Annotated in this window: 106 protein-coding genes and 4 tRNA genes (1 of these 110 running past the window's edge); 52 read left to right on the forward strand and 58 right to left on the reverse strand. The window is 60.4% G+C overall.

All coding sequences use genetic code 11. The features are described 5' to 3' along the window. Nucleotides 1–9: 9 nt before the first annotated feature. From msrQ to K3819_RS24590, 6 genes are all read right to left on the reverse strand, one after another. The gene (gene msrQ / locus K3819_RS24565; protein WP_221398104.1) at nt 10–633 is read right to left on the reverse strand and encodes a protein-methionine-sulfoxide reductase heme-binding subunit MsrQ; all 624 of its coding nucleotides are present in this window, start codon (nt 631–633) and stop codon (nt 10–12) included. After that, a complete protein-coding gene (msrP, locus tag K3819_RS24570; RefSeq protein ID WP_221398105.1) occupies nt 633–1,646 on the reverse strand; it encodes a protein-methionine-sulfoxide reductase catalytic subunit MsrP in 1,014 nt (337 codons plus the stop codon). The genes msrQ and msrP overlap by 1 nt, the downstream gene beginning before the upstream one ends. A gap of 62 nt (nt 1,647–1,708) precedes the next feature. Beyond that, nucleotides 1,709–2,566: a CDP-diacylglycerol--serine O-phosphatidyltransferase gene (gene pssA / locus K3819_RS24575; RefSeq protein ID WP_039771608.1), complete on the reverse strand. Its 858-nt coding sequence runs from the start codon at nt 2,564–2,566 to the stop codon at nt 1,709–1,711. A gap of 147 nt (nt 2,567–2,713) precedes the next feature. Beyond that, complete coding sequence (ilvC, locus tag K3819_RS24580; protein WP_007959661.1) at nt 2,714–3,730, reverse strand: ketol-acid reductoisomerase; 1,017 nt, start codon at nt 3,728–3,730, stop codon at nt 2,714–2,716. Between the two features lie 48 nt (nt 3,731–3,778). Continuing rightward, the gene (gene ilvN / locus K3819_RS24585) at nt 3,779–4,270 is read right to left on the reverse strand and encodes an acetolactate synthase small subunit (protein WP_003205610.1); all 492 of its coding nucleotides are present in this window, start codon (nt 4,268–4,270) and stop codon (nt 3,779–3,781) included. A gap of 2 nt (nt 4,271–4,272) precedes the next feature. Beyond that, nucleotides 4,273–5,997 (reverse strand): acetolactate synthase 3 large subunit, encoded by a 1,725-nt coding sequence (locus K3819_RS24590; protein ID WP_221398106.1) that lies wholly within the window; start codon nt 5,995–5,997, stop codon nt 4,273–4,275. Between the two features lie 400 nt (nt 5,998–6,397). On the opposite strand from K3819_RS24590, the gene K3819_RS24595 reads away from it, so the two are divergent. Next, entirely contained in the window at nt 6,398–6,814 is a 417-nt protein-coding gene (locus K3819_RS24595; protein ID WP_085612653.1) for a DUF4124 domain-containing protein, read from the forward strand. Nucleotides 6,815–6,832: 18 nt separating this feature from the next. Here K3819_RS24595 and K3819_RS24600 read toward each other — a convergent pair whose 3' ends face one another. From K3819_RS24600 to mrcB, 3 genes are read right to left on the reverse strand one after another with little or no spacing between them, the layout of a single operon-like run. Next, complete coding sequence (locus K3819_RS24600) at nt 6,833–7,168, reverse strand: YqcC family protein (protein WP_064599443.1); 336 nt, start codon at nt 7,166–7,168, stop codon at nt 6,833–6,835. Beyond that, complete coding sequence (locus K3819_RS24605) at nt 7,168–7,914, reverse strand: hypothetical protein (protein WP_064599445.1); 747 nt, start codon at nt 7,912–7,914, stop codon at nt 7,168–7,170. The genes K3819_RS24600 and K3819_RS24605 overlap by 1 nt, the downstream gene beginning before the upstream one ends. Nucleotides 7,915–7,930: 16 nt before the next feature. Beyond that, complete coding sequence (gene mrcB, locus K3819_RS24610) at nt 7,931–10,255, reverse strand: penicillin-binding protein 1B (protein WP_085612652.1); 2,325 nt, start codon at nt 10,253–10,255, stop codon at nt 7,931–7,933. A 118-nt stretch (nt 10,256–10,373) separates the two neighbouring features. Between mrcB and K3819_RS24615 the strand changes: the two genes are divergently transcribed. The 4 genes from K3819_RS24615 (at nt 10,374) to K3819_RS24630 (ending at nt 13,668) form a co-directional block, all read left to right on the forward strand. Beyond that, entirely contained in the window at nt 10,374–11,930 is a 1,557-nt protein-coding gene (locus K3819_RS24615; RefSeq protein WP_085612651.1) for a bifunctional aminoglycoside phosphotransferase/ATP-binding protein, read from the forward strand. 91 nt (nt 11,931–12,021) lie between these two features. Further along, on the forward strand, nt 12,022–12,366 hold the full coding sequence (locus K3819_RS24620) for a pentapeptide repeat-containing protein (protein ID WP_007959639.1): 345 nt from the start codon (nt 12,022–12,024) through the stop codon (nt 12,364–12,366). A 222-nt stretch (nt 12,367–12,588) separates the two neighbouring features. Continuing rightward, complete coding sequence (locus tag K3819_RS24625; protein ID WP_003228231.1) at nt 12,589–12,861, forward strand: TfoX/Sxy family protein; 273 nt, start codon at nt 12,589–12,591, stop codon at nt 12,859–12,861. A 15-nt stretch (nt 12,862–12,876) separates the two neighbouring features. Then, entirely contained in the window at nt 12,877–13,668 is a 792-nt protein-coding gene (locus tag K3819_RS24630) for a Crp/Fnr family transcriptional regulator (RefSeq protein WP_221398107.1), read from the forward strand. A 225-nt stretch (nt 13,669–13,893) separates the two neighbouring features. On the opposite strand, the gene K3819_RS24635 is transcribed toward K3819_RS24630, so the two are convergent. Genes K3819_RS24635 through K3819_RS24650 form a run of 4 tightly spaced genes read right to left on the reverse strand, consistent with a single transcriptional unit; the run spans nt 13,894 to nt 17,440 of the window. Continuing rightward, on the reverse strand, nt 13,894–14,745 hold the full coding sequence (locus tag K3819_RS24635; protein WP_085612649.1) for a ChaN family lipoprotein: 852 nt from the start codon (nt 14,743–14,745) through the stop codon (nt 13,894–13,896). A 21-nt stretch (nt 14,746–14,766) separates the two neighbouring features. Then, nucleotides 14,767–15,534, reverse strand: coding sequence for a heme ABC transporter ATP-binding protein (locus K3819_RS24640; protein WP_085612648.1), 768 nt, complete (start codon nt 15,532–15,534; stop codon nt 14,767–14,769). Beyond that, entirely contained in the window at nt 15,534–16,517 is a 984-nt protein-coding gene (locus K3819_RS24645) for an iron ABC transporter permease (protein ID WP_221399731.1), read from the reverse strand. The genes K3819_RS24640 and K3819_RS24645 overlap by 1 nt, the downstream gene beginning before the upstream one ends. 50 nt (nt 16,518–16,567) lie before the next feature. Then, on the reverse strand, nt 16,568–17,440 hold the full coding sequence (locus K3819_RS24650) for a hemin ABC transporter substrate-binding protein (protein ID WP_221398108.1): 873 nt from the start codon (nt 17,438–17,440) through the stop codon (nt 16,568–16,570). A 162-nt stretch (nt 17,441–17,602) separates the two neighbouring features. Between K3819_RS24650 and K3819_RS24655 the strand changes: the two genes are divergently transcribed. Beyond that, nucleotides 17,603–17,920 (forward strand): Rieske (2Fe-2S) protein, encoded by a 318-nt coding sequence (locus K3819_RS24655; protein ID WP_085612645.1) that lies wholly within the window; start codon nt 17,603–17,605, stop codon nt 17,918–17,920. Here K3819_RS24655 and sfsA read toward each other — a convergent pair. Together sfsA and K3819_RS24665 are read right to left on the reverse strand one after the other, a co-directional pair. Continuing rightward, nucleotides 17,917–18,630 carry a DNA/RNA nuclease SfsA gene (gene sfsA / locus K3819_RS24660; RefSeq protein ID WP_221398109.1) on the reverse strand — a complete coding sequence of 238 codons (714 nt, stop codon included), beginning with the start codon at nt 18,628–18,630 and terminating at the stop codon, nt 17,917–17,919. The two genes, K3819_RS24655 and sfsA, sit on opposite strands and share 4 nt — an antisense overlap. Further along, a complete protein-coding gene (locus K3819_RS24665) occupies nt 18,630–19,802 on the reverse strand; it encodes a pyridoxal phosphate-dependent aminotransferase (RefSeq protein ID WP_221398110.1) in 1,173 nt (390 codons plus the stop codon). Before K3819_RS24665 ends, sfsA begins: the two co-directional genes overlap by 1 nt. A 334-nt stretch (nt 19,803–20,136) precedes the next feature. Between K3819_RS24665 and dksA the strand changes: the two genes are divergently transcribed. The 14 genes from dksA to K3819_RS24735 all read left to right on the forward strand — a co-directional run bounded on the left by dksA (nt 20,137) and on the right by K3819_RS24735 (nt 39,473). Further along, nucleotides 20,137–20,580, forward strand: a complete 444-nt coding sequence (dksA, locus tag K3819_RS24670; RefSeq protein ID WP_039771633.1) for an RNA polymerase-binding protein DksA — start codon at nt 20,137–20,139, stop codon at nt 20,578–20,580. Between the two features lie 82 nt (nt 20,581–20,662). Further along, nucleotides 20,663–21,559 (forward strand): tRNA glutamyl-Q(34) synthetase GluQRS, encoded by an 897-nt coding sequence (gene gluQRS, locus K3819_RS24675; protein ID WP_085612642.1) that lies wholly within the window; start codon nt 20,663–20,665, stop codon nt 21,557–21,559. Nucleotides 21,560–21,636: 77 nt separating this feature from the next. Then, nucleotides 21,637–21,813, forward strand: a complete 177-nt coding sequence (locus K3819_RS24680; RefSeq protein WP_003176118.1) for a hypothetical protein — start codon at nt 21,637–21,639, stop codon at nt 21,811–21,813. After that, nucleotides 21,797–24,751: a sensor histidine kinase gene (locus K3819_RS24685; protein WP_166742304.1), complete on the forward strand. Its 2,955-nt coding sequence runs from the start codon at nt 21,797–21,799 to the stop codon at nt 24,749–24,751. Before K3819_RS24680 ends, K3819_RS24685 begins: the two co-directional genes overlap by 17 nt. Before the next feature lie 22 nt (nt 24,752–24,773). After that, entirely contained in the window at nt 24,774–26,210 is a 1,437-nt protein-coding gene (locus tag K3819_RS24690) for a sigma-54 dependent transcriptional regulator (protein WP_221398111.1), read from the forward strand. A gap of 734 nt (nt 26,211–26,944) precedes the next feature. Continuing rightward, on the forward strand, nt 26,945–28,345 hold the full coding sequence (locus K3819_RS24695; protein ID WP_221398112.1) for a polynucleotide adenylyltransferase PcnB: 1,401 nt from the start codon (nt 26,945–26,947) through the stop codon (nt 28,343–28,345). A 3-nt stretch (nt 28,346–28,348) separates the two neighbouring features. Further along, the gene (gene folK / locus K3819_RS24700) at nt 28,349–28,834 is read left to right on the forward strand and encodes a 2-amino-4-hydroxy-6-hydroxymethyldihydropteridine diphosphokinase (RefSeq protein WP_085612638.1); all 486 of its coding nucleotides are present in this window, start codon (nt 28,349–28,351) and stop codon (nt 28,832–28,834) included. A 397-nt stretch (nt 28,835–29,231) separates the two neighbouring features. Beyond that, complete coding sequence (gene panB, locus K3819_RS24705) at nt 29,232–30,032, forward strand: 3-methyl-2-oxobutanoate hydroxymethyltransferase (RefSeq protein ID WP_039771642.1); 801 nt, start codon at nt 29,232–29,234, stop codon at nt 30,030–30,032. Next, the gene (gene panC / locus K3819_RS24710) at nt 30,029–30,889 is read left to right on the forward strand and encodes a pantoate--beta-alanine ligase (RefSeq protein WP_221398113.1); all 861 of its coding nucleotides are present in this window, start codon (nt 30,029–30,031) and stop codon (nt 30,887–30,889) included. Before panB ends, panC begins: the two co-directional genes overlap by 4 nt. A gap of 348 nt (nt 30,890–31,237) precedes the next feature. Further along, the gene (gene pgi, locus K3819_RS24715; RefSeq protein WP_011335972.1) at nt 31,238–32,902 is read left to right on the forward strand and encodes a glucose-6-phosphate isomerase; all 1,665 of its coding nucleotides are present in this window, start codon (nt 31,238–31,240) and stop codon (nt 32,900–32,902) included. A gap of 114 nt (nt 32,903–33,016) precedes the next feature. Continuing rightward, complete coding sequence (gene acs, locus K3819_RS24720; RefSeq protein ID WP_221398114.1) at nt 33,017–34,954, forward strand: acetate--CoA ligase; 1,938 nt, start codon at nt 33,017–33,019, stop codon at nt 34,952–34,954. A gap of 145 nt (nt 34,955–35,099) precedes the next feature. After that, nucleotides 35,100–36,116, forward strand: coding sequence for a class I SAM-dependent rRNA methyltransferase (locus tag K3819_RS24725; protein WP_221398115.1), 1,017 nt, complete (start codon nt 35,100–35,102; stop codon nt 36,114–36,116). 109 nt (nt 36,117–36,225) lie between these two features. Then, a complete protein-coding gene (locus tag K3819_RS24730) occupies nt 36,226–39,177 on the forward strand; it encodes a DUF748 domain-containing protein (RefSeq protein ID WP_221398116.1) in 2,952 nt (983 codons plus the stop codon). Then, the gene (locus tag K3819_RS24735) at nt 39,177–39,473 is read left to right on the forward strand and encodes a DUF2845 domain-containing protein (RefSeq protein ID WP_085648751.1); all 297 of its coding nucleotides are present in this window, start codon (nt 39,177–39,179) and stop codon (nt 39,471–39,473) included. Before K3819_RS24730 ends, K3819_RS24735 begins: the two co-directional genes overlap by 1 nt. 169 nt (nt 39,474–39,642) lie before the next feature. Here K3819_RS24735 and K3819_RS24740 read toward each other — a convergent pair whose 3' ends face one another. Together K3819_RS24740 and K3819_RS24745 are read right to left on the reverse strand one after the other, a co-directional pair. After that, nucleotides 39,643–39,999 (reverse strand): BON domain-containing protein, encoded by a 357-nt coding sequence (locus K3819_RS24740; protein ID WP_210710590.1) that lies wholly within the window; start codon nt 39,997–39,999, stop codon nt 39,643–39,645. Between the two features lie 297 nt (nt 40,000–40,296). Next, nucleotides 40,297–40,719, reverse strand: a complete 423-nt coding sequence (locus K3819_RS24745; protein ID WP_221398117.1) for a pilin — start codon at nt 40,717–40,719, stop codon at nt 40,297–40,299. Between the two features lie 226 nt (nt 40,720–40,945). Between K3819_RS24745 and pilB the strand changes: the two genes are divergently transcribed. From pilB to yacG, 5 genes are read left to right on the forward strand one after another with little or no spacing between them, the layout of a single operon-like run. Beyond that, on the forward strand, nt 40,946–42,646 hold the full coding sequence (pilB, locus tag K3819_RS24750; RefSeq protein WP_221398118.1) for a type IV-A pilus assembly ATPase PilB: 1,701 nt from the start codon (nt 40,946–40,948) through the stop codon (nt 42,644–42,646). A gap of 2 nt (nt 42,647–42,648) precedes the next feature. Further along, the gene (locus tag K3819_RS24755; protein ID WP_221398119.1) at nt 42,649–43,866 is read left to right on the forward strand and encodes a type II secretion system F family protein; all 1,218 of its coding nucleotides are present in this window, start codon (nt 42,649–42,651) and stop codon (nt 43,864–43,866) included. Between the two features lies 1 nt (nt 43,867). After that, nucleotides 43,868–44,740 (forward strand): A24 family peptidase, encoded by an 873-nt coding sequence (locus tag K3819_RS24760; RefSeq protein ID WP_064599491.1) that lies wholly within the window; start codon nt 43,868–43,870, stop codon nt 44,738–44,740. Further along, entirely contained in the window at nt 44,737–45,360 is a 624-nt protein-coding gene (gene coaE, locus K3819_RS24765; RefSeq protein WP_169431959.1) for a dephospho-CoA kinase, read from the forward strand. The genes K3819_RS24760 and coaE overlap by 4 nt, the downstream gene beginning before the upstream one ends. After that, entirely contained in the window at nt 45,357–45,557 is a 201-nt protein-coding gene (gene yacG / locus K3819_RS24770; protein ID WP_039771664.1) for a DNA gyrase inhibitor YacG, read from the forward strand. Before coaE ends, yacG begins: the two co-directional genes overlap by 4 nt. Nucleotides 45,558–45,563: 6 nt before the next feature. Here the strand turns inward: yacG and K3819_RS24775 are convergent, their stop codons facing one another. Both K3819_RS24775 and K3819_RS24780 read right to left on the reverse strand, forming a co-directional pair. After that, nucleotides 45,564–45,779, reverse strand: a complete 216-nt coding sequence (locus tag K3819_RS24775) for a hypothetical protein (RefSeq protein WP_007959584.1) — start codon at nt 45,777–45,779, stop codon at nt 45,564–45,566. A 65-nt stretch (nt 45,780–45,844) separates the two neighbouring features. After that, nucleotides 45,845–46,534, reverse strand: a complete 690-nt coding sequence (locus tag K3819_RS24780; RefSeq protein ID WP_085612628.1) for an energy-coupling factor ABC transporter permease — start codon at nt 46,532–46,534, stop codon at nt 45,845–45,847. A 133-nt stretch (nt 46,535–46,667) separates the two neighbouring features. Here K3819_RS24780 and K3819_RS24785 point away from each other — a divergent pair, with 133 nt between their 5' ends. The 5 genes from K3819_RS24785 (at nt 46,668) to K3819_RS24805 (ending at nt 50,023) form a co-directional block, all read left to right on the forward strand. Continuing rightward, on the forward strand, nt 46,668–47,294 hold the full coding sequence (locus K3819_RS24785; protein ID WP_007959580.1) for a DUF1780 domain-containing protein: 627 nt from the start codon (nt 46,668–46,670) through the stop codon (nt 47,292–47,294). Next, on the forward strand, nt 47,291–47,818 hold the full coding sequence (locus K3819_RS24790) for an MOSC domain-containing protein (RefSeq protein ID WP_221398120.1): 528 nt from the start codon (nt 47,291–47,293) through the stop codon (nt 47,816–47,818). The genes K3819_RS24785 and K3819_RS24790 overlap by 4 nt, the downstream gene beginning before the upstream one ends. Before the next feature lie 51 nt (nt 47,819–47,869). Further along, nucleotides 47,870–48,043, forward strand: coding sequence for a DUF3094 domain-containing protein (locus tag K3819_RS24795; protein ID WP_007909875.1), 174 nt, complete (start codon nt 47,870–47,872; stop codon nt 48,041–48,043). 63 nt (nt 48,044–48,106) lie between these two features. Next, nucleotides 48,107–49,405, forward strand: a complete 1,299-nt coding sequence (locus K3819_RS24800) for an NAD(P)/FAD-dependent oxidoreductase (protein WP_064599500.1) — start codon at nt 48,107–48,109, stop codon at nt 49,403–49,405. Between the two features lie 210 nt (nt 49,406–49,615). After that, nucleotides 49,616–50,023, forward strand: coding sequence for a hypothetical protein (locus tag K3819_RS24805; protein ID WP_064599501.1), 408 nt, complete (start codon nt 49,616–49,618; stop codon nt 50,021–50,023). 74 nt (nt 50,024–50,097) lie between these two features. On the opposite strand, the gene K3819_RS24810 is transcribed toward K3819_RS24805, so the two are convergent. The 8 genes from K3819_RS24810 to rluD form a co-directional block, all read right to left on the reverse strand. Then, nucleotides 50,098–51,723, reverse strand: coding sequence for a methyl-accepting chemotaxis protein (locus K3819_RS24810; protein ID WP_085612625.1), 1,626 nt, complete (start codon nt 51,721–51,723; stop codon nt 50,098–50,100). Nucleotides 51,724–51,883: 160 nt separating this feature from the next. Further along, nucleotides 51,884–51,960 (reverse strand) — tRNA-Pro (locus tag K3819_RS24815). A 97-nt stretch (nt 51,961–52,057) separates the two neighbouring features. Next, nucleotides 52,058–52,133 (reverse strand) — tRNA-Lys (locus K3819_RS24820). 5 nt (nt 52,134–52,138) lie between these two features. After that, nucleotides 52,139–52,215, reverse strand: a tRNA-Pro gene (locus K3819_RS24825). A 9-nt stretch (nt 52,216–52,224) separates the two neighbouring features. Then, nucleotides 52,225–52,300 (reverse strand) — tRNA-Asn (locus tag K3819_RS24830). Between the two features lie 298 nt (nt 52,301–52,598). Next, nucleotides 52,599–55,163 carry an ATP-dependent chaperone ClpB gene (gene clpB / locus K3819_RS24835; protein WP_064382092.1) on the reverse strand — a complete coding sequence of 855 codons (2,565 nt, stop codon included), beginning with the start codon at nt 55,161–55,163 and terminating at the stop codon, nt 52,599–52,601. 129 nt (nt 55,164–55,292) lie between these two features. Next, nucleotides 55,293–56,015: a peptidoglycan editing factor PgeF gene (gene pgeF / locus K3819_RS24840; protein WP_085612624.1), complete on the reverse strand. Its 723-nt coding sequence runs from the start codon at nt 56,013–56,015 to the stop codon at nt 55,293–55,295. After that, entirely contained in the window at nt 56,012–56,974 is a 963-nt protein-coding gene (gene rluD / locus K3819_RS24845) for a 23S rRNA pseudouridine(1911/1915/1917) synthase RluD (RefSeq protein WP_221398121.1), read from the reverse strand. The genes pgeF and rluD overlap by 4 nt, the downstream gene beginning before the upstream one ends. A gap of 152 nt (nt 56,975–57,126) precedes the next feature. Here rluD and K3819_RS24850 point away from each other — a divergent pair, with 152 nt between their 5' ends. From K3819_RS24850 to K3819_RS24865, 4 genes are all read left to right on the forward strand, one after another. Further along, nucleotides 57,127–58,143, forward strand: a complete 1,017-nt coding sequence (locus tag K3819_RS24850; protein WP_007959566.1) for an outer membrane protein assembly factor BamD — start codon at nt 57,127–57,129, stop codon at nt 58,141–58,143. Nucleotides 58,144–58,268: 125 nt separating this feature from the next. Beyond that, a complete protein-coding gene (locus K3819_RS24855) occupies nt 58,269–58,502 on the forward strand; it encodes a PP0621 family protein (protein ID WP_039771683.1) in 234 nt (77 codons plus the stop codon). Next, entirely contained in the window at nt 58,492–60,081 is a 1,590-nt protein-coding gene (locus K3819_RS24860) for an ATP-binding protein (RefSeq protein WP_221399732.1), read from the forward strand. The genes K3819_RS24855 and K3819_RS24860 overlap by 11 nt, the downstream gene beginning before the upstream one ends. Continuing rightward, entirely contained in the window at nt 60,078–61,424 is a 1,347-nt protein-coding gene (locus tag K3819_RS24865) for a sigma-54 dependent transcriptional regulator (protein WP_221398122.1), read from the forward strand. The genes K3819_RS24860 and K3819_RS24865 overlap by 4 nt, the downstream gene beginning before the upstream one ends. Nucleotides 61,425–61,581: 157 nt before the next feature. Here K3819_RS24865 and thiO read toward each other — a convergent pair whose 3' ends face one another. From thiO to K3819_RS24900, 7 genes are read right to left on the reverse strand one after another with little or no spacing between them, the layout of a single operon-like run. Further along, the gene (gene thiO, locus K3819_RS24870; RefSeq protein ID WP_221398123.1) at nt 61,582–62,682 is read right to left on the reverse strand and encodes a glycine oxidase ThiO; all 1,101 of its coding nucleotides are present in this window, start codon (nt 62,680–62,682) and stop codon (nt 61,582–61,584) included. 57 nt (nt 62,683–62,739) lie between these two features. Continuing rightward, nucleotides 62,740–63,141 carry a type IV pilin protein gene (locus K3819_RS24875; RefSeq protein WP_221398124.1) on the reverse strand — a complete coding sequence of 134 codons (402 nt, stop codon included), beginning with the start codon at nt 63,139–63,141 and terminating at the stop codon, nt 62,740–62,742. Between the two features lie 15 nt (nt 63,142–63,156). Next, nucleotides 63,157–66,249 carry a pilus assembly protein gene (locus tag K3819_RS24880; RefSeq protein WP_221398125.1) on the reverse strand — a complete coding sequence of 1,031 codons (3,093 nt, stop codon included), beginning with the start codon at nt 66,247–66,249 and terminating at the stop codon, nt 63,157–63,159. Further along, nucleotides 66,236–66,715, reverse strand: a complete 480-nt coding sequence (locus K3819_RS24885; RefSeq protein ID WP_221398126.1) for a PilX N-terminal domain-containing pilus assembly protein — start codon at nt 66,713–66,715, stop codon at nt 66,236–66,238. The genes K3819_RS24880 and K3819_RS24885 overlap by 14 nt, the downstream gene beginning before the upstream one ends. Before the next feature lie 10 nt (nt 66,716–66,725). Next, entirely contained in the window at nt 66,726–67,439 is a 714-nt protein-coding gene (locus tag K3819_RS24890) for a PilW family protein (RefSeq protein WP_085612618.1), read from the reverse strand. Next, nucleotides 67,436–67,885: a type IV pilus modification protein PilV gene (gene pilV, locus K3819_RS24895; RefSeq protein ID WP_221398127.1), complete on the reverse strand. Its 450-nt coding sequence runs from the start codon at nt 67,883–67,885 to the stop codon at nt 67,436–67,438. The genes K3819_RS24890 and pilV overlap by 4 nt, the downstream gene beginning before the upstream one ends. Next, on the reverse strand, nt 67,882–68,355 hold the full coding sequence (locus K3819_RS24900; RefSeq protein ID WP_064599521.1) for a GspH/FimT family pseudopilin: 474 nt from the start codon (nt 68,353–68,355) through the stop codon (nt 67,882–67,884). Before K3819_RS24900 ends, pilV begins: the two co-directional genes overlap by 4 nt. Nucleotides 68,356–68,482: 127 nt before the next feature. On the opposite strand from K3819_RS24900, the gene K3819_RS24905 reads away from it, so the two are divergent. Next, entirely contained in the window at nt 68,483–69,037 is a 555-nt protein-coding gene (locus K3819_RS24905; protein WP_221398128.1) for a GspH/FimT family protein, read from the forward strand. Here K3819_RS24905 and ispH read toward each other — a convergent pair. From ispH to murJ, 6 genes are all read right to left on the reverse strand, one after another. Next, the gene (gene ispH / locus K3819_RS24910; protein ID WP_085612615.1) at nt 69,009–69,953 is read right to left on the reverse strand and encodes a 4-hydroxy-3-methylbut-2-enyl diphosphate reductase; all 945 of its coding nucleotides are present in this window, start codon (nt 69,951–69,953) and stop codon (nt 69,009–69,011) included. The two genes, K3819_RS24905 and ispH, sit on opposite strands and share 29 nt — an antisense overlap. Before the next feature lie 155 nt (nt 69,954–70,108). Continuing rightward, nucleotides 70,109–70,546, reverse strand: coding sequence for an FKBP-type peptidyl-prolyl cis-trans isomerase (fkpB, locus tag K3819_RS24915; RefSeq protein ID WP_170928297.1), 438 nt, complete (start codon nt 70,544–70,546; stop codon nt 70,109–70,111). Nucleotides 70,547–70,553: 7 nt separating this feature from the next. Beyond that, complete coding sequence (lspA, locus tag K3819_RS24920; RefSeq protein WP_064118729.1) at nt 70,554–71,066, reverse strand: signal peptidase II; 513 nt, start codon at nt 71,064–71,066, stop codon at nt 70,554–70,556. Next, nucleotides 71,059–73,890, reverse strand: coding sequence for an isoleucine--tRNA ligase (gene ileS, locus K3819_RS24925; protein ID WP_221398129.1), 2,832 nt, complete (start codon nt 73,888–73,890; stop codon nt 71,059–71,061). Before ileS ends, lspA begins: the two co-directional genes overlap by 8 nt. Before the next feature lie 13 nt (nt 73,891–73,903). Then, nucleotides 73,904–74,842 (reverse strand): bifunctional riboflavin kinase/FAD synthetase, encoded by a 939-nt coding sequence (ribF, locus tag K3819_RS24930; RefSeq protein ID WP_007959537.1) that lies wholly within the window; start codon nt 74,840–74,842, stop codon nt 73,904–73,906. 129 nt (nt 74,843–74,971) lie between these two features. Next, the gene (gene murJ, locus K3819_RS24935; protein WP_085612613.1) at nt 74,972–76,510 is read right to left on the reverse strand and encodes a murein biosynthesis integral membrane protein MurJ; all 1,539 of its coding nucleotides are present in this window, start codon (nt 76,508–76,510) and stop codon (nt 74,972–74,974) included. 252 nt (nt 76,511–76,762) lie between these two features. Between murJ and rpsT the strand changes: the two genes are divergently transcribed. Continuing rightward, entirely contained in the window at nt 76,763–77,035 is a 273-nt protein-coding gene (gene rpsT / locus K3819_RS24940; protein ID WP_003228351.1) for a 30S ribosomal protein S20, read from the forward strand. Between the two features lie 125 nt (nt 77,036–77,160). On the opposite strand, the gene K3819_RS24945 is transcribed toward rpsT, so the two are convergent. From K3819_RS24945 to rplU, 5 genes are all read right to left on the reverse strand, one after another. Then, entirely contained in the window at nt 77,161–77,625 is a 465-nt protein-coding gene (locus K3819_RS24945) for a CreA family protein (protein ID WP_221398130.1), read from the reverse strand. Between the two features lie 11 nt (nt 77,626–77,636). Continuing rightward, nucleotides 77,637–78,755: a glutamate 5-kinase gene (gene proB, locus K3819_RS24950; protein WP_039771715.1), complete on the reverse strand. Its 1,119-nt coding sequence runs from the start codon at nt 78,753–78,755 to the stop codon at nt 77,637–77,639. Between the two features lie 137 nt (nt 78,756–78,892). Further along, entirely contained in the window at nt 78,893–80,116 is a 1,224-nt protein-coding gene (gene cgtA / locus K3819_RS24955; protein ID WP_039771717.1) for an Obg family GTPase CgtA, read from the reverse strand. A gap of 193 nt (nt 80,117–80,309) precedes the next feature. Then, nucleotides 80,310–80,567, reverse strand: coding sequence for a 50S ribosomal protein L27 (gene rpmA / locus K3819_RS24960; protein ID WP_003228360.1), 258 nt, complete (start codon nt 80,565–80,567; stop codon nt 80,310–80,312). Nucleotides 80,568–80,602: 35 nt separating this feature from the next. Next, the gene (gene rplU / locus K3819_RS24965; RefSeq protein ID WP_003228361.1) at nt 80,603–80,914 is read right to left on the reverse strand and encodes a 50S ribosomal protein L21; all 312 of its coding nucleotides are present in this window, start codon (nt 80,912–80,914) and stop codon (nt 80,603–80,605) included. Between the two features lie 241 nt (nt 80,915–81,155). Between rplU and K3819_RS24970 the strand changes: the two genes are divergently transcribed. The 3 genes from K3819_RS24970 to K3819_RS24980 all read left to right on the forward strand — a co-directional run bounded on the left by K3819_RS24970 (nt 81,156) and on the right by K3819_RS24980 (nt 83,054). Beyond that, on the forward strand, nt 81,156–82,124 hold the full coding sequence (locus tag K3819_RS24970) for a polyprenyl synthetase family protein (RefSeq protein ID WP_007950962.1): 969 nt from the start codon (nt 81,156–81,158) through the stop codon (nt 82,122–82,124). Nucleotides 82,125–82,248: 124 nt separating this feature from the next. Beyond that, entirely contained in the window at nt 82,249–82,590 is a 342-nt protein-coding gene (locus K3819_RS24975) for a zinc ribbon domain-containing protein YjdM (RefSeq protein WP_007950963.1), read from the forward strand. Nucleotides 82,591–82,796: 206 nt separating this feature from the next. Continuing rightward, complete coding sequence (locus K3819_RS24980) at nt 82,797–83,054, forward strand: hypothetical protein (RefSeq protein WP_039771721.1); 258 nt, start codon at nt 82,797–82,799, stop codon at nt 83,052–83,054. A gap of 49 nt (nt 83,055–83,103) precedes the next feature. Here K3819_RS24980 and K3819_RS24985 read toward each other — a convergent pair whose 3' ends face one another. The 3 genes from K3819_RS24985 to K3819_RS24995 form a co-directional block, all read right to left on the reverse strand. After that, nucleotides 83,104–83,721 (reverse strand): FKBP-type peptidyl-prolyl cis-trans isomerase, encoded by a 618-nt coding sequence (locus K3819_RS24985; RefSeq protein ID WP_007950965.1) that lies wholly within the window; start codon nt 83,719–83,721, stop codon nt 83,104–83,106. Nucleotides 83,722–83,847: 126 nt separating this feature from the next. Further along, nucleotides 83,848–84,153, reverse strand: coding sequence for a DUF6482 family protein (locus K3819_RS24990; RefSeq protein WP_064599536.1), 306 nt, complete (start codon nt 84,151–84,153; stop codon nt 83,848–83,850). A gap of 135 nt (nt 84,154–84,288) precedes the next feature. Continuing rightward, nucleotides 84,289–84,777 (reverse strand): TIGR00645 family protein, encoded by a 489-nt coding sequence (locus K3819_RS24995; RefSeq protein ID WP_007950967.1) that lies wholly within the window; start codon nt 84,775–84,777, stop codon nt 84,289–84,291. Between the two features lie 162 nt (nt 84,778–84,939). Here K3819_RS24995 and K3819_RS25000 point away from each other — a divergent pair, with 162 nt between their 5' ends. Next, nucleotides 84,940–86,769 (forward strand): hypothetical protein, encoded by a 1,830-nt coding sequence (locus K3819_RS25000; RefSeq protein ID WP_221398131.1) that lies wholly within the window; start codon nt 84,940–84,942, stop codon nt 86,767–86,769. 21 nt (nt 86,770–86,790) lie between these two features. Here the strand turns inward: K3819_RS25000 and K3819_RS25005 are convergent, their stop codons facing one another. Continuing rightward, entirely contained in the window at nt 86,791–87,120 is a 330-nt protein-coding gene (locus K3819_RS25005) for a hypothetical protein (RefSeq protein ID WP_007950969.1), read from the reverse strand. A gap of 243 nt (nt 87,121–87,363) precedes the next feature. Continuing rightward, nucleotides 87,364–89,802 carry a Lon protease family protein gene (locus K3819_RS25010; RefSeq protein ID WP_064599543.1) on the reverse strand — a complete coding sequence of 813 codons (2,439 nt, stop codon included), beginning with the start codon at nt 89,800–89,802 and terminating at the stop codon, nt 87,364–87,366. A 300-nt stretch (nt 89,803–90,102) separates the two neighbouring features. Between K3819_RS25010 and K3819_RS25015 the strand changes: the two genes are divergently transcribed. The 4 genes from K3819_RS25015 (at nt 90,103) to K3819_RS25030 (ending at nt 93,675) form a co-directional block, all read left to right on the forward strand. Beyond that, a complete protein-coding gene (locus K3819_RS25015) occupies nt 90,103–90,591 on the forward strand; it encodes a DUF3015 domain-containing protein (RefSeq protein WP_007950971.1) in 489 nt (162 codons plus the stop codon). A gap of 92 nt (nt 90,592–90,683) precedes the next feature. Next, nucleotides 90,684–92,537 carry a DUF4105 domain-containing protein gene (locus K3819_RS25020; RefSeq protein WP_221398132.1) on the forward strand — a complete coding sequence of 618 codons (1,854 nt, stop codon included), beginning with the start codon at nt 90,684–90,686 and terminating at the stop codon, nt 92,535–92,537. 216 nt (nt 92,538–92,753) lie between these two features. After that, nucleotides 92,754–93,110, forward strand: a complete 357-nt coding sequence (locus K3819_RS25025) for a hypothetical protein (RefSeq protein WP_007950973.1) — start codon at nt 92,754–92,756, stop codon at nt 93,108–93,110. Nucleotides 93,111–93,180: 70 nt separating this feature from the next. Then, a complete protein-coding gene (locus K3819_RS25030) occupies nt 93,181–93,675 on the forward strand; it encodes a GreA/GreB family elongation factor (RefSeq protein WP_064599547.1) in 495 nt (164 codons plus the stop codon). 10 nt (nt 93,676–93,685) lie between these two features. On the opposite strand, the gene gdhA is transcribed toward K3819_RS25030, so the two are convergent. Beyond that, on the reverse strand, nt 93,686–95,023 hold the full coding sequence (gene gdhA / locus K3819_RS25035) for an NADP-specific glutamate dehydrogenase (protein ID WP_221398133.1): 1,338 nt from the start codon (nt 95,021–95,023) through the stop codon (nt 93,686–93,688). 193 nt (nt 95,024–95,216) lie between these two features. Then, the gene (gene ettA, locus K3819_RS25040; protein ID WP_007950976.1) at nt 95,217–96,881 is read right to left on the reverse strand and encodes an energy-dependent translational throttle protein EttA; all 1,665 of its coding nucleotides are present in this window, start codon (nt 96,879–96,881) and stop codon (nt 95,217–95,219) included. 286 nt (nt 96,882–97,167) lie between these two features. Here ettA and K3819_RS25045 point away from each other — a divergent pair, with 286 nt between their 5' ends. The 6 genes from K3819_RS25045 to K3819_RS25070 all read left to right on the forward strand — a co-directional run bounded on the left by K3819_RS25045 (nt 97,168) and on the right by K3819_RS25070 (nt 106,480). Further along, nucleotides 97,168–101,016 (forward strand): EAL domain-containing protein, encoded by a 3,849-nt coding sequence (locus K3819_RS25045; protein ID WP_221398134.1) that lies wholly within the window; start codon nt 97,168–97,170, stop codon nt 101,014–101,016. Nucleotides 101,017–101,255: 239 nt separating this feature from the next. After that, nucleotides 101,256–102,509, forward strand: a complete 1,254-nt coding sequence (glyA, locus tag K3819_RS25050) for a serine hydroxymethyltransferase (RefSeq protein WP_221398135.1) — start codon at nt 101,256–101,258, stop codon at nt 102,507–102,509. Nucleotides 102,510–102,757: 248 nt separating this feature from the next. Then, nucleotides 102,758–103,309, forward strand: a complete 552-nt coding sequence (locus K3819_RS25055) for a hypothetical protein (protein WP_221398136.1) — start codon at nt 102,758–102,760, stop codon at nt 103,307–103,309. A 368-nt stretch (nt 103,310–103,677) separates the two neighbouring features. Beyond that, nucleotides 103,678–104,991 carry a C4-dicarboxylate transporter DctA gene (locus K3819_RS25060; RefSeq protein ID WP_085612603.1) on the forward strand — a complete coding sequence of 438 codons (1,314 nt, stop codon included), beginning with the start codon at nt 103,678–103,680 and terminating at the stop codon, nt 104,989–104,991. Nucleotides 104,992–105,040: 49 nt separating this feature from the next. Continuing rightward, a complete protein-coding gene (locus K3819_RS25065; protein ID WP_039771741.1) occupies nt 105,041–105,745 on the forward strand; it encodes a FadR/GntR family transcriptional regulator in 705 nt (234 codons plus the stop codon). A 24-nt stretch (nt 105,746–105,769) separates the two neighbouring features. Then, nucleotides 105,770–106,480 carry a GntR family transcriptional regulator gene (locus tag K3819_RS25070; protein ID WP_221398137.1) on the forward strand — a complete coding sequence of 237 codons (711 nt, stop codon included), beginning with the start codon at nt 105,770–105,772 and terminating at the stop codon, nt 106,478–106,480. Nucleotides 106,481–106,593: 113 nt separating this feature from the next. On the opposite strand, the gene yjiA is transcribed toward K3819_RS25070, so the two are convergent. From yjiA to K3819_RS25085, 3 genes are all read right to left on the reverse strand, one after another. Next, on the reverse strand, nt 106,594–107,574 hold the full coding sequence (gene yjiA, locus K3819_RS25075; protein WP_409348311.1) for a GTPase: 981 nt from the start codon (nt 107,572–107,574) through the stop codon (nt 106,594–106,596). Between the two features lie 160 nt (nt 107,575–107,734). Beyond that, nucleotides 107,735–107,932, reverse strand: a complete 198-nt coding sequence (locus K3819_RS25080) for a YbdD/YjiX family protein (protein WP_003228401.1) — start codon at nt 107,930–107,932, stop codon at nt 107,735–107,737. A gap of 15 nt (nt 107,933–107,947) precedes the next feature. Next, complete coding sequence (locus K3819_RS25085; protein WP_007950983.1) at nt 107,948–110,014, reverse strand: carbon starvation CstA family protein; 2,067 nt, start codon at nt 110,012–110,014, stop codon at nt 107,948–107,950. A gap of 159 nt (nt 110,015–110,173) precedes the next feature. Between K3819_RS25085 and K3819_RS25090 the strand changes: the two genes are divergently transcribed. Beyond that, nucleotides 110,174–110,542 carry a PilZ domain-containing protein gene (locus tag K3819_RS25090; RefSeq protein WP_064599557.1) on the forward strand — a complete coding sequence of 123 codons (369 nt, stop codon included), beginning with the start codon at nt 110,174–110,176 and terminating at the stop codon, nt 110,540–110,542. Here the strand turns inward: K3819_RS25090 and radA are convergent, their stop codons facing one another. Continuing rightward, nucleotides 110,543–111,910: a DNA repair protein RadA gene (radA, locus tag K3819_RS25095; RefSeq protein ID WP_064599559.1), complete on the reverse strand. Its 1,368-nt coding sequence runs from the start codon at nt 111,908–111,910 to the stop codon at nt 110,543–110,545. 143 nt (nt 111,911–112,053) lie between these two features. Then, nucleotides 112,054–113,595 (reverse strand): catalase KatB, encoded by a 1,542-nt coding sequence (gene katB / locus K3819_RS25100; RefSeq protein WP_064599561.1) that lies wholly within the window; start codon nt 113,593–113,595, stop codon nt 112,054–112,056. Nucleotides 113,596–113,880: 285 nt separating this feature from the next. On the opposite strand from katB, the gene mscL reads away from it, so the two are divergent. Further along, the gene (mscL, locus tag K3819_RS25105; RefSeq protein WP_064599563.1) at nt 113,881–114,294 is read left to right on the forward strand and encodes a large-conductance mechanosensitive channel protein MscL; all 414 of its coding nucleotides are present in this window, start codon (nt 113,881–113,883) and stop codon (nt 114,292–114,294) included. A gap of 32 nt (nt 114,295–114,326) precedes the next feature. Here mscL and K3819_RS25110 read toward each other — a convergent pair whose 3' ends face one another. Then, nucleotides 114,327–114,707, reverse strand: the 3' portion of a protein-coding gene (locus tag K3819_RS25110; RefSeq protein ID WP_221398138.1) for a ferredoxin--NADP reductase. 396 nt of this gene lie beyond the right edge of the window; 381 of the gene's 777 nt are visible here — the last part of the coding sequence; the start codon falls outside the window, past its right edge; its stop codon occupies nt 114,327–114,329.

The following is a 114,707-nucleotide window of genomic DNA, read 5'->3' on the forward strand; positions in this document are numbered from 1 at the left end:
CGTCAACACTTAATTTCGCTTTTCTTGAAAAACCTGCTTCTTACCCATCAAACGCGGGATCCGACGGGTCAAGGGAGGAATTCGCAGCGCTAGAAGGAAAACACCTATAAAGGCATAGATCGCCCACTCTTTGAGATCGGCACGTACGATCCATAACATATGCAGCAATCCCAACCCGAGAATCACATACACCAACCGGTGCAGCTTCTTCCAGCGGGTACCTAAACGGCGCTGGCTGTATCGGTTGGAGGTAACCGCCAATGCCAACAATCCCAGAAAACCCAAAGCACCCACAATAATGTAAGGACGCTTGCGCAGTTCGACGCCCAGTTGCGACCAGTCAAAACCGAGAATGAACGCCATATAGCTGCAAAGATGCAGAACCACATAGGCAAAACACCAAAGCCCCAACTGCCTGCGCACAGCAATCCACCCGGCCCACCCCGTAAGCTTCTGCAACGGCGTCATACTCAAGGTGATCAACAGCAACACCAATGTCCCGAGGCCCAGTCGATCAACCAGGACTTTCCCGGGATCAGGCCCAAGCAGATCCGCAAAGGCCTGATAGAACCAGAACAGCGGCCATATTGCCGCAGCCAGGAAAATACCTACGCGCCAGATCGGATATCGCATCAGTAGTTCTTCCGCAGATCGAGCCCTGTATATAAAGAAGCGACCTCGTCCGCATAGCCGTTGAACATCTGCGTATCACGCACATTCGGCTTGAACAGGCTGTTGGGCAACCGCCTCTCCCGCGCCTGGGTCCAACGTGGATGGTCGACCGTAGGGTTCACATTCGCATAAAACCCGTACTCATCCGCCGCAATGCTCTGCCAGGTCGTCTTTGGCTGCTCGCTGACCAGACTGATCCGCACGATGGATTTGACGCTCTTGAATCCGTACTTCCAGGGCACCACCAGACGCAAAGGCGCACCGTTCTGATTGGGCAATTCGCGGCCATACATACCTACCGCAAGAATCGCCAAGGGATTCATCGCCTCATCCAAGCGCAAACCTTCAACATAGGGCCAGTCGATCAGGGCAAATCCCGAACGCTGTCCGGGCATGCTCTTCGGATCCTGCAAGGTTTCGAAGCGAATGTATTTGGCATTGGAAGTAGGTTCTACCTGCTTCAACAGCGCCGACATGGGGAAACCAATCCAGGGAATCACCATCGACCACGCCTCAACACAACGAAGGCGATAGATGCGCTCTTCCAACTGGTAAGGCTTCATAAAGTCTTCCAGAGCATAACGCCCCGGCTTGCCCACCTCCCCGTCCACGACAACACTCCACGGTTCGGTTTTCAACGAACCCGCATTGGCCGCCGGGTCGCCCTTGTCGGTACCGAATTCATAGAAGTTGTTGTAATGGGTTGCGTCTTTGAAAGGTGTGATCGCCTCATCCTTGACGCTCACCGCCCCCCATTTGACAGAGGGCAGTTTCTCGGCAAACCAGGCGGGCGCCTTTCCGGCTTCGACATCGGCATAGCGGGCAGCCTCTTCGGCACTGGCCCAGCGCGGCAAAGTGCTCATGGCCAAACCGGCCGCGGTTGCTCCGAGCAATTGACGGCGAGAGAGATAAATGGATTCAGGCGTGACGTCCGACTCATGGCAGTCGGACGCTTTGGGGACTTTGATCAGCATGGCAACTCCGCAGCTTTGGAGGACAGATGCACCATAGACTGCGGAGTATGAGGGAAATTACATCACTCGGCGTGTTTGTGACGACGAAGATGCAACAGATACTGCACCGGGCCCGACGCGGCATAGGCGAGGAACACCAGCAGCAGAATGCGAGGCGGATCACTGAACACCACGGCAAACACCAGCACCACCGCCAGAATCGCCACGAAAGGCACGCGCCCCTTCAGATCCAGCTCCTTGAAGCTGTTGTATTTGATATTGCTGACCATCAGCATGCCGGCGGCCGCAACCATCAGCGCGACCAGGAACGACATCTTCGAACCCTGAATCCCGTAATCGCTGAACGCCCAGACAATCCCCGCAACAACGCCGGCAGCAGCCGGGCTGGCAAGACCGATGAAGTAGCGCTTGTCGGCGGTCCCCACCTGAGTGTTGAAACGCGCCAGACGCAACGCCGCACCCGCCACATAGATGAAGGCAACCATCCAGCCGACCTTGCCCATGTCACCCAGTGCCCAGCCGAAAGCCAGAAGCGCCGGCGCGACACCGAAGGCAACCATGTCCGACAACGAGTCGTACTCGGCACCGAACGCACTTTGGGTATTGGTCATGCGTGCCACGCGACCATCAAGGCCGTCGAGCACCATGGCGACGAAAATCGCGATGGCGGCAAAGGCGAAATACTTGCTCGCATTCGCCGCGTCCCCGGCACTCAAGGCAGCCTGGGCACTCATCGAGTTGATGATGGAATAAAACCCCGCGAACAGATTCGCAGTGGTGAACAGATTCGGCAGAAGATAGATACCACGATGCCGGACTTTACGGCCTTCTGCGTCATGCCCTTCTTCGATGTGCTCATCGATGGGCAGCAGGCTTTCGGCGTCTGAAGCCTGGTTCGGCTCTTCGGGACGTTCGCTCATGGACAGTACCTTGCAACGGATTGGACATTTTCGACAGGTGTCTGGGACGACGGTTCGGCCACAAACGATGCAGCTTTATACCAGAACCGCCGGCCCATACGAAAAAACGCGGCCGAGGCCGCGTTTTTTCATACAAGGTTCGACGACTTAGTTTTTGGCTTTGTCGACGATCTTGTTGGCACCGATCCACGGCATCATGGAGCGCAGCTGCTCGCCGATGATTTCGATACCGTGAGCGGCGTTGTTACGACGCTTGGCGGTCATCGAAGGGTAGCCGGTTGCGCCTTCGCTGATGAACATTTTGGCGTATTCGCCGTCCTGAATACGTTTCAGGGCGTTGCGCATGGCCTGACGGGATTCGGCGTTGATCACTTCCGGACCGGTCACGTACTCGCCGTATTCAGCGTTGTTGGAGATCGAGTAGTTCATGTTGGCGATGCCGCCTTCGTACATGAGGTCAACGATCAGCTTCAGTTCGTGCAGGCACTCGAAGTAGGCCATTTCCGGCGCATAGCCAGCTTCAACCAGAGTTTCGAAACCGGCTTTTACCAGTTCAACGGTACCACCGCACAGAACGGCTTGTTCGCCGAACAGGTCGGTTTCGGTCTCGTCCTTGAAGGTGGTTTCGATGATGCCGGTACGACCGCCACCAACGCCGGCGGCGTAGGACAATGCAACGTTCTTGGCGTTGCCCGAGGCGTCCTGATAGATCGCGATCAGGTCAGGGATACCGCCGCCTTTCACGAACTCGGAACGTACGGTGTGGCCCGGTGCTTTCGGCGCGATCATGATCACGTCGAGGTCGGCACGCGGAACAACCTGGTTGTAATGGATCGCGAAGCCGTGGGAGAAGGCCAGTGTGGCGCCTTTCTTGATGTTCGGCTCGATTTCGTTCTTGTACAGCTGGGACTGGAACTCGTCCGGGGTCAGGATCATGACCAGGTCGGCACCGGCAACAGCGGCAGCCACGTCGGTCACTTTCAGGCCGTGGGCTTCAGCCTTGGCAACGGTAGCCGAACCTTTACGCAGACCGACGGTAACGTCGACACCGGAATCTTTCAGGTTGCACGCCTGGGCGTGGCCCTGGGAGCCGTAACCGATGATGGCAACTTTCTTGCCCTGGATGATCGACAGGTCGCAGTCTTTATCGTAGAAAACTTTCATGAATTTCCCCTTTATATCCAGGCCGTTCAGGCCATTCGCTAATTTGGTTTAGATGCTGAGTACTTTGTCGCCGCGGGCAATACCGGTGACGCCACTGCGGACGGTCTCCAGAATCGATGCGGTGCCGATGGACTGAATGAAGCTGTCGAGCTTGTCGCTGGTACCGGTCAATTGAACGGTATACACGCTGGCGCTGACGTCGACGATCTGTCCACGGTAAATATCGGTGGTGCGTTTGATCTCGGCGCGCTGGGCGCCAGTGGCCTTGACCTTGACCAGCATCAGTTCGCGCTCGATGTGAGCGCTTTCCGACAGGTCCACCAGCTTGACCACTTCGATCAGCTTGTTCAGGTTTTTGGTGATCTGCTCGATGATTTCATCGTGACCGACGGTGGTCAGCGTCAGACGCGACAGGGTCGGGTCTTCGGTTGGCGCCACGGTCAGGCTTTCGATGTTGTAGTTGCGCTGCGAGAACAGGCCGACTACGCGAGACAAAGCACCGGGTTCGTTTTCCAGAAGCAAGGAAATAATGTGCCGCATGATTAGGTACGCTCCGTCTTGCTCAGCCACATATCGCGCATCGAGCCGTCTTTGATCTGCATCGGATAGACGTGCTCGCTGGTGTCGACCGAAATGTCGATCACCACCAGGCGATCTTTCATGGCGAACGCCTCTTCCATCTTCGACTTCAAATCTTTCGATTCGGTGATGCGCACGCCGACGTGGCCATAGGCCTCGGCCAGCTTGACGAAGTCAGGCAAGGATTCCATGTAGGAGTGCGAGTGACGGCTGCCGTAACTCATGTCCTGCCACTGACGAACCATGCCCAGAACACCGTTGTTCAAGATGACGATCTTGACCGGCAAACCATATTGCAGGCAGGTCGACAGCTCCTGGATGTTCATCTGGATGCTGCCTTCACCGGTGACGCACGCAACATCGGTATCTGGGAAGCTCAAAGCGATACCCATCGCGGCCGGCAGACCGAAGCCCATCGTGCCCAGACCACCGGAGTTGATCCAGCGGTTCGGCTTGTTGAACTTGTAGTACTGCGCAGCAAACATCTGGTGCTGGCCCACGTCGGAGGTCACAAAGGCATCGCCCTTGGTCACTTCGCACAGTGTTTCGATCACGGTCTGTGGCTTGATCTTGCTGCCGTCGCCCTTGTCGTAAGGGAACAGGCCACGATCACCGCGCCACTCGTCAACCTGCTTCCACCAGCTGGCGACCGCTTCCTTGTTCGGGGTTTCGCCGATTTCCTTGAGGATCGCGACCATTTCAGTCAGGACGCTCTCCACCGGACCAACGATTGGCACGTCGGCCTTGATGGTCTTGGAAATCGAAGCCGGGTCGATGTCGATGTGAATGATCTTGGCGTTCGGGCAGAACTTCGGCGCGCCGTTGATCACGCGATCGTCGAAACGCGCACCGACCGCCAGGATCACGTCGGCATGGTGCATCGCCAGGTTAGCGGTGTAGCTGCCGTGCATGCCGAGCATGCCGATGAACTGACGGTCAGTGCCAGGGTAGGCACCCAGGCCCATCAAGGTATTGGTAACCGGCAGGTTGAGCATTTGCGCCAGTTCGGTCAGCGGCGCGGAGCCGTTGCCGAGAATCACGCCACCGCCGGAGTACAGCACGGGACGCTTGGCCGCCAGGAGCATTTCTGCCGCCTTGCGGATTTGCCCGGAGTGACCGCGAACGGCCGGGCTGTAGGAACGCAGTTTGGCTTTCTTCGGGAAGATGTATTCGAACTTCTCGGCCGGGTTGGTCATGTCTTTCGGGATATCGACCACGACCGGGCCCGGACGACCGGATTGCGCCAGGTAGAAGGCCTTCTTCATGACTTCCGGGATTTCCGAGGCGTGCTTGATCATGAAGCTGTGCTTCACGATCGGCCGGGAGATACCGATCATGTCGGTTTCCTGGAACGCGTCGGTACCGACCATGGTGCTTGGCACCTGACCGGAAATGATCACCATTGGAATCGAATCCATATAGGCAGTGGCAATACCGGTGATGGCGTTTGTGGCGCCTGGACCGGAAGTCACCAATACCACGCCGGCTTTACCAGTGGCACGGGCGTAGCCGTCAGCCATATGGGTAGCCGCTTGTTCGTGACGAACCAGGATGTGGGTTACTTCCGGTTCTTTGAACAGGGCATCGTAAACATGAAGGAGAGCACCACCCGGGTACCCGTAGATATATTTGACGCCTTCGTCACGCAAAAAGCGGACGAGCATCTCACCGCCAGATAAAAGCTCCACGTTGTTCACCTCTAAAACGCCAGAATACCGTCCACAAAAAGGCGAACGGGTCTTAATAGGTTTACTTCTCGGCAGAGCATGAGCGACGGTGGTCGCCGACTACGTCAGCACTGACTGAGCAAGTATTGGGATCGTCCCAAGTGTTGCGGGCCTTTCCCACCCAGCGCGAGGTAACGCGTTGCGGGTGTAACAGGTCGACGCGGATATGCGCCTCATGATCTGCCGAGAGGGTCTGCTTCTGGCAGTCCCTGTACAGCGGACTTTGGATTCTTCTGTTTCGCCCTCTGCAAGTCAAGCCGTCTATGTGCTTAATTGTGGGTAAGCACATGAGAACGCAAGAAAAAACCTGGAAACCGCTACTCTGTTAGCTTCAATTGCGCAGTTTTGCCAAGGAATCAGCATGCGAACGCTTCTCCTAATTCTGTTAATCAGCGCCAGCCCATGGTGCATGGCCGCTCAGATCTACAAATGGGTCGATGCCCAGGGCGTCACCCATTTCGATCAGCAGCCACCTCAGGGGCAGTCATCCACCGCCGTGGAGACGCCCTCCTCGCCCGCGCCAAAACCTGCCGCACTACCTGGCGGCGGAACGCTGGGCGATCAGAAAGCCATCGATGACAAGGTCAAGAAGCAAGTGGCCGAACAACAGAATCAACTCAAGGCATTTTGCGAACAGGCGCGCACGAATCTCGCGCAACTGCAGAACAATCCGCGCTTGAGGGAGGAGGTGGAGGGAGAACTGCGGCGTCTGAGCGACGACCAGCGACAGCAACGTACTGACGAGGCAAAGAAACAGATAGCGGAAAACTGCCAGTGACGACTGGCAGCTCCCGGTTCAGCGTGAAGCGGTGATCAGCAGGTCGAACTCTTTGAGCAACACCTGAAGCTGCCGATCCTTGCCCTGCAGGTTGCGTTGGGCAAAAACCATTTCGGCCATTTCCTGAATGCCCGAGGCATTGGGCAATGGCAGATCCTGTTCGAGGATCATCTTCATCCGCGGCAGGAAGATCCATTGCAACCACTGCTCGAAATCAAGCGTGTCGACCGAAAACGGCTCGACGCTGCTCAGGGCTTCGACCGAGGGCTGGACGTCATCCCACCAGCCCTGGGCGCGCAGTTCGCGCTCGATCAACAGCAATTGATCGGCGACTTTGGAGAAACGACTGTCCATCACAGCGAAACCTTGGCCTTCTGACGGGCCAGAGTGGCGCCGGCGGAATCACCTTGTTTCTCACGCGCCTGAGCGATCAATTCCCACAGACTGGCCTGCAAGTCCGGACGACCATTGGCCATGGTCAGTGCGCGACGAGCGGTCTGCTCGGCTTGCGGCGCATCGCCCTGGGCCATGCGCACCTGCGCCAGACGGTAAAGCACTTGCGGCTCGCGCGGTGCTACACGCTGCGCACGCTCCAGGCTGGAGGACGCGCCGTTGAGGTCGCCACCGGCCTGCTGCTGTTGCGCAGTGGTCAACAGAGCGAGAACCGGGCCATCCAGTTGTTCATCGGCAGACAGACCACCGCCGCTGCTGGCCGAAGGAATGCCGCTCGGCGTCGAAGGCATGCTGTAGCTGCCGGAGCTGATCGGCGCCGACTCGACCGCCGACGGGTTGTACGGCCCCGGCGTGATGCCGCCGGACGCCGGGCCCGGAACGATCGGCGAAGTGCTGATCGGCGCCGAAGCCGCTGCGCCGCCCGGCACCATCACTACCACACCGGTATCGCCTTGCGGGATCGCTTGGGTCTGGGCCTGTGCAGGACGTTTCACCGTCGTTTGACGGAAACCGCCATTGGCCGAAATGCGCTCGCTGTTGGACACGGCGGTGCCGGAATCCACGACCGGGATCGAACCACGCTGTACGGTGGAGCAGCCGCTGAGCAAAGCCACGGCGGTCACCGCTGGAATCAACCACTTGTTCACTTGAAACCCTCTTTGCTTAATTCATCCAGCCCTTGACCCAATCCATCACCGACTCGCCCGATGCCGGGCTTTCGCCCGCACAGGAGGCGCCGGGTGGCGGTTCGCTGCCGCGAATATACGGCATCTGCACGGCGCCCGGACAGTTGGCATCGGAGCCTTGGCCGGTACGCGAATCGACCCAGGCCTGCACCACGTTATCCGGCTGCGGCATGTCCAGCGGCAGCGGATCGGCCTTGCGCATGAAACTGGTCCAGACCTGCAACGCACCGGTGGCCCCGGTGAACGGCGTCTTGCCGTTGTCGTCGCGGCCGAGCCAGACTACCGCCAGCAGATCCTGGCTGAAGCCGGCAAACCAGCTGTCGCGCGAATCGTTACTGGTGCCGGTCTTGCCCGCCAGTGTCAGGGTTCTTGGCAACACGTTATAAACCGAACTGCCGGTGCCTTCACGCATGACCCGCTGCATGGCGTTCTGGATCAGGTAGATCGAGGCCGGGTCGAAACGCTGCTCGATCTGGAACGGATAACGCTTGAGCGGTTCGCCGTCGGCAGTCAGCACGCTGCGAATCCCGCGCATCGGCGTATTGAAACCACCGTTGGCAAGCGTCTGGTACATGGTCGCGACTTCGATCGGGGTCATGCCGCCCGCACCGAGCAGCATCGACGGGAACGCCGGAAACTCGCGGGTCACGCCCAGGCGCCCCAGCGTCTTGAGGACATTCGGAACGCCAACCGCCAGACCGAGACGCGAGGTCGACAGGTTGTAGGAATGTGCCAGCCCCTGATACAGGAACACCGTACCGTGGGAGCGACGGTCATAGTTCTGCGGTTTCCAGACCTGACCATCCGCACCCTTGATTGAAAGCGGCTCATCCGACAACCAACTGGTCAACGTGTACTGGCTCGGCTTTTCCAGTGCCGTCAGATAAACCGCCGGCTTGATCAGCGAGCCGATCGGCCGTACCGCATCCAGCGCGCGGTTGAACCCGGCAAAACTCGCCTGACGGCTGCCGATCATGGCCTGGACTTCGCCGGTTTCCGGGTTGGTAACGACCATCGCCGCTTCCACGTCGTCGGAGCCCTTGCGACCGGACAGGCGCTTGAAAGTGTCGTTGACCGACGCTTCGGCTTTCATCTGCAGAATCGGATCGAAGCTGGTGAAAATCCGCAGGCCTTCTTCGGTCAAGTCTTCGTCGCGGTAGTCTTCACGCAACTGGCGTTTGACCAGATCGATGAAGCCCGGAAACGAACTGTCGGCCAGCTTGCCGCGCGTGGTTACGCCCAGCGGCATTTTCTTCGCGGCAGCCACCTGCTCGGCGGAGGCGACACCCTGCTGCTCAAGCACATCGAGCACCAGATTGCGTCGCTCCAGCGCCCGCTCCGGGTTGCGACGCGGGTTGTAATAGGACGGCCCTTTGACCATGCCGACCAACAACGCGACCTGGTGCAGCTTCAGCTCAGACAAAGGCTGCGCAAAGAAAAACTGGCTGGCCAGACCGAAACCGTGCACCGCTCGCTGACCGTCCTGACCGACAAAGACTTCGTTGAGGTACGCCTCGAGGATTTCCTTTTTGTCGTAATGCAGCTCGAGCAGCATCGCCATCATCGCTTCGGTGAGCTTGCGGGTCAGGCTGCGTTCGTTGGTGAGGTAGAAGTTCTTGACCAGTTGCTGGGTCAGTGTACTGCCGCCCTGAGTCATCTTGCCGCCCGAGGTGTTGACCCAGACTGCGCGGGCAATCGATTTCGGCGATACGCCCCAGTGGCTGTAGAAATCCCGGTCTTCCACGGCGACCAGGGTTTCCAGCAGATACGGCGGCACCTGATCGAGCTTGATCAGAATCCGGTCTTCAAGATTTTTCGGGTAGATACCGCCGATCATCAGCGGCTCCAGGCGTACCACGGAGAGCTTTGAACCGTTGATCGCCGAGAGTTCGGCCACGTAATCGCCGGAGAACCGCACGCGCACTGGCTGCGGTTTCTCGAGGCCTTCATAGAATTGAAAGCCACGGGTATTCAGATCAACCGTGTTGCCATTGACCGCCGCCGCGCCGGGACCGTTGCTCACGGCTTCGCGGCGATAGCCCAGGGCATCGAGTTCGGTGAGGAAATCGTCCTTGCTCAGCTTTTGTCCGACGAACAGCTCGAGCGGACGCGCGTACACCTTGGCCGGGATGGTCCAGCGCTTGCCGGAGAACTTCTCCTGCACCACGGCATCGAGGTAAACGGCGAAGCCGGCCAGCACCACAAGGCCGACCAGACTGAGTTTAAGGGCCCAGCCCAACCATGGGCGCAGGCCCCGGGAAGCTGGTTTTTTAGGGGAACGGGGGGATCGAGTACGAGTCATGGCGGCGGATTATACGCACTTTATTCATACTCAACAGGAGCGCTCCGAGGTTTGCGTCGGGCTGGCGAGCGGCCATAATGAGCGCCTTGAATTTCCCCCAGTCTCTGAAGGATCGTCCGTGAGCCAGTCCCTGATCGCTGCCCTGCAAAACCCGGCCCTCTACCCGCATCCCGTCGAAGGGTTCCAGGTCATCGAAACCCATATCTCGTGGGTGCTGCTCACCGGTCCCTACGCTTATAAAGTGAAGAAACCGGTGAATTTCGGATTCCTCGACTTCACCAGCCTCGACTCCCGCGAGCACTTCTGCGGTGAAGAGCTGCGCCTGAACCAGCGCCTGACCGAAGATTTGTATCTGGAAGTGATTCCAGTGACCGGCAGCGCCGAAGCCCCGCAACTGGGTGGCGAAGGCCCGGCCATCGAATACGTGCTGAAAATGCGCCAGTTCCCGCAGACCGGCCTGCTCAGCACCCTGCAAGCCAACGGCGAGCTGACCACCGCGCACATCGACGCGATGGCCGAGCAGATCGCCCGCTTCCACCTCAACGCGCCGAAAGTCCCGGCCGAACACGATGCCGGCACGCCTGAAAGCGTGATGGCGCCGGTGCGTCAGAACTTCGAACAGATCCTGCCTTTCCTCAGCGACAAGAACGACCTGCTGCAACTCGACGCCCTGCAAGCGTGGGCGGAAAGCAGCTTCGATCGCCTCAAGCCGCTGTTCGCCCAGCGCAAGGCCGACGGCTTCACTCGCGAGTGCCACGGTGACATTCACCTGGGCAACGCCACGTTGATCGACGGCAAAGTCGTGATCTTCGACTGCATCGAATTCAACGAACCGTTCCGCTTCACCGACGTCTGGGCCGACACCGGTTTCCTGGCAATGGACCTGGAAGACCGTGGCCTGAAATCCCTCGCCCGTCGTTTCATCAGCCAATACCTGGAACTGACCGGCGACTATCAAGGCCTGGAAGTGCTGAACTTCTACAAGGCTTACCGCGCCCTGGTGCGTGCGAAGGTTGCACTGTTCAGCATGCCGGCCGATGCCACTCCGGTGCAGCGTGCTACCACCCTGCGCCAGTACCGCAACTACGCCAACCTGGCGGAAAGCTACAGCACCATTCCTTCGCGCTTCATGGCGATCACCCATGGCGTTTCCGCGGTCGGTAAAAGCCACGTGGCCATGCGTCTGGTGGAAGCGCTGGGCGCGATCCGCCTGCGCTCCGATGTCGAGCGCAAACGCCTGTTCGGCGAGCAAACCGTTGCCAATGATGTTCAGGCCGGGATCTACAGCGCCGATGCCAGCACCGCGACTTATGCTCGCCTGCATGAAATCGCCGAAGTGATCCTGCACGCCGGTTTCCCGGTGGTGATCGACGCCACTTACCTCAAGCGCGAACAACGCGACAACGCCGCCAAGGTTGCCGAAGCCACCGGCGCGCCATTCCTGATCCTCGACTGCAATGCTCCGCAGGCAGTGATCGAGAGCTGGCTGGCGATTCGTCAGGCAGATAAAAAGGATCCGTCCGACGCGACCCTCGCCGTGATCGAAGCACAACAGGCCAACCGCGAAGCCCTGACGCCGGAAGAAATCCTGCGCAGCAAACGCGTGCAGACCAATGAATCCGGCACCCTGGATACCGTCGTGGCGCAAATCCGCCAGCGTCTGCCCGGCCTGTAAGAAACTATTTCGGCCGTGAAGCCCTCGCTCGCTTCACGGCCGTCAAATAGTGGCACTATACTGGCGTCATAAAACCAACAGGTGATTTGACATGAGCCAGCCGAAACTTCTCGACACCCCGCTTTATGCCTTGCTGCACAAAGACGACATCACAGGTTTCAACAATGAACGGCCGAAAGACGGCCCGATCGACATGGTCGGCGGTGATTTTCGTGGTCTCGACCTACGCGAACTGAACGCCGATGGCGTGGATTTCCGGGACGCCTACTTCCGTTCCGCCGACCTGCGCGGCATCGACTTTCGCAACGCTTCGCTGGAGGGCGCGAGCCTGGCCCACGCACAGATTTCCGGTGCCTACTTCCCGCCGGAGCTGAGTGCCGACGAAATCCTGATGTCGATGAATTTCGGTACGCGCCTGCGTTATCGCACTCGCTGAAGCTTTTAAAAACCTGAACCGTCCAGCGCCCCCGCTTTGCGCTGGACTGCGTGCTGTTGGTAATTCCCCCTCGCCCTGCTCCGTGCAGATTCATCAGCGAAAAACTGACGTTTCTTAGAAGCGTTTGCGTCGAACCCGACCAAACAACCACGCTTTTCCTACTGATGGCTACACTCCTGAGAAGCTCGCCCACGCACCATTCGGCCGTCGCAAGGAGGCTTGATGAATGATGAACTGCAACACCTGAAGAATCTTGGCAAGACGTCGGCGCAATGGCTGCATGCCGTGGGCATCCATAGCGCCTCCGACTTGCGTCGCCTGGGCGCGGTGGATGCCTATCGCGCCGTGCGTACCCGCGGGTTCCGGGCGTCGAAGGTGTTGTTGTACGCGATCGAAGGAGCACTGATGGATGTGCACTGGAACGACATACCCGCCGAACGCAAGGATGCGCTGAACAAGCAGTTGGAAGCCATTTCCTCTCGCCACAAGAACTGACGGGCACTGACCGCCATGTACCTGCTCGGGGAACAATCGGCCAAGGCCGATGCATTGATCAACCACTTGCAGAGCTTGCCTGCGCAATGGCTCGAAGGCCTGGCGCCGTGCGGGCCGGCGCTGGAACTGGAAGCCACGGATGATTTGCTGACACGCTTGCCGGACGACCAATTGTTCTTGCTCATGCAAGGTGTCATCACCGGCAGAGTGAGCGGTCGCGGTCTGTTCTATTGGCATGAGGGGGACCTCATCGGCCTGCAGCAGGGGCCGGAATGGGCTGATTGCGCCTTGGGCACGGATAACCCGCTGACGTTGCTGCCCTATCGACGAAGTGATTTGTTTCAGCATGTGTATAGCGATTCATCTCGCTCGGAGCAGTTTCTGCGCTACCTGCTGGGGCAAATGGCGCTGCTGGCCCACGCCGTTGCCGAGTTCAAGCCACGTGAGTTTCGCAGCACCAATGGGTTCAAGCGTGTCGAGGCCGGAGACGTTCTGATACGCCAGGGCGATGTCGCTGACCATGTATTCGTGATTATCGAAGGACACGCCGAAGCCTTTGTTAATGGGCACAAGGTAGGCGATGTGCCCAAGGATGAGATCTTCGGCGCAATGGCTGTATTCACTGGCGAACCGCGCAACGCAACGGTCATTGCCCGGGAAGCGAGCACGGTGATGCTGATTCCCGGCGATCAGTTTCTGAGCATGACCCGCACCAATCCGAAAATCGCCCACAGCCTGATCGAAAGCATGGCGCGGCGTATCGACCAGCTCAACAAGCAGCTCACGGGATTTAACAGCCAGAACTGAAGCCCTGTTCACGGGGCGTTTACGCCATTGCCGGGACAAAACGACAGAAATGAAAAAACAGCAGTTGACTCGCTAATGAGAATCGCTATGATTATCACAACTGATCGCGAGATCAGTCGATATTCTGAAAAGCCCTTGGTTCGGACTCTCAGATTATCTCCTCATCAGGCTAATCACGGTTATTTGACCCGGTTTTTACCGGGTCTTTTTTTGCCTGTGGAAAAGTCATTCCTTGCCGAACTGCTTACGCATCTGCGCGCAATAATCCGGTTTCGGCGTGGCTGGGGTGAGCCAGACATAATCAGCCATCGCCGCCGTAACCCCACTGCCCTGCTCCGCCAGCATCAACACCGTCGGCGCTTGCGGCGCGCCCAGATCCAGCACATGCAGCGGCACCCCGACATCTTTGCGCGCGTGATACGCACCCGCCAGTAACAAGGCAGGCGCAGGCGCTGCCAGCAAACGCGAGGCCATGCGCCGATCCCGCTGTTGCTGAACGGCCAGCATCGCCGGCATTTGTGATGACGGCAGCAAGCCGCAGTGAGAATCGCCGATCTGCTCCAACAGCGTCTCTTTCACAGATTTGGCATTGCTGCGCTCACCGCTCAGAACCGGAGGATCGCGATAGAACGCGCGGATTTCGATGTTATCGAGGTTCGCCGCCAGCAACGGCCAGGATTGCGTCAGGGCGAACCGCACAATCGGGCCGTAGAGATTCCAGTCCCAACCGTCCTGCCAGGCCAATGCAGCAGGAAGATCAGCCGGTGGCGTTGACGCATGTCGTACGTCATCAACCCGCGACTGTTGATCGGGTGTCAGCATTTCCAACAGGAGACTGCCCTGGGGCCGCGCCTTTTCCAGGTTCTGTAACAGCCACAATTGAAGGGCATGGTGATCAGCGTTGTCATGCTGCTCACCAACAATCACCTGCGATGGACTGCTCAACCGAGCCAGTAATTGCTGCGCCGTCAGATGCTCGCCGCTGCGCAAATCACGGATCTCGCCCACGACCGGGGGCGCCGCAACATGCTGGCAACCTGCAAGCCACAACACCGCCAACAGCAAAATCCCGCGCATACACTCACCTCGATGACGAAATCAGCGGGCGATGATCAGCGGATGCCCGCGCTCCGGGTGCGGCTGCACCAGCACTTCCAGACCGAACACCGCCTTCAGCGATTCCGGACGCAATACCTGCTGCGGCGTGCCCAGCGCAACCGGGCGCCCGCCTTCCAGCAGCAGGATGCGATCACAATAGCGCGCCGCCAGATTCAGATCATGCAGGATCACCAGCACCGCCGCGCCGCGATCGGCAAATTCGCGCACCGCTTGCAGCGTCGTGTGTTGATGCAACGGATCAAGCATCGAGGTCGGCTCATCAAGCAGCAGAGTCTGCCCCGCCTGCCCCGGCCAGAGTTGCGCCAGCACCCGCGCCAGATGCACCCGTTGACGCTCGCCGCCGGACAGCGCCAGATAACTGCGGCCACTCAGGTGTCCGGCATCGGCCGCCCGTAATGCGGCAGCGACGATCTCGTCGTCGCGCACCCGCCCGCTCTGATAAGGCAGACGCCCCATGCCGACCACTTCCTCAACACGAAAGGCGAAATCCAGGGTCGACACCTGCGGCAGCACCGCCAGCCGCTGGGCGCGCTGAGTGCCTCTCCAATGACTCAAGGCCTCACCGTCCAGCAGCACTTCCCCCTCGTGCGCGCTCAACTCACCGCACAACGCGCCGAGCAAGGTACTTTTACCGGCGCCATTCGGCCCCAACACGCCAAGCACTTCGCCCGGTTCGAGTTGCAGGCTGACATCGGCCAGAACGGTCTTGCGGCCACGGCGGATGTGCAGATTGTGCGCACGCAGCATCAGGCACGCCCTCGCAGCAACAGATAAAGGAAGAACGGCGCGCCGATGAATGCGGTGACGATACCGATCGGCAACTCTGCCGGCGCCAGTGCCAGACGTGCAACCAGATCCGCCAGCAGCAACAGACTGGCGCCGGCCAGCACCGACGCCGGCAGCAATACCCGGTGATCCGGCCCGGCGAGCAAGCGCACCAGATGCGGCACCACCAGCCCGACGAAACCGATCATCCCTGCCGCCGCCACCGCCGCACCGACACCCAGCGCCGTGCAAAACACCAGCTCGCGCTTGAGCCGTTCGACATCGATCCCCAGATGCCCGGCTTCCGACTCGCCGAGCAACAATGCATTGAGTGCCGTCGCCCGACGCGGAAGCCAAAGTGCAACACCGGCAGTGATGATCAGCAGCGGCCACAACCGCGCATAGCGCGCGCCGTTAAGGCTGCCCAGGTTCCAGAACGTCAACGTGCGCAATGTGGCGTCGTCGGCCAGATAGGTAAACAGCCCCACCGCCGAACTGGCCAGCGCGGTCAGGGCAATCCCCGCCAGCAACATGGTCGCCACGTTGGTCTGCCCGTTGCGGCGGCCGAGTCGATAGACCAGCGCAGTTACGCCAAGGCCACCGAGAAACGCACAAACCGACAGCAGATAAGGCCCGAACCACTCTGGCAGCCCGCCAAAAAACGAGCCGCCGACGATCGCCACCGCCGCGCCCAGCGCCGCGCCACTGGAGACCCCCACCAACCCCGGATCGGCCAGCGGATTGCGAAACAGCCCCTGCATCGCCACACCGGACAGGGCAAGCACGCCGCCGACTGCCAGCCCGAGCATCGTACGCGGCAGACGAATCTGCCCGAGAATCAGTTCAGCCTGCTCCAGCCCGTCCGGCGCCAGCGGCACACCGATCATGCGCAGCGCAGCGCGCAAGGTATCGAACAACGGCAGACTGACCGGCCCCAATGCCAGAGACAGCCAGATCGCCAGCAGACACAGCAGGATCAGGCCGATGAACAAGCCACGGGGTTTGACCAGGGTGGTCATTGGCCGCTCGAGGCCGGATAGAAATCGTCAGACAGAGTCTTCAGCGCAGCCGGCAAACGCGGCCCGAGTCCGCCCACCAGCAGCGTCGGATCCAGCTCCAGCACACGGCCGGTCTTGGCGGCACGGCTGGAATTGAGGATCGGGTTTTCCTTGAACAACGCCGCTTTTGCCGCCTCGCCGGTCAGCGCACGGTCAGCGAACACCAGCACTTCAGGATCAAGACTGGCCAGGGATTCCACGGAAAACGGCTTGTAACCGGTGTGGGTCGCGAGGTTATGCCCGCCCGCCTGCTGCAGCAGCCAATCGGCGGCGGTGTCCTTGCCGGCGATCAGTGGTTTGCCGCCGGCATGGCCGAGCAGCAACAGCACGCCCGGTGCTTTCTGCTTTGATTGCACCGCAACCACACATGCCTTCTGAGCATCGAGTTGCTGTTGATAACTGTGCAGCAATTGCACGGCCTGGCTTTCGGCCCCCAGCAACTGCCCCAGATGAGTAACGTTTTTCTCCAGCGTCGGCAGATCCGGCTGAGCCGAGAACAATTCCACCCGCACCTTGGCGCTGCGAACCTGGGAGATCACTGGCGGCGGGCCCATTTCTTCGGTGCCGATCAGAATGTCCGGGCGCAGGCTGAGGATGCCTTCGGCCGACAGGCTGCGCTGGTAGCCGATGCTCGGCAGGGACTTGAGGGATTGCGGATGCTGGCTGGTGGTGTCGACGCCCACCAGTTTGGCCTCGCCGCCCAGCGCACTGACCCACTCCGACAACGCACCGCCGGCGCTGACCCAACGTTGCGGCAACTCGGCCGCTGCAGCCTGGTGGCTGACCCAAAGTCCGACACACAGCACGGCAACGCGGGTACTCAGGCGCATAGACAGCTTCCTTGAAAGGTTTTTCCGGGCACCGGAACGGCAGGCCAAGTATCCTCGGCAGCGATCACCTCGCCACGGGCGAAGGCGACCATTTGATAATTGTTTGCATTTGAACGTCAAGCTCGGACATATCCGGACACGAGCCGACACTTGAGGATAGCCATGAAGTTTCTTTGCGCGGGCGCCGACCTGGTTGAGGGCGGCAGTCGCGGTTTCGATATCGACGGGAAAAAACTGTTGGCTGTGCGCCGCGCGGGGCAGGCGTATGTCTATCTCAATCGCTGTCCGCATCGGGGCGTCGGTCTGGAATGGCATCCCGACCAGTTTCTCGACCCCAGCAACAGCCTGATCCAATGCGCCACCCACGGCGCACTGTTTCTGATCGAAGACGGAGAATGCGTCGCCGGCCCCTGCGCCGGACAATCGCTGACGGCCATCCCTTGTCATGAAGACGCGCAAGGGCTGTGGATCGACGTTTAACCGTTGAGCAGCACGTCCAGGCGCCTGTCGATCACCATCTCTTCATGGCTCAACCGCACGCCGTACGCCAGGACCTCGACCCCGCACGCCACCGCCTCACGTAGCGCAGCGGCGTAGGCCGAGTCGATTTCCTCGGCCGGGCGCACCGCTTCGACACCCGTGAGATTGACGCAGTACAACTGCACCGCGCGAATCCCGTCCCGGGCCAGATGCGCCAGCTCACGCAAATGCTTGGCGCCGCGCTGGGTCACTGCATCGGGAAATGCCGCAATCGCCGTGCCGTCGAAACCCAGAGTGACGCTCTTCACTTCGATGTAGGCCGAGCCCGTCGGGTAGTCGAGGCGAAAATCGATCCGGCTCTTTTCCTGCCCGTACGCCACTTCACGCTTGAGCCCGGTAAAACCGTTCAGCTCACTGATGACGCCGGCCTGCAAGGCTTCTTCGACCAGAGCGTTGGCGCGCCCGGTGTTGACACAAAACAGCCGTCCCTGCGGGGTTTCGCCGACTTCCCAGGTGCCGGGCAGTTTGCGTTTCGGATCTGTGGAGCGGCTGAACCAGACCTGCCCGCCCTCGACCTGGCAATTGAGCATCGAGCCGGTGTTCGGGCAGTGAATGGTCAGCAATTCGCCGCCAACGGTTTCGATATCGGCGAGAAAACGCTTGTAACGGCGGATCAATCGGCCTTCTTCGAGCGGAGGATGAAAGCGCATCAGCCTTGCCAGCTCTTCAAGCCACGGGCGATACGTTCTACCGCTTCCTGTAGGCGTGGGAGGTTTTGCGTGTAGGCAAAGCGCACGTGATGACCGGCCTGATAGCGGCCGAAATCCAGCCCCGGAGTGAATGCCACGTGTTCGGTTTCGAGGAAATGCCGGCAGAACGCGAAGGCATCGCCGCCGAACTGGCTGATATCGGCATACAAATAGAACGCGCCTTCCGGCTCCACGGCAATGTTGAAGCCCAGCTCCCGCAATGCTGGCAGCAGAAAGTCACGGCGACGGCCGAATTCGGCGCGGCGCTCTTCGAAAATCGCGATGGTGTCCGGTTCAAAACAGGCCAGCGCTGCGTGTTGGGCCATGCTTGGCGCGCTGATGTAGAGGTTCTGCGCGAGCTTTTCCAGCTCACTGACGGCGGCATCCGGCGCCACCAGCCAGCCGAGGCGCCACCCGGTCATGCCGAAATATTTGGAGAAACTGTTGAGGACAAAGGCGCTGTCGTCCACTTCCAGCACACTGGCGGCGTCGGTGCCATAAGTCAGGCCATGGTAGATCTCGTCCACCACCAGATGCCCGTGACGCGCCTTGATGGCTGTGGATAATCCGGCCAGCTCATCGCGGGTCAGAATCGTACCGGTCGGGTTGGCCGGCGAGGCAACCAGCGCACCGACGCTGTCGTGGTCCCAGTGGCGTGCCACCAGGTCCGGCGTCAGCTGATAACGCACGTCCGGGCCCACCGGTACAAGCTGCGCCGCGCCCTCGACCAAACGCAAAAAGTGCCGGTTGCAAGGATAGCCGGGGTCGGCCAGCAGCCAGTGCTTGCCCGGATCCACCAGCAACGCACTGGCCAGCAGCAACGCCCCGGAACCGCCGGGGGTGATGAGAATCCGTCGAGGATCGATGTTCAGGCCGTAGCGCGTTTGATAGAAACCGGAAATCGCCTCGCGCAGTTCGGGAATGCCACGGGCCGCGGTGTAGCGGGTTTTCCCCGCCGTCAGGGCTTGCTGGCCGGCGCGAATGATCGGCTCGGCGGTGGTGAAGTCCGGTTCGCCGATTTCCAGGTGGATCACGTCGTGGCCGGCGGCCTGCAATTCATTGGCCCGCGCCAGCAACGCCATGACATGGAACGGTTCGATCGCACGACTGCGCGCACTGTAGGGCTGAGCCATTGGCCTTCCTTCAACGAGGGAAAAGAAACGATTCTACCCATCTGCCGGAACGAGCGAGAACCCGCAGCGGTCACAGCCTCAAGAACACTGGACTGTAACGCCCCGCGCGTACGCTCCAGGATTGACTAAAATCAGTGATTGAGCAGGTTTGCAGCACCGCCGGACATGGCTTGGCAAACATTTGCAAGCCCCATCGGCCACGCGCTCGACATCCGGGAGTAGCGCGGGTCGAATTGATCTGGTAAGTTCGCCCGCTTGCAGCCGCAGGGCCGGCAGGTGTCGGTGATGGAGCAATCCTGCGCAATGGATTACAAGAGTAGAGGCGGTCCATTTCATGCCCACCCAAGCAAAGCAACAGGCAAGTCAGACACTCAGCGGTTTCGAACCTTACGTCCCTAAAGAGGGCGAAGAGTACATGGGCGCGCCTATGCGTGCGCACTTCACCAAGATCCTGACCAAGTGGAAACTCGACTTGATGCAGGAAGTCGACCGCACTGTTGATCACATGAAAGACGAAGCGGCCAACTTTCCTGATCCGGCCGACCGTGCCAGCCAGGAAGAAGAGTTCGCCCTCGAGCTGCGCGCCCGCGACCGCGAGCGCAAACTGATCAAGAAGATCGACAAGACCCTGCAACTGATCGAAGACGAAGAGTACGGCTGGTGCGACTCTTGCGGCATCGAGATCGGCGTCAAGCGCCTCGAGGCCCGTCCGACTGCCGACATGTGCGTCGACTGCAAGAACCTGGCGGAAATCAAGGAAAAGCAGGTCGGCAAATAATCCCGGCCTGAACGAAAAACGGAGCGTGCGAACGCTCCGTTTTTGTTTCTGCTGTTTTTGACTCTCAAGTAACATCGCCCTCATGACTGCCAACACCTCCCCCGCCTATATTGGCCGCTTCGCCCCGACCCCCAGCGGGCACCTGCACTTCGGTTCGCTGGTTGCCGCCCTGGCCTCTTATCTGGACGCACGCTCGGTGGGCGGTCGCTGGCTGGTGCGCATGGAAGACCTCGATCCGCCCCGTGAAGAGCCAGGCGCGCAAGCGGCGATTCTCAAGGCGCTGGAAAGCTATGGCTTCGAATGGGACGGCGAGATGGTTCGCCAGAGCGATCGGCACGAGGCCTACGCGCAAGTGCTCGACAGCCTGTTCAATCACGGCCTCGCCTACGCCTGCACCTGCTCGCGCAAACAATTGGAGCCATACCACGGCATTTATCCGGGACTGTGCCGCAATGCCGGCCATGGCCAGGAAGACGCGGCGATTCGCCTGCGCGTGCCGGAGTTGGAATACCACTTCATCGACCGGGTGCAGGGCGAATACCGCCAGCATCTGGGCCGCGACGTGGGTGATTTCGTGATCCGCCGCCGCGACGGTCTCTACGCCTACCAACTGGCGGTGGTGCTGGACGACGCCTGGCAGGGCATCACCGATATCGTGCGCGGCGCCGATCTGCTCGACTCCACGCCGCGCCAGCTCTATCTGCAAGAACTGCTGGGCCTGCGCCAACCGCGCTACCTGCATCTGCCATTGATCACCCAGCCGGACGGCAACAAGCTCGGCAAGTCCTATCGCTCTCCACCGCTGGAAGCCGATCAGGCCACGCCATTGTTGCTGCGGGCCCTGCGTGCATTGGGGCAAAACCCGGGGCCCGAACTGGCCCACGCCTCGCCGCAAGAGCTGCTGAAATGGGGTAGTGCCCACTGGGACGCGACGAAGATCCCGCGCACACTGACCCTGCCCGAAGCGCAACTGCTGTGACGACACTTGCAGTGGCGCGCCCATCCGTTACCATCGCCGCACGTTTTCGGGCACGCGCATAAAAAAGAGAGGCCGGGATGTACATCTATCGCTTGGTCCTGCTTCTGGTCGTCGGGATCTACCTGTTCTCCCCCGCCATCATGGATTGGTGGATCGACGCGACGGGCGCCTGGTATCGCCCTTATCTGCTCTGGCTGATCCTGATTGTCGTGACCTTCATCCTGCAGAGCCAAAAAGATGCCGATGAGCTTTAGCCTGACCCAGATGCTGCTGATCAGCGCCGCCTACCTGGCCGCGCTGTTCGGCGTGGCCTGGATCAGTGAACGGGGCATGATCCCGCGGGCGATCATTCGCCATCCGCTGACCTACACCCTGTCGCTGGGGGTTTACGCCAGCGCGTGGGCGTTCTATGGCACGGTGGGTCTGGCCTATCAGTACGGCTATGGCTTTCTGTCCAGTTATCTCGGGGTGTCCGGCGCGTTCCTGCTGGCGCCGGTGCTGCTGTACCCGATCCTCAAGATCACCCGCACTTATCAACTGTCGTCGCTGGCGGACCTGTTCGCCTTCCGCTTTCGCAGCACCTGGGCCGGTGCGCTGACCACGATTTTCATGCTGATCGGCGTCTTGCCGTTGCTGGCGTTGCAGATTCAGGCGGTGGCCGACTCGATTGGCATCCTCACCGGCGAACCGGTGCAGAATCGCGTCGCCCTGGCATTCTGTGCGCTGATCATTCTGTTCACGATCTTCTTCGGCTCCCGTCACATCGCCACCCGTGAAAAGCACGAAGGGCTGGTATTCGCGATTGCCTTCGAATCGGTGATCAAACTGGTGGCCCTTGGCGGCGTCGGCCTCTACGCGCTATACGGCGTATTCGACGGCCCGCAACAGCTTGAACTGTGGCTGTTGCAGAATCAGACCGCCCTCGCCGCCCTGCACACGCCGTTGCAGGAAGGCCCGTGGCGCACGTTGCTGCTGGTGTTTTTCGCCTCGGCGATCGTGATGCCGCACATGTATCACATGACCTTCACTGAAAACCTCAACCCGCGCTCACTGGTCAGCGCAAGCTGGGGCCTGCCGCTGTTCCTGCTGTTGATGAGCTTGGCGGTGCCGCTGATTCTCTGGGCCGGCCTGAAACTCGGCGCCACGACCAATCCGGAATACTTCACCCTCGGCATCGGCATCGCCGCCAACAGCAAATCGCTGGCATTGCTGGCGTATGTCGGCGGTCTGTCGGCGGCCAGCGGCCTGATCATCGTCACCACGCTGGCCCTGTCGGGCATGGCCCTGAACCATCTGGTGCTGCCGCTCTACCAGCCGCCGGCCGAAGGCAATATCTATCGCTGGCTGAAATGGACCCGCCGGGCGCTGATCGTCGCGATCATCATGGCCGGTTTCTGCTTCTACCTGATGCTCGGCGCCGAGCAGGATCTGGCCAACCTCGGCATCGTCGCCTTCGTCGCGACCCTGCAATTCCTGCCGGGCGTGCTGTCGGTGCTGTACTGGCCGACCGCCAATCGCCGAGGCTTCATCGCCGGTCTGCTGGCGGGGATTGTCGTGTGGGTCGTGACCATGCTGTTGCCGCTGGTCGGCAATCTGCAGGGTTTCTATATTCCGCTGCTGAACATGATCTACGTACTGGACGACACCAGTTGGCACATGGCGGCCATCGCCTCGCTGGCGGCCAACGTGCTGATGTTCACGCTGATTTCGCTGTTCACCAATGCCAGCCCCGAAGAAGCCAGCGCCGCCGAAGCCTGCGCGGTGGACAACGTACGTCGCCCGCAACGCCGCGAATTGCACGCAGCCTCCCCGCAGGAATTCGCCACGCAACTGGCCAAGCCGCTGGGCGCCAAGGCTGCCCAGAAAGAAGTCGAACAGGCCCTGCGCGACCTTTATCTGCCATTCGACGAGCGCCGCCCTTATGCCTTGCGCCGCCTGCGTGACAGGATCGAAGCCAACCTCTCCGGCCTGATGGGCCCGAGCGTCGCCCAGGACATGGTGGAAACTTTTCTGCCGTACAAGGCTGGCGGTGAAAACTACGTCACCGAAGACATCCACTTCATCGAAAGCCGCCTCGAGGATTATCACTCGCGCCTCACCGGCCTCGCTGCCGAGCTCGACGCCTTGCGCCGCTACCACCGTCAGACCCTGCAAGAGCTGCCGATGGGCGTCTGCTCGCTGGCCAAGGATCAGGAGATCCTGATGTGGAACAAGGCCATGGAAGAGCTGACCGGAATTGCTGCGCAACGGGTGGTCGGCTCGCGCCTGAGTACCATCGCCAATCCGTGGAAAGACCTGCTGCAAGGCTTCATCCATCTGCCGGATGAGCATTTGCACAAACAGCATTTGGCCCTCGACGGCCAGACCCGTTGGCTGAACCTGCACAAAGCGGCGATCGACGAGCCGCTGGCACCGGGCAACAGCGGCCTGGTGTTGCTGGTGGAAGACCTGACCGAAACCCAAATGCTCGAAGACAAACTGGTGCATTCCGAGCGCCTGGCCAGCATCGGCCGACTCGCGGCGGGTGTGGCCCACGAAATCGGCAACCCGATCACCGGCATCGCCTGTCTCGCGCAAAACCTGCGCGAAGAGCGCGAAGAGGACGGTGAGCTGACGGAAATCAGCGGCCAGATCCTCGAACAGACCAAACGCGTGTCACGCATCGTCCAGTCCTTGATGAGCTTCGCCCACGCCGGCAGCCATCAGCACAGCGACGAGCCCGTCTGTCTGGCGGAAGTGGCCCAGGACGCCATCGGCCTGCTGGCCCTGAACCGGCGCAATTTCGAAGTCCAGTTCTATAACCTGTGCGATCCCGATCACTGGGTCGAAGGCGATCCGCAGCGGCTCGCCCAGGTGCTGATCAATCTGCTCTCCAACGCCCGCGACGCCTCGCCTGCCGGCAGCGCGGTGCGGGTCAAGAGCGAAGCCGGCGAACACACGGTCGATCTGATCGTCGAAGACGAAGGCAGCGGTATTCCGTCGAGCATCATGGACCGATTGTTCGAACCCTTCTTCACCACCAAGGATCCTGGCGAAGGCACCGGTCTGGGCCTTGCACTGGTCTATTCCATCGTTGAAGAGCATTATGGACAAATCACCATCGACAGCCCGGCTGATGTTCAGAGCCAGCGCGGCACCCGTATCCGGGTGACATTGCCGCGCCATGTCGAAGCGACGTCCGCTGTGAACTGAGACCGTCGAGAGTATCGAATCAATGCCGCACATTTTGATCGTCGAAGACGAAACCATTATCCGCTCCGCCTTGCGCCGCCTGCTGGAACGCAACCAGTACCAGGTCAGCGAAGCCGGTTCAGTGCAGGAAGCACAAGAACGCTTCAGTATTCCCACATTCGATCTGATCGTCAGCGACCTGCGACTACCGGGCGCTCCCGGCACCGAGCTGATCAAGCTCGGCCAAGGCACGCCGGTGCTGATCATGACCAGCTACGCCAGCCTGCGCTCGGCGGTCGACTCGATGAAGATGGGCGCGGTGGACTACATCGCCAAGCCTTTCGACCACGATGAAATGCTTCAGGCTGTCGCGCGTATCCTGCGTGATCGCCAGTCGGCGCCTGCCGCCGGCGAAGTAGCTCCGGCCAAATCGGCCAATAGCAGCGGCAAATCCGCCATCGACAACAGTAATGGCGAAATCGGCATTATCGGCTCGTGTCCGCCGATGCAGGATCTTTACGGCAAGATCCGTAAAGTCGCGCCGACCGATTCCAACGTACTGATCCAGGGTGAGTCCGGCACCGGTAAAGAGCTGGTGGCCCGCGCCCTGCACAACCTGTCGAAACGCGCCAAGGCGCCGATGATCTCGGTGAACTGCGCCGCCATTCCGGAAAGCCTGATCGAGTCCGAACTGTTCGGTCACGAGAAAGGTGCGTTCACCGGTGCCAGCGCCGGTCGCGCCGGTCTGGTGGAAGCGGCGGACGGCGGCACGCTGTTCCTCGACGAAATCGGCGAGTTGCCACTGGAAGCCCAGGCTCGCCTGCTGCGCGTGTTGCAGGAAGGCGAAATTCGCCGGGTGGGCTCGGTCCAGTCACAGAAAGTCGATGTCCGCTTGATCGCGGCGACCCACCGTGACCTCAAGAGCCTGGCGAAAATCGGCCAGTTCCGTGAAGACTTGTACTACCGCCTCCACGTGATCGCGTTGAAACTGCCGGCCCTGCGCGAGCGCGGCGCCGACGTCAACGAAATCGCCAATGCGTTCCTCGCTCGTCAGAGCGCGCGCATCAACCGCACCGACCTGAAATTTGCCGCCGATGCCGAACAGGCGATCCGGCACTATTCCTGGCCGGGTAACGTGCGGGAGTTGGAAAACGCCGTCGAGCGCGCGGTGATTCTGAGCGAAAGCCCGGAAATCTCTGCCGACCTGCTGGGGATCGACATCGAACTGGGCGATCTGGAGGACGACGAATTCATCGGCCTGCCGGCGCAACCGGCCGGTAACGCCAGCAACAGCAGCCACGAACCGACCGAAGACCTGTCACTGGAAGACTACTTCCAGCATTTCGTGCTCGAGCATCAGGACCACATGACCGAGACCGAACTGGCGCGCAAACTGGGCGTCAGCCGCAAATGCCTGTGGGAACGCCGTCAGCGTCTGGGCATTCCGCGGCGCAAGACCGGGGTCGCCAGCGAGAGCTGAACGTTACCTGTCGAGTGTGCGGGTAACCGCTAAAGAAGTGAAAAAACTGTTACCTCAGTCTTTTCACGTAACAGAAGCCGGGATTATCGGTAACGAAACCCCGGCTTTTTTTCGCCCTGCGAAAACGGTTATATCGACCTAACCCCTTGTTTTATTGGGGTTCGCAAAAGTTGGCACGGCACCTGCTATATGTTTGGTACAAGAACAATAACAAGCAATGCACAAGACAATAAAAATAAGACGAATCGACTCACGCACAATAAAAACAAGACGGCGAGAGGCGCAGCTAACTGATTCTTTTGGAGAGGCGTTGTATTTGGGGCTAGCCCCACGACCAGGCCGAGAACAACAAAAACTGTCTTAAGACAGAGCCTGTACTGGTTGGATCGCAAGATCACTGCAACACAGCGACCAAAGCAATCCGTTTGCTCTTGGCTCCCGATTGGGAGGGTCATGAAGGAAAAGCTTCATGACGAGGGCACTCAACAAAAACAAGAAGCCCGAATCAATAATAAAAAGAGCACGCAACTACTTCTTGGGGAGCTTCGGCTCCCCTTGTAGTTTCTCCCTTACGGTAAATCTCTCCTCCACCACACTCCCACACCCCTCTAGCCCGCGGCTTGCAGCGCAAAACGGCAGCGTCCTACACCATCCCTCGACTAAATGCTAGAATCCCGGCCCATCATGCGGTCATTCTCTGGTATGGCCGAACATTCCTTCAAACAGTGCATCCCATGCTGAAGAAGCTGTTCCAGTCATTCCGAACTCCCCTGCGTCGTACGCAACACATCCGTAGCACGCCTGAAGTCCTCAACAGCGGCCAACATTCGCTGCAAAAGGCGCAATTCAGCCGGTACGCGGTCAACATCGTCGAACGTCTGCAGGGCGCCGGCTACCAGGCCTACCTGGTTGGCGGTTGCGTGCGAGACATGCTGCTGGGCATCACGCCCAAAGACTTCGACGTCGCCACCAGCGCCACCCCCGAGCAGGTCCGCGCCGAATTCCGCAATGCGCGGATCATCGGTCGCCGCTTCAAGCTGGTACACATCCATTTCGGCCGCGAAATCATTGAAGTCGCGACCTTCCGCGCCAATCACCCGCAAAACGAAGACGACGAAGACAGCAACCAGTCCTCGCGCAACGAGAGCGGGCGCATTCTGCGTGACAACGTCTACGGCACCCTGGAAGAAGACGCGCAGCGCCGCGACTTCACCATCAACGCCCTGTATTACGATCCGGTCAGCGAGCGCATCCTCGACTACGCCAACGGCGTACACGACATCCGCAACCACCTGATCCGCCTGATCGGCGACCCAAAGAAACGTTACCAGGAAGACCCGGTGCGGATGCTGCGGGCCGTGCGTTTCGCCGCCAAGCTCAATTTCGGTATCGAAAAGCACACCGTCCAGCCGATCCGCGAGCTGGCACCGATGCTGCGCGAAATCCCACCAGCCCGCCTGTTCGAGGAAGTGCTCAAGCTGTTCCTCTCCGGTCACGGCGCCATCACCTTCGAGATGCTGGTCGACCTGCAACTGTTCGCGCCGCTGTTCCCGGCCAGTGCCGATGCGCTGGAACACAACCCGGAATACACCCACACGCTGATCAGCGAAGCACTGACCAACACCGACTTGCGGATCAAGCAGAACAAACCGGTGACCCCGGCGTTCCTGTTTGCCGCCCTGCTGTGGCCAGCCCTGCCGGCCCGCGTGTTGCGTCTGCAAGAGCGCGGCATGCCGCCGATTCCGGCGATGCAGGAAGGCGCTCACGAACTGATCGCCGAACAGTGCCAGCGCATTGCAATTCCAAAACGCTTCACCATGCCGATCCGCGAGATCTGGGACATGCAGGAACGCCTGCCACGCCGCAGCGGCAAACGCGCCGACCTGCTGCTGGACAATCCGCGCTTCCGCGCCGGCTACGACTTCCTGCTGTTGCGTGAAAGCGCCGGCGAGCAGACCGATGGCCTGGGCGAATGGTGGACCGATTATCAGGACGCCAACGACAGCGAACGTCGTGACATGATCCGTGACCTCAGCGGCAAGGGTGATGACGCCAGTGGTGCACCGCGCAAGCGTCGCCGCAGCAGCGGTTCCAAGCGCAAACGCGCCGGCGCACCGAGCGCCACGGGCGAATAAGGCATGGAACGCATTTACATCGGCATGGGCAGCAACCTGGCTGACCCGGCCGAACAACTGCGCAGCGCGGTCGACGCGCTGGGGCAATTGCCCGATACCGAACTGGTCGGCGTGTCTGCCTTCTACCAAAGCGACTCCCTGCTGCCGGGGCAACCGCGTTATACCAACGCGGTTGCCGCGCTCGACAGCGCGCTCGCCCCGCTGGATCTGCTCGATGCCTTGCAAGCCATCGAAAACGATCAGGGCCGCGAACGCCTGGAGCGCTGGGGCCCGCGCACGCTGGATCTGGACATTCTGTTATTCGGTGATCGCCTGATCGATGAACCGCGCCTGAAAGTCCCGCATTACCACATGCAGGAACGCGCGTTCGTTCTCTATCCCCTGGCCGAACTGGCTCCCGATGATCTGCGTCTGGCCGATGGCCGCACTCTTGCGGATCTTCTCGCCGCCTGCCCGTTCGTCGGCCTCGAACGCCTTCCCCACCCCTGACATCTATCCCCTGTGGGAGCGGGCTTGCTCGCGAATGCGGTGTATCAGCTCAATAAGATGCTGACTGACACGACGCCTTCGCGAGCAAGCCCGCTCCCACATCGACCTGTCCAAATCCCGGTTTTTGTCGGACAAAAAAACCGCAGATCAGGCCCCCCGGCCCGCTGAATCGCATCAGTAACGCCGGTAACACTCCCCTCGTAACAATGCGGTAACACATGCAATTGACTTCCTGAGGCCTCATCACGACTATAGGCGTCCCGCTGCCGCCAACCCGGCATACAAGGGCGCAATCCAGGCCTTATAAGCACGACAAAAGAGCGTGCGCCTGAATAGATGACGAATCACGCGCGTTACTCGCAGTAGTTTCCAAAGCGCCTGAACGAGGATTTCTTACATGCCAGCCATCACCCTGACCACGCTCCAGAGCCTCAAGCAGAAAGGTGAAAAGATCACCATGCTGACCTGCTATGACGCGACCTTCGCCCACGCCTGCAACGAGGCCGGTGTCGAAGTGCTGCTGGTGGGCGACTCCCTCGGCATGGTCCTGCAGGGTCACGACAGCACCCTGCCGGTGACCACCGCAGAAATGGCCTACCACGTTGCCAGCGTCAAACGCGGCAACTCTGATGCCCTGATCCTGGCCGACCTGCCGTTCATGGCCAACGCCACCCTCGAACAAACCATGACCAACAGCGCCCTGCTGATGCAGGCCGGCGCGCACATGGTCAAGGTCGAAGGCGCCTTGTGGCTGGCGGACTCGATCCGCCTGCTGGCCGAGCGCGGTGTGCCGGTCTGCGCCCACATGGGCCTGACCCCGCAAGCCGTGAACATTCTCGGCGGCTATAAAGTGCAGGGTCGCAACGAAAACCAGGCTCGCCAGATGCGCGCCGACGCGATCTCGCTGGAGCAGGCCGGTGCAGCCATGCTGCTGCTCGAATGCGTGCCGAGCGAACTGGCAGCTGAAATCAGCCAGGCCGTGAAGATTCCGGTGATCGGCATTGGCGCCGGCAGCGACACCGACGGTCAGGTGCTGGTACTGCACGACATGCTCGGCCTGTCGATCAGCGGCCGCGTGCCGAAGTTCGTGAAGAACTTCATGCAGGGTCAGGACAGCATCCAGTCCGCGCTGAAGGCTTACGTCAGTGAAGTCAAAGCCACCACTTTCCCCGGGATCGAACACGGATTCTCTGCATGAACACCGTCAAAACCGTACGTGAACTGCGCGCCGCCGTGGCGCGCGCCCGCAGTGAAGGCAAGCGCATCGGCTTCGTGCCGACCATGGGCAACCTGCACAGCGGCCACATCGCGCTGATCACCAAGGCCACCCAGCGCGTGGACTTCGTGGTTGCGAGCATTTTCGTCAACCCGCTGCAGTTCGGCGCCGGCGAAGACCTCGACAAGTACCCACGCACCCTCGCGGCGGATCAGGAAAAACTGCTGGAAGCCGGATGCGATCTGCTGTTCGCCCCGACCGTCGAGGAAATGTACCCCGACGGCATGGCCGGTCAGACCCGGGTCAGCGTGCCGCAACTGTCCGAAGGCCTGTGCGGCGCCAGCCGTCCGGGGCATTTCGAAGGCGTGGCGACGGTGGTCAGCAAGCTGTTCAACATGGTCCAGCCAGACCTGGCGATCTTCGGCCAGAAAGACTTCCAGCAACTGGCAGTGATCCGCGCGCTGGTGCACGACCTGAACATGCCAATCCAGATCATTGGCGAGCCGACCGTACGCGCCGCCGACGGTCTGGCGCTGTCCTCGCGCAACGGTTTCCTCAATGAAGAACAGCGCGCCGTGGCGCCGGTGGTCTATCGCAGCCTGAGCAGCATTGCCGAGTCGATCAAGCAGGGCGAGCGCGACTTCCCTGCCCTGATCCAGGCGCAACGCCAGCAACTGGAAGCCGCCGGCCTGCGTCCGGATTACCTGGAAATTCGCCACGCCCTGACCCTGCGTCCGGCAACGGCGGAAGATCGTGATCTGGTGATTCTGGTCGCGGCCTTCCTCGGCACCACCCGGTTGATCGACAACCTGCATCTGAATCTCGATACCCCCGCCTGAACACCGGCAGACGCTGTGGAAGCAACCCCGCTCCCACAGCGTCTGTACCCACTTCCAGACTGTATTGCTGAGCACCTGACCATCGGGCAAACTGCCCGCCGTTCCACTGCGCGCAAAAGCAGGGACTTGCTCGCATTACTCGCCGTCTGTCGGCCCCGTCTGTTATCAATGTTAAAAAAGTACCGAAAACAGGTCAGACAAAGCCAAGACAGATCGCGGCGCTGGGTTTACTGTATTCGCCCTGCGCCAAAGTAATCGTGTCGACGCAGTTGCCCCCTCGCCCAAACATGGCGGGGAGGTCTTTTCAGAGTTCAAAAGGCCGTTCAAGTAAAAAGGAAAACCGCAGCGATGGCGTACTACCGCACTCCTCATGACGTTACCGCTCTGCCTGCCTGGCAAGCGTTGAAAGATCACCGCCAAGCCATGCAGGATTTCAGCATGCGCGAAGCCTTCAACGCCGATCCGCAGCGCTTCAATCAGTTCACTCTCAGCAGCTGCGGACTGTTTCTCGACTATTCGAAGAATCTGATCAACGCCGAGACCCGCAACCTGCTGGTGGGTCTGGCCAATGAAGTCGATCTCAAGGGCGCGATCAAGGCGCTGTTCGACGGCGAAATCGTCAACTCCTCCGAAGGCCGCCCGGCGCTGCACACCGCCCTGCGTCGCCCGGTCGGCGACAAGCTGTCGGTCAACGGCGTCAACGTGATGCCTGAAGTACACAAGGTGCTGAACCAGATCACCGATCTCGTGGGCCGCATCCACGACGGTCTGTGGCGCGGTTACACCGAGAAGCCGATCACTGACGTGGTGAACATCGGCATCGGTGGTTCGTTCCTCGGCCCCGAGCTGGTCTCCGAAGCCCTGCTGTCCTACGCCCAGAAAGGCGTGCGTTGCCACTATCTGGCGAACATCGACGGCAGCGAATTCCACGAGCTGACGCAAAAACTGCGCGCCGAGACCACGCTGTTCATCGTTTCGTCGAAATCGTTCAACACCCTCGAAACCCTGAAAAACGCCCAGGCCGCACGCGCCTGGTACCTGGCCCAGGGTGGTTCGGAAGCCGAGCTGTATCGCCACTTCATCGCCGTATCGAGCAACAACGCGGCAGCCGTGGCCTTCGGTATCCGCGAAGAAAACATCTTCCCGATGTGGGACTGGGTCGGCGGTCGTTATTCGCTGTGGTCGGCCATCGGTCTGCCAATCGCGCTGGCCATCGGCATGTCCAACTTCAAGGAACTGCTGTCCGGTGCCTACACCATGGACCAGCATTTCCAGAGCGCGCCGTTCGAACAGAACATGCCGGTGCTGCTGGCCCTGCTCGGCGTGTGGTACGGCAACTTCTGGGGCGCGCAAAGCCATGCGATCCTGCCGTACGACCACTATCTGCGTAACATCACCAAGCACTTGCAACAGCTGGACATGGAATCGAACGGCAAGAGCGTGCGTCAGGACGGCACCCCGGTGTCGACCGATACCGGGCCGGTGATCTGGGGCGGCGTTGGCTGCAACGGTCAGCACGCCTACCACCAGCTGCTGCACCAGGGCACCCAACTGATCCCGGCCGACTTCATCGTGCCGATCGTCAGCTTCAACCCGGTCTCCGACCACCATCAATGGCTGTACGCCAACTGCCTGTCGCAGAGCCAGGCGCTGATGCTCGGCAAGACCCTGCCGGAAGCCGAAGCGGAACTGCGCGACAAGGGCATGAGCGAGGACCAGGTGCAGAAACTCGCACCACACAAGGTGATCCCGGGCAACCGTCCGAGCAACACCCTGGTGGTCGAGCGCATCAGCCCGCGCCGTCTCGGCGCATTGGTGGCGATGTACGAACACAAAGTCTTCGTGCAAAGCGTGGTCTGGGGCATCAACGCCTTCGACCAGTGGGGCGTGGAACTGGGCAAGGAACTGGGCAAGGGCGTGTACAACCGTCTGGTCGGCAGCGAAGAAACCGCCGCCGAAGACGCGTCCACCCAAGGCCTGATCAACTACTTCCGCGGCCGTCACCGCGGCTGATCCAGCCCCGAACACACCCCCTCGCCATGAGGGGGTGTTTGTTTACAGGTATTGAACCCTCCCCGCTCTCGGCGCATCTTTATCCTTGTCGCACAACAAGAATAAGGAACCGTCATGTTCGATATCAGCACGTTCCCCAAAGCCGATGCCGTCCGCCGGGCTGCACAGTTGAGTCAGGACGACTACCAGCGCCTGTACCGCGAATCGATTGAACACCCCAGTACCTTCTGGGCCGAACAGGCCACCCGCTTCCTCGACTGGAGCACGCCGTGGCAGACCGTCCAGCGCTATGACCTGAAGACCGGCGAAGCCGCCTGGTTTGCCGGTGGCAAGCTGAACGTCAGCTACAACTGCATCGATCGCCATCTGGAAAAGCGCGGCGATCAGACCGCCATCCTCTGGGAAGGCGACGACCCCGCCGAATCGACACAAATCACCTACAGCAAACTCCATCACCATGTCTGCCGCCTGGCCAACGTGCTGAAGAGCCGTGGCGTTAAAAAAGGCGACCGGGTGTGCATCTACATGCCGATGATCCCCGAAGCGGCCTACGCGATGCTCGCCTGCGCGCGGATCGGCGCGATTCATTCGGTGGTGTTTGGCGGTTTTTCTCCGGACTCCCTGCGCGACCGCATTCTCGACGCCGACTGCCGCACCGTGATCACCGCCGACGAGGGCGTGCGCGGTGGCAAATTCGTGCCGCTGAAACAGAATGTCGACAAGGCCCTGCAGAGTTGCCCGAATGTCAGCACCGTCGTGGTGGTCGAGCGCACCCAGAACGAAGTCGACTGGGTCGAAGGCCGCGACCTCTGGTATCACCAGGCCGTGCGCGACGTCAGCGACGATTGCCCGCCGGAACCGATGGACGCAGAAGACCCGCTGTTCATCCTCTACACCTCCGGCAGCACCGGCAAACCCAAGGGCGTGCTGCACACCACCGGCGGTTACCTGCTGCAGGCGGCGATGACCTTCAAGTACGTGCTCGACTACCGCGACGGCGAAGTGTTCTGGTGCACCGCCGACGTCGGCTGGGTCACCGGCCACAGCTATATCGTGTACGGCCCGCTTGCAAACGGCGCCACCACCCTGATCTTCGAAGGCGTGCCGAGCTACCCGAGCACTTCGCGGTTCTGGCAGGTGATCGACAAACACAAGGTCAACATCTTCTACACCGCCCCCACTGCCCTGCGCGCGTTGATGCGTGAAGGCGCCGGGCCGTTGCAGGAAACGTCGCGGCAAAGCCTCAGATTGCTCGGCAGTGTCGGTGAGCCGATTAATCCGGAAGCGTGGGAATGGTATTTCAACGTGGTCGGCGAACAGCGTTGCCCGATTGTCGATACCTGGTGGCAGACCGAAACCGGCGGCATCATGCTCAGCCCGCTGGTCAGCGCCCAGCGGATCAAGCCGGGCTGCGCCACCCAACCGATGTTCGGCGTACAACCGGTGCTGCTCGATGAACACGGCAAGGAAATCCAGGGCGCCGGCAGTGGCGTGCTGGCGATCAAGTCGAGCTGGCCGGCGCAGATCCGCAGCGTTTACGGCGATCCGCAGCGCATGGTCGACACCTACTTCAAGCCCTACCCCGGTTACTACTTCACCGGCGACGGCGCCCGCCGTGACGAGGACGGCGATTACTGGATCACCGGGCGCATCGACGACGTGATCAATGTCTCCGGCCATCGCATCGGCACCGCCGAGGTAGAGAGCGCGCTGGTGCTGCACGACAGCATCGCCGAGGCCGCTGTGGTCGGCTATCCACACGACGTCAAAGGCCAGGGGATTTATGCGTTCGTCACACCGATGAATGGCACCGAGCCCAACGACGAGCTGAAAAAGGAACTGCTGGCCCACGTCAGCAAGGAAATCGGCAGCTTCGCCAAACCGGACCTGATCCAGTGGGCCCCGGCCCTGCCGAAGACCCGCTCGGGCAAGATCATGCGGCGGATCCTGCGCAAGATTGCCTGCAACGAACTCGACAGCCTCGGCGACACCTCGACGCTGGCGGATCCGAGCGTAGTGCAGGGCTTGATCGATAAACGCTTGAACCAGTAAGGCCGCAAACGCATCGCGAGCAGGCTCGCTCCCACAAGGACTTATGATCGTCTGTGGGAGCGAGCCTGCTCGCGATGGGACCCCCTCGAGTGCCTGCCAAACTGCTAAACTCCCGCGCCCCAATTCCCTCCAGCAAGGCGCCCGCATGTCTTCCTTGAACCTGGCGCTGCGCGCCGCTCTCGATCAACGCCAGGATCTGCTCGCCGAGCTGCACCGCCAGGGCACCGACTGCTATCGGCTGTTCCACGGCAGCCAGGAAGGCGCCGGCGGCCTGACCATTGACCGCTACGGCCCGCAACTGATGGTGCAAAGCTTCCACCAGACCCTGGCGCGTGAAGACCTGCTGCAACTGCACACCATGGTTGACCAGACCCTGGGCCTGGAAACCCTGCTGGTCTACAACGACCGCTCCCGTGGCAACTCGCGGATCGATCGTGAAGACAGCGTCTACCGCGCCGACGACGCCGCGCTGGCCGATCTGGTCGGCCACGAATGGGGCCTGAATTATCGTGTGCGTGGACGCCACGCCGGGCAGGATCCGCTGCTGTTCCTCGACCTGCGCAACACCCGCGGCTGGGTCAAGGATCACGCCAAGGGCAAAAGTGTGCTCAACCTGTTCGCCTATACCTGCGGGGTCGGTCTCAGCGCGGCGGCCGGCGGTGCACGCGAGGTGTGCAACCTGGATTTCGCCGAGGGCAATCTGGCGGTCGGCCGCGAAAACGGCTTGCTCAATCCGCAACTGCCGACCATGGAATTCATCCAGTCCGACTACTTCCCGGCCATCCGCCAACTGGCCGGCCTGCCGATCAGCCAGCGTCGCGGGCAGAAACTGCCGAGCTATCAACGCCTCGAACAGCGCCAGTACGATCTGGTGTTGCTCGACCCGCCCGCATGGGCCAAGAGCGCCTTCGGCACCGTCGACCTGCTGCGCGATTATCAAAGCCTGCTCAAGCCGGCCCTGCTGACCACCGCCGAGAATGGCGTGCTGATCTGCTGCAACAACCTGGCGAAAGTCAGCATGGACGATTGGCGCGAGCAGGTGCTGCGCTGCGCGGAAAAAGCCGGGCGGCCGGTGCGTGAGTGGAGCGTGATGACCCCGGGCCGCGACTTCCCGTCGCTGGATCAGCAGCCACCGCTGAAGACCCTGATCCTTCAGCTCTAAGCGTTGCCAAGGAAATTTCCCACGGAAATATCTGAACAATCCTGAGCATGGGCAATTGCTTCGGAACCGGAATCGCGTGCCATACTCCAAGGCACTCCGATTCAGACAGATGAAGCCGCACATGCCCAAAGGATTGATTCGCGCGATTGGCGCCCTGTTGACTGCCCTGGCCCTCTACAGCCTGCTGGGGTTCCTGATTTTGCCGGGCATTGCGCTCAGGGTGGTGAATCAGCAACTGGCCAACTACGCCACGGTGCCGGCGCATCTGCAACGTATCGAACTCAACCCGTTCAGCCTTGAACTCACGCTGTGGGGCCTGGTGATCGGCGAGCCGGGCAAGGAACAGGTCGGCTTCGAACGTCTGTATGCCAACTTGCAACTCGACAGCCTGTGGACCAAAGCCCTGCATCTGTCCGACATCGAACTGGAAAAATCCAGGACCGAGATCCTGTTCGCCAAGGACGGTCAGCTCAACCTGCTCGGTCTGTTCAAGCTCCCGGCCAGCGAGCCCACCCCGGCCGATCCCGACGCCAAACCGTTTCCGCTGCGCATCGACCGGATCCAGCTGGTCGGCGGCAACCTGCATTTCGTGGATGCGCGGCCCAGCGAGCCGATCGAATTTCTCTACGACAAGCTCGACTTCGAGCTGAAAAACCTCAGCACCCTGCCCGAAGACAACGCCGACATGACCCTCGTCGCGATCGGCCCGGCCGGTGGGCAGATCGACTGGAAAGGCAACTTCAGCCTGATACCGATCGCCTCCGAAGGCACGCTCAAGATCACCGACGGCCAGATGAAAGCCTTCTGGCCCTACGTGCGTGATGCCGTGCCACTGGTGCTGGAAAACGGGGTCGTCAGCCTGAGCACCGACTACAAGCTCAACCTGTCCAAGGAAACCGAACTGCTGCTGAGCAACGTGGCGATCAATATCGCGCCGTTCGCCATCAAGGCGCCGGACGGACGCCCGCTGGCGAAACTCGAGCGTCTCGACGTCAGCGACACCACGGTGGACCTGGCCAAGCAGCAAGTGGTGGTCGGCAAGATCCGCAGCCAGAAACTGGAAACCTGGGCTGCGCTTGAAGCGGACGGCCAACTGGACTGGCAGAAACTGTTTGCCAGCCAGCCGTCGAAACCCGCCGCAAAAGCGGCTGCCGAACCTGCGAACACACCGGCGGCAGCCGACTCGCCGAAACCCGAACCGACCGCGCCGAGCAAACCGTGGCAAGTGTTGATCAAGGACGTGCAACTGCGTGACTACAAAGTGCATCTGGCCGACCGTTCGGCGAAGCCGGAAGTCACTTTGGATGTCACGCCGCTGAACGTCGATCTGCAGAATTTCGACAGCCTCAACGGCTCGCCCTTCAACCTCAGGCTCGACACCGGGCTGGGCAAGCAAGGCAAGATCAGCGCCGATGGCGTGGTCAACCTGGCGCCGGTCACCGCACAGCTCAACGTGAAAACCCAGGACATCGATCTGCGGGTCGCCCAGTCCTACATCAACCCGTTCATTCGTCTCGAACTGCGCAGCGGCATGCTCGGCAGCGACCTGAAAGTGAACCTGAAAAGCACTGACCCGCTGGCCCTCAGCGTCACCGGTCGTGCTCAGATCGATCAGTTGCACACCCTCGACACCCTGAAAACCCGCGACTTCCTGAAGTGGCAGCAAGTGGTGGTCGAAGGCCTGAACTATCAACATGGCGACAGCCTGTCGATCGACAGGGTCAACCTGTTCCAGCCGTATGCGCGGTTCATGATCAACGATGATCGCACCACCAACATCGACGACCTGCTCATTCCGCAGCCGGCCGATTCCGGGGCGAAGACCGCCGCGGCGAAACCGGCGAGCAATGACAAACCGCTGGGTATTCACATCGGCGGCATCGCGATCAACGACGGCTCGGCCAACTTCGCCGACTTCAGCCTGACCCCCAACTTCGCCACGGCGGTCCAGCAACTCAACGGCCAGATCGGCACCATCGACAGCCGTCAGGCGAAACCGGCCAGCGTCGACATCAAGGGCAAGGTCGACCGCTATGCGCCGGTGATCATCAAAGGCGCGGTCAACCCGTTCGACCCGATGGCCAGCCTCGACATCGCCACCAGTTTCAAACGGGTCGAACTGACCACCCTGACGCCCTACTCCGGCAAGTTCGCCGGCTACCGGATCCGCAAGGGCCGACTTAACCTCGACCTGCATTACCTGATCACCAAAGGCCAGCTCAAGGCCGAGAACAAAGTGGTGGTCGAGCAGCTGCAACTGGGTGAGAAAGTCGACAGCCCGGATGCCGTGAGCCTGCCGCTGAAACTGGCGATCGCCCTGCTCAAGGACGTCGACGGCAAGATTTCCATCGAACTGCCGGTCACTGGTGACCTGAACAATCCGCAATTCAGCGTGATGCCGATTGTCTGGCAGACCCTGCGCAATCTGATCGTCAAGGCTGCCGCCGCACCGTTCAAGCTGATCGGCGGCCTGGTCAGCGGTGGCGGGTCGGAAGACCTCGGCACCGTGTCCTTTGCACCGGGTTCCAGCGACCTGAGCAAAGACGCCGAAGCGGCGCTGGTGAAGCTGTCGCAAGCGCTGAAGGAACGTCCGGCCCTGCGCCTGGAAATCGAAGGCACCGCGGCAAAAAGCAGTGATGGCCCGTTGCTCGCGGAACAGCGCCTGGAACGTGAATACCAGTACAACTACTACAAGATGCTCCAGCGCCGTGGCGACAAGGTGCCGGCGCAGGCTTCGCTGATCCAGGTCCCGGATAACGAAAAAGGCCCACTGCTCGAGGGCATCTATCGCACCCGCCTGAAAACCCAGCCACCGGCCGAGTGGAAGGACCTGGGCAAGGAAGAACGCACCGCGAAAATGCGCGCCGACGTGATCAAGTTCTGGAGCTCCAGCGACGTGCTGCTGCGCCAGCTCGGTCAGGACCGTGCCAGCAGCATCAAGGATTACCTGGTAGACAAGGGCCAACTGGCGGACGATCGTGTGTACTTCATCGACGCCAACCTCGGCGAAGCGGAAAGCGACGGCCGGGTAGTGACACAAATGCATCTGGATGCCGAGTGATGAACCCAAAGTGGCTGGCTGCACTGGGGCTGGTATTTCTCGCCAGCCAGGCTGCGGCGTCCGATACCCTGCGCTGCGGCAGCCAGTTGGTGAGCCTTGGCGACCGCGCCAGCGAGGTGCTGCAAAAATGTGGCGAGCCGGTCGGTCGCGATCTGCTCGGTTACAAACGCAGCGCCAACCGTCGTGAAGAGTTTCAGGTCGAGGAATGGACTTACGGCCCCAACAACGGCATGTATCAATACCTGCGTTTTGAAGGCAATCGCCTGAAACAGATCAACAGCAAGCGCGGCAACTGACCTTCCGCGCCTTTTTCCGGCCCCTGAAATAGAACAGGCCCCGACATGAATGCCGGGGCCTGTAATGGCCACATTCCGTGTGGCCGGTCGCATGAACTCTAAAGTGCGGCAGACGTATTGCTCGGCCCGCCTGTCGCGTCTTCTCCCGGTCCAGGCGAGAAGTCTTGCCTTACTGGGCTTTCAGGCCGTCAGCGGAGACCGCTTGCACGCCTTTGATTTTCTTGGTGATGTTCACAGCGGTGGTTTTCTGAGCTTCGGTGATCGCGACGTCAGAAGACAGGGAAACCACGCCTTTGTTGGTTTCAACTTTGATGTCGGTGCCAGGAATGCCTTTTTCGGTTACCAGGTCGCTTTTGACTTTGGTGGTGATCCAGGTATCGGAAGTAGCTTCTTTAGCCTTGGTGACTTCACCGGCAGCCAGGGTCATTGGAGCCTGAGTGGTCTGGGTCGATTGAGCAAATGCACCCGAAGCCATGGTCAGGGTCAGCGCGGTAGCAGCAGCGGCAGTGATAGCGAACTTCTTCATACGAGTAACTCCTGTTTTTCTGGAAAGTCTGCTGGTTGTCTTGTCAGCAGGGTTACTGGAGATATTGCGAACGCTGTGCCAACTTTCAAAATTAGATTAAAACCTTATAAATCAATAACTTATAAATGTTGCATTTTTTCGGAATCATGCAAATTGCATGAGTCGTGAAATATCTACATGCAAGTTGCGGCTTTTCGGAAAGTTCCTAACAGCCTGAAATTATTGAAGCTTTTGTGAAGTGTCGCGCAATGAAAAATGCCCCGCAAAGCGGGGCATCGTTCCAGTTCAAAATACTGATCAGGTACCGCTCGCAACGCAGCCTTTAGGTGAATAGTCCGGCGCGACTGTCGTTGCACATGACCAGCCGTTGGCAGCCGTACGCGTGAGCGTAATGGTTTTGCCCACCACGGGTGCCGGCGCATTGGCCAGCGTACACACGATGGAGCCTGCTCCATCTGCAGCCGTCCCCGAAGCGCTCAACGCACAGTTGGAGGTGGAAGTAGCCGCATCGCCTTTGACGGCGGCCAGCGTGGGGTTCGTTCCTTGATTGATGATGTCTTCGAACGGCACTTTCATCGCCGAGATCTCGGCCAACCCCGCCGTCACCTTCGACCGCGCCTGATATTTGGAGTACTGCGGCAGCGCCACAGTCGCGAGAATACCGATGATCGCCACGACGATCAGCAGCTCGATCAGAGTGAAACCCTGTTGTTTATTCATAGACACGCTCCATGCATGAGTCGAAATCTCATGATCTGTTCAAGACTCAGCACAGCCCGTGCCAAACGCTGGCAACCCATACCCGCTGGGCGCCATCCGGCTGACATGCCGATTCCTACAACCCGTAACCGCACTATCTGACACTTTTTGTCACCCGCACTCCACGTGTATGGCGCTGTCACTTGACTAGGCTATAAGTCATGAACGGCAAGCACGTGGAAATCCCATGAATGACATCGCTCTGAGCGGTCTGGCCAAGCAACTGGTCCAGGCCGAATTGCTCACGGAAAAGAGTGCCCAGCAGGCCTGGCAACAGGCGCAGCGCAATCGCCTGTCGCTGGTCAGTTACCTGGTGCAGAACAAACTGGTGAAGAGCTGGCAGGTTGCGGAAATTGCCTCGGAGCATTTCGGCATGGCATTTCTCGACCTCAACTGCCTCGACAAGGAAACCCAGCCCAAAGGCCTGGTCAGTGAAAAACTGGTGCGCCAGCACCATGCCCTGCCCCTCTGGCGGCGTGGCAACAAACTGTTCGTGGGGATTTCCGACCCGAGCAATCATCAGGCGATCAATGACATTCAGTTCAGCACCGGGCTGAGCACCGAAGCCATTCTGGTCGAGGACGACAAGCTCACCGACGCCATCGAAAAATTCTTCGACACCCACGCCACCGGACTGGAGGAAATGGCCGATGTCGACCTTGACGGGCTGGACATCGAATCGGTCGACGACAGCAGGCAGGACACCCTCGGCGGAATCGACGCCGAAGATGCCCCGGTAGTGCGCTTCGTGCACAAGATGCTGCTGGACGCGATCAAGAGCGGCTCATCCGACCTGCACTTCGAGCCTTACGAAAAGAACTACCGGGTGCGGGTGCGCACCGACGGCATTCTGCGGGAAGTGGCCAAGCCGCCGATTCAACTGGCCGGGCGCATCGCTGCACGCTTGAAGGTCATGGCCAGCCTCGACATTTCGGAGCGACGCAAACCCCAGGACGGGCGGATCAAGATGCGTCTGTCGAAAAGCAAGTCGATCGATTTCCGGGTCAACACCCTGCCCACCCTCTGGGGGGAGAAAGTGGTGATTCGGATCCTCGACCCGTCCAGCGCCCAGATCGGCATCGATGCCCTCGGCTACGAGCCGGAGCAGAAAGACCTGTACATGGCCGCGCTCAAACAGCCGCAAGGCATGATTCTGGTGACCGGCCCCACCGGCTCGGGCAAGACCGTGTCGCTGTACACCGGGCTGAACATCCTCAATACCGTCGACATCAATATCTCCACGGCCGAAGACCCGGTGGAGATCAACATGGAAGGCATCAACCAGGTCAACGTCAATCCCCGTCAGGGACTGGACTTTGCCCAGGCCCTGCGCTCGTTCCTGCGTCAGGACCCGGACGTGATCATGGTCGGCGAAATCCGTGACCTCGAAACCGCCGAAATCGCGATCAAGGCCGCCCAGACCGGTCACCTCGTGCTGTCCACCCTGCACACCAACAGCGCAGCAGAGACCCTCACCCGCCTGCACAACATGGGCATCCCCGGCTTCAACATCGCGACCTCGGTGAGCCTGATCATTGCCCAGCGTCTGGCGCGAAAACTCTGCAGCCACTGCAAGAAACCCATCGAGATCCCACGCGAGACCCTGATCAAGGAAGGCTTCCCCGAGGAACGCATCGGCCATTTCACGATCTATGAGCCCGCCGGTTGCGATCACTGCAACGGCGGGTACAAGGGTCGCGTGGGGATTTATGAAGTGGTAAAGAACACCCCCGATCTGCAACGGCTGATCATGGCCGAGGGCAACTCACTGGAAATCGATACCCAGATGCGCCGGGACGGCTTCAATGACCTGCGTACCTCGGGCCTGATCAAGGCCATGCAAGGCATTACCAGCCTTGAAGAAATCAACCGGGTCACCAAGGACTGAACATGGCGGTCAAGGCAGCAAAAGTCAGCGTCTACGCCTGGGAAGGCACGGACCGTAAAGGCAGCAAGGTAACCGGCGAGTTGAGCGGCCAAAACCCCGCACTGGTCAAGGCCCAGTTGCGCAAGCAAGGCATCAACCCCGGCAAGGTGCGCAAGAAATCCGCCTCGTTGCTGAGCTTCAGCAAGCGCATCAAGGCCCAGGACATTGCCCTGTTCACCCGGCAGATGGCGACCATGATGAAGGCCGGCGTGCCGCTGTTGCAGTCGTTCGACATCATTGGCGAAGGCTTCGAAAACCCGGCCATGCGCAAGCTGGTCGACGAGGTGAAACAGGAGGTGGCCGCCGGCAACAGTTTCGCCGCCGCGCTGCGCAAGAAGCCGCAATATTTCGACGAGTTGTACTGCAACCTGGTGGATGCCGGCGAGCAGTCCGGCGCCCTCGACACCCTGCTGGAACGGGTCGCGACCTACAAGGAAAAGAGCGAAAGCCTCAAGGCCAAGATCAAGAAGGCCATGACCTATCCGTCCGCCGTGGTACTGGTGGCGGCGGTGGTCACCGGGATTCTGCTGGTCAAGGTGGTGCCGCAGTTTCAGTCGGTGTTCTCCGGCTTCGGTGCCGAACTGCCGGCCTTCACGCTGATGGTGATCAGCCTGTCCGAATTCATGCAGCAATGGTGGTGGGCGATTCTCGGTGCGCTGGTGGCCGCGTTTTTCGGCACCCGCCATGCCCTGAAAAAATCCCAGGCCCTGCGCGATCGACGCGACGCCTGGTTTCTCAAGCTGCCGCTGGTGGGCACATTGATGTACAAGTCCGCCGTGGCGCGGTTTGCCCGGACCCTGTCGACTACCTTCGCCGCCGGTGTGCCGCTGGTGGAAGCGCTGGACTCGGTGGCCGGTGCCACCGGCAACGTGGTGTTCAAGCGTGCCGTGCTGCGCATCCGCCAGGACGTCTCTACCGGCATGCAGCTGAATTTCTCGATGCGTTCCACCGGCATCTTTCCGAACATGGCGGTGCAGATGACCGCCATCGGCGAAGAGTCCGGCGCACTGGACGAGATGCTCGACAAGGTCGCAGGTTTCTATGAGGACGAAGTGGACAACATGGTCGACAACCTCACCAGCCTGATGGAGCCGTTCATCATGGTGGTGCTGGGGGTGATCGTCGGCGGTCTGGTGGTGGCGATGTACCTGCCGATCTTCCAACTCGGCTCAGCGATCTGACATGCCTATCGACGAACTCCTCAGCCTGTATCCGCTGGCCTTTGTCGTCGCCGCCCTGCTGCTGGGGCTGGTGGTGGGCAGTTTCCTCAACGTGTTGATCTGGCGCCTGCCGAAAATGCTCGAGCGCGAATGGCGCCAGCAGGCTCACGATGTACTGGGCCTGCCCGGTGAATCGCCATTGCCCACCTACAACCTGATGCTGCCGCACTCGCAATGCCCGCACTGTGGCCACCGGATCCGTGCGTGGGAAAACATTCCCCTGTTGAGTTACGTGTGCCTGCGCGGGCGCTGTTCAAGTTGCAGCGCACCGATCAGCAAGCGTTACCCGCTGACCGAACTGGCCTGCGGCCTGCTCTCGGCGTTCATCGCCTGGCACCTGGGTTTCGGCTGGCCGGCGTGCCTGTTGATCGTGCTGACCTGGGGCCTGCTGGCCATGAGCCTGATCGACACCGAACATCAATTGCTGCCCGACGTGCTGGTGCTGCCGCTGCTGTGGCTGGGGCTGATCGTCAACAGCTTCGAGCTGTTCGTGCCGCTGCACGACGCCCTGTGGGGCGCGGTGCTGGGCTATATGGCCCTGTGGTCGGTGTTCTGGCTGTTCAAACTGCTCACCGGCAAGGACGGCATCGGTCACGGCGATTTCAAGCTGCTGGCGCTGCTCGGGGCCTGGGGCGGCTGGCAGATTCTGCCGCTGACCATCCTCTTGTCCTCGCTGGTGGGCGCCGTGCTCGGAGTGATTTTGCTCAAGCTGCGCGACCAGAAAACCTCGACGCCGATCCCCTTCGGCCCGTATCTGGCAATTGCCGGCTGGATTGCCTTGCTCTGGGGTGGTCAAATAACCGGCTTCTATTGGCAGTTTGTCGGTTTGAAATGAATACCCCTGTGGAAAAACCCTGGATTCTCGGCCTGACCGGCGGCATCGGCAGCGGCAAAAGCGCCGCCGCCCAGCACTTCATTGATCTTGGTATCCACGTGGTGGACGCCGATCACGCGGCGCGCTGGGTGGTCGAACCGGGCCGCCCGGCGCTGGCGAAGATCGCTGAACACTTCGGCCCCGATGTGTTGCAGGCCGACGGCACGCTGGATCGTGCAGCCCTGCGCAAACTGATTTTTGAGGTGCCGGAGCAACGGCGCTGGCTTGAGGCCTTGCTGCATCCGTTGATCGCCGAAGAAATCGCCCATCACCTGGCGCTGGCAAAATCGCCTTATGCGATTCTGGTTTCGCCGCTGCTGATCGAATCCGGGCAATACGCGATGACCCAACGCATCCTGGTAATCGACGCCCCGCAACAACTGCAGATCGAACGCACCTTGCAGCGTGACCAGACCAGCGAAGAGCAGGTCCAGGCGATCCTCAAGGCCCAGTCCAGCCGCGAAGACCGCGTCAGCCGTGCCGACGACGTGGTGGTCAACGACCGCGACCTCGCCTGGCTGCACAGCGAGGTCGAGCGCCTGCATCACTTTTACCTGACTTTATCCGGAGGCCAATCATGAGCCAGACCCCAACCGTCAACTGCCCGACTTGCGGCGCGCCCGTGGAATTCACCCCGGAAAACAAATTCCGTCCGTTCTGCTCGGACCGCTGCAAACTGATAGACCTCGGCGCCTGGGCGTCGGAAGAACACAAGATTCCGGTCGCCCCGGATGCCGAGGACGAACTGTTTTCCGGCGATTTCGATCCGCGTCACTGATCCCGTTCAGGGCCGCATGAAGCCGTAGTCCTGATCGTCGTCGAGGTTTTCCGCCAGAAAACGCAACTCGTCGGCCAGGTCTTCGGCGTTGCGCACCGCCTTGCTCTGCTGCACCACAGCGCTGAGCAAGGCGCGCAGGCTCAGGCCCGGATCGAACCCTACCTCCTGCGCCATCTCCAGACTCTGCCGGGTTTCCTGCCTCGCCCACTCGTACACGCTCATGCCGCTGCTCCTGAAGGAATTTGGCCGAGCATGAAATGCCGCGCGCAGAGTGGATTTGATGTGGATCAAGACTTGGGATCGTCGTCCTTCCAGGGCGCCGAAAGGTAGCGGGTGCGGTTGAAGGTCTCCAGCCACTCCGGGCAGAACACCACCAGCGCGCTGACCACCATGCCGTTGATGAAGGCTTCGGGAAAAATCAGCAGCCACAGGTAACCGATGAAATCCTCCAGCCATTCCGGCATGGCAAAGAGGCCGTCGTACCAGAGCAAGGTCAGGCTCAGCGTCAGACACGACAACGCCGACAGCGCCGCGGCGAAAAAACCGGAACAGAAGATGTACACGAACGGATTGCGCGGCTGGGCGCGCTCGACCAGAATCGCCACGCATTCGGTGATCAGCACCGGCAACAGGATCAGCAAGGTGCCATTGACCCCGACGGCCACCAGATCCTGTCGCCCCAGCAGCACCAGCCCCAGTTGGGCCACCAGTGCGCCGACGATCGCCAGTGGCCAGTCCAGCAGCAGTGTCACCGCCGTCATGCCGATGAAGTGGTAAGACACGCCGGTGTCGAAATCCCTGCGCACCAGCCACAGCAGAAACAACGCGAACACCGTACCGAACAGCAAATGCTGACGGCGGTTGTCGCTGAACAGCTCGACCCACGGTGCGCGGACAATCGCCCAGAGCAGCGCCGGCAGGTAAATCAGCCAGCCGAGGGTCAGACTGCTCGATGACAGCAGTTCTGCACCGATCATGATCCCATCACCTTCATTCGCACCGCAGACTCCTTTGATTGGCGCTCCTGCGGCGAAGTCTACACCTGCACGGCGGCACATCTGCCGATGCAAAGCTTTCTGCTTGTCGCAATTGAACGCTAAGCTTGGGCCTATGGATGACTCAGATTACTTACGCCTGCTGACCATTGCGGCCGAGCAAGCCAACGCTTTCCTGTCCAATGCCCGCAAATGGGAGCGTGAGCGTTGGGTCTGCCAGCGCCTCCTGCAAGGCCTGAATATTCCTTATCGCGCCGACGAATTCGCTCCCGCCGGGGAACCACCGGACGTGCTGTTTCGCGACGCCAATTTCGAGGTGTTTTTCGTCCTCGACGAGGGCCGTCGGCTCAACGACGAATGGCGCGATGAGCTGCAACGTCGGCGCAGCGCGTTTTCCCTCAGCCAACTGGTGCGACGTGAAGCCAAGCCACGGCGAATTCCGGCCAATGAATTTCTGCTGAGACTGGCGCCGACCTTGCGCAAGAAAGCGCACAACTACAAGGAACGCGGCATGGACCTGGGCGAGCTGGACATCATTGCCTTCGCCAGCCTCAAACGCGAAGTGCTCGACCTCAACAGCCACTTTCCGCCGCCCACCGAATACCTGCGTCAGGGCTGGCGTTCGCTGTCGCTGGTCGGACCTACGTTCGCCCGGGTGCTGTTCGCCCATCCCGATGCCCCGGATTTTCTGCGCGGCAACCTGGGGCGCAGCATCGTGTTCGATGTAGGGATCAGCCTGTGACGCCGCTTCAACAATTGATCGCCGAGGTCCCGCAGAGCGGCCGCGTACGCTGGATTGGCGTGCGTCCTGAATCTCGTGGACCGATGATCGAGCTCGACGCCGTAGAGGCACGCCTTGAAGCGGGACTGACCGGGGATCATGCCCGCCCCGGAGTACGTAACGCCCGACAGGTCACGCTGATTCAGTTCGAACACCTGGCCGTGATCAGTGCATTGATGGGCCGTCCCCACGAGCAACCGGTCGCGCCTGAAGATCTGCGGCGCAATCTCGTCATAAGCGGGATCAACCTGTTCAGCCTCAAGGGGCGGCGCTTTCGCATTGGTCAGGCGATTTTCGAAACCACGGGCTGGTGCCAGCCGTGTGCGCGCCTGCAGAACAACCTTGGCCCGGGCACGTTCCAGGCTGTGCGCGGGCATGGCGGAATCACTGCGCGAGTGTTACAAAGCGGGATCATTCGCCTCGACGATGGCGTGTCGGTCGAACCGGTCCCGGACAGTGGCTATGCTCCTTTCAATCCCGGTTGAAAACCGCTGTAGCGTGTTCTCATTCAGTAACGTCTACCTGACGAGGCCTTTATGACCAGCCGCCTGAACCCCGAAGACCAGAAGCATGTCGAAGAGTACCTGCAGTTGTCCCAACACCGTGTCGAGCGCCGGCCATTCCGGCCGTGGATGCTCCTGGTGCTGGTGCTGGCAGTGACCATTGGTCTGGGCCTGTTGAGCCGATTTATCAGTTACCTGACGCTATGAGCTGCATCGCGCTCGCTCGGGTAACCACACCGTTTTCCTTTAAAAACCTTGCGAGCTATCCCTATGTCCCATCGTATTGTCATTGTCGGCGGCGGCGCCGGCGGTCTGGAGTTGGCTACCCGTCTGGGTAAGACTCTGGGCAAACGCGGCACCGCCAGCATCATGCTGGTCGACGCGAACCTCACGCACATCTGGAAACCGCTGCTGCACGAAGTGGCCGCCGGATCGCTGAACTCCTCCGAAGACGAACTCAACTATGTCGCCCAGGCCAAATGGAACCACTTCGAGTTCCAGCTGGGGCGCATGAGCGGGCTCGATCGTGAGCAGAAGAAGATCCAGCTGGCCGCCACCTACGACGAAAACGGCGTTGAACTGGTCCCGGCGCGGGAAGTGCCCTATGACTCGCTGGTGATCGCGGTCGGCAGCACCACCAACGATTTCGGCACCCAGGGCGCCGCGCAGCACTGCCTGTTCCTCGACACCCGCAAGCAGGCCGAGCGTTTCCACCAGCAACTGCTCAATCACTACCTGCGCGCCCACGCCGGGCAGACCGATGTGGTTCAGCAGATCAGCGTGGCCATCGTCGGTGCGGGCGCCACGGGCGTCGAACTGGCGGCCGAGCTGCACAACGCGGCCCATGAACTGGCGGCTTACGGTCTGGACCGGATCAAACCGGAAAACATGCACATCACCCTGATCGAAGCCGGGCCACGGGTGCTGCCAGCCCTGCCTGAGCGGATCAGCGGGCCGGTGCACAAGACCCTGGAGAAACTCGGGGTCAACGTGATGACCAACGCCTCGGTCAGCCAGGTCACCGCTGACAGCCTGATCACCGCCGATGGCAACGAGATCAAGGCCAGTCTGAAAGTCTGGGCCGCCGGGATCCGCGCACCGGGTTTCCTCAAGGACATCGATGGCCTGGAAACCAACCGCATCAATCAGCTGCAAGTGCTGCCGACGCTGCAAACCACCCGCGACGAGAACATTTTCGCCTTCGGTGACTGCGCCGCCTGCCCGCAACCGGGCTCGGATCGCAACGTTCCACCACGGGCCCAGGCTGCGCACCAGCAGGCGTCGCTGCTGGCCAAATCGCTGAAGCTGCGCATCGAAGGCAAAACCCTGCCGGAGTACAAGTACACCGACTACGGCTCGCTGATTTCGCTGTCGCGTTTCTCGGCGGTGGGTAACCTGATGGGCAACCTGACCGGCAGCGTGATGCTCGAGGGCTGGCTGGCGCGGATGTTCTACGTGTCGCTATACCGCATGCACCAGATGGCGCTTTATGGGCCGTTCCGCACGGCGATGCTGATGCTCGGCAGCAAGATCGGACGCGGCACCGAACCACGCCTGAAGCTGCACTGATGTAAAAACACCGTGGGGGCGGGCTCGCCCTCACGGTGTTTTGTTTTCTACTGTATCTGCCCTCGCTTTCCCCACCTTCGCTTACAAACGCCCCGCTCCTCGACACAGACGCGATACACCGCCACCGCTTAATGGCCACACCCGAGCACACCTGCTCCGGCTTGATCGCCCTTAACGTGTGGTTGCGCTGTGCAACCGAAGGAGAATGCAATGTCCCGTACTTCGAAAATCGGCAAAAACTCCCTTGGCCTGGTCGGTGCCGTACTGGCCGGCGGCATGATGCTGTCCGGCTCGGTGTTTGCCGCGCAACCGCTGGCCCAGGGCTACATGGTCGCTTCGGCCGAGACCTCGGTGAAAACCCCGGAAGGCAAATGCGGTGAAGGCAAATGCGGCGATGCGTCGATGGCCAAGACCGACACCGATGGCGACGGCAAGGTCTCCCGCGCCGAGTTTCTGAAAGTTGCACCGAAGTCCGACTTCGACAAGATCGACACCAACCACGACGGCTTCATCGACGAGCAAGAGGCGTACAACAACGTCAAAGCCAATTTCGAAGCCAACGGCAAGAAAATGCCGAAAGGTCTGTTCGAACACCTGAAAGACCAGGACGGTGCCTGATTTTTTCAGCCCGGCCGACAAAACAAAGCCGCGCTTTCTCTGACGAGACGCGCGGCTTTTTCACGCCTGCATGATTACAGCTGGAAGCGCCGCACCATGCCCTGCAGGGCATTGGCCAGTTGCGACAGTTCATGACTCGACGCATTGGTTTGATCGGCACCCGCCGCCGAGCGCACCGACAGGTCGCGAATGTTCACCAGGTTGCGATCCACTTCCCGCGCCACTTGCGCCTGCTCTTCGGCGGCGCTGGCGATCACCAGATTGCGCTCGTGGATTTCGTGTACCGACGCCGTGATCGTCTGCAACGCTTCACCGGCTCGCTCGGCCAGCAGCAGCGTGGTGGCGGCGCGCGAGGCACTGGCCTGCATCGACGCCAGCGCCAGGCTCGAACCGTTGCGCATGCCCTGCACCATTTGCTCGATTTCCTGGGTCGATTGCTGAGTGCGATAAGCCAGCGCGCGAACCTCATCGGCAACCACCGCAAACCCGCGCCCGCTCTCCCCGGCTCGCGCTGCTTCGATGGCGGCGTTGAGCGCCAGCAGGTTGGTCTGCTCGGCGATCGCTCGAATCACGTCCAGCACTTTGCCGATGTCCTGCGACTGGTTGGCCAGCGATTGCACCAGTTCGCCGGTGTGCTCGACTTCGCTGGCCAGGGCGTTGATGGCGTCGGCAGTTTCGCTGACCCGTTCCTGGCCCAACTGCGCCGATTCGCTGGACTGGCGGGTGGCGTCGGACGTCGACACCGCATTGCGGGCGACTTCCTCAACCGCCGTAGTCATCTCGTTGACGGCGGTGGCGGCCTGTTCGATTTCGTTGTTCTGTTGTTGCAGTCCTTGCGTGCTGTCATGGGTGACCGCGCTCAGTTCGTCGGAAGCGGTCGCCAGTTGCGTGGCCGAGCCGCTGATGCCCTGCAGGGTTTCGCGCAGGTTCTGCTGCATGGTTGCCAACGCCTTGAGCAGCCGGCTGACTTCATCGTTGCCGTGAGTTTCGATCGGGCGGGTCAGATCGCCTCTGGCGACGTGCTCAGCAGCGTCGACAGCGACGCTCAGGGGGCGGACGATGCTACGGGTGAGCAACATGGCCAGAGCCACGGTGGCCAGCGCCGCCAGCGCGATAAACAGGGTCACGATGGTGCGCGAGGTTTCGTAGTGGGCCGCAGAGTTCTGGCTTTCGGCGGCGACCTGGCGGGCGAACAGATCCGCCAGGTCGTTGAGTTGTTTACCGGAGCCGTCGACCACGGTTTTCATGTCCACCAGCAGCAGTTTGGTCAGCTCGTCGCGCTTGCCCTGCTCGGCGAGGGTGAACGACTGGGCGATCCCGGTGCGGTAGGCGGCAAAGGTTTTCTTGAACTGTTCATACAACTGCTGACCTTCCGGGGTGGTCACCAGTCGATCATAGGCGGCGATTTTCTCGCTCAACTCTTTGTCCCGGGTGTCCATCTGGCTGCGGTACGTGGCGATGTTGGCCGGATCCTGATCCAGCGCCATGCGCAGGGAGATGGTGCGGATGCGCAGCATGATCTCGCGAATTTCGTCGCCGCCACGAATGCTCGGCAGCCACTGGGTCTCCACCGCCACTTCACTGTCGCGGATGCTCGACATCTGCCCCAGCGCGAACACCCCAAGCAACGCCACCAGTAACGCGATCAGGGCAAAGCCCAGAGCGGCGCGGGGAGCAATATTCAACTGACGAAGCAACATGACGAACGCCCTTTTTCTTGTATTGGCAGAATTCAGGGGCGTTTGATGCGGCAGGCCCCTTTCGTTAGCGGGCTATCGGCAAGTTGTATGACGACTTGAATGAAACATTTCCGGAGGGCAAAAAAAATCCCCGTATCTTTCGATACGAGGATTTTTAATATGGTCGGGGTAAGGGGATTCGAACTCCTGACATCCTGCTCCCAAAGCAGGCGCGCTACCGGACTGCGCTATACCCCGGTAAAAAAAAGGCGATCTTTCAAAGATCGCCTTCTTCGATCAGCGCTTTTGGCCTCTGATCTTAAGATTCGATCCCAGTGTTACCTGGTTTCAAAAATGGTGGGTCGTGTGGGATTCGAACCTACGACCAATTGGTTAAAAGCCAACTGCTCTACCAACTGAGCTAACGACCCAAAAATGGTCGGGGTAAGGGGATTCGAACTCCTGACATCCTGCTCCCAAAGCAGGCGCGCTACCGGACTGCGCTATACCCCGGTTTGAAATTGGCTCCGTGACCAGGACTCGAACCTGGGACCCAATGATTAACAGTCATTTGCTCTACCGACTGAGCTATCACGGAACTACACATTTCAATTTACTACGGTGAAACTTGCAGCTTCTCGACATCGTTTTCGCATCGCTGCGTTCGTGTGTCTGAGGCGCGCTATTCTACAACCTAGAACACCTCTGTCAACCCCCTAAATTGCTTTCAAGTTAATGATTTGCAACTTATTTCAGATTTCTGCCCAGTGAGCTGAAACCGTGTTGGTGACTGACTGCGGGGCGCACTTTACAAGCCTTTTCCTTTGAGTTCAACAGCCTGGCGAAAAAAAAGGCCTCGCATTGCGAGGCCTTGATGACGACACCACCGTCGAGCGTCAGTTGAACGTGATCTCGTCGTTCTCCACGACGCCGGTCGCGGTCTCGCCTGGCAGGAAACGCCCCGACAGGATCAACTGTGCCAACGGGTTCTCGATCCAGCGCTGGATCGCCCGCTTCAGCGGCCGTGCGCCATAGACCGGGTCATAGCCGACAGCAATCAGCTTGTCCATCGCTTCCGGGCTCAGTTCCAGCTTCAGCTCGCGCTCGGCCAGACGGCTGCGCAGACGGCCCAGCTGGATCTCGGTAATGCCCGCGATCTGATCCCGCGCCAATGGCTCGAAGATCACTACTTCGTCGACCCGGTTGATGAACTCCGGACGGAAATGGGTGGAAATCGCATCCATCACCGCTGCCCGTTGTGCTTCACGATCACCGACCAGTTCCTGGATCTGCATCGAACCGAGATTGGAGGTCATGACGATCACGGTATTGCGGAAGTCCACCGTGCGGCCATGGCTGTCGGTCAGACGGCCATCCTCCAGCACTTGCAGCAGGATGTTGAACACGTCCGGGTGCGCCTTCTCGACTTCGTCCAGCAGGATCACCGAGTAAGGCTTGCGCCGTACCGCTTCGGTCAGGTAACCGCCCTCTTCATAGCCGACGTAGCCCGGTGGTGCACCGATCAGCCGCGCCACGGAATGTTTCTCCATGAACTCGGACATGTCGATCCGCACCATCGCCTCTTCAGTGTCGAAGAGGAACTCGGCCAGCGCCTTGCACAGCTCGGTTTTACCGACACCGGTCGGGCCGAGGAACATGAACGAGCCGCTCGGACGATTCGGGTCGGACAACCCGGCCCGGGAACGCCGCACCGCATTGGCTACCGCCACCACCGCTTCGTCCTGACCGATCACGCGCTGATGCAACAGGCTTTCCATCTTCATCAGCTTGTCGCGCTCGCCTTCGAGCATTTTCGACACCGGAATGCCGGTCCACTTCGAAACGACTTCGGCGATTTCCTCTTCGGTCACCTTGCTGCGCAGCAACTGGTTTTCGCTTTTGCCGTGCTGGTCGACCATCTGCAGACTGCGCTCCAGATCCGGGATCACCCCGTACTGCAACTCGGCCATGCGGTTCAGGTCGCCTTTACGGCGCGCGGCTTCCAGTTCCTGACGGGACTGTTCGATCTTCTGCTGAATCTGCGCAGAGCCCTGCACCTCGGCTTTTTCCGAGTTCCAGATTTCTTCCAGATCGGAGTACTCACGCTCGTGGCGATCGATTTCTTCCTGGAGTTTCTCCAGACGTTTCTTCGCCGCGTCGTCGCTTTCTTTCTTCAGTGCCTGGGATTCCACCTTCAGTTGAATCAGGCGCCGCTCCAGGCGATCCAGCACTTCCGGCTTGGAGTCGATCTCCATGCGGATACGGCTGGCCGCTTCGTCGATCAGGTCGATCGCCTTGTCCGGCAGCTGTCGGTCAGTGATGTAACGATGGCTGAGCTTGGCTGCCGCGATGATCGCGCCGTCGGTGATCGCCACCTTGTGGTGAACCTCGTAACGCTCCTTGAGGCCACGCAGGATCGCGATGGTGTCTTCTTCGCTCGGCTCGTCCACCAGCACTTTCTGGAAGCGCCGCTCGAGGGCCGCATCCTTCTCTATATATTGGCGGTACTCGTTGAGCGTGGTCGCGCCGACGCAGTGCAGCTCACCACGGGCCAGAGCCGGCTTGAGCATGTTGCCGGCGTCCATCGAGCCTTCGCCCTTGCCGGCGCCGACCATGGTGTGCAGTTCGTCGATGAACAGAATGATCTGCCCTTCCTGCTTCGACAGCTCGTTGAGCAGCGCTTTCAGGCGCTCTTCGAACTCACCGCGATACTTGGCGCCGGCAATCAGCGCACCCATATCGAGGGACAGCAGGCGTTTACCACGCAGGCCATCCGGCACTTCGCCGTTGATGATGCGCTGGGCCAGCCCTTCGGCAATCGCGGTTTTACCCACGCCAGGCTCGCCGATCAGTACCGGGTTGTTCTTGGTGCGGCGTTGCAGGACCTGAATGGTGCGACGGATTTCATCGTCACGGCCAATCACCGGGTCAAGCTTGCCTTCTTCGGCGCGCTTGGTCAGGTCGACGGTGTATTTATCCAGCGCCTGACGGGACTCTTCATGGTTGGCGTCGTTGACTGCCTCACCACCGCGCAGGTTGTTGATTGCATTCTCCAGGGCTTTCTTGCTCACGCCCTGGCCGAGCAGCAACTTGCCGAGCTTGCTGTTCTCGTCCATCGCGGCAAGCAGTACCAGCTCGCTGGAAATGAACTGATCGCCCTTCTGCTGGGCCAGACGGTCGGCCTGATTGAGCAGACGCGCCAGATCCTGCGACATGTTGACGTCGCCGGTCGGGTTCTGGATTTTCGGTAATTGATCGAGCTCTTTGGTCAGCTCTTTACGCAAGCTGTTGACGTCGAAGCCCACCTGCATCAACAGGGGTTTGATCGAACCACCCTGTTGTTCAAGCATGGCTTGCATCAAATGCGCCGGCTCGATGGCTGGATGATCGTGGCCGACGGCCAAAGATTGGGCATCGGACAACGCCAACTGCAATTTGCTGGTTAAACGGTCTATACGCATGGGTCACCTTCCTTTTGAGCAGGCCGGACCTGAAAACCATCCTGAATAAAGAAACCTGCCAGATACCGCTATAGATGCGGTCGATTCTGGAAGATTCAAGCGTGGGACAGTTGATGCAGATCAGACAGTTTAGCGGGTGAGCCAAACGAGGGAAGCGAAGCGACCAGTGCGCGATGCACGGCGATAAGAGAAGAAGCGCGGATCGGTCACGGTACAGAAACCGCCACCATAAACAGCGGTGACACCACGAACCGCCAGACGCAGCCGCGCCAGCTTATAGATGTCAGCCATGAACTTGCCGGCGTTGTGGCTCGGGACAAAGGCTGTCTCGGCTTCGGGCAATTGATTGATGAACACTTCCCGGACTTCCGGGCCGACTTCAAAGGCTTGCGGGCCGATGGCCGGGCCGAGCCAGACCAGAATGTCTTCGGCAGGCACATCCAGGCTGTCGAGGGTAGCCTCCAGCACGCCGGCCGCCAATCCACGCCAACCGGCGTGAGCGGCAGCAACGCGAGTGCCGGCACGGTCGCAGAACAGCGCCGGCAGGCAATCGGCAGTCATCGCCGCACAAGCGATACCGGGCGTTGCCGTCCAGCTGGCATCCGCCGTGGTCACCACGGACGGATCCGCATGCGCCACGGCAATCCCGTGCACTTGCTGCAGCCAGGCAGGCTTTATAGAGAAGTGTTCGGTCAGACGCCGACGGTTTTCGGCAACAGCCTCCGGGCGGTCATCGACATGATCGCCCAGATTGAGGCTGTCGAACGGCGCCTCGCTGACGCCGCCCTCTCGGGTGGTGACACAGGCTTTGACGCTGGCCGGCGCGGGCCAGTCCGGCGTCAGCCAGTTCATCCGACGAATGCCTCGCGATCCTGCTTGAGCAGGGTCAGCAGCCACACCAGATCTTCCGGCAGCGGCGATTCCCAGCTCATGCGCTCACCGGTGGTCGGATGATCCAGCTCGAGGAACCGCGCGTGCAGGGCCTGACGCGGGAAGTGCTTGAGGGATTCGACCATGGTTTGGCTCGCGGCCGGCGGAATGCGGAAACGACCGCCGTACGCCGGGTCGCCGACCAACGGGAAGTTGATGTGCGCCATGTGCACGCGGATCTGGTGAGTACGACCGGTCTCCAGCTTCACCCGTACGTGGGTGTGGGAACGGAAGCGCTCCAGCACGCGGTAGTGGCTGACGGCCGGCTTGCCGCCTTCCATCACCGCCATGCGCTGGCGCTGCTGGCCGTGACGGCCGATCGGGGCGTTGATCTTGCCGCCGGCGGTCACCACGCCGATCACGATGCACTCGTAGATCCGGCTGACGCTGCGGCTTTGCAGCTGCGCGACCAGCTTGGTCTGCGCCTGAATGGTCTTGGCCACCACCATCAGACCGGTGGTGTCCTTGTCCAGACGATGCACGATACCGGCGCGCGGGACATTGATGATGTCCGGCACGTGGTGCAGCAAGGCGTTGAGCAAGGTGCCATCAGCGTGACCGGCAGCCGGGTGCACCACCAGGCCCGCAGGCTTGTTGATCACCAGAATGTCGTCGTCTTCATAGACGATGTCGAGTTCGATGTCCTGAGCGACCCATTCACCCTGGGCCTCCTGCTCGGCAGTGAGTTCAAGGATGGCACCGCCATGAACAATGTCGCGCGGGCGGATGACCACCCCGTCCACAGTCAGGCGACCTTCTTTGATCCAGGCGGAAAGGCGCGAGCGCGAGTGCTCGGCGAAGAGTTGGGCGGCGACTTGATCGAGGCGTTGGCCGCCCAATTCGGACGGCACCTCTGCGCGAAGTTCAATTTTATCGGACATGCTCGGACTGGGCGTCGGCTACAGCCTTTGGTTTCGGCTGCGCGCTTGTGGTTAAATACGGCGTCTTTTGCCCCGGGGCTTTTCAACGGGGCGCTCATCATAACAGGACGGCCCCGCCCAAGACAGCGGCCGTCATAGGGACGCAAGCCGCCATGCAAGTGAAACACCTGCTGCTGATCGCCATCCTCGCATTGACCGCTGCTTGCTCATCGAAGGAAGTCGTAGACGAAAACCTGAGTGAAGCCGAGCTGTACCAGCAGGCTCAACAGGACCTGGACAACAACAGCTACACCAGCGCCACAGCCAAGCTGAAGGCTCTGGAGTCGCGTTATCCGTTCGGTCGCTATGCCGATCAGGCGCAGCTGGAACTGATCTATGCCAACTACAAGAACGCCGAGCCGGAAGCTGCAAAATCCGCTGCCGAGCGTTTCATTCGTCTGCATCCGCAGCACCCGAACGTCGATTACGCCTACTACCTCAAGGGCCTGACCTCGTTCGACCAGGACGTCGGCCTGCTGGCGCGCTTCCTGCCGCTGGACATGACCAAGCGTGACCCGGGTGCCGCCCGCGACTCCTACAATGAGTTCGCCCAGCTGACCAGTCGCTACCCGAACAGCCGCTACGCGCCGGACGCCAAGCAGCGCATGATCTACCTGCGCAACCTGCTGGCTGCCTACGAAATCCACGTGGCCGACTACTACCTGACCCGTCAGGCCTATGTCGCCGCTGCCAACCGTGGTCGTTATGTCGTGGAAAACTTCCAGGAAACCCCATCGGTCGGTGACGGCCTGGCGGTGATGACCGAAGCCTACCAGCGTCTGCATCTGGACGAACTGGCGGCCACCAGTCTGGAAACCCTGAAGCTCAACTACCCGAACCACCCGAGCCTGCAGGACGGTCAGTTCGTGCCTCGCGTTGCCGAAGCCGACAACCGTTCGTTCCTGAGCAAGGCCACCCTGGGTCTGATCGAATCCCGTCCGCCGCTGCCGCCGGGAGAGACCCGCGCCAACCAGGACGTGCAGAAGCAGTTCCAGGACGCGAAAGACGCGATCCCGAACGAGCTCAAGCCGAAAGACGAAAACGGCGACGTGATCGAAGAGCCGGAACCGGAGTCGAGCGACAGCGACCGTTCCATCTTCAGCTACATGACCTTCGGTCTGTTCGACTGATCACTGCGGTGATGCCAAAAAGGGAGATCTTCGGATCTCCCTTTTTATTGCGGCGTGTGATTGGGCTGTGCGCCTGTCGGGTCCTTGGCTAAACTGCCGAATCATTAGCCGAAAAGCCGCCCATCATGCTTCGTTTACTGTTCTGGATTGCCTTGATCGCCGCTGCTGTCTGGTTGTGGCGCAAATTCAAGGCCCCCGCCTCGTCCACCCGATCGCCTCGCGAACAGGATGCCGCGCCGATGGTGCGCTGCGCCCATTGCGGCGTGCACCTGCCCCGCGACCGCGCGCTGAACCTTCAACAACAGTGGTATTGCAGCCAGGCTCACCTTGAGCAAGGCCCCGGTTCCAGTGATCGCTGAGGCCGACAACGCCGACAGCAAACAGGCCCAGCGACTGCTGCGTCTCTATCATCTGTACCGTTTAAGTGTCGGCATCACCCTGGTGTTGCTGATCTCCAGCAACATGGACAACCGCCTGCTGACCTCGGCCAACGACGAGTGGCTGCGCAATGGCAGCTGGTTGTACCTGGTGCTGAACATCCTGCTGGTGGTGTTCCTCGAGAATATCCGCCGCCCAGCCCAGTTGTTCGGCCTGGCACTGGTCGACATTCTGCTGCTGTGCGGCGTGTTCTATGCGGCCGGCGGTGTGGACAGTGCGATTGGCAACTTGCTGATCGTTTCGGTGGCCATCAGCAACACCTTGCTGCGACGACGTATCGGCTTGCTGATCGCCGCCATCGCCACCCTGGGCATTGTCGGGCTCAGCTTTCTGCTGAGTTTCAGCCATTCCCTGAGCGCCAACGACTATCTGCAGGCCGGCACCCTCGGCGCTCTATGCTTCGCGGCGTCATTGCTGGTGCAAGGATTGATGCGCCGTCTCGAAGTCAGTGAGAACCTGGCCGAGCAGCGCGCCAGCGAAGTGGTGGGGCTCGAAGCCCTCAATGCGCTGATCCTGCAACGCATGCGCACCGGCATTCTCGTGCTCGACGAACAGCGCCGGGTACAACTGGCCAATCACAGCGCCAAGACCCTGCTGGGCCAGACACATCTTGAAGGCGACCTGATCGACGAGCACTCGAGCGCATTGGTCGAACGCCTGCAACTGTGGCTGAACAACCCGACCCTGCGCCCGCAAAGCCTGAAAATCGCCGGCAACGGCCTGGAGCTGCAACCGAGTTTCATCGCCCTGGAACAGAGTCCGAACCGCCAGACCCTGGTGTTTCTCGAAGACCTCGCCCAGATCGCCCAGCAGGCCCAGCAATTGAAACTCGCCGCGCTGGGCCGGCTGACTGCCGGTATCGCCCATGAAATCCGCAATCCGCTGGGGGCCATCAGTCATGCCGCGCAGCTGTTGCAGGAATCCGAGGAACTCGACGGCGCGGATCGGCGTCTGACGCAGATCATTCAAGACCACTCCCAGCGCATGAACCGAGTCATCGAAAACGTCCTGCAACTGTCCCGCCGCCAGCAGAGCGCGCCGCAACGGCTGGATCTCAAGCCGTGGCTGGAGCAGTTCGTCGACGAGAGCCGCGAACAGGCCGGCGAGCGCCAGCACATTCATCTGCAAATCGGTCCGGGGGATTTTCGCACCCTGATGGATCCCGGCCAGCTCACGCAGATTCTCGACAATCTGTTACGCAACGGCTGGCGCCACAGTGCCCTTTTGCACGACCCGGCCGAGATCTGGCTGACGCTATCCATCGACCCCGAGAGCACGCTGGCCGTGCTCGAAGTGCAAGACAACGGCCCCGGCGTGCCGCTCGATCAACAGGTTCACCTGTTCGAACCGTTCTTTACCACCAGCAGCCAAGGCACCGGCCTTGGGCTTTATCTGTCCCGTGAGCTGTGCGAAAGCAATCAAGCGCGCCTAGACTTCAAATCACGCCAAGGCGGCGGCTGCTTTCGCATCACCTTTGCTCACGGACGGAAACAAAGTTGAATACGAGCCCACGGCAAAAAATCCTCATCGTCGACGACGAGCCGGATATCCGCGAACTCCTGGAAATCACCCTGGGACGGATGAAACTCGACACCTTCAGCGCACGCAATCTCGCAGAGGCCCAGGCGCTGCTGCACCGCGAGACCTTCGATCTGTGCCTGACCGACATGCGCCTGCCCGACGGCACCGGCCTGGAACTGGTGCAGCACATTCAGCAACGTTATCCCCAACTGCCGGTGGCGATGATCACCGCCTATGGCAGCCTGGAAACGGCGATCAACGCCCTCAAGGCCGGGGCTTTCGACTTCCTGACCAAACCCGTGGATCTGACACGCCTGCGCGAGCTGGTCGGCTCGGCGTTGCGCATGCCGGCGCCGGGCAATGTCTGCACTTCGATCGACCGGCGGCTGCTCGGCGATTCACCGCCGATGCGCAACCTGCGCAAACAGATCGACAAACTTGCCCGCAGCCAGGCACCGGTCTACATCAGCGGCGAATCTGGCAGCGGCAAGGAACTGGTGGCCCGATTGATTCATGAGCAGGGCCCGCGCGCCAGCCAGCCATTCGTACCGGTGAACTGCGGGGCGATTCCTTCGGAGTTGATGGAGAGCGAGTTTTTCGGCCACCGCAAAGGCAGTTTCAGCGGCGCGGTGGAGGATAAACCGGGACTGTTTCAGGCGGCCCATGGCGGCACGCTGTTTCTCGATGAAGTGGCGGATTTGCCGCTGCCGATGCAGGTCAAGCTGCTGCGGGCGATCCAGGAAAAAGCCGTGCGCAGCGTCGGCGGGCAACAGGAAACCGTGGTCGATGTGCGCATCCTCTGCGCGACGCACAAGGACCTCGATGCGGAAGTGGCTGCCGAGCGTTTCCGTCAGGATCTGTATTACCGGCTGAACGTGATCGAACTGCGTGTGCCGTCCCTGCGCGAACGTCGCGAGGACATCGAAGCACTGGCCGGCCACATGCTCAAGCGCCTGGCCAATGGCACCGGGCAGCCGGCGGCACGCCTTCATCCCCATGCCCTCGAGGCGCTGAAAAACTACCGCTTCCCGGGCAACGTGCGGGAGTTGGAGAACGTGCTCGAGCGGGCGCACACCCTATGTGAAAACCGCACGATCGAGACCGATGACTTACGCCTGAGTGAAGGTAACGGCGCCGCCGAGGGCGGGGTTGCCGATCTCACCCAGATCGACAACCTCGAAGACTATCTTGAAAGCGTCGAGCGCAAACTGATTTTGCAGGCGCTGGAGGAAACCCGCTGGAATCGCACGGCGGCGGCGCAGCGGTTGAGCCTGTCATTTCGGTCGATGCGCTACAGGCTCAAGAAACTGGGTCTGGATTGAGGGCCCCTTAGCGGGCAAGTCGAATCGTCGCACCGCCGCTCCCACAGTTTTGTGCCGTGCTCAACTTTTGAGTAAAGCGCCGTACCCTGTGGGAGCGGCGGTGCGACGATTCGACTTGCCCGCGAAAGCGATTTATCAGGCACCGCTAAAAAACTGACTAGATCCGTCCGGCCGGTGCATACGGCGCCGGATCAATGATCGGCGCGCGCCCCAGCATCACATCGGCAAACAACTGACAGGACGCCGGCGCCAGCACCAGCCCGTTGCGGTAATGCCCGCAGTTCAGCCATAGACCGTCAAAACCCGGAACCCGGCCAATGTAAGGGATGCCCTCGGGCGAACCCGGTCGCAGCCCGGCCCAGTGCCCCACCACTTCGGCATCGGCCAGCGCCGGCAGCAACTCGACTGCCGATGCCTTGAGGCTTTCCAGTGCGTTGTCCGTCGGGGTCTTGTCGAAGCCTTCGTGTTCCAGCGTACTGCCGATCAGAATATGCCCGTCACGGCGCGGAATCGCGTAGCGCCCCTTGGCCAGCACCATGCTCGGCAGGAAATCCGCCGCGCACTTGTAGAGAATCATCTGGCCCTTGACCGGTTCCACCGGCAGCGACAGGTCCAGGGTCTTGAGCAGTTCGCCGCTCCACGCACCTGCGGTGAGAACGACCTGATCACCGGGGATCACACCAGTGGAGCTCTGCACGCCCACCACCCGCTCGCCATCACGGACAAACCCGCTGACTTCGCACTGCTCGTGAATCGTCACGTTCGGCAACGCCTGCAAAGCCGCTTTCAAAGACTTCACCAGCCGCGGATTGCGCACGTTGGCCACATCGGCCATGTAAATCGCCCGGGAAAAGCCGCCACCGAGCACTGGCACCGCATCATGCGCCGCCGAGATATCCACAGCCCGTAGCGGACGGTCCTCCCGCGCGGCCCAGGCCAGCGCTTCGGCTTCGTCATCCAGATCCAGCCAGTACAGGCCGGTGGTGTGCACTTCGGGATCGACCCCGGTATCGGCAAACAGACGCTCGCCCAGCTGTGGATAAAAATCCTGCGACCAATGCGCCAGCGCGGTGACGGCCGGGCTGTAGCGCCACGGGTACAGCGGAGACACGATACCGCCGCCGGCCCAGGACGATTCCTGGCCGACGTTCGAACGATCCAGCAGCACCACGCTGCCGACCTCGGAGGCGAGGTTGTACGCAGTGAGCAGGCCAATCACCCCGCCACCGACAATCACCACTTGCTGTTGCCTGGTCATGTTTGATCCAACCGTAAAAAAGACAGTGGGCGCAAAAGGCGCCCGAAATAATGCGGCTCAGCGGCCCCAGCAATCCTTGGTGGTCAGCCCGGTGGTCGCATTGTTCATGCTTCTGACACCGGTGTTGGTGAGGGTGAAATCCCCGCACTTGTCAGTGGCCATGGCCGTGCCGGTCTTGCGGGTCGCGGTCAGCAGGAAGGTCTGATCGGTGATCGTCGGCGTGATGGTGTAGAAATCGTTGCCGGTGCTCAACCCGGTGACACCGGTGTAGACGTTGTTCTTCGAATAGAAGCGCTCGAGGATCTGTGCCTGTTCCGACAAAGTGCTGACCATGTCGGCACGACGGCCCTTCTTCACGTATTCGGTGAGGCTCGGATAGCCGATGGTGATGACGATACCGATGATCGCAATCACGATCATGATTTCGATCAGGGTGAAACCTCGGTTGGATCTGCGCATGCCTCGAACTCTCGCTTACTGAATTTGCCGCCACATGATACGACGGCTGCCGCCGCCGGATTTTTCCACCAGGGTGGTGATACCGCCACTGGAATCGTTCACGACCTTGCGTGATGCACCGTTGACGATGGCGTTCAAGGTCGGGATACCACCGGTGAACACCACGCCGCTGGAAATCGTGTCGTTGCTGTCGACCACGCCATCGGCGTTGGTGTCGAGCACCGCGTAGTTGAGCATCTTACCGCTGAACGCATCGAGTTCGATCAGTTTGCCGGTACCGAAACTGGAACACGGGTCGGTGGTATCGACACTGGCCGTGGTGAACACGATGCGTCCCAGCACCAGACTGGCCTGATTGATCACCCGTTCGCCAGTCAAGGCGTTGTTGTACACCAGCGGCAGATACCAGCCCTTCTCCGCCGGATAAGTCGTGTCGTTCTGGCTGGTGGTGACGAACTGCCCGGTACTGCCGGAGAACACCCCGGTAATCGCCTGCGCCTGCAAACTGCTGACCGTGATCTGGCCCGACCCGCCATCGGCATCCCACACCGAATAGAACGCCTGCAAATCCTTGTTGGTCTTGTCGGCGGCTTCGTTGAACTTGCCGGTGCCAACGAAAATCTGTTTGCCGCCCAGAGCGTTGTCCGCCAGTAATGGCTGCGCGGTGATCGGCTGACTCGTCCCGCCGGCCGTGGTGAACAACGGCTTGCCGGAAAACGCTACGCCCCAGCTGTCGGAGGACGTGGCGCTCAGGTCGAACTTCCACAACCGCCCCTTCAAGTCACCGCCATACGCCGCCTGCACCACGTTCTGCGAATTGACCCGCAGCTTCACCGAGGACAAACCGTTGGTGGTTTCCGTACTGTCGATGACGATTTTCTTGATCAGCGAGCCGTCACGCACATCCAGCACATACAGCGCCGCCACCCCGGAGTTGCTGCCGTAACCGTTGGCAATGAACGCCGCCCAGCGACCATCGGCCAAGCGTGCCACTTCCGGACGGGCATAGGCATAACCCAGATCATTGAAAGCGTTGGAAGTACTGACGGTTGTCGGCGCGCTGACTTCCCACAAGGCACGGATGACGTTGCCTGCCGAGGCGTCGAACAGCTGAAGCCCGTAGAAAGTCTTGCCACCGGCTCCTGTCCCGCCGATGGCCAGGGTTTTCCAGGCCGTGCCGAATTGCGCATCGAACACACCGATCTGACCATCCACCAGAAACTTGTGGCTGACGCCATTGACGTAGTTCGGATCGGCAATCAGGCGCAGCGAGGGCAATACGCTGGACGGCATGTAGGCATAGCGCCGGGTACCGTTGGCCGAGTTGATGACGCTGACAAAACCGTCGTTGGCGTTCACCACCAGGCTGGCATTCATGTTCGAAGCCTTGGTGGTCAGGTAGGTGCTGTAGGTGGTGTCACCGGCCAGATCGGAGGCGGTTTTTTCCGTGGGCGAAGCCAGCACCAGCGGCGCGTTGATGATGTCTCCGAGCAACACGCTGCGCACTTTAAGGCCGGCCTTGTTGGTGCCCTTGCTCCATTCAACCAGGTCGATGCCGCTGATGCCGGCGGGCAAACCCTGGCTGAGAACGGTCTGTTGGGCCGACGAGAAGTTGCCGTAAGCCAGCGTCACCGCCGCGTTGTTCAGAGTGTTCCATGACTGGTAGGTCGGCGCGGTGGCGCCGGGCACGATGGTGGTGTCGGTGGTCCACAATACCGCCGAGGTGTTGACCGCCCCGGCCGAGTTGAAGCCAAAGGACTTGATCGTGCCGCGCCAGTCCTTGGGGTCATAACTGGTCTGGAAATAGCTGGTGCCGCTCGCCAGCGTGGTGCCACTGGCCACGCCGCTGCCGCCGGAACCAGCCTTGGAAGTGATATCGCTCAACGCCGAAGACAATGCGGCATTCAGGCCGGCGCTGTCGGTCGCCTGGTAGTAGCGGCCCTGTCCGTAATCGGCGGCGTCCGAGAGCATGTCGTTGGAAGCGGTGAAACCCACGGTGTAGGTGTTCATGTTCTGCCTGGGGAAATCCACCGCGTTCCAGCTCTTACCCGCTGCATCGGTGCCGGTGGAACGCATGTCGATGTCGAAGGCGAACTTGGCGATATCGTCCAGATACAGCGTATCGCCCTCCCCGTCCCCGTTGAGGTTGTTCCCGTCATTGTTGATGCCGTCCCAGTTCGGCAAGCGGCTGCCACCCAGCGGGTCGTTGCTGGGAAAGGTGCGGTCATAGGTCGGCAAACCATCAGTGATCACCACCCCGTAGTTTTTCTGGCAGCGGTACTGGATCGGGCTGGTGTAAGTGCTCGGCGTGCTGTTGTAGTACGGCGCCATCCCGCGCATGTAGCGAGTGATCTCGTAATAGGTCTCGGCCAGAGGCGTATTGGCTACCGCACTCAGGCCGTTGATCGAGGAAATCAGTGCGTTGTAGTTGGTATCGGCCTGGGCCTGGGTCACGCTGCCGCTGACCGGTGACAGGTCGCTGATGGAGCGGGCAATGAAACCGCCGTTGCCGGGGTTGTTGCTGGTGGCCGGATTGAAGGTGGCCAGGCCCATGCGCAGGTTGCGGTTGCTGGTGACCAGTGCGGTGGAGACGTTGCGCGCCACGTTGATCCGGTAATCGTTGGGAATCGCCCCGGTGGTGAAGTCGCGTGTGCCGTTGTTGATCGCCAGACTCACCACGTAGGAAATGTAATCCGCCGAATAGCGGGTGTTGCCGCTGCCCACCGGATCCGGCAGCTTCAGGCAGAGCGGCGTCAGGCTGTTGTTGTAGAACGCATAGGCGCCGCCGGAGCAGCCGGAGGTCGGCAGGCTCGACAGAAAGATCGTATCGCCGGTAATGGCGGTCGAGCTCAGACACAGACCGATGACCGCGTTGCACTGCCGAGCCGGCGTGCGATCCACGGTCGGATCGAACCCTGCTGCATAGATGATGCTGTTCATGCTGCCCGAGTCGTCGATCATCAACATCACGTTCGGAGACACCGCAGCCGCGCTCAACAGCGGCGAATCGGACGGCGTGAAGGCATACGCCGGTGCAGCCAGATAGAGCCCGGTCAGCATGCCGAGCAGCAGCGACAACCATTTGAAGCGTCGCTCAGTACTTCGCATAGACACTCTCCACCACACTGCGCAAAGTGCCGGCGATGCCGACGGCCGTGACCCGGTACAACGTCGCCGAGGTGTTGCTCGGTACGTTCACCGCCGTCAGGGTCGTGCCGATGTTCTGTACTCCGTAAAACCCGCTGCCGGCGGCGATCCAGGTGACCCCCGACGTGGAATTGAACCCGGCCGCGCTGACCACCGAGGACTCCGCCGGCGGCGCGCATTGGGTAGGGCTGGCGCACACCGCCAGCGCGTAGCCATCCAGTTGCACCGCACTTTCGCCGATGCGCAGCGCCGCCTCGGCAGTCTGGAACGATTGATTGCGCAAACTCACGCTGCCGGCCATTTTTTCCTGCAGGTTGGCGCTTTGCATCGATGACAGGCCGATCACCGTCAGAAGCAGCAGAAATACCAGGCTGACCAGCAACACCATGCCGCCCTGGGACCTTCGCCGATGGAGAGAAACGTTCATCGCTCGCCCCTCACTGCAAGCGGTTGCGCAAGGCGGCAACCACGTTGAAGGTTTGATTGCTGACCCGGTTGTTCGGGTCAGTGAGGGTCAGGCTCAGGCGCACGCTGCGAATCCGCGCCGGATCACCGGGGTTGGCGCTGTAGGTGGACGCCGCGACATCGGTCGCAGAACTCGCCAGACCAAACATCACGGTGAACGCACTGACATTGTTCACCAGCACCTGCTGGGCGGGGTTGCCGCTGCCGGTGCCCATCAGAATCTGGTTGTTGCTGAAGCTGTAGATCAGCCGACGGATCGGAAACGCGATCTGTCCTGTCGCCGCCACCCGCGCGCCGGTATAAGCCGTGGCGCTGTTGCGGCAATCGGAGACCACCGTCCAGGTCGGGGTCCCGCCCGCACTGCCGACATCAGCGGTGACCAGGGTCAGCTTGAGGTTGGCGTTGTCCCAACTGATAGGCATGATCTGGGCCGCCGTGAAATCCCCCGCCGAGCTGGAATCGGTAATGGTGCCCAGGCAGCCGAACATGCCCACCATGCGCAGTTCCTGAATCATCTTGCTCAGCACAAACCGCGCGTCCTCCTGCATGGCGGCCGCACTGTTCTGACTGACGTAAGTGTTCTTCGCCGCCAGGAAGATCTGCACCACGCCGAGCACCACGATCAGCCCCAGCGCCAGAGCGACCAGCATTTCGATCAGACCGAAACCCAGGTTATGGCGCTTCATGGTGTGGTCACCGGATCGACCGCGGCGCGACTGGTCAGGACGAAGCTGCGGGTTGCACCGGTCGTATTGGCGGCGCGCGCGTCACTCCAGGTGATGGTGATGGTGTACACGCGCTGATTGAGGGTGATGCTGCCGGTGGCGGTCGGGCCGCCGAAATTGACGATGTTGGTGCTGAAATCGTAGAGATCCTGATCCCGGGCGACACTCAGATTGCCCGTGGTCGGTGGTGTCACGGTGTAGTCGGCGCCGGAATTGGCGCGAATCCGGTCCATCATGTCGTAGGCGATGAAACTTGCCTGGCTGGTCATCCGCGAGCTGTCGGTGTACTTCAGCGCATTGAGCTGAACCGCCGCCGCGCCCAGCAACCCGACCGTCAGAATCAACAACGCGACCAGCACTTCGATCAGCGTCATGCCCTCCTGTGCGTGCTTGCTCCCTGCCCTCATCCGCAACTTCCACCCAATTGAATTCGTCCGTTCAGACACACGTTCAGCGTCCTGCTTTGCGTGCCCAGCGTGTAACTGATGACCACCGCCGTGGACGGCGCCGCCAGCCCGCCCAGATTATTGAAATCCAGTGCGGTCACCCCAGAGGGTAGCGTCAGAGTCGCACCGCTGCTCATTGCTGGAACAACCCGCAATACATTGGCCGGAGTGCCAGTACTGTCGTAGACCGACAACTCGCCGGTCCAGACACTGCCGCCGGCGCTCGGCCGCAAGCGAGTGGTGACGCCCCGGTTGATCGCCTCGAGCCTGGCGTAGTTGAGGGCCCGTTGCAGGTCGCCGACCTCGGTGTCGGCCTTGCTGCCCTGCACCGAACGGGTGAATGCCGGCACCGCCATCGTGATCAGGATCACAAACACCGCGACCGCCACCAACAGCTCGATCAGCGTGAAACCTTTTGTACGATGATCCATCGATGCCCTCCGTTGCCGTCGGCTATACCTGTACAAACCTAGAACATTCGACCGGCATGCGCCGGTTGATTTACCGCGTGCGGCGCACGGATTGCGCCGCCGTGCACAATCCAGGGAGGAGGCGCACATGCCGCAACAGGGTTTCAGTCTGGTCGAACTGCTTATGGGACTGGCGATCGGCGCAATTGTTCTGTCGCTGGTCAGTCCGGCGCTGGCGGACTTCACCGAATCAAACCGGCGGCAGCAGGCCGCGCAGTCTTTGCTCGACGGGATTCGTAATGCCCGGAGCATGGCCATCACGCGCAACCAGAGCGTGGTGATTCATGGCATCAACGGTGACTGGGGTCAGGGCTGGCGGATCATTCTGGATCTCAATGGAAAGGGGTCGGCGGATGCGGGTAATCCATTGCTGATCGAGCAGGCGAATGACGGAAAGATACCGATTGTCGGCAACTGGCTGGTGAGCCGGTACATACGCTTCAGCAGCCTGGGCCAGCCACTGGTGCCGGACCGCAAGTTTCAGGCGGGGACGATACATCTATGTTCGGCTCGTGAACCGGTCAGCCAGCTTCAGGTGGTGCTGGCGGCGACCGGTCGCGTACGCCTGGCCAGCCAAAAGGCTGAACAGGCGTTGTGCCGAAAGGATAAAGCGATCAGATCGAACGGACGCGCAGCTCTTTAGGCATCGAGAACGTGATGTTCTCCTCACGCCCTGCCAGTTCGTCGGCGCCGGTGGCGCCCCAGGCCTGCAACTGCTGGATCACGCCACGTACCAGAACTTCCGGGGCGGAGGCGCCGGCGGTGATGCCGATGCGCTCGACACCGTCGAACCAGCTCTTCTGCAGGTCTTCGGCGCCATCGATCAGGTAGGCCGGCGTGGCCATGCGCTCGGCCAGCTCACGCAGGCGGTTGGAGTTGGAACTGTTCGGACTGCCCACTACCAACACCACATCGCATTCGTCGGCCAGTTGCTTGACCGCGTCCTGACGGTTCTGGGTGGCGTAGCAGATATCGTCCTTGCGCGGCCCGCCAATGGCCGGGAAACGCGTACGCAGCGCATCGATGACACGGCTGGTGTCATCCATGGACAACGTGGTCTGGGTGACAAAGGCGAGCTTGTCGGGGTTGCGCACCTGCAGCTCGGCGACATCCTTCTCGTCTTCGACGAGGTAGATCGCGCCGCCATTGCTGGCGTCGTACTGGCCCATGGTGCCTTCGACTTCCGGGTGACCGGCGTGGCCGATCAGGATGCATTCACGGCCGTCGCGGCTGTATTTCGCGACTTCGATGTGCACCTTGGTCACCAGCGGGCAGGTGGCGTCGAACACTTTCAGGCCACGGCCGGCGGCTTCGCTACGCACAGCTTGCGAGACGCCGTGGGCACTGAAGATCACGATGACATCGTCCGGCACCTGATCCAGCTCTTCGACAAAGATCGCGCCACGACTGCGCAGGTCTTCGACCACGAACTTGTTGTGCACCACTTCATGACGCACATAGATCGGCGGCCCGAAGACTTCCAGGGCGCGGTTGACGATTTCGATCGCCCGGTCCACGCCGGCGCAGAAGCCACGGGGGTTGGCGAGTTTGATTTGCATGCTGTGCCTCGTGTCTTGCGCGCAAGAAAATGGATCATTGCAATCCCTGTGGGAGCGGGCTTGCTCGCGAAAGCGGTGTGCCAGACAACTTTTATGTTGAATGTCAGTCAGCATTCGCGAGCAAGCCCGCTCCCACAGGGGTTCTGCTGTGTTACTCAGAGCGCTTTGACGGAGAAGATTTCCACGTCAAAGGTCAGCGTCTTGCCTGCCAGCGGGTGGTTGAAGTCGACGGTCACTTGTGCGTCGTCGAACTCTTTCACCACACCCGGCAGCTCAGTATTGGCCGCATCGTTGAAGATCACCAGCAGCCCCGGCGACAGTTCCATGTCCGCAAACTGCGAACGCGGGATGATCTGTACGTTTTGCGGGTTCGGCTGGCCGAAGGCGTTTTCCGGCTCGACGGTCAGGGTACGCTTGTCGCCAGCCTTGAAGCCGAACAGCGCAGCCTCGAAACCCGGCAGCAGGTTGCCGTCGCCGACCTTGAAGGTCGCAGGGGCTTTGTCGAAAGTGCTGTCGACCGTGTCGCCGTTCTCCAGGCGCAATGCAAAGTGCAAGGTGACTTCCGTGTTCTGGCCGATGCGTTGCTCAGCCAATACCTGTTCAGTCATGAACGGCTTCTCCGGTTTTTTTACTTTTGAACATGTCCAGTGCCAGCATCACCGCACCAACGGTGATGGCGCTGTCGGCGAAGTTGAATGCCGGGAAGTACCAGCGGTTCTGCCAGTGCACCAGAATGAAGTCGATCACATGGCCCAGGGCAATGCGGTCATAAAGGTTGCCCAATGCGCCGCCCAGCACCAGCGCCAGCGCGATGGCCAGCCAGGTTTCGTTGCGGCCCAGGCGCTTGAGCCAGACCACCAGCACCGCACTGACCACAATCGCGATCAGCGCGAACAGCCAGCGCTGCCAGCCGGAGCTGTCCGCGAGGAAGCTGAAGGCAGCGCCGGTGTTGTAGGCCAGGGTCCAGCTGAAGTAATCAGGGATGATCACGATCTGCTGGAACATCTCGAGCTTGCCTTCGAAGTAGAACTTGCTGGCCTGGTCGATGACCAGAACCAGCAAGCTCAACCAGAGCCAGCTCAGCCGTCCGAAACGGCCAACGGCATTAGGCATAGTGACGAACCTCGCCGGCGCCATCGATGTTGTCCACGCAACGACCGCAGATTTCCGGATGCTCCGGGTTCACGCCGACGTCTTCGCGGCAGTGCCAGCAACGGGCACATTTCGGGAAGGCAGACTTGACGATCTTCAGCTTCAGGCCGCTGACTTCGGTGGCCACAGCGTCGGCCGGAGCCTGCACGAACGGCGCAACAGTGGCAGTCGAGGTGATCAGGACAAAGCGCAGCTCGTTGCTCAGTTTGGCCAGGTCGGCAGTCAGCGCGTCTTCGGCAAACAGCGTCACTTCGGCTTGCAGGTTGCCACCGACGGCCTTGGCCGCGCGCTGGATTTCCATCTCTTTGTTGACCGCCACCTTCACTTCCATGATGCGATCCCAGTACTCGCGACCCAGCTCGAAGCCTTCCGGCAACTCGGTCAGGCCTTCATACCAGGTGTTGAGCATCACCGATTCGTTGCGCTCGCCCGGCAGGTATTGCCACAGCTCGTCGGCGGTGAACGCCAGGATCGGCGCGATCCAGCGCACCAGCGCTTCGGAGATGTGGAACAGCGCGGTCTGGCACGAACGACGGGCCTTGCTGTCGGCGCCGGTGGTGTACTGGCGATCCTTGATGATGTCCAGGTAGAAACCACCCAGCTCCTGCACGCAGAAGTTGTGGATCTTCGAGTAGACGTTCCAGAACCGGTATTCGCCGTAGTGCTCTTGCAGCTCACGTTGCAGCAGCAGCGTACGGTCCACCGCCCAGCGATCCAGCGCCAGCATGTCTTCGGCCGGCAGCAGATCGGTGGCCGGGTTGAAACCGGTCAGGTTGGAAAGCAGGAAACGCGCGGTGTTACGAATACGACGATAGGCGTCCGCGCTGCGCTGCAGGATCTGCTCGGACACGGCCATTTCGCCGGAGTAGTCGGTCGACGCGACCCACAGACGCATGATGTCGGCGCCCAGGGTATCGTTGACTTTCTGCGGCGCGATCACGTTGCCCAGGGACTTGGACATCTTGCGGCCGGACTCGTCCACGGTGAAGCCGTGGGTCAGCAGCTCGCGGTATGGCGCGTGGTTGTCGATGGCGCAACCGGTCAGCAAGGACGAATGGAACCAGCCACGGTGCTGGTCCGAACCTTCCAGGTACAGGTCGGCACGCGGACCGGTCTCGTGGCCCATCGGATGCGAACCGCGCAGGACGTGCCAGTGGGTGGTGCCCGAGTCGAACCAGACGTCGAGGGTGTCGCTGATCTTGTCGTACTGCGGCGCTTCATCGCCCAGCAGTTCGGCAGCGTCGAGTTTGAACCAGGCTTCGATGCCTTCGACTTCAACGCGCTTGGCCACTTCTTCCATCAGCTCGACGGTGCGCGGGTGCAGTTCGCCGCTTTCCTTGTTCAGGAAGAACGGGATCGGTACGCCCCAGTTGCGCTGACGGGAGATGCACCAGTCCGGACGGTTGGCGATCATCGAGTGCAGGCGCGCCTGGCCCCAGGCCGGAACGAACTTGGTGTCTTCGATGGCTTTGAGCGAGCGTACGCGCAGGGTGTCGCCGCTGACTGGCTCCTTGTCCATGCCGATGAACCACTGCGCGGTGGCGCGGTAGATCAGCGGGGTCTTGTGACGCCAGCAGTGCATGTAGCTGTGTTCGATGACGGTGGTGTGCAGCAGCGCACCGACTTCGGTCAGTTTTTCGACGATGGCCGGGTTGGCCTTCCAGATGAACTGGCCGCCGAAGAATTCCAGCGACGGCACGTAGACGCCGTTGCTCTGTACCGGGTTGAGGATGTCGTCGTTGACCATGCCGTACTTCTTGCAGGTCACGAAGTCGTCCACGCCGTAGGCCGGCGCGGAGTGAACCACGCCGGTGCCGGCACCCAGTTCCACGTAGTCGGCCAGGTACACCGGCGACAGACGGTCATAGAACGGGTGACGGAAATTGATCAGTTCCAGCGCCGAACCCGGTGCGGTGGCCAATACGGTGCCTTCGACGCCGTAACGGCTCAGGCAGGATTCGACCAGCTCTTCAGCCAGCACCAGCAGCTTGTCGCCGATGTCGACCAGGGCGTAGGTGAATTCCGGGTGAACGTTGAGCGCCTGGTTGGCCGGGATGGTCCACGGGGTGGTGGTCCAGATCACGATCGAGGCCGGTTTGCCCAGGGACGGCAGACCGAATGCGGCGGCCAGTTTGGCCTCGTCAGCGATCGGGAACGCTACGTCGATGGTCGAGGACTTCTTGTTCTCGTACTCGACTTCCGCTTCGGCCAGGGCCGAACCGCAATCGAAGCACCAGTTCACCGGTTTCAAGCCCTTGAACACGAAACCGCCCTTGACGATTTCGGCGAGGGCGCGGATTTCACCGGCCTCGTTCTTGAAGTTCATGGTCTTGTACGGATTGGCGAAGTCGCCCAGGACGCCGAGGCGGATGAACTCGGTCTTCTGCCCTTCGATCTGCTCGGTGGCGTAGGCACGGCACAGTTCGCGGGTCTTGTCCGCGCCCAGGTTCTTGCCGTGGGTCACTTCGACCTTGTGCTCGATCGGCAGGCCGTGGCAATCCCAGCCCGGGACATACGGCGCGTCGAAGCCCGACAGGGTCTTCGAGCGGATGATCATGTCCTTGAGAATCTTGTTCAGTGCGTGACCGATGTGAATCGTACCGTTGGCGTACGGAGGGCCGTCGTGCAGGACGAACTTCGGACGATCCTTGCCAATCTCGCGCAACTTTCCGTACAGGCCAATACTGTCCCAGCGCTGCAGGATCTGCGGTTCGCGCTGTGGCAGGCCGGCCTTCATTGGGAAGGCGGTGTCCGGAAGGTTTAGCGTGGCTTTATAGTCGGTCATTTAAGGCTCTTCATTAGCGATGGGCGCTAGGTGCGGCTAGTGCACGGGCGGCGGCGACATCCGCGCTGATCGCCGTTTTCAATGCCTCCAGGGAGGCGAAACGCTGCTCTTCACGCAGCTTCTGGTGGAAAACCACCGTCAAACGCCGGTCATACAGATCGCCGGCAAAATCTAAAAGATGGACTTCAAGGTGGGCCTTGCCATCACCTTGGACCGTGGGCCGCACGCCGATATTGGCGACGCCGGGCCAGGTCTTGCCGTCGATGTCGACGTCGACCAGGTAAACCCCGGTGAACGGCACGCGACGGCGTTTCAGTTGAATATTCGCCGTGGGTGTACCCAGTTGGCGGGCCAGTTTCTGGCCATGCAGCACGCGACCGGCAATCCGGTACGGGCGGCCGAGCAGACGTTCGGCCAGCGCGAAATCGGCGGCGGCCAGCGCGTTGCGCACCTGAGTGCTGCTGACGCGAATGCCGTCCAGCTCGACGGTTTGCGCGGCTTCGACGGTAAAACCGTGAACCTGCCCGGCCTGCAACAGGAAATCGAAATCGCCGAGGCGGTCGCAACCGAAGCGGAAATCATCACCGACCTCCAGATGCTGCACGCCGAGGCCATCGACCAGGATGGTATCGACGAACTCGCTGGCGCTGAGCTTGCTCAAGCGCTGGTTGAAGGCCAGACACAAGACCCGGTCGACACCTTCGGCGGCCAGCAGTTGCAGCTTGTCGCGCAACCGGGCGAGACGCGCCGGCGCGGTCTCCGGGGCGAAGAATTCCCGTGGCTGCGGCTCGAAAATCACCACGCAGCTGGGTACGCCCAACTCGAGCGCACGCTCACGCAGTCGGGCCAGGATGGCCTGATGACCACGGTGAACACCGTCAAAGTTGCCAATAGTGGCGACGCAGCCCCGATGCTGGGGGCGCAGATTGTGGAGGCCTCGAACCAGCTGCATAACGCGCTTCTTGCTCATAAAGTGGCCGATTATAACCACACCCGACGGCCGACGACAGGCAACACCGTAACCCAAAGTGATCGAGCCGACAAAACTGCCGGCTCGCGCCCGTCTTTCAGGGGTGAAACCTCAGCTCAAGGCCTTGCGATTGAAGTCGCGCAGGCGGAAACCGAGCAACAGCAACATGCCGAAATAAGCAACCACGCCGGCAACCACCAGCACCCCCAGGCGCAGGAAGCGTTCAAGCATGTGGCCCTGATCCCACGCGGGCATGAAATGCATGCCGATCAACAGCACCGCCGACATCACCGCCACCGCGACCAACAGCTTGGAACCGAACTTCAGCCAGCCCGGCTGCGGTTGATACATCTGCTGCTTGCGCAGTTGATAGAACAGCAGTCCGGCGTTCAGGCAGGCACCGGCGCTGATCGCCAACGCAAGGCCAGCGTGCGCCAGCGGGCCGATCAACACCAGATTGAACAACTGCGTGACCACCAGAGTGAAGATTGCGATTTTTACCGGTGTACGGATGTTCTGTTGCGCATAGAAGCCCGGAGCCAGCACCTTGATCACGATAATCCCGAGCAGACCGACAGAATAGGCAATCAATGCCCGCTGCGTCATCTGCGCATCAAAGCCGCTGAACTGGCCGTACTGGAACAGCGAAACGGTTAACGGTTCGGCCAGGATACCCAGCGCCAGCGCGCATGGCAGCACCAGCACGAAGCACAGGCGCAGACCCCAGTCGAGAATCCGCGAATACTCGTGGCGATCCTTGCTCGCATAGGTCTTGGCCAATGTCGGCAGCAGGATCGTGCCCAGCGCCACACCGAGCACACCGGACGGCAGCTCCATCAGACGGTCGGCGTAATACATCCACGACACCGAGCCCGCCACCAGGAACGAGGCGAAAATAGTGTTGATGATCAGGGAAATCTGGCTGACCGAGACGCCGATGATGGCCGGCAACATCTGTTTCATGACCCGCCAGACACCGGTATCGCGCAGATTCAGGCGCGGCAGTACCAGCATGCCGATCTTTTTCAGGTGCGGCAGTTGGTAGAGCAACTGCGCGAGGCCGCCGACCAGCACTGCCCAGCCGAGGGCCATGACCGGTGGATCGAAGTACGGCGTCAGGAACAGCGAAAACACGATCATGCTGACGTTGAGAAGGGTCGGCACGAATGCCGGTACCGAGAAACGGTTCCAGGTATTGAGGATCGCCCCCGCCAGGGAAGACAGGGAGATCAGCAATATATAAGGGAAGGTCACTCGCAGCAGGTCGGAGGTCAGCTGGAATTTTTCCGGGGTATCGGTGAAACCCGGCGCCGTGGCCCAGATCACCCAGGGCGCGGCAATCATGCCCAGTGCGGTGACCAGCGCCAGCACCAGCGTCAGCAGACCGGAAACGTAGGCAATAAAGGTGCGGGTCGCCTCTTCGCCCTTCTGGCTTTTATATTCGGCCAGGATCGGCACAAAAGCCTGGGAAAATGCGCCCTCGGCGAAAATCCTGCGCAGCAGATTGGGCAGTTTGAAGGCGATGAAGAAGGCGTCGGTCGCCATTCCGGCGCCGAAGGTGCGGGCAATGAGCGTGTCGCGAACAAACCCGAGAATCCGGGAAAGCATCGTGATAGAGCTGACGGCGGCCAACGATTTGAGCAGATTCATTGAAGGAATGTGTGCCTGTCGATAAACAGCAGGCGAATAACGCGCCCACTTGTGCGATACTCCGCGCCGCAACAGCACAGAGCCAAAGCTCGCGAGTTTACAGGTCACACGCCGGAAAGAAATATCCCGTCGCACCACGCCTACCACTTAGCGGAACGTTTCAAGCGCCCTTGACAAGACTTCAACTCATCGGCATGATTCGCGGCCTATTTTGTTTGCTATTTCCTAAAAAGTCTTTCGAGGAGCTCGACGGTGGCCAACTCACCTTCCGCCAAAAAACGTGCAAAACAGGCTGAGAAGCGTCGCAGCCACAACGCCAGCCTGCGTTCCATGGTTCGTACCTACATCAAGAATGTAGTTAAAGCCATCGACGCAAAAGACGCTGAAAAAGCTCAAGCTGCATACGTTCTGGCTGTGCCAGTTATCGACCGCATGGCCGATAAAGGCATCATCCACAAGAACAAGGCTGCTCGTCATAAGAGCCGTCTGAATGGCCACGTCAAGGCACTGAAAGAAGCTGCCTAAGCGACGTAGTCATTAAAAAACCGACCTCAGGGTCGGTTTTTTATTGCCTGCGATTTGCTGAAATCAAGGCCCAAAAAAGAGGAGCCAATCGGCTTGCCAATCGACTCCTCTTTTTTTACGCGTGATTAATGAGCTGACACCCACGGCAGAATCGGAATCGCCGTCACCGCATTCTGCGGGCTACCCTCGATCAGACGATCACTGTAGACCAGATAGACCAGCGTATTGCGCTTCTTGTCGAGGAAGCGCACCACCTGCATGGTCTTGAACACCAGCGAAGTGCGCTCCTTGAACACCTCTTCACCATCCTTCAACTCGCCCCTGAAGTTGATCGGCCCGACCTGGCGGCAAGCAATGGACGCCTCGGCACGATCCTCCGCCAGACCCAACCCACCCTTCACACCACCGGTCTTGGCGCGCGACAGGTAGCAGGTCACACCCTCAACCTTCGGGTCATCGAATGCCTCGACCACAATCCGGTCGTTCGGCCCGACAAACTTGAACACCGTCGACACCTGGCCGATTTCCTCGGCCGAGGCCAGCAACGGCAACGCCACCAGCAAGCCCAACAATCCTTTTGCCATACGCATCGCGTCTTTCCTTACACCAGAATCAGGTTGTCACGGTGAACCAGTTCCGGCTCAGCCATGTAACCCAGCAAACCGACAATCGCATCCGACGACTGACCGATGATTTTTTGTGCTTCCAGCGCGCTGTAGTTGGCCAGGCCACGGGCAATCTCTCGACCGTCCGGCGCCACGCACACCACCATTTCGCCGCGACGGAAACTGCCCTGAACCAGCTTGACCCCGACTGGCAGCAGGCTTTTATTGCCCTGAGACAGAGCGGAAACCGCGCCATCATCCAGCACCAGCGTGCCACGGGTTTGCAGATGACCGGCCAGCCACTGCTTGCGCGCCGCGAGCATGCCGCGCTCAGGCGACAGCAGCGTACCAATCCGCTCACCCGCCTTCAGGCGATCGAGCACGCGCTCCAGACGCCCGCCGACAATGATGGTATGCGCCCCGGAACGCGCCGCCAGACGCGCCGCGCGCAGCTTGGTCTGCATGCCGCCACGACCCAATGCACCACCAGTACCGCCCGCCACCGCATCCAGCGTCGGATCATCGGCGCGCGCTTCGTAAATCAGCTGGGCGTCAGGGTTATTGCGCGGATCGGCGTCGAACATACCGTCGCGATCCGTCAGGATCACCAGCAGATCGGCCTCGACCAGATTGGCAACCAGCGCCGCGAGCGTGTCGTTGTCACCGAAGCGGATTTCGTCGGTAACCACGGTGTCGTTCTCGTTGATCACCGGGATAACTTTCAGCTCGACCAACGCACGCAAGGTGCTGCGGGCATTCAGGTAGCGCTTGCGGTCAGACAGGTCGTCGTGGGTCAGGAGAATCTGCGCAGTATGCCGGCCATGCTCGGCAAAGCTCGATTCCCAGGCTTGCACCAGGCCCATCTGACCGATTGCTGCGGCGGCCTGGAGCTCGTGCATCGCACTGGGTCGCGCGGTCCAGCCCAGGCGACTCATGCCCGCCGCCACTGCCCCGGAGGACACCAGCACCAGCTCGACGCCGGCCTCGTGCAAAGCCACCATCTGCTCGACCCAGACACTCATTGCCGCGCGATCCAGCCCTTTGCCATCCGCCGTCAGCAAAGCGCTGCCGATCTTCACGACCCAACGTTGCGCACCTGTCACCTTGCTCCGCATCATCTTCAACCTTAGCTTGAGGGCAGCGCGACCTGGCACTGCCCGTGACGTTATTCGTGGTTCTTCGTGACCAACAATCGATTTCCAGATACTAAAACGCCGCTCGATTGAGCGGCGCTTAAGTTTACTGCAACGAATCAGTCACGCACGTAAATGATTTCCGGACCGTCTTCGTCATCCACATCTTCTTCGTCCCAGTCATCGTCGCCGATGTCGTGGACCGACTTCACGCCGCTGCGACGCAGGGCACGCTTGTCATCCAGCGCCTGCAACTGCGCACGGGCTTCGTCTTCGATGCGCTGATCCAGATCGGCCAGCTCTTCCTTGTAGGCCGGGTCATTGGCCAAGCGATCGGCACGATCTTCCAGATAACGCATGATGTCGCGCGTCAGGCGCTCGGTGCCTTCTTTGGCGATGGCCGAGATCACGTAGACCGGACCGGTCCACTCCAGACGATCGACGATTTCCTTGACCCGCGCTTCGTGCTCTTCTTCGAGGATCTGGTCGCACTTGTTCAGCACCAGCCAGCGATCACGCTCGGCCAGCGACGGGCTGAACTTGATCAGCTCGTTGACGATCACTTCAGCGGCGTCCGGAGCGCTGCTTTCATCCAGTGGCGCCATGTCGACGAGGTGCAGCAACAGACGGGTACGCGCCAGGTGCTTGAGGAAACGAATACCCAGGCCAGCACCGTCGGAAGCGCCTTCGATCAGACCCGGAATGTCGGCGATGACGAAACTTTTCCAGCGATCGACGCTGACCACACCGAGGTTCGGCACCAGGGTGGTAAACGGGTAATCGGCAACTTTCGGCTTGGCAGCCGACACCGAGCGGATAAAGGTACTTTTACCGGCGTTCGGCAGACCGAGCAGACCGACGTCGGCCAGCACTTTCATTTCCAGTTTCAGGTCGCGCTGCTCGCCCGGCTTGCCCGGCGTGGTCTGGCGCGGCGCACGGTTGGTACTGGATTTGAAACGGGTGTTACCCAGACCGTGCCAGCCGCCCTGCACCACCATCAGCTTCTGACCGGCCTTGGTCAGGTCGCCGATGACTTCCTGGGTGGCGGAGTCGATCACGGTGGTGCCGACCGGCACGCGCAGGATCAGGTCTTCACCCTTCTTGCCGGTGCAGTCGGTGCTGCCGCCGTTGGAGCCACGCTCGGCATCGAAGTGCCGGGTGTAACGGTAGTCCACCAGGGTGTTGAGGTTTTCGTCGGCCATCATGTAGATGGAACCGCCGTCACCGCCATCACCACCGTTCGGGCCGCCGTTTTCAATGAATTTTTCCCGACGGAAACTCATGCAGCCATTGCCGCCGTCGCCAGCCTTTACGCGGATCGATACTTCATCAACAAACTTCATAACCAACGCCTCTCGCCGTACGGACGAGCCGAAAAACAATCAAGACATAAGACTCTTGCAAAAATGAGCGCAGCGACCCCAATCCACGACCTGCATCGCACGCCGGCAGCCCATACAAACAGCTTTGCAAGAGACTCACCCCACAAACGAAAAAGCCCCGTCGCAAGACAGGGCTTCTCCAGCACTCTCGCAGTTAGGCTGCGACAACGCTCACGTAACGACGACCGAAGGCGCCTTTTACTTCGAACTTGATCACGCCTTCGATTTTCGCGAAGAGGGTGTGATCTTTACCCATGCCAACGCCGTAGCCAGCGTGGAATTGGGTGCCGCGCTGACGCACGATGATGTTGCCGGCCTTGATGACCTGGCCGCCATACATCTTCACGCCAAGGCGTTTGGCTTCTGAGTCGCGACCGTTACGGGTACTACCACCAGCTTTTTTGTGTGCCATGAGTTCAATTCTCCTAGTGAGGAATTAGGCTGTAATTAAGCCTGAATACCGGTGATTTTGATCTCGGTGAACCACTGGCGGTGGCCCATACGCTTCATGTGGTGCTTACGGCGACGGAACTTGATGATGCGGACTTTATCGTGACGACCTTGGGAGATCACTTCAGCCTTGACGGTTGCGCCAGCAACAACAGGTGCGCCGATGTTCACGTCGTCGCCGTTGGCGACCAACAGAACGCGGTCAAAAGTCACGGATTCGCCAGTGGCGACTTCCAGTTTTTCGATCTTCAGGTATTCACCTTCAGCGACCTTGTATTGCTTACCGCCGGTAACGATTACTGCGTACATGGTATTTCTCCGATAATCCTGCTCACCCAGCTCTTTATAAGAAGAGGTATTGGCTGGCATGGCTGCATGGGGCTGGAACGGCCCAAGTGCAATTGCGTAAGGCAGGTGCTGCCCAGGAAGTTCAGGGTGCGCGATTGTACGCAAGCCTTCGAAGTCATGCAAGGGGCCGTCCATCGCGCCTTGACAGGCCCGGACGTGGGTCCTAGCATGCCGCGCAACCCTTCTGGAGCACCTGTCGCTGATGCAACCCCAAGCTTTCTACCGCGCGGTGGCGGACGATTTTAGCGCCGTCGACGGCATCATCAAGAAGCAGCTGACTTCCCGAGTGCCGCTGGTATCGAAAATCGGCGATTACATCACGTCGGCCGGCGGCAAACGCCTGCGTCCTTTATTGGTGCTGCTGTGTGGCAAGGCCCTGGGTCGCGAAGGCGACGACATGCGCCTGCTGGCCGCCACCATCGAATTCCTGCACACCGCCACCCTGCTGCATGACGACGTGGTCGACATGTCCGGCATGCGCCGTGGCCGTTCCACCGCCAACGCCATGTGGGGCAACGCCCCGAGCGTACTGGTGGGCGACTTCCTGTACTCGCGCTCGTTCGAGATGATGGTCGAACTGGGCTCGATGCCGGTGATGAAGATCCTGTCCCAGGCCACGCGCATCATCGCCGAAGGCGAAGTGCTGCAACTGTCCAAGGTTCGCGACGCCAGCACCACCGAAGAAACCTACATGGAAGTCATCCGCGGCAAGACCGCGATGCTCTTCGAGGCTTCGACCCACAGTGCCGCGGCGCTGGCCGGTGCCACCGCCGAGCAAAGCGAAGCCCTGCGCACCTTCGGCGATCACCTGGGCGTGGCGTTCCAGCTCGTCGACGACCTGCTCGACTACAAGGGCGACGCCGAAACCCTGGGCAAGAACGTCGGTGACGATCTGGCCGAAGGCAAGCCGACCCTGCCGCTGATCTACACCATGCGCGAAGGCACGCCAGAGCAAGCCGCACTGGTACGCCAGGCGATCCAGAAAGGCGGGATCGAAGACCTGGAAAGCATCCGCATCGCCGTGGAAGCCTCCGGTTCGCTGGAATACACAGCGCAACTGGCCCGTGATTACGTGGCCCGTGCGATCAAGTGCCTCGACGCGCTGCCGGCCAGCGAATACCGCGATGCGCTGGTTGAGCTGAGCGAGTTCGCGGTCGCCCGCACGCACTGATCAGCATCGCGTCATCTCAAAACCGCAGCCTCCGTTGGAGCCTGCGGTTTTTGTTGCCTGCCATCGGCGGCTAAAACCCTATACAATGTGCGACTTTTAGCGATCCCCTCTCCAAGGAGCCTTAGTGAGCACGTTGCCACCCTGCCCGAAATGCAATTCCGAATACACCTACGAAGACGGCACCCAACTGGTGTGCCCGGAGTGCGCCCACGAGTGGTCTGCCGGCGGTGAAGCCGAAGTGGCGTCCGATGACGCCGTGAAGAAAGATTCGGTCGGTAACGTCCTGCAGGACGGCGACACCATCACCGTGATCAAGGACCTGAAGGTCAAGGGCACCTCGCTGGTGGTCAAGGTCGGCACCAAGGTCAAGAACATCCGCCTGTGCGATGGCGATCACGACATCGACTGCAAGATCGACGGCATCGGCCCGATGAAACTCAAATCCGAGTTCGTCAGAAAAGTCTGAGTCTGCTGTCTTCCATCCCGCGCCCGCCGTGGGATGGAGCTTCGCCTTCCCCCGCAATCCCCAACAAATCCTCGCGATAGCCAAACGCCAGCCGTTTTGACCTTACGCAATCTTTACCCGCAAAAAATCACAAACCGCCAATAGGCGCTTGCTATTTGACGAATAAGAATTATTCTCATTGAAACCTTTCAATGGAGATGAGACCCATGACTTATTTGATCGACGCCTGGCTGGATCGCCCGCATCCGTACCTCAGGATCCTGCATCGGGAAACCGGTGAAGTCTGTGCCGTACTGGAAGAAGAAGCCCTGCACGAGTTGCAGGATCAAGGGGATCTGGATGTCAGCGGCCTGAGTTCCAGCGAGCCCTTGGTGCTCAAGGAGCTGGTGCGCAATCTGTTCCTGTTCTGCTATGCCCGGGCCTTGCGCCCGACCAGTGAGCTGCATCACAAGATCGAAGTATGAGAACGGCGAGGAAACCCTGCACAAGCCACGCTTGTGCAGGGTAACGGGATTACAGAACGTCGAGCAGCTCGACGTCGAACACCAGAACGCTGTGCGGCGGGATGCTGCCAACGCCTTGAGCGCCGTAAGCCAGCTCGCTCGGCACATACAGACGCCATTTGCTGCCGGCATTCATCAGTTGCAGGGCTTCGGTCCAGCCAGCGATAACGCCGCCAACCGGGAATTCAGCCGGCTGGCCACGCTCGTAGGAGCTGTCGAACACAGTGCCGTCGATCAGCGTGCCGTGGTAGTGAGTACGCACGGTGTCTTCACGGGATGGCTTGGCGCCTTCGCCCTGCGTCAGCACTTCGAATTGCAGACCGGAGGCCAGGGTGGTGATGCCTTCTTTCTTGGCGTTTTCAGCCAGGAATGCCAGGCCTTCGCCAGCGGCGGCTTCAGCCTTGGCAGCGGCTTCGGCTTGCATGATCTCGCGGATCACCTTGAAGCTGGCGGACATGGCTTCCTGGCTTACACGGCTTTCCTTACCGGCGAATGCGTCGGTCAGACCGGCCAGGATGGCGTCCAGGCTGACACCCGGTGGCGGGTTGTCGCGCAGCTGGTCACCCAGCTGACGGCCGATACCGTAGCTGACGCGGGTTTCGTCGGTGGACAGATTTACTTCGGACATGACACTGCTCCGCTGTGCGGACGGCCTCAGGACCTGCCGTGCGTACACAGCGCGTCCCGGCGCGCCCGGAACCAAAAGGGCGAGCAGACTAGCACAGATGTTCCGGCATTGATCAGGCCCCAGGGCCTACAGCGCGGATCGCCAGGCCAGCGGCACCTTCAGGCTTTCTTCGCCACTGGCGCCAAGACCGCACATTTCATCGTGCACCGAGGTGTGCACCAGGTTGAACGGCAGCACCGGAAAGTTATGCAGCACATCCCGGGCATGCTCGACCGAACGCAGCGTCAGCATATTCCCCTGCGGATCGCTCAGCGGATACGCCGCGCCATGCATCCGGGCCTCAAGCAGATAGATCCCGCCTTCCATGGAGATCAGGTTCAGTTCGTCGACCTTTCTGGCGACGGCAAACGCATTCAACTCTTGCAGGTTCATGAACGCACCTCACGCGGTGACGAGCCTTGAGACCTACAGGGATATGCCTCGGCGAATCAAAGTACAAGCCACAAACGACACCGCCCGTCTGTTTCGCAACAGACGGGCGGTTTTGTTACAGCAATCGTCAGCTCATCAGTGCTTGGTGAGCTTGTCCAGATAACCCATGGCAAACGCCGAGATCACGAAGGTCATGTGGATGATCACGTACCACATCAGGTGCTCGGGATCGACGTTCTTGGCATCCATGAAGATCCGCAGCAGGTGGATCGAGGAGATCGCCACGATCGACGCCGCCACTTTCATCTTCAGCGACGAGGAGTCCATGGTGCCCAGCCAGCTGAGCTTTTCCTTGCCTTCATCGATGTTCAGCTCGGAGACGAAGTTCTCGTAGCCGGAAATCATCACCATCACCAGCAAGCCGCCGACCAGCGCCATGTCGATCAGCGACAGCAGCACCAGAATCAGCTCGGACTCGGCCATGGAGAAAACGTTGGGAATGACATGAAACACTTCCTGGAAGAATTTCAATGCCAGCGCCAGCAGCCCCAGGGACAGCCCGATGTAGATCGGCGCCAGCAGCCAGCGCGTGGCGTACATTGCATTTTCGATAAAGCGTTCCATTGACTCTCACACAAGAAGGGTTGAAATCGGCGGCGAGTATACCAGCCGCCCATGACAGCCAGAAACCGCCCGGAAATCCGCCACCTGCGTGTGTGTGTCAAAGTTTTTCTGCTAGTGTCCAAACCATTGACAGCCCAGCGACAGTGCACAGGAAGACGGGAAATGGATGTGCGATTGCCGATAACGACTGCCGGAATTTGCTTTGCCCTGTTGCTTGGCGGGTGTTCGCCCGGCGATGAAAAGCCTGCCGTCAGCCTCGAGGAAAAGACCGCGCAGTTCGAGCAGTCGCTGGACGCCATCACCGACCCCAAACTCAAGGACGCCGTGACCGAACTCGGCGGTTCGCTGCTGTTGCTCGAACGCGCGCAACAGAAGCTCGACAACAAACCGTCCATTACCGAATACGGCGAAGACGCCCTCGGCGTGCTCAGGCACTACCCCACGCCGCAGACGCTGGTCGATACCTTCATCAACGGCCTGTTCGTGCTGCACAAGGATTCCAGTTCCGATTACCTCACCGATCTGCAACCGGTGTTCCCTTTCAATCTCAACATCCCCGGCGGCTTTCTGTTCCCCCATGGCGTGGAGTGGCACTCGGTCACCCTGAGCAACAAACGGGTGATTGCCTATCAACCGGAATGGTCGGAAACCGATCCGGGCATTCAGCTCAGTCCTTCCAGTTCCAACGTCACCAACCCCGATGACCTGACTGTCACTTACCCGTTCATCGAAGGGCTGAATGTCGACAAGAAGAACCTGCCGCGTCCGGTCAGCCTGCAAGGCCAGGTGGAAGTCATCGTCCCGAAACGCCTGCACAGTTTCAATCTGGATAAAAAGGACGTCGGCCAGACCCGCTCCGATGGCAACCTCAGCGTGACCTTGCTGAAACTGGACACACACTACGCCGAACTCGAGTTCAGCAACCAACTGCCGCTCGCCCCGGAAGTCGCCAATACCCGGCTCAATCCGCTGATCGTCCAGGCCCGCGACTCGACGGGCCAGTATCTGGTGCGGGCCGGCGCCATCAACGAAAACCCTGAGCAGGTGGCGTTCTATCAAAAGCAGCTGGCCTACCTGCAACAGCAAAAAGCCTGGAGCGAGACGCTGGAAAAAAAGCTGGACGATGAACAACAGGCCTTTGAACAGCAGCATCCGCGCCACTACAACAAGGTGTACTTCAACGGCCCGATCGACACCCTCGAAGTCAGCCTGCTGGACTTTTCCGAAGCAACCGTCACCCGCAAGGCGCTGGACTTGCCCGTGCGCGAATTCGATCCGCACACCACGGAAAAAACCGTGCAGCCGCTCGACCTGCCGATCACCGTCTACGATGACCTCGCGCCCGACTGGCTCAAGGGCGCGTCCCTGACTGAAGAACAGTTGAAAAGCGGCGTCCATATCCGCCAGTCGGTTGAAGAGCCGAGCGCCGCACGGATCGAGTTCGACCACCGCAAAACCTTCAACGATGAAATGCTCGGCGACGACTTCAGCCCCGGCGATAGCCCGGTGACGTTCTTCACTGAAAAACACAATGGCAAACTCGACGAGCCCATCGAACTGCCGCCCGAGGCGTATCAGGTCGACCCACTGCAGGCGACCATCACCTACGACCTGAACCTGTTCCCGGAAACCCCGGCGATTGCCGTCGGCTCGATGCCGTTGTTCCTGGCCACGGTGGACAAACAGGCTTATGAAGCCAAGGCCCTGCCTAAAGGTCTGGAAATCAGGAACAACGCGTTGGTGGTGGATTTGAAGCGATTCCCCGCCAACGAATGGCGATTCTTCGTCAAGGACGACAGCGGTCATTACCTGAAGCGGATTCTGTCGGTCAGCCACGACGCGAGCACGGAAGGGCCGGCGTTATTCGGCGTGCATTATTTCTACGGCCGTCCGACGCACGTGGAAACCTACCAGCGAACCGACCTCGCCACCGTGCAATACGGCTTTGAGGTCAAACTCGACAAGGCGCAGACCCAGGGCGCTGCGCCCTGATCGGCGCTGATGATCGGCACTCTAGTGATCGAAAGTGCCGATGCTGCGTCCGCGTCCACCGTTGATCTGCCGCAACTGCGCCTGCAGATGCAACGACCAGATCTGTGGATCATTGGCCAGTTCATAGCCGTGCATCGTCAGGCTTTCAACGATGGTGTCGAGAATCGACTCGGCGGCGATCGGTCCGTGGAACGGGCCCTGGGCCTTGATGGCGGAAGGTTGTTCACCGGCCATGCCGGCGGCGAAGAGCAACGTCCACATGCCGTTATCGCCAGCCAAAGGCTTGATGGCGCATTCGATACGGGTCACGAGACCCAGGCACTGACGGGTGAGGCAGAGGTTGCGCGACATGGCGGCGACCCTCGGTAAAGCCGGTGTTCAGCCCTTGCTGAAGAGCTGTTTCGATCCAGTGATACTGTCGATGTCCTTGAGCAGAGAATAGAAGAAAAGTCCGCCGCGCAAGCCGCACAGAACCAGAAGGCGCCGAATGGTCATTGTGTGAATATTGACGCCAGAGTGATGGCACTTTTGCCGACGTTCGCGACAAAACAAAAACGGGAGCCAAGGCTCCCGTTTTTTTGACTGCCGCCTGACTTAAGCCGGCTTGGCCTCCGCCAGCGCCTCCTGCGCCAGTTCCTTCTCGGCCTCTTTCAGATCCTCTTCACTGATCATCTCGGCAATCACCCGCAGACGCTCCACCACCCGCGCATTGACGCTGCCTTCCGGGAATTCGCCCTGTTCGTTCGGCTCACCGGCCGGCTCGCCCACCAGCAGGCTCAACGCTTCGTCGGCCTGACGCACCGCGTAAACGTGGAACTGCCCGGCACGCACCGCCGCCAGTACTTTTTCATCAAGCATCAGCGTGGCAACGTTGGCCTGGGGAATGATCGCGCCCTGCTCGCCCGTCAGCCCGCGTGCTTCGCAGAGACGGAAGAAGCCTTCGATCTTCTCGTTGACCCCGCCCACCGCCTGCACTTCACCGAACTGGTTGATCGAGCCGGTGATCGCGAAGCACTGCTTGAGCGGGGTTTTCGACAACGCCGAAATCAGTGTGCACGCCTCGCCCAGCGACGCACTGTCGCCATCGACGTAGCCGTAGGATTGCTCCAGCGCGATACTCGCGGAAATCGCCAGCGGGAATTCCTGGGCGTAACGGCTGCCCAGATACCCGGTGAGGATCATCACGCCCTTGGAGTGGATTGGCTGACCGAGATTGACCTCCCGCTCGATGTCGACGATGCCGCTGCCGCCCGGGTACACCGTGGCGGAAATCCGCGCCGGCACGCCGAACGCCGAGTCGCCGACTTCGAGCACGGTCAGCCCGTTGCACTTGCCGACTGCGGCGCCGTCGGTGTCGATCAGAATGATCCCCGCCAGCATGTCATCGAGAATCCGCGCCGACACCCGGCCGGTGCGGGTGGCCTTGGCCTTGAGCGCACGCTCGATGTGGCCGGCGTCGGTCATTTCATCGTTGGCCAGATGCCGGATGAAATCCGCCTCGCTGACCAGTTGGAACAGATCACCGATCCGCGCCGACAAACGCCCCTGGTGTTCGGCCAGACGCGCACTGTAAGTCGCCAGGCGCGCCACCGCGTCGGCGGTCAGCGGCGCCATGCCCTCTTCCGAAGTTCGGGTTTTCAGCAACTGGGCGAACTGTTCCAGGCTTTCGTCGACCATAGGGATGTCTTCGTCGAAGTCCACCAGAACACGGAACATCTCCTGGAAGTCCGGATCGAGGTCCTGCAGCGTGTAATACAGTTGACGCGCGCCGATGATGATCACTTTGACCTGCAACGGAATGTGCTGCGGGTTGAGCGTCATGGTGGCGAAACGGCCCATCTCGCCCAGCGGCGATTCCATCTTCAGCTTGCGCGATTGCAGGGCGCGCTTGAGCGCATCCCAGACAAACGGCTCGCCGAGCATTTTTTCCGCTTCAAGAATCAGGAAACCGCCATTGGCGCGGTGTAACGCACCCGGACGCAACTGGCGATAGGTGGTGTAGAGCGCGCCCTGATCGGTGGTGTACTCGATGCGGCCGAACAGGTTTTCGTAGGTCGGATGCGGCTCGAAGACCACCGGCGCACCGCCGCTGGCCGGATGACCAACCACCAGGCTCGGGGCGTATTGCTCTTCCAGCAGCTTGCGCGCGACGGCGTCGGTCTTGCTGTCATCGACCAGTTGCTCGACCACGGTTTTCAGCAGATAGACCTGCATCGCTTGCAGGTAACCGCAGACGGCCGCATTTTCCGCGTACTTTTCCGACAGCGGTGCAAGCAAGGGCTGCAAGGCCAGGGTGATGGTTTCTTCGTTGAGCTGACGCAGCTGGTTGCTCGACTCGCGCTTCCATTGCGGCAGGCTGGCGAGCTCTTCGTTCAGGCGCTCTTCGAGGCCGGAGATGTCGTCATGAAAACGCTCGCGTTCGGCCTCCGGCAACTGGGCGAACTCGGCTTCGTCCAGCGCCTTGCCTTCGAGCATCGGGGTGAAGGCGATGTTGCTGCTGTCGCGATACAGGGCGACGTCTTTTTCCAAAGCCAGACGTTCGATGACATCCAGTGCCTTGTCGTAGCGCTGGTTGAAGGCGCGGTCGATGGCGCTTTTCTTCTGCTGGTAGGACGGGTGCTCGAACACCGCAGGAAAGGTCGCCAGCAGGTTGTCGATGAGGCCGTTGATGTCGCCGATGAAAGCAGCGGCGCTGCCCGACGGCAGCTCCAAAGCGCGGGGTTCGCGCGGCTCATCGAAATTGTTGACGTAGACCCAGTCCGCCGGGGTCTGCAGGCGTTTGCCTTCGGCCTTCAGGTAGCGTTTGACGAACGAGAAACGGCCGGTGCCGGGCTCGCCCATGACAAATACGTTGTAACCGGGGCGTGGCATGGCCACACCGAACTGCAAGGCTTCGACCGCACGTTCCTGGCCGAGCACACCGCGAAAGGGCTCCAGATCATTGGTGGTAGTGAAGCTGAACTGTTCAGCGGAAAACGGACGGGTCAGCGCTTCGGGCGCTAGACGCAAGCTGGCAGCAACAGGATCAGGCATCGGGCTTCCTTAACAATCAGGCGGGGCAGATAGCGGCATTCTGGCGCTGCCCGAGCCCCACTGGCAAGGCGCGCCACACGACAAAGCATAGACAACCGCCCTGCACGCGGCGCCGCCCCGTGAAACCGGGGTTTATTCCAAATATTGTGCAAAAACTCACGGAACCCTCGGAACGTGCCTAAACTCCAAACTGCGCGGCTGGAACTAATACCGGCCCACTGGCTTCGTCTGGATCTGTTTCGTACAGAGCTTGGGGGCCAGAACCCTGTCCATTGGTATGCACACAAAGAGAACAAAGCTATGAAACGGATTCTTCTCGGTACTCTCTTCACCGCTGTTTCCATCAACGCCATGGCGCAAGCTCCGGGCGGCCCGGATTGTGGTTGGGGCAACATGCTGTTCGAAGGTCAGCGTGGCACCCCGGCACACTTCCTGGCATCCACCACCAACGGCACCTCCGGCAACGCGACGTTCGGCATGACGTCCGGCACCAACGGCTGCTCCACCAACGCTTCGCTGACCTATGGCGGCAAATCCTGGTTTGCCATGAATGGCATGATGAACGAGCTGTCCGAAGACATGGCAAAAGGCAACGGCGAAGCGCTGACGACCTATGCCGTGGTACTGGGCGTGGCGCCGGAAGACCGTGCGCACTTCGCCGCTGTCACTCACGAGCACTTCCAGCAGATCTTCAGCAAGGCTGACGTGACCGCTGAAGACGTGCATACCAACACCCTGGCCGTTCTGAAGGCAGACCCACGTCTGGCCAAGTACGCGACTCAGGCTTAAGCTCGACCCACCCGCTTCCTTCGGGAAGCGGGTTTTATTTTTTCGGCCTGCCCTTCCCGGGCTTTGTTTCTTTTCGACTTAAGTTGCCATTTATGCTCAAACGCCTTGCCTGGCTGGCGCTGTGTGTCTGCGCCCCGTTGTCCGCCGCGCCTCACATCGACCCTCAACGTTTGCAGCAACTGGCCAACGACCGCTTCTGGATTTCTCTCGGTCATTACGAAACCGCCAAACTCGGTGGCTGGCGCAGCTACGTCAGTGACAAAAAATTCTTCCTCGCCCCCGACGGCAACGAACACCCCGACCATGAACTGGCCGCCACCGTGCAGGCGTTGTACGCCCCGGCCAGTCTCGGTGAGCGACACGCACAGTGCGTTTACCCGGCACGCACCCGCTGGTTGAAAGATCAACTCAACCTGACTGACCTGCCGACGCCGGACTGCGCCGAATTCAAGAAATGGTTCAAGGACGTCTCGCCCCACAGCGCGGTGATGATTTTCCCGGCGGCCTACCTCAACAGCCCGTCGTCGATGTTCGGCCACACCCTGCTGCGCATCGACCAGGCTGACGTACAAAGCGACAAGACTTCACTGCTCAGCTACGCGATCAACTTCGGCGCCTACATCGAAGGCTCGGACAACAGCATTCTTTACGCCTGGAAAGGCCTGATGGGTGGTTATCCGGGGTTGTTCGCGCTGGTGCCTTATCAGGAAAAACTCTCGGAATACCGCAGCCTGGAAAACCGCGACCTGTGGGAGTACCGGCTCAATCTGACGCAAGCCGAAACCGCGCGCATGGTCGAGCATGTGTGGGAGCTGAAGCAGATCCAGTTCGACTATTTCTTCTTCGATGAAAACTGCTCCTATCGCCTGCTCGAACTGCTGCAGGTAGCGCGCCCAAGCCTGCGCCTGACCGAGCAATTCCCGCTGACGGCGATCCCCACCGACACCGTCAAAGCAGTGAAGGAGGCCGGACTGGTCGAGCACATCGAATACCGTCCGTCCCGCGAGCGCGAATTGCTCAGCCGCGCCGAGCCCCTGAGCGGCGAAGAACAGGACTGGGTGCTGAAAGTCAGCGCCGACCAGCAGCAATTGCAGGATCCAGCCTTCCAGGCCCTGCCCGGGGATCGCCAGGCGCTGATTGTTGACGCGGCGTATCGGCTGGAGCGCTACCGCGCCAACGGCCAGGAGCGTGATCCACAGCGAGCGCAACGCAGTTTCGAATTGCTGCGAGCGATCAACAAGAACCCGGCGCCGGAGCTGCAAATTCCCCAACCGGGCCTGCCCGAGGACGGCCATGAATCGCGCACCTGGCAGGCCGGTGTCGGCACTCGGGGTGACCGCGCGTTTGGTGAGTACGGCTTGCGCATGGCCTATCACGACCTCAACGACAACGCCGAGAGTTTCCCCCTCGGTGCCCAGATCGAAATCCTGCAGATGAAGCTGCGCCAGTACGAAAGCAATCACTGGCAATTTCAGCAACTGGATCTGGCGACCATCCGCTCGCTGACGCCGCGCAACGCGCTGTTGCAGCCGCTGTCGTGGCAAGTCACCGGTGGTCTTGAACGCGTACCGGGCAAGCACGATGACGAGACATTGGTCAGCCACGTCAACGGTGGCGGTGGCGGCACCTGGGCGTTGGGTGACGATGTGCTGGGTTTTGCTCTCGGCACGGTGCGCGTTGAACACAACAATGATTTCGCCGAGTTCGTTTCCCCCGCAGGCGGTTTCAATACCGGCGTACTGTGGAAAAACCCGTTGGGCAATCTCAGCGTGGAGGCCAAAGGCGATTACTTCTTCAACGGTGAAGTACGCCGCAGCCTGAGTCTGAACCAACAGTGGGAACTGTCGCGCAATCTCGGCCTGCGCCTGAGTGCGCAGCGCGAGTTCAGCCATCTGGCCACGCCGGAGACCGAAGTGATGCTGGAAGTGAAGTGGTATCACTACTGATCCCGAACATATCCCTGAAACTGTGGAAGCGGGCTTGCCCGCGATAGCGAATTATCAGTCAACAGAAATGTTGAGTCTGATGGCCTCATCGCGGGCAAGCCCGCTCCCACAGGAATCTCTACTGGTTAACGAATTACTGACAGGCCTTTCACCAAAGCCCGACGAATCACCTTCTAGACTTTCCGTATCAGCCGTGTGACGGCCCGGGAGAGTGTGATGTGGCGGTGTGCGGTGTTCGCGGGCGTGTTGCTGTTGCTGGGTGGCTGTCAGAGCACTCACGAAGACCTGATTGCCAAGGGTTATCCACCGGCGTTCGCCGACGGTTTCGATGACGGGTGCATCAGCGGTCGTCAGGCGGCCGGTTCGATCAGCGGCGAATTTCGCAAGAACGTGCCGCGTTATCTCAAGGACAAGCAATACGCCGAAGGCTGGAGCGACGGCTTCCGCCAGTGTCAGGCGATGCTGGAAAACAAGGACCGCGAACAGTATCGCAACGAACACTGGGACGAACGCGAGCGCGCCTGGCAGCAGGAGAAGGATCAGGGCGCCGCGCGGGCTTATCGTTCGCAGTAGGTCGCATCCAGACATCCAGCGAAACCTTTTGCCTGCGACCATGGCCCAACGGCTATAACAGGAGCCCACCATGAGTCGCGCTTTCGTCAACGAAGACAACGCTGCTGCGCAAGCCGATCAGCCGGTCGAACGGCAGGTCAGCACACAGCCCAATTACGTCACGCCGCAAGGGCTTGCCCAATTGCAGGCAAAAGTCGCCGAGCTGCAAAGCCTGCACGCCGAGCAGTCGGCCAAGGGCGAACAGGCTGACAAACAGCGGCTGGCCGATCTCGAACGGGATTTGCGATATTTCAATCAACGGGTCGGCAGCGCTCAGGTCGCACCGGCCCCGACATCTACCGACAAAGTGCAGATCGGCAGCTGGGTGACCTACGCCGACGAACACGACACCGAGCACCGGGTGCAACTGGTCGGTGAAGACCAGGCCGATGCGGCCAACGGCCTGATCAACTGGGCCTCACCGCTGGGCCGTGCGCTGCTTGGCGCGCGGCTCAACGATGAAGTGCTGTGGCAGCGCCCGGCAGGCGATCAACTGATCGAAGTGATCCGCATCGAGCGCTCTTGAACCCGGTTGCTTAAACCACGCCTTGGGCGAGCATCGCGTCGGCGACTTTGACGAAGCCGGCGATGTTCGCGCCTTTGACGTAGTTGATCCGGCCGTTTTCCTCGCCGTAGTGCACACAGGCGTGGTGGATCGACTGCATGATCCCGTGCAACTTGCTGTCCACTTCGCCCCCGGTCCACAGCAGGCGCATGGCGTTCTGCGACATCTCCAGCCCACTGACCGCCACGCCGCCGGCATTCGAGGCCTTGCCCGGCGCAAACAGAATGCCGGCCTCGATAAAGATATCCACAGCCTCAAGAGTGGTCGGCATGTTTGCGCCCTCGGCCACGCAGATGCAGCCGTTGCGCAGCAAGGTGCGGGCGGATTCCGCGTCGAGCTCGTTCTGGGTCGCGCATGGCAGCGCGATGTCGCACGGCAACGACCATGGCAATTGACCGGCGCGGAATTCCAGGCCGAATGCTGCCGCCAATTCGCTGATCCGCCTGCGCTTGACGTTCTTCAGTTCCAGCAGCGCCAGCCACTGTTCTTCGCTCAGGCCCGCCTCGCAATACAGCGTGCCTTCGGAGTCGGACAGGGAAATCACTTTGCCGCCCAGGTCCATCACCTTGCGGGCTGCGTATTGCGCGACGTTGCCGGAACCGGAGATCGCCACACGCTTGCCTTCGACGGTCTGCCCGCGACGCTTGAGCATTTCCTCGGCGAAGTACACGCAACCGAAACCGGTGGCCTCCGGGCGGATCAGGCTGCCGCCGTAGGTCATCCCCTTGCCGGTCAGCACGCTGGTGAACTGGTTGCTCAGGCGTTTGTACTGGCCGAACAGGAAACCGATCTCCCGTGCGCCGACACCGATATCACCGGCCGGCACGTCCACGTCGGCACCGATGTGCCGGTACAGCTCGCTCATGAACGCCTGGCAGAAACGCATGACTTCTGCGTCGCTCTTGCCCTTCGGATCGAAGTCCGAGCCACCCTTGCCGCCGCCCATGGGCAATGAGGTCAGGGAGTTCTTGAAGGTCTGTTCGAAGGCGAGGAATTTCAGCACGCCCATATTCACCGAAGGATGGAAGCGCAAGCCGCCCTTGTACGGGCCGATGGCGCTGTTCATCTGGATGCGGAAACCGCGATTGACCTGCACCTTGCCCTGATCGTCGACCCACGACACCCGGAACACCACCGCCCGCTCCGGCTCGCAGATGCGCTCCAGAATCCCCGAGGTCAGATAGTGCGGATTGGCTTCGAGAAACGGCCACAGGCTGCGCAGGACTTCTTCGACGGCCTGGTGGAATTCGGGTTGATCCGGATCGCGTTTTTTCAGACGGGCGAGGAAGGATTCGACGGATTCGATCATGGGGAAAGTCTCGGCAAATTTGTTGTCGTTGGAGGAGATTGAGCCGGACTGTAACAAACGACATGTGCACAGCAACAGACAAAAATGTCGCATTTATGAAAACAAATAGTACACAATGTATAAAACAGTCTGCATTGCAGGCAAAAAAAAGCGGAGCCCGAAGGCTCCGCTTTTTTATGCAACCAACCCGTAATCAGGCCAGTTTCTTGTGGCGTACCCGGTGTGGCTGGGCCGCTGCTTCGCCGAGGCGCTTTTTGCGATCGGCTTCGTACTCGGTGTAGTTGCCTTCGAAGAACACCGCTTGCGAGTCGTCTTCGTACGCCAGGATGTGGGTAGCGACGCGGTCAAGGAACCACCGATCGTGAGAGATCACAATGGCGGCGCCCGGGAAGTCCAGCAGGGCTTCTTCCAGGGAACGCAGGGTTTCAACGTCGAGGTCGTTGGACGGTTCGTCGAGCAGCAGGACGTTGCCGCCCTCCTTCAGGGTCAACGCCAGGTGCAGACGACCGCGCTCACCACCGGACAGGTCCTTGACGAACTTCTGCTGATCGCCGCCCTTGAAGTTGAAGCGACCGACGTAGGTACGCGACGGGATCTCGTAGTTGCCGATGCGGATCTGGTCCGAACCGTCGGAGATCTGCTGGAACACGGTCTTGCTGCCGTCCAGGTCTTCGCGGCTCTGGTCAACGCAGGCAAGCTGCACGGTTTCGCCGATCTCGATGCTGCCGGAGTCCGGGGTTTCCTTGCCCATCAGCATGCGGAACAGGGTCGACTTACCGGCACCGTTACCGCCGATCACGCCGACGATGGCGCCTTTGGGCATCGAGAACGACAGGTTGTCGATCAGTACGCGATCGCCATAGCCCTTGGTGACGTTCTTGAATTCGATGACCTTGTCGCCCAGGCGCGGACCGGCCGGGATGTAGATCTCGTTGGTTTCCGAACGCTTCTGGAATTCCTGCGACTGCATTTCTTCGAAGCGTTGCAGACGAGCCTTGGATTTCGACTGGCGGGCCTTGGCGCCTTTGCGCACCCACTCCAGTTCTTCCTTCATGGCTTTTTCGTGAGCCGATTGCTGCTTGGATTCCTGGGCCAGACGATCGGACTTGGCTTCCAGCCAACCCGAGTAGTTGCCCTCGTAAGGAATGCCCGCGCCGCGGTCGAGTTCCAGAATCCAGCCGGCAACGTTGTCCAGGAAGTAACGGTCGTGCGTGATCGCGACCACAGTGCCCGGGAAGTCGTGCAGGAAGTGTTCGAGCCAGGCAACGGAGTCGGCGTCCAGGTGGTTGGTCGGTTCGTCGAGCAGCAGCATGTCCGGGGCGGACAGCAGCAGACGGCACAGGGCCACACGACGTTTTTCACCACCGGACAGGTGTTCGACCTTGGCGTCCCAGGCCGGCAGACGCAGCGCATCGGCGGCGACTTCCAGCTGGCGCTCCAGGTTGTGACCGTCGCTGGCCTGCAGGATCGCTTCGAGCTTGGCCTGTTCGGCGGCCAGCTTGTCAAAGTCGGCGTCCGGGTCGGCGTAGGCGGCGTAGACCTCGTCCAGACGCGCTTGCGCATCCTTGATCACGCTGACCGCTTCCTCGACCACTTCACGCACGGTCTTGGTCGGATCCAGTTGCGGCTCTTGCGGCAGGTAACCGATGTTCAGTTCCGGCATCGGGCGCGCTTCGCCTTCGAACTCGGTGTCGACGCCGGCCATGATTTTCAGCAGCGTGGATTTACCCGAACCGTTGAGGCCGAGTACGCCGATCTTGGCGCCGGGGAAGAAAGACAGCGAAATGTTTTTCAGGATTTCCCGCTTCGGCGGAACAACTTTGCCCAGCCGATGCATGGTGAAGACGTATTGAGCCATGGAGAACCTTGGGTCAGTGACAGATGAATGATTGGAGCGCAGGCGATGCCCGGCCAGACCGATGCGCGTCGTTCACTTGATGGTCATCAATGCGTGCGCGCTGAAAAAGTCTGAGTCTAGGAGCTGGAACGCTCCCGCGTAACCGGCAAAGCTACCTGAATGACGGAAGGCAGTCCAGCCGAGTGGGGCTGGCACTTCGCCACAACTCAAGGCATGCTAGCCGCCCCTTGGGCGTCCGGCTTATAGTGCACGTCGCGCCAGTCCAGCCAGACCGCAGGATTACAGCTTGTCCAACGTCACTCCGCCAGCCTCTGTGAGCAGCACCCAACCGGCGCCCGGCTCGTCCCTGCGCGGAACCTTGAAAGGCGCGCTGGCGACGCTGGTGCTGTTGCTGCTCGCGCTGCTGTTCTGGCAGTTGCTCGATCAACTGCGCGAAACCCAGAAAAACCAGCGTCAGTACACCATCGACTACACCGCCGACCTCGCCGCTCAGGTCAGCCTGAACATGGCGCTGAACGCGCAGATCGCCCTCAACCTGCTACCGATCGTCGAACAACCGCAGTCGGCCGACGAACAGCAGGCACTCCTGCGCAAACTTCAGAAATCACTGCCCGACCTGCGCAGCCTGGCCCTGCTCAGCCCGTCCGGAAAGATCCTCAGCGACAGCGCCGCCGACAGCCATGACGCCGATTACCTCAGCGATCTGGTGCGCCGCAGTCGCGCTCAGGCGCATTACTTCAGCAACGACGAAGACGGTTCGGTGGTGCATCTGCTGCTGCATCAGGCCAGTGGCAGCACTCGCGGTTACTGGGCGCTGCGGCTGACACCCACCTTCTTTAAAGCACTGACCAAACAAGGCGAAACAGGCATCCGTCCTCTGTGGCTGGTGGAAAACCGCATCAACCATCAGATCATCAGCCGCGACGAAGCGATGCCCATCGGCAGCACCAGCGTCCTGACCCCGGACGATCTGGCCAACAGCGTGCTGACCGTTCCGCTGAGCAGCAGCGACTGGCAACTGCGTGGCCTGTTCGACCGCCAGCATGTGCTTGAACAACTGTTGCCGGCGTTCATCGGCAAATGCCTGTTGGGCCTGGCGCTGTCGCTGCTGCCGTTTATCGCGTTGCTCAACATGCGTCGCCGTCAGCGTCAGGTGCATGAAGGGCGTCGGCGTTATCAGGATATTTTCGAAGGCACCGGCGTGGCGTTGTGCGTGCTGGATCTTTCGGGGCTCAAGCAGGTTTTCGAAAAGGCCCAGATCCAGACCAGCGACCAGCTCAAGGCCTGGCTCGACCAGCCGGCGCAGCGCCAGCAATTGCTCCACGAACTGCGGGTCACCGAGGTCAACCAGGTCGCGCTGCAACTGCTCAACGTCAATTCCTGCGACCACGCCTGGCAACTGTTGATCGACGGTCAGCCGCACAGTCAGTGCGCCATCGGCAATCAGGTGCTGGACGCCGTGCTCCAGCAGCAAAAGCAGCTGGAACTGGAAATCAAGCTCCCGGACATCAATGGCCGCGACCAGCACCTGTGGCTGGTGCTGCGCCTGCCTCAGGAACAGCACGACTACAAGGCCGTGATCCTGAGCATCAACGACATCACCAGCCGCAAGCTGATCGAACTGTCGCTGCTGGAGCGCGAAGGTTTCTGGTCGGATGTGGTGCGTACCGTGCCGGATCATCTGTATGTGCAGGACGTGATCAGCCAGCGGATGATTTTCAGCAACCACCACCTCGGCCAGACCCTGGGCTACAACCGCACCGAGCTGCATCAGATGGGCGAGTATTTCTGGGAAATCCTTCTGCACCCGGAAGACGCCGACTATTACCACCGCTCGCGGCAGATGCAGCGTCACGCCGGTTACAGCCAGTTGCTGCAATGTCAGTTGCGCTTCCGTCATCGCGACGGCGAGTGGCGGCGCTTCGACATTCGCGAACAGGCGCTGGCCCGGGACAAGCACGACCAGGTCACGCGGATCATCGGCGTGGCCAAGGACATCACCGAGCAGATCGAAGCCAGCGAGTCCCTGCGCGACAGCGAACAACGCTACCGGATGCTCGCCGAAAGCATCAGCGACGTGATTTTCTCCACCGACAGCAAGCTCTCGCTGAACTACGTCAGCCCCTCGGTGCAGGCAGTGCTGGGCTATGACGCCGAATGGATTTTCCAGAACGGATGGCAATCGACCATCGCCAACCCACAGCAACTGAGCGGCATCTATCACCTGATGGATCGCGTCAGCAAAGCCCTGGGCAAACCCGAGCAACTGGTGATTTTGCGCAGCCAGGTGCAGACCCAGCTGTTCCTGTTCGACTGCCTGCGCGCCGACGGTCGCAAGATCCCGATCGAACTGCGCCTGGTGCTGGTGTGGGACGAGCATGGCGCCTTCGAAGGCGTACTCGGGGTCGGTCGCGACATCAGCCAGCAACGCCGCGCCGAGAAAGACCTGCGGATGGCGGCCACGGTATTCGAGCACTCGACCTCGGCGATCCTGATCACCGACCCGGCCGGTTATATCGTCCAGGCCAACGAGGCGTTCAGCCGGGTCAGCGGTTACGCGGTGGGTGAGGTGCTCGACCAGTTGCCGAACATGCTGACCGTCGACGAACAGCAGGACGCGCACCTGCGCTACGTGCTCAAGCAGTTGCATCAGCACAGCACCTGGGAAGGTGAAGTCTGGCTCAAGCGCCGCAACGGCGAGCACTACCCGGCGTGGGTCGGCATCACCGCCGTGCTCGATGACGAGGGCGACCTGGCCAGTTACGTGTGCTTCTTCAGTGACATCAGCGAGCGCAAGGCCAGCGAGCAGCGGATTCACCGCCTCGCCTACTACGACGCCCTGACCCACCTGCCGAACCGCACGCTGTTCCAGGATCGCCTGCACACCGCGCTGCAATCGGCCGAACGGCAGAAGTCGTGGGTAGTGCTGATGTTCCTTGACCTCGACCGTTTCAAACCGATCAACGACTCCCTCGGCCACGCCGCCGGCGACCGCATGCTCAAGGACATGGCCACGCGCCTGCTGGCGTGCGTCGATGATGACGACACCGTGGCGCGGATGGGCGGCGACGAATTCACTCTGCTGCTGCAACACCGCTCCAGCCGTGAAATGGCGCTGAACCGTGCGATCCACGTGGCCGAACAGATCCTTGGCAGTCTGGTACGACCGTTCGTACTTGAGGGACGCGAGTTCTTCGTCACCGCCAGTATCGGCATCGCCCTGAGTCCGCAGGACGGCAACGAACTCAGCCAACTGATGAAGAACGCCGACACCGCGATGTACCACGCCAAGGAGCGCGGCAAGAACAACTTCCAGTTCTATCAGGCCGACATGAACGCCAGTGCACTGGAACGCCTGGAACTGGAAAGCGACCTGCGCCACGCTCTCGAGCAGAACGAATTCGTGCTGTATTACCAGCCGCAGTTCAGCGGCGACGGCAAACGCCTGACCGGCGCCGAAGCCCTGCTGCGCTGGCGTCATCCGCGTCGCGGGCTGGTGCCGCCGGGGGATTTCATCCCGGTGCTCGAAGAACTCGGGCTGGTGGTGGACGTCGGCGACTGGGTGATCAGCGAAGCCTGTCGCCAGCTCAAGACCTGGCACCAGAGCCGCGTGCGCGTGCCGAAAGTCTCGGTGAACATCTCGGCGCGGCAGTTCTCCGACGGCCAGCTCGGCACGCGGATCGCCACGATCCTGCGCGAAACCGGCCTGCCGCCGGCTTGCCTGGAGCTGGAGCTGACGGAAAGTATCCTGATGCGCGAAGTCAGCGAGGCGATGCAGATCCTTGCCGGGCTGAAGAATCTCGGCCTGAGCATTGCGGTCGACGACTTCGGCACCGGTTACTCGTCGCTGAACTACCTCAAGCAGTTCCCGATCGACGTGCTGAAGATCGACCGCACCTTCGTCGATGGCCTGCCGTCCGGCGAGCAGGACGCGCAGATCGCCCGGGCGATCATCGCCATGGCCCACAGCCTGAATCTGGCGGTAATCGCCGAGGGCGTGGAAACCCATGAGCAACTGGACTTCCTGCGCGAGCATGGCTGCGACGAGGTTCAGGGTTATCTGTTCGGGCGGCCGATGCCGGCGGGACGGTTCGAGGCGCAGTTCAGTAACGACGCGCTGTTCATGTTTGACTGACATCTGCGGTGCGGCCTTCGCGAGCAGGCTCGCTCCCACAGGAATTGATGTCGATCACAAAATCTCAGGCCTGCCTCGATTACTGTGGGAGCGAGCCTGCTCGCGAAGAGGCCTTCAAAAGCACCGCACATCTGTCATGAACGCCACTTGTCTGCGACATGATGTCGTTTCATATGCCATCCAAAACCCGTTGGGTTAGAATGCCCCCCTTTTCTGCCCCCCGATCCTTGAGGACCGCCATGTTCAGCCGTGATTTGACTATTGCCAAGTACGACGCCGATCTTTTTGCCGCCATGGAGCAAGAAGCCCAGCGCCAGGAAGAACACATCGAGCTGATCGCTTCGGAGAACTACACCAGCCCAGCGGTGATGGAAGCTCAAGGCTCGGTACTGACCAACAAGTACGCCGAAGGCTACCCGGGCAAGCGCTACTACGGTGGTTGCGAGTACGTCGACGTTGTTGAACAGCTGGCCATCGACCGCGCCAAGGAACTGTTCGGCGCCGACTACGCCAACGTTCAGCCGCACGCCGGTTCGCAAGCCAACGCTGCTGTCTACCTGGCCCTGCTGTCGGCCGGTGACACCATCCTGGGCATGAGCCTGGCTCACGGCGGTCACCTGACCCACGGCGCCAGCGTTTCCTCCTCCGGCAAGCTGTACAACGCCATCCAGTACGGCATCGACGCCAACGGCCTGATCGACTACGACGAAGTCGAGCGTCTGGCTGTCGAGCACAAGCCGAAAATGATCGTGGCCGGTTTCTCTGCCTACTCGCAGATCCTCGACTTCCCGCGTTTCCGCGCCATCGCTGACAAGGTGGGGGCGTACCTGTTCGTCGACATGGCTCACGTGGCCGGTCTGGTCGCCGCTGGCGTCTACCCGAACCCGGTTCCGTTCGCTGACGTGGTGACCACCACCACCCACAAGACCCTGCGCGGTCCACGTGGTGGCCTGATCCTGGCCAAAGCCAACGCCGACATCGAGAAGAAGCTGAACTCCGCCGTATTCCCGGGCGCCCAGGGTGGCCCGCTGGAGCACGTGATCGCCGCCAAAGCGATCTGCTTCAAGGAAGCCCTGCAGCCTGAGTTCAAGGCTTACCAGCAACAAGTGGTGAAAAACGCCCAGGCCATGGCCAGCGTGTTCATCGAGCGCGGTTTCGACGTGGTTTCCGGCGGTACTCAAAACCACCTGTTCCTGCTGTCGCTGATCAAGCAGGAAATCTCCGGTAAAGACGCCGACGCCGCTCTGGGCAAAGCGTTCATCACCGTGAACAAGAACTCCGTGCCAAACGACCCACGCTCCCCGTTCGTCACCTCCGGCCTGCGCTTCGGTACTCCGGCCGTGACCACTCGCGGCTTCAAAGAGGCTGAGTGCAAAGAGCTGGCTGGCTGGATCTGCGACATCCTGGCAGACCTGAACAACGAAGCGGTGATCGACGCCGTTCGTGAGAAAGTCAAAGCCATCTGCAAGAAACTGCCGGTATACGGCGCTTAACAAGTCCGCACTACCGCTCAAGAAAAGCCCGATCAGAAATGATCGGGCTTTTTTTTGCGCGAACAACAAGCGAGGGGCAGCCTCGACTTTCAGGATTAAACAACTACTTCACCAAACAGCACTACAAACAATTTGATGCACACTTACCCTTCACCACCAACTCTAAAACAGCACATGATCCAAACCTGCACATGAGCAACAAAGCTCCTGCTTCCCAAAATAAATCAAATGGATATTGAGAGAGCAACATGAGTACTGACCGACAAAAATCCTTTATTGCAATTGTTGGCATCCAAACCAATCTGGTGCATTTTCTTGACGTGGTAAATGGCGAGAAAGCAACCGTAAACTCGTCCATGTTCAGTGGCGGGCACTTCACTGGAAAGCCGCAATCACGTGATGACTCACACCGTTTGAGCTTACGCCCGGAACCCCGTCTAACCTTGTATTTCAGGTACACCGACCGGGGATACAGGCTCTATATCCGCACCCCTGGACCTTATTACGGAAAATGCCTGGGTATTGACAAAGACGGGATCCTGGGAGCATTCGCTCCTGATGGTTCGAGTTTTTATCAACTTATAGGAAAGCAGGGGAACACACTCTCGATTGAGGACCACCAATCAAACAAGTTGGAGGCATATCTACAAGTCTCAGGATCGCCAAGCTTGCTGCATACACACCGGTTACACGATTCAAAGTTCACTTATTTCGCCGACAAAGGCGGCAAGCCCTTCAAATTCAATCTTACAATCATTGAGCGAAACGCCCCTTACATTAATCATCCCGACGAAATCTGATCACTTCGAAAGTTATTCTGCAGCCGATCTCTCTTATTGGTCGGTACATGGGACTGCACCTGAAAGCAGATACCTGCCTCCAGATGACTGGCCAGATAAATCCGCCATCTTCAGTCCCCGTTGCGATCACTCACGACTCCTGCAGCGGTACTCGACTATTAAACCCTTGAGCCTTTTGCATGACCGATGACACAAAAATAACCACTGGTCAGACCGGTCATGCCATTTTTGTGTTTTTCACTTGCAGCCCGAGAAAAACAGCGCCTAGACTGCACCCGCACTGGACATACCGGTAAGACCACAATAATTAAGTCCTGAATCTGTGCGCTCCGCGCACGGCAGCCAGGACACCGACCAGGATTCCTCCCATGCTCAGATGGTGCTCGCGTTCAATCTTCCTCCAAGTGGTTCTCGGACTGATGCTCGGCATCGTCTGCGGGCTGACCCTTCCTGAATACTCGGCCCAGCTCAAACCGCTCGGCGACGGTTTCATCAAACTGATCAAGATGCTCATCGGCCTGATCGTGTTCTGCGTGGTGGTCAGCGGCATCAGCGGCGCGGGCGATCTGAAGAAGGTCGGGCGTATCGGCCTCAAGTCGGTGATCTACTTCGAAGTGCTGACCACCATCGCCCTGGTGATCGGTCTGGTGTTCGCCTTCACCACCGGGATCGGCAGCGGCGCCAACATCCATCTGGAGCAACTGTCCGCCGCCGACATGGGCGACATCGCCGAACGCGGCCAGCACATGCACACCACCACTCAGTTCCTGATGGACCTGATTCCGACTTCGGTACTCGGCGCCTTTGCCGACAACAACATCCTGCAAGTGCTGTTGTTCTCGGTGCTGTTCGGCAGCGCGTTGAATCTGGTGGGCGAAGCAGCTTCCGGAATCTCGCGGCTGATCAACGAACTGAGCCATGTGATCTTCCGCATCATGGGCATGATCGTGCGTCTGGCACCGATCGGCGTGTTCGGCGCCATCGCCTTCACCACCAGCAAATATGGCCTCGATTCCCTGCAACACCTGGGCAGCCTCGTCGGCTTGTTCTACCTGACCTGCATCGCCTTCGTCGCGCTGATTCTCGGTCTGGTGATGCGCCTCTCGGGCCTGCGCATGTGGCCGCTGCTCAGGTACCTGCGTGAAGAACTGCTGATCGTCATGGGCACTGCGTCCTCCGATGCCGTGCTGCCGCAGATCATGCGCAAGCTGGAACATCTGGGCATCGGCAGCTCGACCGTCGGCCTGGTGATTCCCACCGGTTATTCGTTCAACCTCGACGGTTTCTCGATCTACCTGACCCTGGCCATCGTGTTCATCGCCAACGCCACCGGTACACCGCTGGCCATGACCGATCTGCTGACGATTTTGCTGGTATCGCTGATTACCTCCAAAGGTGCCCACGGCATTCCGGGTTCGGCGCTGGTGATTCTCGCGGCGACGCTGACGGCCATCCCGGCGATTCCGGTGGTCGGTCTGGTGTTGGTGCTGGCGGTGGACTGGTTCATGGGCATCGGCCGGGCGCTGACCAACCTGATCGGCAACTGCGTTGCCACCGTGGCCATCGCCCGTTGGGAAAAGGACATCGATGTGCAACGGGCGAACAAGGTGCTCAACGGCGAGCAGGGCTATAACTTTCAGCCGAGAAAAACCGTCGCTCAAGCGGCAGCCAAAGAATTCTGAATGACCGCCGTGCCTGCGCCAATGCAGGCACGGCACATGGAGCGAACCCGTGATTACTTCATCAACTGTCGTCAACTCAGTGGTAGAAAAACTTCGGGCTGCGCTGGCCCGTGGTCAGTGGCGCTCCGGCGAGATGCTGCCGGGCCAGCGCGAACTGGCCGAACAACTGGGCATCAGCCGCCCGAGCCTGCGTGAAGCGGTGATCGTGCTGGAAACCCTCGGTCTGGTGCGCTCGATGCCAGGCAAAGGCGTGGTGGTGCTCGACGCCCAGGCCAGTGACAGCCAAAGCCACGACAGCGCGGTAGCCGGCGCCAGTCTCGAAGACGTGCTGCAACTGCGTTACACCCTCGAGCCGTTCATCGTCGGGCTGGTGGCGCAGTCAATCAGCAGCAAGGAAGTCGGGCAACTGCGCCTGACCCTGATGGACATGCGCGAAGCTCTCGAAGCCGGCGACAGCGAAGCCGGCGTCAGCGCTTACATCGCGTTTCACGAAGAACTGTTCACCCTGACCTCGAACCCGATTTTCCAGAGTGTGGTGCAACAGACCAGCAACGCCCTCAAGCAAAGCGCCGAAGTGCTGCGCAATTCGCCGGAGCACCTGGCCGAACGCCTTGAAGAAAACGAAGCCGTGGTGCGCGCGATCCGCAGCAAGAACAGCGCTCAGGCCAGCGCCGAAATGCGCCGACACATTTTGCGTGAAGGCCAGCGGATGGGCATCGAGCTGAACATTCCGGATGACAACCTGAGCCACTGAAACGCCTCAAACTGGAGACCGGCCATGAACAGTCTTGCCACGCCGTCGCACCCTCGCCCGACCTCGACGGCCCTGCCCTTCTCCCGCCTGCACGCGCCGGTGGACGATCTGTATCCGCGCCTGTTCGACGCAATCCTCGAACAGCGCCTGAATGCCGCCAGCCGCTTCACCGAAGAAAGTCTCAAGCAGATGTTCGGCGTCAGCCGCGCCGATGTGCGTAGGGTGCTGATCCAACTGTCCCACGAACAGATCATCGTGCTGCGGGCCAACCATCGGCCGCGTGTTGCTGCGCCGGACGCCGAGCAGACACGTCAGGCACTGCACGCCCGGCGTCTGGCCGAGAACACGCTGGTTCGATTGGCTTGTCAGCATGCGCAGGCTGAAGATCTGAAGCGCCTGCGCGCCTTGATCGAAGGTGAGCGCCAGGCTGTGGATAAAGATCGACGGGGCGCAGTCATTCGCCTGTCCGGGGAGTTTCATTTGCAGCTGGCGAAAATGGCGCGGAATGCACCGTTGGCGCATTTTCTCGGCACGCTGGTGCCGCTGACCTCACTGGCGATAGCGCGATGCGGTAAGCAGACGCACAGATGTTGCGCATGGGAGGAACACTTTGAAATTGTAGAGGCGGTGGAGCGCGGAGATATCTCAAAAGCCGGCATGCTGATGAATCGGCATCTGGATCACCTTGAGCAGACGTTGCTGGGTTCAGAATCTGAATATTGTGTTGCTGGTTAGAACGCCTTCGCGAGCAAGCCCGCTCCCACAATGAACTGCATTCTTCCTGACAGAATGCGATCTACTGTGGGAGCGGGCTTGCTCGCGAAGAGGCCCTTCGAGCCTCCACAAATTCAGTTTTGCTGTGCAGCCACCCTGGCAAACCCCGCCCGGATTTTCTCTTCCGGCAAATCGTCGGCGATAAACACGATCACGCTTTCTCGCGTTTCGCCTTCCGCCCACTCGGTGTCCCAGTCGAAGCCGTAGAGTTTCAGCACACCCTGAAACACCAGCCGCCGATCTTCACCGGCAATGTTCAGCACGCCTTTGTAGCGCAGCAATTGCTTGCCGTGATCTTCCAGCAATTCATTCATGAACTCGCTGAGCTGATCGATATCCAGCGGCTGGTCAGTGCGCAGCACCAGACTGGAAATCCGGTCGATGGACGGCGCCTTGCTGACCGGTCGCAGACTCACCCCGCCGCCGAGATCGGCGTTCAGGTTGAAACCGCGCACATCGAGCAACTCGGCCAGATCGATGTTGCCGTGCTCTACCACGCGGATCGGTGCGCGGCGGTTGATGCGGGTCAGGCGTTCGCTGAGCGCCGTGAACGCGGCCTCGTCCACCAGATCGGTCTTGCTCACCAGCAAGCGGTCGGCAAAACCGATCTGCGCTTGGGCAATGGTCTGGGTCAGATGCAGTTCGGCATGGGCCGCATCCACAAGGGTGATGATGCCGTCGAGCAAATAGCGCTCGCGCAGTTCTTCGTCGATGAAAAAGGTCTGTGCTACCGGGGCCGGGTCGGCCAGGCCGGTGCATTCGATGACCAGCCGATCAAAGGCGATTTCGCCGCTGTCCAGCCGTTCGAGCAGCTGGTACAGGGCCTTGGTCAGGTCGGTGTGGATGGTGCAGCAGACGCAGCCGTTGGCCAGGGTCATGACTTGCACCGGCTCGTCGCCCAGTAGTTGGGTGTCGATACCGGCGTCGCTGAATTCGTTTTCGATCACGGCGATTTTCAGGCCGTGCTCGGCTTTCAGCATATGGCGCAGCAAAGTGGTCTTGCCGGCGCCGAGGAAACCGCTGAGTACCGTTACAGGTATTGGAGAAGACAACATCGATCCCCTTCACAAAATTGATGAGCAACACAAAACAAATGTGGGAGCGGGCTTGCTCGCGAAAGGGTCGTGTCAGTCGACATCATTGCTAACGACACACCGCTTTCGCGAGCAAGCCCGCTCCCACAGTTGGGGACTGCATCAACCGAAGGCTGTCAGATCAACAGCACTTCGGCCCACCCTTGCCACCGTAACGGGCTTCCTGACGTTCACGAAAGAACATCTCGTAGCTCATCACCGGTTTGTCCGGGTGTTTGGTCTGCATATGCTCGACGTAGGTGTCGTAGTCGGGCATGCCGACCATCAGGCGCGCGGCCTGACCGAGGTATTTACCGAGGCGACTCAGGTCATTGAACATGCTGCAATCCTCTGGTTACGCGTCCGGCAGGGCCTGGAATGGCGATTCTTTGTCCGTACGCTCTTTTTTGCCCCAGGCGGCGATGCCGACCTTGAGCGCATAGAACAGGATGCTGAATACCACGAACAGGAACAGCGCGGTCAATGTAGCGTTGGTGTAGGCGTTGAAGATCACGTGCTGCATCTGCTCGACGCTCTTGGCCGGCGCCAGCACCTGACCGTTGGCCAGTGCATCACTGTACTTCTTGGCCAGCGACAGGAAGCCGATCGCCGGGTTGGCGTCGAACAGCTTGATGAAGCCAGCAGTCGTGGTGCAGATCAGCAGCCAGGTGGCCGGCAGCAGGGTGACCCAGATGTAGCGCTGGCGCTTCATCTTGATCAGGACCACGGTGCCGAGCATCAGCGCGATACCCGCCAGCATCTGGTTGGAGATACCGAACAGCGGCCACAAGGTGTTGATCCCGCCCAGTGGATCAACCACGCCCTGATACAGCAACCAGCCCCACATCGCCACACAACCGGCGGTGGCGATCAGGTTGGCGGACCAGGACTCGGTACGTTTGAGTGCCGGAACGAAGGAGCCGAGCAGGTCCTGCAGCATGAAGCGACCGGCACGGGTGCCGGCATCGACTGCGGTCAGGATGAACAGCGCTTCGAACAGGATCGCGAAGTGGTACCAGAACGCCATGGTGTTTTCACCCGGCAGGACACTGTGCAGGATCTGCGCGATACCGACCGCCAGGGTCGGCGCACCACCGGCACGGGCCAGGATGGTGGTTTCGCCGATGTCATGCGCTACCGCTTGCAGGGCTTCCGGGGTAATTGCAAAGCCCCAGTTGCTGACTGCGGTTGCCACGGACACCACGTCACCGCCGACCACGGCGGCCGGACTGTTCATGGCGAAGTACACGCCCGGCTCAATTACCGAGGCAGCGACCATGGCCATGATGGCCACGAACGATTCCATCAGCATGCCGCCGTAACCGATGTAGCGGGCGTTGGTTTCGTTATCCAGCAGCTTCGGCGTGGTCCCCGAGGAGATCAGCGCGTGGAAGCCCGATACCGCACCGCAGGCGATGGTGATGAACAGGAACGGGAACAGACCGCCCTTCCACACCGGACCGGTGCCGTCGACGAACTGGGTCAGGGCCGGCATTTTCAGCTCGGGCATGGTCACCAGGATGCCGATCGCCAGGGCGACGATGGTACCGATCTTGAGGAAAGTGGAAAGGTAGTCACGCGGCGCCAGAATCAGCCACACCGGCAGCGAAGCGGCGACGAAACCGTAGCCGACCAGCATCCAGGTAATCTGCACGCCAGTGAAGGTGAAGGCCTTGGCCCAGACCGGATCGGCGGCAATCTGCCCACCGAGCCAGATCGAACCCAGCAGCAGCAACACGCCGACTACCGAGATCTCGCCGATGCGGCCCGGACGGATGTAGCGCATGTAGATGCCCATGAACATCGCGATCGGGATGGTCGCCATCACGGTGAAGATGCCCCACGGGCTTTCAGCCAGGGCTTTCACCACGATCAGCGCCAGCACCGCGAGGATGATGATCATGATCAGGAAGCAGCCGAACAGGGCAATGGTGCCGGGGATGCGGCCCATTTCTTCACGCACCATGTCGCCCAGGGAACGGCCGTTGCGACGGGTGGACATGAACAGAACCATGAAGTCCTGCACCGCGCCCGCCAGCACCACGCCGGCGATCAACCACAGCGTGCCGGGCAGATAGCCCATCTGCGCCGCCAGTACCGGGCCGACCAGCGGCCCCGCGCCGGCGATGGCTGCGAAGTGGTGACCGAAGAGAATGTGTTTGTTGGTTGGAACGTAGTCCAGACCGTCGTTGTTGAGCACGGCGGGGGTGGCCCGACGCGGATCGAGTTGCATCACATTGTTAGCGATGAACAGACTGTAGTAACGGTACGCAACCAGATAAATGGCCACGGCGGCGACCACAATCCACAAGGCGTTGATCGCCTCGCCTCGGCGCAATGCCACTACGCCCAGGGCGCACGCTCCTACGATTGCCAGCAGCAGCCAGGGTAAGTGGCGTAGCAGGCTATTATTATTTTTCATTTTATTATTCCAGCCAGGGTGGACAAGAAAGACAGCCACCCCGAGTTTAGCGCTGTTGGCGGCAAAGGCCATACCCCGACATTGGTCTAGACAGTCCATTCGTTGGCAACACCCCGCCGGTCGGGTCTATAGTCAGCTGACCTTCCTGAGGATTGCGCCATGAGCGAGCACCCGTCCGAGCGTCGCCGCTTCAAACGTATCGCTTTCGATGCCCGAACCGAATTGAGCCAGGGCGAGTACATCTGGCCGGTGAAGCTGATCGATCTGTCGCTCAAGGGGCTGTTGATCGAGCGGCCCGAGCCCTGGCTGGGCAATCCCGAGCAGGATTTTTTCGTCGACATTCATTTGAGCGAGGACGTACACATCGAGATGGATGTGCAACTGGCGCATGAAGATCACGGCCAGCTCGGTTTCGTGTGCCGGCATATCAGCCTGGAGTCGATTCAGCGCCTGCGTCGCCTGATCGAACTCAATCTGGCCGACGAAACCGAACTGGAACGCGAGCTCGGGGCGCTGATAGACGTCTGATCACTCGAACAACGAGTCCAGCGCCTGCTCCAGACGTGTCACCGCAATGATCTGCAAGCCTGGCGGCGCTTCCTTCGGCGCATTGCCCTTGGGCACAATCGCGCGCTTGAAACCGTGCTTGGCAGCTTCCTTCAACCGCTCCTGACCGCTCGGCACCGGGCGCACTTCGCCGGACAGGCCGACTTCGCCGAACACCAGCAGGTCATGGGGCAACGGGCGGTTGCGCAGGCTCGACATGACCGCTGCCATCAAGGCCAGGTCGGAGGCGGTTTCCAGCACCTTCACCCCGCCGACCACGTTGAGGAACACGTCCTGATCGTGGGTCGGAATGCCGCCATGACGGTGCAGCACCGCCAGCAACATCGCCAGACGATTCTGATCCAGACCCAGCGTCACCCGACGCGGGTTGGCCAGATGGCTGTCATCCACCAGCGCCTGAACTTCCACCAGCATCGGCCGGGTGCCTTCCCACGTCGCCATCACCACACTGCCCGGGACTTCTTCCTGAGCGCGGGTAAGAAAAATCGCCGAAGGGTTGGAGACTTCTTTCAGGCCCTTGTCAGTCATGCCGAACACGCCGAGCTCGTTCACCGCGCCGAAACGGTTTTTCACCGCCCGCAGCAAACGCAACCGCCCGTCGGACTCGCCTTCGAAATACAGCACGGTATCGACCATGTGCTCCAGAACCCGCGGCCCTGCGAGCGCGCCTTCCTTGGTCACGTGGCCGACCAGGAAAATCGCCGTGCCGCTTTGCTTGGCGTACCGCACCAGCAACGCCGCACTCTCGCGCACCTGGGACACCCCGCCCGGCGCCGATTGCAATTGTTCGGTGAAAATCGTCTGGATCGAGTCGATCACCATCACCTTGGGTTTTTCCTGGCGGGCGGTGGCGATGATGGTTTCGATACAGGTTTCGGTCATGACCCGCAGTTGATCCTGCGGCAGACCCAGACGACGTGCACGCATGGCGACCTGTTGCTGAGACTCTTCGCCAGTGACGTACAGCGCCGGCATGGTCTTGGCGAGGTTGCACAGGGTCTGCAGCAGAATCGTCGACTTGCCAATGCCCGGGTCGCCGCCGATCAGCACCACCGAACCGTCCACCAGACCACCGCCGAGCACGCGGTCGAGCTCGCCGGAGGCTGTGGAAAAACGTGGAATCTCTTCGATGCTGACTTCGGCCAGGGTCTTGATCTGCGCTTGCTGCCCGGCCCAACCGGTGCGCCCGCTCGGGGCGGCGGCAGCGCCGCTCTCGACCATGGTTTCGGTCAGGGTGTTCCAGGCGCCGCATTCGCCGCACTGCCCGGCCCACTTGGGAAAGGTTGCGCCGCACTCGGTGCAGCCGTACATGCGCTTGGCCTTGGCCATCTGAACCCCCGACAAAAACCGCGATGATAACGCAGCCATCGTCGATCAGCGCGGCGCAGCGGGATGGATTTCTCCGCTGGCCAGACGCGCGGCGCTGCTGTCGGTCAAACCCCGACAGTTGCCGGTGTTTGAAAGGGTCGCTGTCAGTCGACCAGTTTGGCGGCCAGGGCCTTGACCCGCTCCAGGTCACCCTTGGCCACTTTGGTCACACCGGCGCCGTATTCCGGATCCGCCTTATAAAGGAAGGACAGCATGATGTGCTTGCTCTCGTCGTCGGTACCCGCCAGCGAACCGCCGAAGCTCTCGATCAGGTCCTGACGTTCCTTCTTGCTGAACGAGCGATACAGATCGCCAGCCTGCTTGAAGTTCTGCTCACGCTGGATCTTCGCCTGTTGCGTGCTGCCCTGCAGCGCGGTCTGGCTGTAGCGCGCACCTGGCGTCTCTTCACGTGGTTGCAGACGGCTTGGCTGATAGTTGACGCCCGAGGTGCTCGCACCGGCATTCATCGCGCCATCCTGATTGCCATTGTTGACTGCAGTTTTGGCAGCATTGATCGGCAATTGCAGGGCATTGGCGCCGAGGCGATACATTTGCGTATCGGCATAGGCAAATATACGGCCTTGCAGCAGACGGTCTTCCGAAGGCTCGATGCCCGGCACCACATTCGATGGCGCCATGGCCACTTGTTCGGTTTCCTGGAAGACATTAGAAGGATTGCGGTTCAAGACCATTTGTCCAACTTTTCGCTCAGGAATACCTGGCCAAATCTTGGTTGCATCAAGAGGATCGAAATCAAACTTGGACAAATCTTGCGGATTCAATACTTGGATGTACAAGTCCCACTTGGGAAAATTTCCGCTGTTAATATTTGTTACTAAATCGTGAGTCATGTGACTGTAATCCCGGCCCTGAACTTGCACAACTTGTTGCGGATCGAGATTCTTGATGCCCTGCAAACTTTTCCAGTGAAACTTCACATAGTGCACATCGCCCTTGGCATTGACCAACTTGTAAGCGTGCACACTGTTACCGTCCATCTCCCGATAACTGGCCGGTGTACCCGAGTTGGAATACAACTCGGTCAATGTGCGGGTGGCTTCCGGTACATGGGAGAAGAAGTCGAAGCGGCGTGAATCATCGTCAAGGTTGGTACGTGGATCGGGCTTGAAGGCATGCACCATGTCCGGGAACTTGATCGCATCGCGGATGAAAAACGTCGGGAAGTTGTTGCCCACCAGATCCCAGTTGCCGTCAGCGGTGTAGAACTTGGTGGCGAAACCCCGTGGGTCCCGCAGGGTTTCCGGTGAATGGTTGCCATGCACCACCGCGGAGAAACGCACGAACACCGGCGTGACCTGGCCGACAGCGAACACCTTGGCCTTGCTCAGATCACTCAGGTCGTTGGTCGCGGTGAACGTGCCATGAGCACCGGTACCCCGGGCATGCACGACGCGTTCGGGAATGCGTTCGCGGTCGAAGCGTTGCAGCTTCTGGATCAGTTGCACGTCCTGCAACAGTACCGGGCCGGTTGCGCCGGCAGTTTGTGAGTTCTGGTTGTCGCCGACCGCCGCACCGTTATCCCGGGTCAACGGCGCCGCACTCGCGGAAAGGGTCAGTAGGCCGGCAGTCAATAAACCGAAGGTATGACGAAGGGAAAAGGCCCTCAGGCCATGCATGGAATTCATTTCAGACTCCTCTGTTATTTTGAGGCGCATCCAGGTGCGCCTGCCAGAGGCTAGAAGCTCAGCTTGCCAAACATAAATAGAAAGTTCGTAACGCGACGATTGAGCATTTTTTCTTGAAGATCAGCACGTTGCAGCGTATTTCGCGCGCGATTAGTGGCACTTTGCAAACTAATTGCGAAATGGTGTGTCGATAAAAGCGGGCTTTGTAAGAAGGTGTTTCGCGCAGGACGCGTTATGCTGATTTACACTGCGTACACCAAACTCATCTGTAACAAGGAAATAACTATGGGCGTGCTCAGCGAGTTCAAGGCCTTCGCGGTCAAAGGCAATGTGGTCGACATGGCCGTCGGTATCATCATCGGCGCGGCCTTCGGCAAGATTGTTTCGTCATTTGTCGGCGACGTGATCATGCCGCCAATCGGCCTGCTGATCGGTGGGGTGGATTTCAGTGACCTGGCGATCACCCTCAAGGCTGCCCAGGGCGATGCCCCCGCCGTGATGCTGGCTTATGGCAAGTTCATCCAGAGTGTTCTGGACTTCGTGATCGTCGCCTTTGCGATTTTCATGGGTGTCAAAGCCATCAATCGCCTGAAGCGTGAAGAAGCCGTGGCTCCTTCCTTGCCACCGGTGCCGACCAAGGAAGAAGAACTGCTGGGCGAGATTCGCGATCTGCTCAAGGCCCGGAACAACCAGCCTTGAAGACTGAAACGGCGCCTTAGGGCGCCGTTTCCTTACCAGTAGTTTTCCACTGCCACCTGCCCCGGTCGCCGGGCCAGGCTCAAGGCCATACCGCGTTGCTTGAGCAAGGCCCGGGTGTCATCGATCATCTGCGGATTGCCGCAGAGCATCACCCGGGAATGCGCCGGCGTCAGCTCCACACCGGCCATCTTTTCGAGTTCGCCATTTTCGATCAGCGTAGTGATGCGTCCGTTGAGGGCGCCGGCATACGGCTCACGCGTGACCACCGGAATAAACTGGAACTTGTGGGCGTATTCCGCGAGGTAGTCGCGCTGTGTCAGTTCCGCGATCAGCTGTTGATAAGCCAGCTCCCGAGACTCTCGCACGCTGTAGACCAGGATGATTCGCTCAAACTTCTCCCAGACCTCGAAGTC

Origin of the sequence: Pseudomonas sp. 3-2 (genome assembly GCF_019710535.1) — a bacterium.
In the GTDB taxonomy this organism is placed as follows: domain Bacteria; phylum Pseudomonadota; class Gammaproteobacteria; order Pseudomonadales; family Pseudomonadaceae; genus Aquipseudomonas; species Aquipseudomonas pharyngis.

Excerpts from the sequence above, each read along its gene's own strand:
- radA (WP_064599559.1), bottom strand. The coding sequence starts at position 111,910 with ATGGCCAAGGCCAAGCGCATGTACGGCTGCACCGAGTGCGGCGCAACC.
- ispH (WP_085612615.1), bottom strand. The coding sequence starts at position 69,953 with ATGCAAATCAAACTCGCCAACCCCCGTGGCTTCTGCGCCGGCGTGGAC.
- K3819_RS24805 (WP_064599501.1), top strand. The coding sequence starts at position 49,616 with ATGTCCCGTACTTCGAAAATCGGCAAAAACTCCCTTGGCCTGGTCGGT.
- K3819_RS24665 (WP_221398110.1), bottom strand. The coding sequence starts at position 19,802 with ATGGCTCAGCCCTACAGTGCGCGCAGTCGTGCGATCGAACCGTTCCAT.
- ileS (WP_221398129.1), bottom strand. The coding sequence starts at position 73,890 with ATGACCGACTATAAAGCCACGCTAAACCTTCCGGACACCGCCTTCCCA.
- pilV (WP_221398127.1), bottom strand. The coding sequence starts at position 67,885 with ATGAGGGCAGGGAGCAAGCACGCACAGGAGGGCATGACGCTGATCGAA.
- ilvC (WP_007959661.1), bottom strand. The coding sequence starts at position 3,730 with ATGAAAGTTTTCTACGATAAAGACTGCGACCTGTCGATCATCCAGGGC.
- K3819_RS24885 (WP_221398126.1), bottom strand. The coding sequence starts at position 66,715 with ATGAACGTTTCTCTCCATCGGCGAAGGTCCCAGGGCGGCATGGTGTTG.
- K3819_RS24620 (WP_007959639.1), top strand. The coding sequence starts at position 12,022 with ATGAGCCAGCCGAAACTTCTCGACACCCCGCTTTATGCCTTGCTGCAC.
- mrcB (WP_085612652.1), bottom strand. The coding sequence starts at position 10,255 with ATGACTCGTACTCGATCCCCCCGTTCCCCTAAAAAACCAGCTTCCCGG.
- K3819_RS24680 (WP_003176118.1), top strand. The coding sequence starts at position 21,637 with ATGTACATCTATCGCTTGGTCCTGCTTCTGGTCGTCGGGATCTACCTG.
- K3819_RS24905 (WP_221398128.1), top strand. The coding sequence starts at position 68,483 with ATGCCGCAACAGGGTTTCAGTCTGGTCGAACTGCTTATGGGACTGGCG.
- K3819_RS24755 (WP_221398119.1), top strand. The coding sequence starts at position 42,649 with ATGGCGGTCAAGGCAGCAAAAGTCAGCGTCTACGCCTGGGAAGGCACG.
- K3819_RS24735 (WP_085648751.1), top strand. The coding sequence starts at position 39,177 with ATGAACCCAAAGTGGCTGGCTGCACTGGGGCTGGTATTTCTCGCCAGC.
- K3819_RS25025 (WP_007950973.1), top strand. The coding sequence starts at position 92,754 with ATGTGGCGGTGTGCGGTGTTCGCGGGCGTGTTGCTGTTGCTGGGTGGC.
- panC (WP_221398113.1), top strand. The coding sequence starts at position 30,029 with ATGAACACCGTCAAAACCGTACGTGAACTGCGCGCCGCCGTGGCGCGC.
- rpmA (WP_003228360.1), bottom strand. The coding sequence starts at position 80,567 with ATGGCACACAAAAAAGCTGGTGGTAGTACCCGTAACGGTCGCGACTCA.
- ettA (WP_007950976.1), bottom strand. The coding sequence starts at position 96,881 with ATGGCTCAATACGTCTTCACCATGCATCGGCTGGGCAAAGTTGTTCCG.
- K3819_RS24855 (WP_039771683.1), top strand. The coding sequence starts at position 58,269 with ATGCTTCGTTTACTGTTCTGGATTGCCTTGATCGCCGCTGCTGTCTGG.
- K3819_RS24695 (WP_221398112.1), top strand. The coding sequence starts at position 26,945 with ATGCTGAAGAAGCTGTTCCAGTCATTCCGAACTCCCCTGCGTCGTACG.
- K3819_RS25080 (WP_003228401.1), bottom strand. The coding sequence starts at position 107,932 with ATGTTCAATGACCTGAGTCGCCTCGGTAAATACCTCGGTCAGGCCGCG.
- cgtA (WP_039771717.1), bottom strand. The coding sequence starts at position 80,116 with ATGAAGTTTGTTGATGAAGTATCGATCCGCGTAAAGGCTGGCGACGGC.
- K3819_RS24600 (WP_064599443.1), bottom strand. The coding sequence starts at position 7,168 with ATGGACAGTCGTTTCTCCAAAGTCGCCGATCAATTGCTGTTGATCGAG.
- K3819_RS25020 (WP_221398132.1), top strand. The coding sequence starts at position 90,684 with ATGCTCAAACGCCTTGCCTGGCTGGCGCTGTGTGTCTGCGCCCCGTTG.
- rplU (WP_003228361.1), bottom strand. The coding sequence starts at position 80,914 with ATGTACGCAGTAATCGTTACCGGCGGTAAGCAATACAAGGTCGCTGAA.
- K3819_RS24780 (WP_085612628.1), bottom strand. The coding sequence starts at position 46,534 with ATGATCGGTGCAGAACTGCTGTCATCGAGCAGTCTGACCCTCGGCTGG.
- K3819_RS24890 (WP_085612618.1), bottom strand. The coding sequence starts at position 67,439 with ATGAAGCGCCATAACCTGGGTTTCGGTCTGATCGAAATGCTGGTCGCT.
- K3819_RS24650 (WP_221398108.1), bottom strand. The coding sequence starts at position 17,440 with ATGCGCCTGAGTACCCGCGTTGCCGTGCTGTGTGTCGGACTTTGGGTC.
- K3819_RS24970 (WP_007950962.1), top strand. The coding sequence starts at position 81,156 with ATGCAACCCCAAGCTTTCTACCGCGCGGTGGCGGACGATTTTAGCGCC.
- pgi (WP_011335972.1), top strand. The coding sequence starts at position 31,238 with ATGGCGTACTACCGCACTCCTCATGACGTTACCGCTCTGCCTGCCTGG.
- gdhA (WP_221398133.1), bottom strand. The coding sequence starts at position 95,023 with ATGATCGAATCCGTCGAATCCTTCCTCGCCCGTCTGAAAAAACGCGAT.
- glyA (WP_221398135.1), top strand. The coding sequence starts at position 101,256 with ATGTTCAGCCGTGATTTGACTATTGCCAAGTACGACGCCGATCTTTTT.
- mscL (WP_064599563.1), top strand. The coding sequence starts at position 113,881 with ATGGGCGTGCTCAGCGAGTTCAAGGCCTTCGCGGTCAAAGGCAATGTG.
- K3819_RS24595 (WP_085612653.1), top strand. The coding sequence starts at position 6,398 with ATGCGAACGCTTCTCCTAATTCTGTTAATCAGCGCCAGCCCATGGTGC.
- K3819_RS24640 (WP_085612648.1), bottom strand. The coding sequence starts at position 15,534 with ATGCTGCGTGCGCACAATCTGCACATCCGCCGTGGCCGCAAGACCGTT.
- murJ (WP_085612613.1), bottom strand. The coding sequence starts at position 76,510 with ATGAATCTGCTCAAATCGTTGGCCGCCGTCAGCTCTATCACGATGCTT.
- K3819_RS24800 (WP_064599500.1), top strand. The coding sequence starts at position 48,107 with ATGTCCCATCGTATTGTCATTGTCGGCGGCGGCGCCGGCGGTCTGGAG.
- K3819_RS25070 (WP_221398137.1), top strand. The coding sequence starts at position 105,770 with ATGAACAGTCTTGCCACGCCGTCGCACCCTCGCCCGACCTCGACGGCC.
- K3819_RS24685 (WP_166742304.1), top strand. The coding sequence starts at position 21,797 with ATGCCGATGAGCTTTAGCCTGACCCAGATGCTGCTGATCAGCGCCGCC.
- K3819_RS24740 (WP_210710590.1), bottom strand. The coding sequence starts at position 39,999 with ATGAAGAAGTTCGCTATCACTGCCGCTGCTGCTACCGCGCTGACCCTG.
- rluD (WP_221398121.1), bottom strand. The coding sequence starts at position 56,974 with ATGTCCGATAAAATTGAACTTCGCGCAGAGGTGCCGTCCGAATTGGGC.
- K3819_RS24785 (WP_007959580.1), top strand. The coding sequence starts at position 46,668 with ATGGATGACTCAGATTACTTACGCCTGCTGACCATTGCGGCCGAGCAA.
- pilB (WP_221398118.1), top strand. The coding sequence starts at position 40,946 with ATGAATGACATCGCTCTGAGCGGTCTGGCCAAGCAACTGGTCCAGGCC.
- K3819_RS25010 (WP_064599543.1), bottom strand. The coding sequence starts at position 89,802 with ATGCCTGATCCTGTTGCTGCCAGCTTGCGTCTAGCGCCCGAAGCGCTG.
- K3819_RS24625 (WP_003228231.1), top strand. The coding sequence starts at position 12,589 with ATGAATGATGAACTGCAACACCTGAAGAATCTTGGCAAGACGTCGGCG.
- K3819_RS24945 (WP_221398130.1), bottom strand. The coding sequence starts at position 77,625 with ATGCGTATGGCAAAAGGATTGTTGGGCTTGCTGGTGGCGTTGCCGTTG.
- ribF (WP_007959537.1), bottom strand. The coding sequence starts at position 74,842 with ATGCAGCTGGTTCGAGGCCTCCACAATCTGCGCCCCCAGCATCGGGGC.
- K3819_RS25055 (WP_221398136.1), top strand. The coding sequence starts at position 102,758 with ATGAGTACTGACCGACAAAAATCCTTTATTGCAATTGTTGGCATCCAA.
- sfsA (WP_221398109.1), bottom strand. The coding sequence starts at position 18,630 with ATGCGCTTTCATCCTCCGCTCGAAGAAGGCCGATTGATCCGCCGTTAC.
- katB (WP_064599561.1), bottom strand. The coding sequence starts at position 113,595 with ATGAATTCCATGCATGGCCTGAGGGCCTTTTCCCTTCGTCATACCTTC.
- K3819_RS25000 (WP_221398131.1), top strand. The coding sequence starts at position 84,940 with ATGGATGTGCGATTGCCGATAACGACTGCCGGAATTTGCTTTGCCCTG.
- K3819_RS25015 (WP_007950971.1), top strand. The coding sequence starts at position 90,103 with ATGAAACGGATTCTTCTCGGTACTCTCTTCACCGCTGTTTCCATCAAC.
- gluQRS (WP_085612642.1), top strand. The coding sequence starts at position 20,663 with ATGACTGCCAACACCTCCCCCGCCTATATTGGCCGCTTCGCCCCGACC.
- folK (WP_085612638.1), top strand. The coding sequence starts at position 28,349 with ATGGAACGCATTTACATCGGCATGGGCAGCAACCTGGCTGACCCGGCC.
- K3819_RS24850 (WP_007959566.1), top strand. The coding sequence starts at position 57,127 with ATGCAAGTGAAACACCTGCTGCTGATCGCCATCCTCGCATTGACCGCT.
- K3819_RS25005 (WP_007950969.1), bottom strand. The coding sequence starts at position 87,120 with ATGTCGCGCAACCTCTGCCTCACCCGTCAGTGCCTGGGTCTCGTGACC.
- K3819_RS24995 (WP_007950967.1), bottom strand. The coding sequence starts at position 84,777 with ATGGAACGCTTTATCGAAAATGCAATGTACGCCACGCGCTGGCTGCTG.
- K3819_RS24880 (WP_221398125.1), bottom strand. The coding sequence starts at position 66,249 with ATGCGAAGTACTGAGCGACGCTTCAAATGGTTGTCGCTGCTGCTCGGC.
- thiO (WP_221398123.1), bottom strand. The coding sequence starts at position 62,682 with ATGACCAGGCAACAGCAAGTGGTGATTGTCGGTGGCGGGGTGATTGGC.
- K3819_RS25085 (WP_007950983.1), bottom strand. The coding sequence starts at position 110,014 with ATGAAAAATAATAATAGCCTGCTACGCCACTTACCCTGGCTGCTGCTG.
- lspA (WP_064118729.1), bottom strand. The coding sequence starts at position 71,066 with ATGCCTAATGCCGTTGGCCGTTTCGGACGGCTGAGCTGGCTCTGGTTG.
- K3819_RS25030 (WP_064599547.1), top strand. The coding sequence starts at position 93,181 with ATGAGTCGCGCTTTCGTCAACGAAGACAACGCTGCTGCGCAAGCCGAT.
- clpB (WP_064382092.1), bottom strand. The coding sequence starts at position 55,163 with ATGCGTATAGACCGTTTAACCAGCAAATTGCAGTTGGCGTTGTCCGAT.
- K3819_RS24875 (WP_221398124.1), bottom strand. The coding sequence starts at position 63,141 with ATGCGCAGATCCAACCGAGGTTTCACCCTGATCGAAATCATGATCGTG.
- acs (WP_221398114.1), top strand. The coding sequence starts at position 33,017 with ATGTTCGATATCAGCACGTTCCCCAAAGCCGATGCCGTCCGCCGGGCT.
- K3819_RS24635 (WP_085612649.1), bottom strand. The coding sequence starts at position 14,745 with ATGCGCGGGATTTTGCTGTTGGCGGTGTTGTGGCTTGCAGGTTGCCAG.
- K3819_RS24775 (WP_007959584.1), bottom strand. The coding sequence starts at position 45,779 with ATGAGCGTGTACGAGTGGGCGAGGCAGGAAACCCGGCAGAGTCTGGAG.
- K3819_RS24810 (WP_085612625.1), bottom strand. The coding sequence starts at position 51,723 with ATGTTGCTTCGTCAGTTGAATATTGCTCCCCGCGCCGCTCTGGGCTTT.
- K3819_RS25090 (WP_064599557.1), top strand. The coding sequence starts at position 110,174 with ATGAGCGAGCACCCGTCCGAGCGTCGCCGCTTCAAACGTATCGCTTTC.
- K3819_RS24725 (WP_221398115.1), top strand. The coding sequence starts at position 35,100 with ATGTCTTCCTTGAACCTGGCGCTGCGCGCCGCTCTCGATCAACGCCAG.
- K3819_RS24630 (WP_221398107.1), top strand. The coding sequence starts at position 12,877 with ATGTACCTGCTCGGGGAACAATCGGCCAAGGCCGATGCATTGATCAAC.
- msrP (WP_221398105.1), bottom strand. The coding sequence starts at position 1,646 with ATGCTGATCAAAGTCCCCAAAGCGTCCGACTGCCATGAGTCGGACGTC.
- yacG (WP_039771664.1), top strand. The coding sequence starts at position 45,357 with ATGAGCCAGACCCCAACCGTCAACTGCCCGACTTGCGGCGCGCCCGTG.
- pssA (WP_039771608.1), bottom strand. The coding sequence starts at position 2,566 with ATGAGCGAACGTCCCGAAGAGCCGAACCAGGCTTCAGACGCCGAAAGC.
- K3819_RS24745 (WP_221398117.1), bottom strand. The coding sequence starts at position 40,719 with ATGAATAAACAACAGGGTTTCACTCTGATCGAGCTGCTGATCGTCGTG.
- coaE (WP_169431959.1), top strand. The coding sequence starts at position 44,737 with ATGAATACCCCTGTGGAAAAACCCTGGATTCTCGGCCTGACCGGCGGC.
- dksA (WP_039771633.1), top strand. The coding sequence starts at position 20,137 with ATGCCCACCCAAGCAAAGCAACAGGCAAGTCAGACACTCAGCGGTTTC.
- panB (WP_039771642.1), top strand. The coding sequence starts at position 29,232 with ATGCCAGCCATCACCCTGACCACGCTCCAGAGCCTCAAGCAGAAAGGT.
- K3819_RS25060 (WP_085612603.1), top strand. The coding sequence starts at position 103,678 with ATGCTCAGATGGTGCTCGCGTTCAATCTTCCTCCAAGTGGTTCTCGGA.
- K3819_RS24760 (WP_064599491.1), top strand. The coding sequence starts at position 43,868 with ATGCCTATCGACGAACTCCTCAGCCTGTATCCGCTGGCCTTTGTCGTC.
- K3819_RS24985 (WP_007950965.1), bottom strand. The coding sequence starts at position 83,721 with ATGTCCGAAGTAAATCTGTCCACCGACGAAACCCGCGTCAGCTACGGT.
- K3819_RS24690 (WP_221398111.1), top strand. The coding sequence starts at position 24,774 with ATGCCGCACATTTTGATCGTCGAAGACGAAACCATTATCCGCTCCGCC.
- K3819_RS24980 (WP_039771721.1), top strand. The coding sequence starts at position 82,797 with ATGACTTATTTGATCGACGCCTGGCTGGATCGCCCGCATCCGTACCTC.
- pgeF (WP_085612624.1), bottom strand. The coding sequence starts at position 56,015 with ATGAACTGGCTGACGCCGGACTGGCCCGCGCCGGCCAGCGTCAAAGCC.
- yjiA (WP_409348311.1), bottom strand. The coding sequence starts at position 107,574 with ATGTTGTCTTCTCCAATACCTGTAACGGTACTCAGCGGTTTCCTCGGC.
- K3819_RS24655 (WP_085612645.1), top strand. The coding sequence starts at position 17,603 with ATGAAGTTTCTTTGCGCGGGCGCCGACCTGGTTGAGGGCGGCAGTCGC.
- K3819_RS24795 (WP_007909875.1), top strand. The coding sequence starts at position 47,870 with ATGACCAGCCGCCTGAACCCCGAAGACCAGAAGCATGTCGAAGAGTAC.
- K3819_RS24730 (WP_221398116.1), top strand. The coding sequence starts at position 36,226 with ATGAAGCCGCACATGCCCAAAGGATTGATTCGCGCGATTGGCGCCCTG.
- msrQ (WP_221398104.1), bottom strand. The coding sequence starts at position 633 with ATGCGATATCCGATCTGGCGCGTAGGTATTTTCCTGGCTGCGGCAATA.
- K3819_RS24900 (WP_064599521.1), bottom strand. The coding sequence starts at position 68,355 with ATGGATCATCGTACAAAAGGTTTCACGCTGATCGAGCTGTTGGTGGCG.
- ilvN (WP_003205610.1), bottom strand. The coding sequence starts at position 4,270 with ATGCGGCACATTATTTCCTTGCTTCTGGAAAACGAACCCGGTGCTTTG.
- K3819_RS24990 (WP_064599536.1), bottom strand. The coding sequence starts at position 84,153 with ATGAACCTGCAAGAGTTGAATGCGTTTGCCGTCGCCAGAAAGGTCGAC.
- proB (WP_039771715.1), bottom strand. The coding sequence starts at position 78,755 with ATGCGGAGCAAGGTGACAGGTGCGCAACGTTGGGTCGTGAAGATCGGC.